Below are 113,876 nucleotides of genomic sequence, written 5' to 3'. Positions count from 1 at the left end.
GCGACAGCAGGATGATGAACACCACCAGCAGCGACAGGTTTTTCTTGATGAACGGTACGTTGCCGAAGAAGTAGCCCAGGGTTACGAGGCCGCCCACCCACAGGATGGTGCCGAATACGCTGAAACCGAAGAAGCGCGGGTAAGGCATTTTGGCGATGCCGGCGACGAACGGTGCGAAAGTCCGCAGGATCGGCAGGAAGCGCGCCAGGGTCACGGTTTTGCCGCCGTGCTTGTCGTAAAAGTCGTGGGTTTTTTGCAGGTAGTCGCGGCGGAAGATTTTCGAGTTGGGGTTGCTGAACAAGCGTTCCCCGGCCGTTCGTCCTATCACGTAGTTGGTGCTGTCACCCAGGATGGCCGCGAGCATCAGCAAGCCGCCCAACAATACCGGGTCCATGCCGCCGCCTGCTGCGATGGCGCCGGCGATGAACAGCAAGGAATCACCCGGCAGGAATGGCATGACCACCAGGCCTGTTTCGCAAAAGATAACCAGGAACAGAATGGCGTAGATCCACACTCCGTAGTTTCTCACCAGCATGTCGAGGTACACGTCGAGATGCAGGATAAGGTCGAGCGGGTTGAAATCCATGGATGGCACCTGTGTGAATGGCCTGGCTCAGCGGGCCTGTGCGGAGGCTTCGGGTAATAAGGGCTACAAGGTTGTGGCTTATTTCTTACGACCCTGAAAGGTCCGCATTATACGGATAGAGTCGTGAAAAGCGTGTTGGTTTTGTAGCGGGGAATGTCGCGACATCGATCGTATTGTAGACACAGAGTCCGTGTGGGAGGGGGCTCCCACAACAGATGTATGAGGTTTGGTTAATAGATGTCAGTCATCGCTGATGGGCAGCACGTAGTTCTTGAACTCGGTGTCTTCCCGAAAGCCGATGGACTCGTAGGTTTTTTGCGCCACCTGGTTGTCGCTGCTGGTGGAGACCCGCAAGCGCACGGCGTGAGTTTCCTTGGCCATCTTCTTTGCGGTGCGCATCAGGTTGTCGGCCACCAACTGCCGGCGAGCATCCTCGGCCACGTAGATGTCGTTGAGGATCCACACGCGCTTGAGGGAAAGCGAGGAATAGCTTGGATACAGCTGGCAAAAGCCGAGCAGTTTCTTGTCGTCATCGTCGGCCAGCGCCAGGTAGATCACCGACTCCTTGCGGCGCAGGCGTTTTTCCAGGAAGGCACGGCTTGAATCGGGGAAGGGCAGTGCGCCGTAGAACTCGCGGTATTTGACGAAAAGCGGGGTCAACAGGTCCAGGTGTTCCAGGGTCGCTTGAGTTATCCGCATGCCAGGCCTCAACTTCCAAATGGGGTATGACCACACGAGCGGCCGTGTCTCGATGCTGCCTAAAGCGCAGAAAAAGCGCAATCGTGCAGGGATCAGTCCTTCGGCGGGCTTAGCAGGAAGTTGCCTTTCATCAGGTCGGGATCATCCGACTCGAGGGTTTGTACCTGCGCTTCATCCTTGAGGTTGACCCCCGACAACTGCCGTCGGCAGGCCTCACGCATCAAGTAAAGCAGGCGATGAGCTGCCATGCCGTAGCTCAAGCCTTCCAGCCGCACATTGGAGATGCAGTTGCGGTACGCGTCGGTGAGGCCGACCTTGGGGTTGTAGGTGAAATACAGCCCCAGGCTGTCCGGTGAACTGAGCCCCGGCCGCTCGCCGATCAGGATCACCACCATTTTCGCCCCCAGCAACTGGCCGACTTCATCGGCGACGGCGACGCGCCCTTGTTCAACCAGAATCACCGGTGACAGGGACCAGCCTTCAGCGTGGGTTTGTTCTTCCATGCGTGTCAGAAACGGCAGCGTGTGTTTATGCACCGCGAGGGCCGACAAACCGTCGGCCACCACCACCGCCAGGTCCACGCCGCCCGGGTTGGCGTCGGCGTAGTCCCGCAATGTCTGGGCGGATTCATCACTCAGGCGCCGCCCCAGGTCCGGGCGTTGCAGGTAGCTGTGGCGGTCGACAGCGGCGCTGTGCAACAACAGGCTGTCACGGCCACGTTCTGCCAGTTGGCTGCTCAGTCCTGCATGATCAAACGGCAGGTGTACAGCGTCCCGCGCTTGAGCGTGGGCGAACTGGAAATCCAACTGCGCGCCGGTGGGAATGCTGGTGCCGGTACGGCCCAGGGCAATCCGCGCTGGAGTCAGGCGCCGCAGTTCCAGCCACGGGTTGTCTACATTATTTTCCGGGGTGTCGATGTGCACAGGCGGTTCCTTCTTCATCCCAGTTGCGCCAAGGCGTGGCGGAATGCCGGTGGCAGGCTGTTGCCGAAGTGCACCTTGCCGTCGGCTTGCGTGAAGATGCCCATTTTTGCCAGCCACAGTTCAAACTCCGGCGCTGGCTTTAAACCCAATGTTTGCCGGGCGTAGAGCGCGTCGTGGAACGAGGTGGTCTGGTAGTTGAGCATGATGTCGTCGGAGCCCGGGATGCCCATGATGAAGTTGATCCCGGCCACGCCCAGCAGGGTGAGCAGGGTGTCCATGTCGTCCTGGTCGGCTTCGGCGTGGTTGGTGTAGCAGATGTCGCAGCCCATCGGCACGCCCAGCAGCTTGCCGCAGAAGTGGTCTTCGAGGCCGGCGCGGATGATCTGTTTGCCGTTGTACAGGTACTCGGGGCCGATAAATCCTACGACTGTATTCACCAAAAATGGCTTGAAGTGCCGAGCCACGGCGTAGGCTCGGGTTTCGCAGGTTTGCTGGTCGACGCCAAAGTGCGCGTTGGCCGACAAGGCGCTGCCCTGGCCGGTTTCGAAGTACATCAGGTTTTGCCCGAGGGTGCCGCGATTCAGGCTCAGGCCCGCCTCGTAGCCTTCCTGCAGCACGCTCAGGCTGATGCCGAAACTGGCGTTGGCCGCCTCGGTGCCAGCGATCGACTGGAACACCAGGTCCAGCGGCACGCCACGGTTGATGGCCTCGATGGAGGTGGTGACGTGGGTCAGCACGCAAGCCTGGGTGGGGATTTCGTAGCGCTGGATGATTGCGTCGAGCATTTCCAGCATGGCGCAGATCGAGGCGATGCTGTCGGTGGCCGGGTTGATGCCGATCATCGCGTCGCCGTTGCCGTAGAGCAGGCCGTCGAGAATGCTGGCGGCGATGCCTGCCGGTTCATCGGTGGGGTGGTTGGGTTGCAGGCGGGTGGACAGGCGCCCGCGCAGGCCCATTGTGCCGCGAAACTGTGTGACAACCCGGATCTTCTGCGACACCAGCACCAGGTCCTGCACGCGCATGATCTTCGACACGGCCGCGGCCATTTCCGGGGTCAGGCCGGGCGCCAGGGCGCGCAGGCTTTGTTCATCGGCTGCGTCGCTGAGCAGCCAGTCCCGCAGGCCGCCGACGGTCAGGTGGCTGACCACGGAAAATGCCTGTTTATCGTGGGTGTCGATGATCAGCCGGGTGACTTCGTCGCTTTCGTACGGGATCAGCGCTTCTTCAAGAAAGTGCTTCAGCGGAATATTGGCCAGGGCCATTTGCGCCGCGACCCGCTCGCCGTCGTTCTGGGCGGCAACGCCGGCCAGGAAATCTCCGGAGCGTGCCGGGCTGGCCTTGGCCATCACGTCCTTGAGGCTGTCGAAGCGGTAGGTCGATGCACCCACCGCGTGGGAAAAGCTTGCCATACAGAGTCTCCTTGTCGGTGCGGGCAGAATGTGAGTAAAGCGCCCGCACCGAGGTTTACGGCGTTTAGTGCAAGGCGGCCTCTGCGGCCTGGATCGCCGCAAATTCTTCTTCCGGCGTGCCTGCTACCAAGTGATGCCGACTGTAGAAAGCAAAGTAAGCAATTAATACTCCATAGATGATCGCAGCGCCAATCACCACGCGCGGATCCACCAGGAAGCCCGCCACAACGGCGATGCAAGCCAGTACCAGCGCGACGCCCGAGGTGAAGATGCCGCCCGGTGTGCGGTACGGGCGATCCATTTTGGGGCGGCGGATGCGCAAGGTGATGTGCGCGGCCATCATCAACACGTAGGAAATGGTCGCGCCGAACACGGCCACCAGGATCAGCAAATCACCCTGGCCGGTCAGCGACAGGCCAAACCCGATGATGCCGGGGATCACCAGGGCCAGGACCGGCGCCTTGCTTTTGTTGGTCTGCGAGAGCTTGCGCGGCAGGTAGCCGGCGCGGGACAGGGCGAAGATCTGCCGGGAGTAGGCGTAGATGATCGAGAAGAAGCTCGCGATCAACCCGGCCAGGCCCACCAGATTGACGAAGTGGCCCATCCACGTGGAGCCACCGTATGCCTTGGACAAGGCTTCCACCAGCGGATTGCCCGACGCCATCAGCGCATAGGCACCAGCACCGCCCGGGGCGATCACCAAAATCAGCAGGGCGAAACTGGTCAGCACCACAATGGCGCCGATCAGGCCGCGCGGCAGGTCACGTTTCGGGTTCTTGGTTTCTTCGGCGGCCAGCGGTACGCCTTCGACAGCGAGGAAAAACCAGATCGCGTAAGGAATCGCCGCCCACACGCCGACATAACCGAAGGGCAGGAAAGTGCTGGCGCCCTTGGCCTCGGTCACCGGGATGTCCAGCAGGTTGGCGACACTGAAGTGCGGCACCATCGCCACCAGGAACACGCCCAGGGCGATCGCGGCGACGGCGGTAATCACAAACATCAGCTTCAACGCTTCACCCACGCCGAAAATGTGGATGCCGATAAAGATAATGTAGAACGCCAGGTAGATCATCCAGCCGCCGATGCCGAACAGCGACTCGCAATAGGCACCGATAAACACCGCGATGGCGGCGGGGGCGATGGCATATTCGATGAGGATCGCGGTGCCGGTGAGGAACCCGCCCCAGGGGCCGAACGCGCTGCGGGCAAAGCCGTAGCCGCCACCGGCGGTAGGAATCATGGAAGACAGTTCGGCCAGGGAGAAACACATGCACAGGTACATGGTGGCCATCAGCAGTGTGGCGAGGAACATGCCGCCCCAGCCACCCTGGGCCAGGCCGAAGTTCCAGCCGGCGTAGTCGCCGGAGATCACGTAGGCAACACCGAGACCGACCAGAAGCACCCAGCCGGCAGCGCCTTTTTTCAGTTCTCGTTGTTGGAAGTATTCGGTGCCGACTTTTTCGAAGTCGACGGAAGAGCCAGTGGGTTCGCTGGGCATGTGAAAGTACCGTCCATTGTTATTGTTCTAATTCGGCATCTTTGTGCCGGATGAGGTAGCAACGACTGTGCGAAGTTCAACTGTGGGAGCTGGCTTGCCTGCGATAGCGGTGTGGCAGTCAATATTTTAGTTGGCTGAACCGCCGCTATCGCAGGCAAGCCAGCTCCCACACTTGATTGCATTTCAAATGTGGGAGCGAGTTGTTAGTTAGAAGAAGCCCAGCGGATTGATGTCGTAGCTCACCAGCAGGTTTTTGGTCTGCTGATAGTGATCGAGCATCATCTTGTGGGTCTCACGGCCCACACCGGACTTCTTGTAACCACCGAACGCGGCATGCGCCGGGTACAGGTGATAGCAGTTGGTCCACACACGCCCGGCCTTGATCGCCCGGCCCATGCGGTACGCGCGGTTGATGTCGCGGGTCCACAGGCCGGCACCCAGGCCGAACTCGGTGTCGTTGGCGATCGCCAGGGCTTCGGCTTCATCCTTGAAGGTAGTGATGCTCACCACCGGGCCAAAGATTTCTTCCTGGAACACCCGCATCTTGTTGGTGCCCTTGAGCAGGGTAGGCTGGATGTAATAGCCGGTGGCCAAATCGCCGGTCAGCTTCTCGACCTTGCCGCCAGTCAGCAGCTCGGCGCCCTCGCCCTTGGCGATTTCGAGGTAGGACAGGATCTTGTCGAACTGCTGCTCGGACGCCTGGGCGCCGACCATGGTGTCGGTGTCCAGCGGGTCGCCGCGTTTGATCGACTCGACCTTCTTCATCACCACTTTCATGAAGTCGTCGTAGATCGACTCTTCCACCAGTGCGCGGGAAGGGCAGGTGCACACTTCGCCCTGGTTGAAGAATGCCAGCACCAGGCCTTCGGCGGCCTTCTCGACGAATTGCGGCTCGGCTTTCATGATGTCGGCGAAGAAGATGTTCGGCGACTTGCCGCCCAGCTCAACGGTGGACGGAATGATGTTCTCGGCCGCCGCATGCATGATGTGCGAGCCCACTGGCGTGGAGCCGGTGAAGGCGATCTTGGCGATGCGCTTGCTTGTGGCCAGGGCTTCGCCGGCTTCTTTGCCGTAGCCGTGCACCACGTTCAGCACGCCCGGCGGCAGCAGGTCGCCGATCAGTTCCATCAGCACGTTGATGCCCAGCGGGGTTTGCTCGGCGGGCTTGAGCACCACGCAGTTACCGGCGGCTAGGGCTGGCGCGAGTTTCCAGGCGGCCATCAGCAGCGGGAAGTTCCACGGGATGATCTGGCCGACGACGCCCAGCGGCTCGTGGAAGTGGTAAGCGGCGGTGTGTTCGTTGATTTCGGCGCTGCTGCCTTCCTGTGCGCGGATGCAGCCGGCGAAGTAGCGGAAGTGGTCGGCGGCCAGCGGGATGTCGGCGTTCAGGGTTTCGCGAACAGCCTTGCCGTTGTCCCAGGTTTCGGTGATGGCCAGCAGTTCGAGGTTCTGTTCGATGCGGTCGGCGATTTTCAGCAGCACCAGCGAGCGGTCCTGTGCCGAGGTCTTGCCCCAGGCGTCAGCGGCGGCATGGGCAGCGTCCAGGGCCTTGTCGATATCCTTGGCCGTGGAGCGCGGGAATTCAGCAATGGGTTTGCCGTTGACCGGCGAGGTGTTGGTGAAATAGTTGCCATCGACCGGCGCGACAAACTCACCGCCGATGTAGTTGCCGTACTTGGCCTTGAACGAAACGATAGCGCCTTCAGTACCGGGGTGTGCGTAACGCATGGTGAGTATCTCCTGGCTTTTTGTGTTTATTGGAGGACGCACGGTTGTGCTTGTTAAAGCGTAGAGCAAAGGTTGGGCCAGTGCCTCGCAGTGCCCGTAAATCAAGGGGTTGGAGGTTGTTGCAAACCGTTGCTGTGACACACTTGATACAACCCGAGTGACAGTTTGTGCCACAAACGGTACAGCCTGTGACCGGTGGGTCTGCCCGGGATTGCAATGGTCGGGAGGCTGGAGGATGCTGGGCACTCGCGCGCGGTTTGTAGTTCACGCAGGGAGAATAATAAGAACATGCAAAACGATCATTTCAGTCGCCATGCCCAGCAAGTCTTGACAGTCACCCGTGGCCAGGACCCGCTGCACGGCCCCGGCAGCGATCCGTCCATCGCCCGCTCCTGGCTGCGTTGCCTGGAGGACTATCACCTCGACCCCGCGCTGACCATGGCCCCCACGGTGCTCGAACATGGCCGGCTGCTGGAAAGCCGCGAACGCCTGCAACAAGTTTTGAGCATTGCTGGCAGCGAAATGAACAGCCTGCATCAACAACTCTCCGGTGCCGGCCACGCGGTGCTGCTCACCGATGCTCGCGGGGTGATCCTCAACTGTGTCACCGCTCCCAGCGAGCGCAAGATTTTCGAGCGCGCCGGGTTGTGGCTGGGCGCGGATTGGAGCGAGGCCTGCGAAGGTACGAACGGCATCGGCACCTGCCTGGTGGAACGCCAGTCCCTCACCATTCATCGCGATGAACACTTCCGTGGCCGCCATACCGGCCTTACCTGCTCGGCCAGTCCGGTGTTTGATCCCCATGGTGAGCTGCTTGCGGTGCTGGATGTGTCGTCGGCGCGCGAGGCGGTGTCGCGCCAGAGTCAGTTCCACACTATGGCGCTGGTCAATCTGTCGGCGAAGATGATCGAGAGTTGTTACTTCCTGCGGCATTTCGAGAATCACTGGTTGCTGCGTTTTCATTTGCAGGCCGAACCCGTGGGCCTTTTCAGTGAAGGGCTGCTGGCGTTCGATGGCGAAGGGCGCATTTGCGCGGTGAACCAGAGTGCGTTGAACCTGCTTGGGCAAATTCGTGGTGGGTTGTTGGGGCAGCCGGTGGAGGCGTTTTTCGATTGCTCCCTGGATGAGTTGCTCGGGCGTGCCAGCGCGAATGCCAGCGCCAGTTGGCCCCTGCGTACCCGCGATGGCCGTGGGTTGTTCGCGGTGTTGCGCGGCCAGCCACGCAGTGTGCCGGCGCCGGTTCCTCAGCCGATGCCCGAGCGGGCGCGGCTGCCGGGCATTTGCCTGGGGGATGCGGCGCTGCAAAACGATTTCCGCAAGGCGTTGCGTGTGTTTGAGCGCGACGTGCCGTTGCTGGTCAATGGCGAAACCGGCTCTGGCAAGGAGGCATTTGCCAAGGCGGTGCACCATGCCAGCCTCAGGGCCGACAAAGCGTTTATTGCACTGAACTGTGCAGCCATCCCGGAAAGCCTGATCGAAAGCGAGCTGTTCGGCTACCGCGGCGGCAGCTTCACCGGCGCCCGCAAGGAGGGCATGCGCGGCAAGCTGCAGCAGGCGGACGGCGGCACGTTGTTTCTGGACGAAATCGGCGATATGCCCTTGGCGTTGCAAACCCGGCTGTTAAGGGTATTGGAAGACCGGCTGGTAGTGCCTATCGGCGGCGAGCCACAGGCGGTGAACGTCAGAATCATCAGCGCCACCCACCGTAATTTGCTGGAGCGGGTACAGGACGGCAGCTTTCGCGAGGACCTGTACTACCGGCTGAACGGTCTGGAAATCGCCCTGCCACCCCTGCGTGAGCGTAGCGACAAGTCGCAGTTACTGGATTTTCTGCTGGCGGAGGAGGCGGGCGATCAGTCGGTGTTGCTTGACAGTCCCGCGCGGCAGGCACTGCTGGCATTTGCCTGGCCGGGCAATGTGCGGCAGTTGCGCACCGTGTTGCGCACGTTGGCGGCGTTGTGTGACGACGGACGTATCGGGCTTGAAGACTTGCCGGCAGTGATTCGCCAGGCGCGCCCGCAGCCCGCGAGGGCGGACGAGCTTTCGGACTCGCCCCTGGACGACGCAGAGCGCCTGGCGCTGCTCAATGCCTTGGAGCAACAGCGCTGGCATATGAGCCACACGGCCGAGCAACTGGGTGTCAGCCGTAACACCCTGTATAGAAAGCTGCGCAAACACGGGATTGCCCGTTAGCTAAAGGGTGCGATTTGTTCCTCCCTACGCTAACCTGCCTCGATGTTTTACGAGGTCGACTATGCACATTCATATTCTCGGTATTTGCGGCACGTTCATGGGCTCAATGGCAGTGTTGGCCAAAGAACTGGGCCATCACGTTACTGGCTCCGACGCCAACGTTTACCCGCCCATGAGCACGCAACTGCAGGCCCAGGGCATTGAGCTGACCCAAGGTTACGACCCGGCGCAATTCGACCCGGTTCCGGACCTGGTGGTGATCGGCAATGCCATGGTGCGCGGCAACCCGGCGGTCGAATATGTACTGAATAAAGGTTTGCCGTACGTGTCTGGTCCTCAATGGCTGGCCGACCATGTGCTGCAAGGCCGTTGGGTGCTCGCCGTTGCCGGTACCCACGGCAAGACCACCACCAGCAGCATGCTGGCTTGGGTGCTGGAGCATGCGGGCATGAGCCCGGGCTTCCTGATCGGCGGTGTGCCACAAAACTTCTCGGTGTCGGCGCGCCTCGGTGACACGCCGTTTTTTGTCATCGAGGCGGATGAGTACGACAGCGCGTTCTTCGACAAACGCTCCAAGTTTGTTCACTACCGCCCGCGCACGGCGATCCTGAACAACCTGGAGTTTGATCACGCTGACATCTTCCCCGATCTGCCAGCTATCGAGCGGCAATTCCACCACTTGGTACGTACCATTCCCAGCGAAGGCCTGGTGATTCACCCGACTACCGAGCCAGCCTTGCAGCGGGTGATCGAGATGGGTTGCTGGACCCCGGTACAAACCACGGGCGCGGGCGGGCAATGGCAGGTCAAGCTGCTGAGCGAAGACGGCTCAAAATTTGAAGTCCTGTTCGAAGGCGTCGCCCAAGGCATCGTTGAGTGGGACATGACTGGCCAGCACAACGTCGCCAACGCTCTGGTTACCCTGGCGGCCGCGCGGCACGTCGGCGTGGTGCCGTCCATGGGCATTGCCGCCTTGAGCGCGTTCAAGAGCGTCAAGCGCCGCATGGAAAAAGTCGCTGAAGTGAACGGGATTACCATCTACGACGACTTTGCCCACCACCCGACGGCCATCGCCACCACCCTGGATGGCTTGCGCAAGCGCGTGGGTGATGCCCAGGTAATCGCGATTATCGAACCGCGCTCCAACTCCATGAAGCTCGGCGCCCACCGTGACGGTTTGCCCGAAAGCGTCAACGATGCCGACCAGGTGGTGTGGTATGCACCGGCCAACCTTGGCTGGGACCTGCCCGCCATCGCTGCGCTGTGCACCGTGCCGTCGATTTGCTGCGACTCGCTGGACGGCATCATCGAGCACGTGAAACACCAGGCCAAGCCCGGCACCCATGTGGTGATCATGAGCAACGGCGGCTTCGGCGACCTGCACGGCAAACTCGCCGAGGCCCTGAAGTGAGCGGCCCGGAGCGCGTCACCCTGGCGATGACCGGTGCGTCCGGCGCGCCCTATGGCTTGCGCCTGCTTGACTGTTTGGTGCGCGAAGACCGCGAGGTGCACTTCCTGATCTCCAAGGCGGCGCAACTGGTGCTCGCCACCGAAACCGACGTTGCGTTGCCGCCCAAGGTGCAGATGATGCAGGCCTTCCTTACCGAGTACACCGGTGCGGCGGCGGGGCAGATCAAGGTCTATGGCAAGGAAGACTGGATGTCGCCGGTGGCCTCTGGCTCCGGCGCGCCGGCCGCGATGGTGGTGGTGCCATGTTCCACCGGGACCCTGTCGGCGATTGCCACCGGGGCCTGCAACAACCTGATCGAACGTGCGGCGGACGTGACCTTGAAGGAGCGTCGCCAGTTGATTCTGGTGCCGCGCGAGGCGCCGTATTCGAGTATCCACCTGGAACACATGCTCAAACTGTCGAACATGGGCGTGACTATCTTGCCTGCGTCGCCGGGCTTTTATCACCAGCCGCAAACCATCGATGACCTGGTGGACTTTGTGGTGGCGCGGATTCTCAACCTGCTGAATATCCCTCAGGACATGCTGCCGCGCTGGGGCGAACACCATTTGAGCAGTGATGAATAAATTTCTGATGCTGTTGCTGGCGTTGCATCTGACCGGTTGCGCCACTGCGCGCACGCTGGACGCGGCGCAACCCGGCGCGCCGGTGGTGTATGCCGGGACGCGCCTGGATATGTATGCGATTCAGGGCGGGTGCTGCGCGATGGACCGTTTCGGAGCCGAGGCGCCGAGCTATCCCCATGTCGATCTACCGGCCAGCGCCTTGCTCGACACGCTGCTGTTGCCACTGTCGGTGCTGACGGTGCTGGGGGTTGGATTTAACGCGACGGGCGGGCTTTAGGGGCTGAAAGGGGCGGCTGGCCTCATCGCAGGCAAGCCAGCTCACACATGAGGCTGGGTTCGCCATGACAGCGGTCAGTGTGGGAGCCGGGCTTGCCCGCGATGAGGCCAGCCGGCCCACTGCAAAACTACTTGCCGAGCTTGCGCAACTCATCCGACTCCACAACCCGCACCCCATCCTGCTCTTCCAGCGCCAGCCGCCACATCGCCCGCGCCAGTTCGCACACTTCAATGCCGTGGTACTTGCCCGGAATCAGTCGCGACAATGGGCCAGCCAGTTGCTCGGCCAACCTTGGCTCCAACCGTTCACCCAGCAGCAACGAAGGCCGGACAATGGTCAGTTGTGGCCAACCCTGAGCTTTCAACGCCTGTTCCATCTCACCCTTGACCCGGTTGTAGAAGATCGAGGATTTCGGGTCGGCGCCAATCGCGCTGATCACGATCAGGTGCCGCGCGCCCATTTCCCGAGCACGCTTGGCGAAGGCCACGACCATGTCCAGGTCGACGGCACGGAAGGCTTCTTCGGAGCCGGCCTGTTTGATGGTGGTGCCCAGGCAGCAGAAGGCGATGTCCACCTGGCCGCTCAGTTGCGGCAGGAACACCGCCGGGTCACCCACCGGGTTTTCCAGGTGTGGATGCTCGGCCAGCGGCTTGCGGCTGGGTGCCAGCACGCGGGTCACGGTCGGCTCGTTGAGCAGGCGGTCCAGCAGGTGTTCACCGGTCAGGCCGGAGGCTCCGGCGAGCAAGATATGCTGAGGCGTCAGGTACATGATGTTTCCCCCTTGGTACAGATTCAGCTTAGTTGCTCTTGGCTTCCTTGCTATTCATTGAGACGCTTTCCAGCGCTTTTCGTGCCTGCTGTTTGCGTAATAATTGCCAATGGGCGATGACGCCTTTGGGGGCCCAGATCTGCGGCTCGGAGGCTTCGAAGTTATCCGCCTGCTCGCGTTCGGCCACGTGGGTTTGCGCCAGCTTGAAGGCTTGCTGCAAATCATCGGTCTGGTTGAAGGCCTGGGCGAAGAGGGCGTCGCCGAAGTAGGTGAAGTCGGCCTCTTCGGAGCAGCCGAACGACACGCGGTCGGCGCGTGAGGCGGTCATGATCAGGGTGTGTTCGTCTTTGAGGGCCGGGATGAACCCCCCGGAGTAGCAGGCTGAAATCACCACGATCTTGTCGCGGTTTTTCAGCGGCGCCATTACCGCGGCCAGCTCATCGGCTGGCAGGTCGGCCAGTTCCATGCGCGGCTGGTCGAGCACCAGTTCGTGTTCGTGGGTGCCATGGCTGGTCAGGTAGATGAACACCAGGTCTTGCGGGCCGCTGCGTTCGGCGAGGGTCTGGACCGCACGGCGCAGGCTTTCGCGGGTGGCCATGGGGCGGTCGGCGATATGGTCGCGGTGGTTGACCAGGCGGATCTGGCCATAGGCTCCGAATCGTGTGGCGAGCATGTTGCTGACGTAGTCGGCTTCACGCAGGAATACGCTTTGTTTGCCGTCGCCGGCCACCACCAGGGTGTACAGCTCCACCCCTGATTTGGAGGCGGGCACCGCGGCGAGGGCCTCATCCAGCAGGCGGCCCTGGGCAAACAGGCCGATCTCCAGCGGGTCAGGCAACAATTTGCCATCGGCGTCGCGCACGCGCATGCCGTTGACCCAGGTGCCGGCCTGCACCGTGCCGTCGGTCAGCACCAGGGTGCCGCGCCCTTGATAACTGTCGCTGTCGAAGCCGCCAATATAGAAGCTGCCGTCGGTGAGGTTCAGGCGGCCCTGGCCGGTGAAGCGCCAGTCGACGAATTGGCCCACGTAATGGCTGCCGTCCACGCCAATCAGTTCGCCCTTGCCGCTGAGGGCGCCTTCCTTGAACTCGCCGATCCACACGTCGCCGTCGGCGTTTTCATAGCGGCCCTTGCCGTTGAGCTGGTTCTGCTTGAAGTGGCCGATGTACATGTCGCCGTCGGCGCTGTTGAAGGTGCCGTTGCCCTCCAGTTGGCCATCGACGAAGTGGCCGCTGAACTGGTTACCGCTGTCGTCGTTGCGCTGGCCTTCGCCGTTGGGTTTGCCGTGGGCGAACTGGCCCTGGTACTGGCTGCCGTCGGCCAGTTCGAGGCGGCCGAGGCCGGAATACTGGTCGTCCTTGAATTCGCCGCGATAGGTCATCTGCCCTTCTTTGAGGGTGCCTTCGCCGTTGCGCTTACCTTGCTTGAAACCGCCGACGTAGCTGTTGCCCGGCGTGGTCAGGCTGCCTTGGCCGTCGAACTGGCCTTGCTGGAACTGGCCTTTATAGACCTCGCCGTTGCTGCCATGCCATTCGCCCTGGCCGTGCCACTGGCCTTTGTCGAACTGACCGGCGTACCAGCTGCCGTTGGGGTAATCCACCCGGCCCTGGCCTTGCAGCAAGCCATTGACCACATCGCCCCGGTAACGACCGCCATCGGGCAGCCGCGCATCGGGCGGCAACAGCGATTCGCCGTCGCCGCACGCGGTGAGCAAAAGGACAAGAGCAAGGGGAGCGAGTGGGCGCATAGCGGGATCCGGATAATTGAGCGCCGAGTATGCCGCAGCTGCGAGATCTATACATAAATTTACATGAAATGTGGTGAGCAGACGGGCTCACCACGGCCCGGCTCAGACGAAGCAGAGTGACAACGACTCCGCAATGTACGCCGGTTTTTCCTGGCCATCGATTTCCAGGGTGCAAGTGGCTTTAAGCAGCCATTGCCCGGGCTTTTTCTCGGTGGCGTCGGTCAGGGTCACGGCCAGGCGCACCCTGGAATCCACCTTCACCGGCTGGATGAAACGCACGCTGTCCAGGCCATAGTTGACCGCCATCTTCAGGCCCTCGGGCATGATCAGGATGTCTTCGATCAGCTTGGGTATCAGCGACAGCGACAGGAAACCGTGGGCGATGGTACCGCCGAACGGGGTCTGGGCGGCTTTCACCGGGTCGACGTGGATGAACTGAAAATCGCCGGTGGCCTCTGCGAACAGGTTGATGCGCTCCTGGTCGATGGTGAGCCATGCGGAACGTCCCAGTTCCTTGCCGACATAATCCTTGAGTTGCGCTACGGGTACTGAGGGCATTGCGACTCTCCTTAGTTCGTCATTTTGTATTTTTGGACAGGTCCAGAGAACCAATGTAGATCATCATGGGCACTTGGCCCGGTCAACCCACCATGCTTTTGGCGAATGCCGTTCCATAGAGGCGGCGTGCTTATAATGCCGACACGCTTTTGGGGAGAAGAACGGATGCTGTTACGCGGTCTGACATGGCTGGTGCTGTTTCAATTGCTCGGCACGGCCATCAATCATTTGTTTGTCCCGGTGTTGCCGGGGCCGATCATTGGCTTGTTGCTGATGCTGGCATACCTGGTTTGGCGCGGCGAAGTCGGTGAGCCCCTGAGCCTGGCGGCCAGCAGCCTGCTGCGTTACCTGCCGTTGCTGCTGGTGCCGCCGGCGGTGGGTGTGATGGTGTATGCCAAGGACATCGCTGCCGACTTCTGGGCCATCGTCGGCGCGTTGGTGTTGTCGCTGGTGGTGGCCATGGGCTTTGTCGGTGTGCTGATGCAAAAGCTGGTCAAGCGCCAGGCGCAGCGGGAGGAGGGCCAATGACCGTGGATTGGCAGGGCGCCTGGGCTGCGGTGATTCATCATCCCCTGTTCGGCATCGGCATCACCCTCGGCGCCTATCAACTGGTGCTGGCCGGTTTCGAGAAAACCCGCTGGATCTTCCTGCAACCGGTGTTGGTGTCGATGCTGCTGGTGATCGGTGTGCTGCTCGGGTGTGGCCTGACCTATGTCGAGTACCGCAAGAGCACCGAGATCATGAGCATCCTGCTGGGGCCGGCGACGGTGGCCCTGGCGGTGCCGCTTTACCTGAATCTGCGACGGATTCGCCAATTGTTCTGGCCGATTTTTACTACGCTGGTGATAGGTGGCGTATTGGCCACCGGCCTGTGCGTGCTGTTGGGCTGGTGGTTTGGCGCGGAACACATGATGCTGATGACCATGGCGCCCAAGTCTGTAACCTCGCCGATCGCGATGCTGGTGGCTGAGCAGATCGGTGGTGTGGCCGCCTTGGCGGCAGTGTTTGTGCTAATCACCGGGGTGATCGGCGCGATGATCGGGCCGGCCTATTTGTCGCGCCTGGGCGTACACAGCCCCGAGGCGCGGGGCATGGCCCTGGGCATGACCGCCCACGCCGTGGGTACGTCGGTGGCCTTGCAGGAAAGCGAAGAGACCGGCGCCTTTGCCGCGCTGGCCATGAGTCTGATGGGCGTGGCCACGGCAGTGTTCCTGCCGTTGGCCGTGTCGCTGGTTATTTAAGTCGGGTTTAAGGAAACCTTTATGAGTCTGGCGCTTTTCCCGCTCAATACCGTGCTGTTTCCCGGGTGCACCCTCGACCTGCAACTGTTCGAGGCGCGTTACCTGGACATGATCAGCCGCTGCATGAAAAAGGGCGAAAGCTTTGGCGTGGTGTGCATTCTCGACGGCAAGGAGGTCGGGCTGGCACCGGATGGTTATGCGTTGATTGGCTGCGAAGCGCTGATCCGTGACTTCAAGCAGCAGGACAATGGACTGCTGGGGATTCGGGTCGAGGGTGGCCGGCGTTTTCGCGTGCGTGACACCGGTGTGCAGAAGGACCAACTGTTGGTGGCCGAAGTGCAATGGCTTGACGAACACCCGGAGCAGCCCTTGGAAGAAGAAGACGCCGACTTGCTGGCGTTGCTCTACGCCCTGGCCGAGCACCCGATGGTGGCGTCCCTGGACATGGGCACCCACGCCGATGGCCAGCAAGCCTTGGGCAACCAACTGGCGTACCTGCTGCCCTTCACCGAAGCCGACAAGATCGACCTGTTGCAGCTCGATGACCCGCAGCAACGGCTGGATGCGATTCAACTATTGCTGGATGAGCTGCAGGGCGAGCTGTTCACCTGATCAGAGAGTTTTCCGCTGCGATCTTCAGATTTTTCGTCGTTGTCCTGATCCCGTTGCCTGAAATAGTTGGCAATCACGTAACGATGATCAGGGGAAAAGGATGATTCGGCTTTCGCAGGCAGAGCAGGTGGTATGGGATGCGTTTTTTATGGCCATCACCACGCAGATACTTCATTTGAACGACAGTCGCGGCGCGGAGTACATCGCCGAACGCGCCGCGGATATTGCTGATGAAATGCTTCTGGAGCGGCGCGAACGCAGTGTGGAACGCCGCGCTGCCCCATCGGATTGGCTGGGCCCTGCTTAGTAGGCATACCTGAGAAGCGCGTGGGACGTGCCGGTAAACGCAATGAAGCCGAGCACCGCCCCACATACCGGCAATATCAACCACCAGACTTTCGGCGGCATCGGCGGCAACAGGCTGCGGTGCTGGCTGAAGTGCAGGCTGAAGGCACAGACCGTCATCGCCAGCAGGGTGCCCGCGAGGATGTCCGTGGGCCAGTGGGCGCCCAGGTACACCCGGGACACGGCGATGGTGGCGGCGGGGATGCAACCCAGCACCAGCCAGGTCAGGCGCAGGCGGGTAGGTTGACCGCGACCGGCCAGCACCGCCAACGCCAGGAAGAACGCAAACGAACCGGACGCATGGCCACTGGGCATGCTGAAGCTGGTGAGCGGGTCGGTCAGCACTTCGGGGCGCATCCGCGCAAAAAACAGCTTGGTGCCGGTATTGATCAGCGCGGCGCCCAGCAGGGTGGCGCCGACAAAGATTGCCTGGCGCCATTGCCGCGCCACTACCAGCAGGCCCGTCAGCACCGCGCTGGCGACGAACATCTTCTTGAACTCGCCGAGCTGGGTCACCATCACCATCGCCCGGTCGATCGCCGGGCCGCGGTGTTCCTGCACCAGGGCCATCAGCCCCTGGTCAAAGTCGTTCAGGTAGGGATAGCCGATAAACAGCGCAATCAACAGTGTGCCGCCGATACAACCCATCCACAGGGTGGCGCGCCGGTGACCGCGCAGGCTGCTGTTGAGGCTCACGCCGATCAGCACCGCAAGGCACGCGACGACAATCCCGGCCTCCGGCCAGAACCCTTCGGGCAACGGCAGGCGGAAGGCCGCGCCGGTGGCCCAGCCCGGCAGCAGATACGCCACCGACCAGCCCGCGCCGGCCAACAGGCTCACGGCGGCAAAACGCGGGAAGGGCATGTCGCACATGCCGGCGACCATCGGCAGCATTGGCCGCAGCGGGCCAATGAAGCGTCCTACCAGCAGGCTGGCGATGCCGTACTTCTGGAAGTAAGTCTCGGCGCCGCTCATCCATTCAGGGTGATGCCGCAGGCCCGGAAGGCGCCGGATGTTCTGGTGGAAATGGCGACCAAGGAAGTAGGAAACAACATCGCCCAGTAGGCCGCCAAGGAAGCCCAGCAACAGCGTTTCCCCCAGGGACAACGCGCCGCTGCCGGCCAGTGCGGCGATGGCAAACAGCAACACCGTGCCCGGTACGATCAGGCCGGCAATAGCCAGGCACTCCACGCACGCCACGATAAACACCGCCACGGCCAGCCATTGCGGGTTCAGGGTCAGCCAGCCGGTAATGCCATCGAGCCATGGGCCCATAAAAACAACTCCTTTTTGTAGATCGTCCTTGTAGGGGGCCGGCTTGCCGGCGATGGCGTCCTTGAGTCCGCTATCGCCGGCAAGCCGGGCTCCTACAGGTTTATGTAGGTTTTCAAATCAAAAAATAGTCGCGGCCTTCGACCTGGCCCCGGCGCAGCGGGTTCCGTGTGCAATACGGCGCATAGCCGGCATCGACGAAGCGGTACATCAGGTGTTCATCGCGACCGCCGGGAATGCCCAGGCGGGTGGTCTGGATAACCTGGCCGGGCGCCAGGCCTACGTCTTCGACGTACAGCAACTCTTGATCAAAGCGCTTGGCGTCCCACATCGGCACCTTCAAACCCAGGGCCTTGCACAGCAAGGTCTGGCCGGCACACAGCTTTTGCGAGGCGCGTGGCCTGCCGCTGGCGTCCGGGTTGTTCAACAGCATCTGCGCCAGGCTGGCCGGGCCGGACACTTCATCGGCCCATGGATAGGCCGATTTGATCAAGACGGTAGCGTTTAACCTGTGATTTTTTGGGTGTCTTCTCATGACCGGAATCATACCGAAAGCCCCGGCTTTTCTCACTCCGTGGGATTTCTCCGGTGTCTGACGCAACCGGACAAATGACCTTTAAAAGCTCCTGTGCTTCGATCAGGGTGGTTTGATGTGCGGGGACTTGTACCCGTGCAGAAAATCGCCGGATACGCGGTGATATGGCCGCTACGCGGGGCCGTGCGGTGGCTCGGCTATTCTGGTGACGCTTCGCTTTAAAATCACAAGCTTTTAAAGTCAAGATAAAGGGCCTAAGCACAATAGACCATATATGGACGAAAACGGAAAATTGACATTAAAAAAGCCCTTCCGGGCTGGTTTAGATTCGCATCATGTCTACTAGACTTTTATAGTGTTTGTTCGTCTCATTAAATGTCACCATCACATCAACACCATCAATTGTATAAACAGGGTTTAACAATGATGGTCTTGTGGCTTTTATTTCTTCGCTTTCTGTTTCTTGATAGTCAAAGGGCTTTAACGTTTGAATCATCGTTAAATGGCCTAAATTGCATTTTAACGTTTTCACCACCTTGCGATCTTTTACGAGCGAGGTCGTTACTCTGTATTCATATTTTAACTCTTTAAAAAAGAAAAAGTCTCTTGGTGTTAAGGCTTCATCAAAAGCCAACCTAACAACCGGCTCAATATCCACATTGTTAATCGCTACTAAATCACGAGCGGCTATCAATCTAGAATATTTCTCACAAGTCGAAATTGTCGAAATTGCTTTGTATTTTTTTGTCTTGCATATCTTGATTACTGAATAATCATAATCAAACTGATCATCTAAGTTGAACAAGTGGATTTTTTTCTGCGTAGATTCTTCGTATTCTTCTGATTTGAAATAATCATTAAACACATAATTGGCGTTAGTAATTGCTGATGGTATTTTGGTGACCAATAAAAATCTTGTTGGGTTTTGATAGTTGTTAGTAAAATGTGTATCGCCGCCAACTGGAACAAATGAACCGCATGTGTAAAATGCTTGCTCTGCTAATTCAACTAGATTAAATTTCTTTTTGATGTTTGTCATAAATCTCCTTCTGTGTGTTAATTTGGCTTAAAAGGTGGTTTTACCCAACCTTTTAAATGGTCTTTCTTTTTTAAGCATCAAGCTCATTAAGCAAAAGCTCTATTGCTTTTATTTTCAATAAGCATTGCTCATATAAAATCTCATTTTTAGCGTCGTCTTTGGTTGATACATACAAAGTATCAACAAAGAATAACTCTAAACTCTCTTGCTCGTTATTAGCATAATTCAATTGACGCTCTAAATATTCTTTCACTACATTCATTTTTTCTTTATTCATTTTAATTACCTTTCTAGTTGGCTTACTTTAATTAAAACATTTAAAAGTATAAAGTCAATAGAAAGGGCCTAACTAATTTAATGTATAGGGCTTATTGTCCAACCCTATTTTTAAACAATGTTCAACCTTAAATATATTTTCAATCTGCTATTGACACGTAACTTATGGCTTACGAAAGCCATAAAACGACCATTGCAAAAATGGCAAAACTCAAAAATTTGCAAGATTTTCTAAAATAAAATTGATGATTTTTTATTGAAAAATAAATAGTCAAAAGAAAGGGCCTAAACCAAACAGGCACAAAAAAGCCCCAATCAAGGGGCTTAATTTTTTCTCAAAAAATGTCAGGCAGTGACAGGAACGCCGCCGAGCTTTTCAATCAACACATCGAATGAATTAACATCGTTTTTCTTCATCAGGTCAGCCAGATAATCAGCGTATGTACTGAATCCGAGTTTCTCAATTTTCGCACCGACAGCCCCCGCTTTCTTGCTTTGTAGGATCGTCTCTACGCCATCAATCACAACTTTAAACTTCGGGGCTTTCGCCTTTGTGGTCTTTACGCTCACGCTTTTGACGTTTTTAGCGGCTGTTTTTACATTGTGAAGGGAATGCACCACGTCGATAAAATCGGCCACGTTATAGCCGTGTTTCTCTCGCAGGGCTTCAAGCTCTTCAACAAATTTTAGAACCTTGGCTTCTTTCTCATCAGCTTGAAGAGTCTTGATTTGTTCAGCAATTGCGTTTTGTTGTTCAGCAATTGCGTTTTGTTGTGCGAGTAGATCAAGCAATTTAGACATTGTTAAACAACCTTATGTAATTGACGGAGAAAAATGGAAAAAGTGTTTTCCATTCTAAAATAATATTCAGGCCAGTTGCTTTCAACTGTTTTAGATATTTCTTCTTTTATTATTTGTAGATTTTCTTGGCTTTCGACCTCGGATTCCCGAAGCCCAAGCGTGTAAAGAACAACGTAAAGCGTGTAGGCTTTCAACGATGCTCTTAAACCTGCATCAACACCAAACAGCCCCATATCTACGTTAGTTTTAAGCTGCAATACTTTATCGCAATACTCGTCGAAATGAAGGCAATCTAATGCCTTACCATCTCTTGGATCTCTCCACCACTGATCAACTAAGACGCTGAAAACGACTTCTTTGTATTTACCTAAATCGTTATCTGTCATTTCCACCCTTCCATTGATCAAAAAATGGATTTTAAAATCAATCCTTGAAAAAGTCAAAATAAAGGGCCTAGGCTCTAACCAGAAAGATTTTAAGATTTTAGATCCACCAGAAGGGTTTTGACGTTCTGCCCTCATATTTTATATATACATTTACGTAGTAAATATCTTTTACCCTCCTGAAACTATCAAAAAAGCCCGCAAGAATAAGGGAAATCGCAAATGGCTGGTTATAGTTAACTGTAACGGAAACATCGAAAACCACGTTTGTGGTTATAGTTAACTGTAAGATCAAAAATCAATTGTGTCGGTTTTTTCATTAAACAAAGGATAAAACAAATAGCATTAAAATACGGTTTGATATTTATGTAATTTTTTTGCCGTTAGCTATTGATAAATGCAAAAATTATGGTTTGATATGTATATGAATTAAGGATTTTATAACCATGGAATACATTATCACGACAAAAAAAAGGAAAGTCGCAACGCTAGAAAACTATATTTCAGTGCCTAAATTATTCCTTGCTTTGCCATTTTTTACGCCTAAAAACTCGACTTCAACTGAAAGTATTATCAAAGTTGAAAAGTTCGGGGAATTGAAAGATATAAAAATGAAGTCCGTCAATCTCTCAGTTATTAGAGATTTTGAGGTTTTTCTTTTCTTGATGAAAAAAGCATATTTGAAAAAATCAAATACCTTTAAATTCGACAATACTGAAATATATAAGCTTTTAAATATAGAGACTAATCATCGCGACAGCTTCATAAAAGACGTTTTTATTAACATGATTGAAGAGAAATTGAGTTCAATTGATATTTCATATACAAAAAATGAAAACGGCATAAGCACGAGATCAGGCTTTAAATTTATTGAATATCGACAAGTAGACAAAAAAACAACGTCAATAAGATTAAGCAAAGAATTTATTGAGTTTTTCAATGAGCTTGAATATCTCTACGATATACCGCTCGAAATTTTGGCTTTATTAAGAAATGAATATCAACGAATTTTGTATATCCTCTATGTGTGTAATAGAAAAAATGCGACCAATTTTTTTACTGTTGAAGATTTAAGAAAGCGTTTCAACGTATCAAATAAAATGTTAGATAAAACGTTTGTGATGAACATAAGAAAAGCAAATGATTCATTGTTAGCTCTTGGGCTAATTACTAAATGCGAAGAAGACAAAGAGGGTGGTAAGAAAAACGGCAAAACAATGACATTTAAAGTCGATTACACATATAAGACTTTATACACAGATTTAGGCAAGAAAAAGGCGGCGGCTGCTAAGAATTTAGATGCTTTTAAAAAGCCGATAAAGGTCAAAAAACCTAAGATTACAGAAGAAGCTGAACAACCAAAAATAACAGATGAAGGAGATTCGGAATGGATATAGAAGAAATCAGAGAAATAGATTTAAAGCACGTCAGCCTAGCCGCTCAGGCGTTGATTACGCACATTGAAAGCATATTGCCAACAATCCCTAGCGAGCGTGTAAAACAGCTCGTAGCGATGTTGCTAGGCACCGCTATCAGCAAGGGCGGGAATGTGGCCATGTTGCGTCAGATTTTGTTGTTCGCAGTGACAGCAATTGAAAGTAGTGCATTGATTGAACACAAGATGGATAACAACGATCTTGAATACAACCCAGTCACAGGGGAAATACTCAGTGAAATAAACGTATTGCCAGCCATGCTTCCAGTCGAAAAAATGCTGAAAGAAATTAACGAAAAGAAAGCATCAAAAGCAAAACCAAATGAACAAAAACCGCCAGCGGTTTAACATCGATCAGGAGAATGATGAATGTAAGAAATGTAATCACCTTTTTAACACTGCTTTTCCTTCCTGCCGTCGCATTCGCTGACGGTGATGCAACCGCCGCCCTTGTTGAAATGATTTCGGGATACATTGGGCTAATCAAGCTTGTTGTTTTTTTGATCGGGTTCATCGTTTTCATTAGCGGTGCGTATAAGCTGATTTTGCTTACTGAACAGGGCGGAAAAATGGCAAAAGGTGTCCCGCTCATGTTCATAATTGTTGGTTCAATAATGATGAACCTTACAACGTCCATAGGTGTGTTTGGAAACACCTATTTTAAGGCCGGAGACTTCTGTTTCGTTGTTTCCGAAGGTGCGATAAATAACGCCTGTATGAATACAGAAATATCGGGGCTTACTGGTGAGCTAAAAAGCAGAATAGAAAAGCTTTCGAGTGGAGGCACAGCCGAAAAGTTTTTGGAAAACATTCAAATCATCATTGGGATTTTTCAAATTATTGGTTTGATTTATTTTTCAGTGGGTGCCTATGGATTAGCACAAGTTGCGAATGGATCATCAAAAGATAGCGGTTACGGTAAACCCATTATCACAATGTTTGCGTCTGCATTGATTGTCGATATTCCGCACACCGCACAAATGGCAATCGACACATTGCACAAAATAGGAATTAACTTTTAATAACCATGGGGGAAATTATGAAAAATACGATATTGCTTTTAACGCTTTTATTCTCAGTTAATGCTCTAAGTGCAGAAAGAGCACCGGCATGGTGGAAAGACAGCACATGCAAACAAACAATGAACAGAGATTGGCTGCTGCTGGTTGCCGATGGTTACAGCCGTGCAGAAGCCACTAGAAGAACGAACGAAAATTTTAAAACGTGTATTTGTAGCACTGGTGATGAATCTAAAAGTGCCGTTGATTCACTTCTAGCAAATTATGAAATCGAAATGATTTCAGAGAATACGGGAAGCATCATAACCGTACCTATTAAATATGGTCGAGATTTTACGATTATGTGGATAGGTCAAAGTCGTGAGTGTTACATAAATGTGCATACGACAGAGCTTTGTAATAACGCTGGTTTCATGGGTGAAGCACGTCAGTCATACAGAGTATTTGAGACATATGACGCGAAAAATAACCTTTGCGTGACGGATGTTGATAACAAATTTTTCAAAGGCGAATAATTAAACAAGCAATACATGTGAAATAAAAATAAGCCCGGAGCGGGCTTGTTTCTCGCATTTGATTTTTTAATATTATTATATATAATAATATTAACAACATCTTTTCTAACATGAAAACATCAAATTTAGTAACACTAGTAACAGCCATCGCGGTCGCTTCTTTCCTCGTTTCAATTTACTTCGCAGTATCCGCCAATTTTTACACATTCACTTTTATATTCTTGATCGCCATTGAGTGCCTTGGCATTTATGCATTATTAAATTTGAAAGGTGAAGCAAAAAGGAGAGAAAACAAAACAAACAACACTAATGAGGTATCACAATGATTAGACTTTCACTTTTAACAATCGCAATTTTTGCTTCAATGTCAGCTAATGCGGCTTACCAATTACGCTATCCGCTAGAAGAAAAGCTTGGCGGGTCATTGCCTGATAATTCCTTGACGTGGGTTGGTGATACCAATGGCGGGACTGTGGGTGGCGGTGGTACTGGTGGTGGTGATGACGGTTCAACCATTGATCCAACACCAGAGGAACCGGAATCACCAGAAGCAAAACCAGAAAGAAAGCTTATTGCCACTCTTAATTTTACGCCGCTTTATGGTCAAGGCGAACCAAATCTATTAACAGAAAATAATCTAAATGTTTTTGTTATTCAAACATCAACATTTGCAATCAAAGGAGCTTTGAACCACAACCAAAATTACTACATTACTAATAATGGTAATGAATGTAAATATATTGCTGACGTTTGCACAATGAACGTTAATTGCGTTTATTCAAGAAGCGGATTAAGTGGAGCTTATACGATGTTATCAGTCAGCCAAAGTGAAGCGGCTGCTTGTTTTGACTTTGAGATAAGAAACTTCGATAAGAAATATTTAAAAAATGTCACGATATACGACAACCCAAAAACAGAATGAAGAAAACGCCAAGAAGGCGTTTTTTTATTGCGGTATAAATTTTTGAAGTCTACGTTTTTTGTTCTCATGTTGTTCATTTTCTGCTTGTTTTTGACTTTCTTTATTCTGAGCGTCAAGCACTCGCATTTCTGAAAGCATTTCATTCATTGGGCCTTGTGCGTCATGCACAGCGAACACATCAACGATTTTTTCAAGAGCACCTTCCATTACTCCTGCGGCAATAGTTGCAGCAGTTGAAGCGGCATCCATTCCAGCATTTTTTACGCCATTAGCGGCATCCGCTACCGTTGGTTTTTCTGTTTCTATTGCTGTTGGTTTTTCAGTTGATTTTATTGCCAACGGTTCAACTGTTTTTTCAGCAACTTTTTCAGTTGGTAAAGATTTAATATTGCTATCTTGTGACCTGTTGTAATATTTGGTTTTATCTTCAAGTTGTCTTTCGAGTTCTTCAACGTCTTTCTTTGAAGGTTTAAAACCTTCAAACGAGTAGCCTTTTTCACTCATAGACATTAGGTGAAATTGCAACCACATTTCACGTTTAAATTTTTCACCACCAGTGACATAAATGTCGCGATTGTTTTTATCTTCCATGAGTTTTTGCAAACCAGCTTTTGCAGACGATGGGGTAACTCTGTCGTACTTAACAGTCCCGGTGGAGGCTTCAAACTCAAAAGCTTTTTTATCATTTCTATTGAAATAGTAATTGCCATCCTCATCGTGATGATAATTCACATACAATGTTTTTTGATGACCTTGAAAATTTTTATAATTGCCATTGTCATAATATTCCGCATATTGCTTTTTTTTCTCAACTCGTTGCTGCTCTGCATACTTTGAACGCCAGTCGGCAGCGGCATAATCGTCGTAATCCGCATCATGATCTGTTGCTTGATTGGCTGGTGCTTTTGCTGCTGACGATTGATTGGCGGGTGCTGGTGTCGGGTCTTGTGATGGGGCTTCACTGGTAGGGGCCGTAATCGAGCCAGAATCATCATTCCCAGGCTTATCTGTGTGAAGTGATGCAAGCGTAGCGGCAAACTCGGGATCGTCGCCTAATGCTGCTTTTAAGGTCTTGTAGGACACAGCAAGGTCGGAAGCCTTGAAGGTCTGACCATCTTTGGTCATTGAATACGCATCTTTGCCGCTGTGGTGAATGTCGAAGCCAGCACCATTGGCAAGCATCAAGAATTCAGAGGGATTCAACGCATTATCCAGAATGGTTTTTAAATCTTTTTTAAATTTCTTCTTGTATTCATCTTCTGTCTTTGGTTTGCGATGTTCATTGTACAAGCCATATTTCAATTCAAGCTTTTTGATGATTGGGTTGTAATCGATCATCTTGTTATTGACCTTTTTGGTTTCTAAGTCAGTAAGGTGGATCATGGCGTGTACGTGATGGTGCTTGGTGTTCCTTTCAACGACGAACATAGTATGTCTATTTTCACTCAGGCCATTTTTAACGCCGTTTTTTAAATAGACCTCTTTCGCCATTTCGATCATTTGTGCATCTGTAAATTTGTCGCCTTCACTTGGGTGCAATGACAATGAATTGAATTGATAAAGGTTCTGTTGGTTGGGGACGCGAGCACTTTCAAAAATCTTTTCTATGCGGTTGGCATAGGCTTGATTGCTTTCGCCATCAAGTCTTTCAATTGAGCAATCAATTGCGTCGCCTTCGGGATTTAATTTCAATTGATACATTGCAGAATTCGACACGCCACGACTATAGCCGCCTTTTCTCAATTTCATTTTATTGATCATGTTTGGCACCTTTCTTTTTCTTTGATTTAACAAATTCCTTCAAGGTCAGTTCTGCTGAACATTTAACGTTATCCTCATAAATGCAAAATGTATTCACGGCTTTTTCTAATGTTGTGGCAAACGCCAACATGGCGGCGAGATTCTTACCGTTGTCTTTTTCAAGGTAGTTGATCAATGTCTTAAATTTTTCAGGTTGGGATTGAATAAGGTTCAAACCCTTGATTATGTTTTTACCTAACCCGCCAGCTTTTGCAAAAACGTCGTTATAGCTCTCAATCTCATTGATCAAGATCACGTTTGCGTTATTGACTGAATTCATTACGAGATCAGCAACTGACGTTGAACCAGTTGCAGCCATTGCGGCTAGTAGGGTGTCTTTTTCTTCTTGCGATACGCGAAGGGTAAAACGTTTGTCGCGGTTTCTTACTCTTGGTTTTTTGTCATTGCTCATGTTTCTCCTGATCGGGGTTTGTTTTAATTTGGTGAACAAAGGCCGGGGCCTATTGTTCAATGGTTTGCTTCTCTTGCTATTCGCCGGATTTAAAATGTCCACATCTTACTAAGTGGTCATAATGCTTTTTGATTTGCTCCGGTGTCGCCCATCTTATCGGTGTGAATTGCTGCAGTTCGTGTGGTTCATTGCATTTATACATTCTGATTTTTGAAAGCTCATCAAAAAGACTTTTTGTTTCTTTCTCGATCAAATATTTAGTCATTTCTACGTTCGTGCGTTGGATATTATTGAATACATATTCTTCCAACCAGTTTTTCAAGATTGCTTGAAAGTCACCACTGTGAAAATCATGGCCGTAGTAGCGAAGTTCGATGAATACTGACGCAATAGAACTTATCACTCTGGTATCAATCTGCGGGTAAACTGCGGCAAATTCTTCTTGCGTGTACCAGCTATAACAAGTGATTTCTTCCGTTCTGCCACAATAGCGAAGGTTTATTGTTTTATCTCCGATCCTATGGTGCATTTCAATGTAGGTGTCTTCCATGTTCACACTTACTTCTTCATCAAAGTCAAAATCAAAGTCTTTTTCATCAGCGACAACCGCCATTGGTGGTTCGTCCTCGCTATTGAAACCTGTACTTGTAATAGGATCACTGAAATCGAAATCATCATCGTCATCTTTCGGGTTTTGTTTGTCTGTCATAATTTTCCTCATGTTTATGGTTTATTTTTATAGCTCGACGAATACCCGTCGTTCTTCTTCTTTGCCAAGGCTGCATAACAGTCTTCGCATAGCCAAGCCTCTATATATGCACGACTATTTTTTACTGCTTTAAGTTGGCAGCATTTAACGCAAGTTCTAAATTTGTCATATTTACTCATAAGTCCTCATGGTTGGTTTTTGATTTTTCTTTAATGTCCGAAGGCATTAAAGGGGGCTTTCTTTTGACTTTCTGTAATATCCGAAGGTATTACAGCAACGGGCTTTTGACTTTGCTTTTGCCTTTGATCTTGATTTTAGTTTTCAAACGAAGTGCGAAAACCAAGCGGCCCGTCCCGAAGGGTGGACAGACACGACGAAGTCAGTGGCAGTCCAAGGGCCTTGCTTGCAAAGTAAGAAACCTTTAATAATAAATTATCATATATTATAGTGCTGTCAAATTAGTGGACTGCCAACTATATAAAAATGTGGACTGCCAATTTTAAGACTGCCAAAAAAAATAGCCATCCAAATTTGGACAGCCATTTTATACCGTTTGATTTTTAGACCATATTCAGAAAGCATGTTAAACGTTTGATGGCTAGATTATTGGGGTGTGTATTCTTTGGCGGCTGCATACATGGTTTTAGTCATTTCATCCATATTGTAATCATGTACCCCCACATCTTTCATCATTTGCCGGGTTATTCCATTTTTAAATTCAATTTTTACAGTGGTGTTAAAAAAATGAATGTGCATGCTGTTTATAATCTCATGTAGCACAAGATTAATTTTTGCACGGGTTTCATAAGTGCCATTGTCTTTAAGTTCTTCGATGGCGTTATCTACGTTGGTGTTATAGACGTTTAATTGTGAGATTTGAGCGTGTAGCTCAGTGCGTTCAATTACCAAGGCTTTATTGTCATTTTCTGCGTTCTTAGCGGTTTCAATCATGAAAGCGGGAAGATCGCCAGTTTCAATAAATGATTTTTGAAAGTTTTCAAGAAGCTTTTGATTTTTCTCGATCTTGGTTTCAATCGCCCGGATTTTTTTGATTAGTTGTTCAAGTGGGTTATTTTCGTTTAGAACGTCCGCAAGGTTGATTTCTTGAATAGTTTTCAACATAACAGCCTCAAAATCGTCATAACGCCAACGGGTCAATAAACATTCTTTTGTAAATTTAGCTTTTTTACATACAAGATAATTTGTAGATTTAGGAACCTTTGCACGTTTATCAATGCCGGAATTTAATAAGTGGACGGGGCCACCACAAATCGAACATTTCAACAATCCGGTAAAAAGGTTGGTGAATAGCTTCCCCTTGCGACCTTTGCGGGTCGTATTAGCGGCGGTGATGCGTTGGCATTGCTCAAAGGTTTCACGGCTTACAATCGCCGGAAAATAGCCTTCAATGGGTTCACCAGCGGGAACTAGATCACGTTTCCCGGTGCCTTGTTTTTGGGGTTGATAAAATCCGAAGGTTGCCGGGTTTCTCAACATTTTTGAAATGATTGAAGGTTCCCAGTATTCCGCACCTTTGAAAGTCGGAATATTTCGCTCATTCAAGATGTTTTTGATTTTCAGCGAACCATTCCCATTTTGATAGAGATCAAAGATTAGGCGGACGGTTTCAGCTTTATCAGGATTGAGAACGTAGCGACGGCGTTTAATCTGTTTACCTTTGCTTTCGTCCATTACAAAAAATGATTCTGTATCAAGCCACGCCGGGGCCTGTGCGGTCATTGCAACGCCATGACTGGCGGCAAGCTCTCTTTTAAAAGCCCAGTTTTCTAGACCTTTATCTGATTTTGCTTGGCTTTCTTTGTTGGCTCTTGAAGCGTCAATTGACAAAGTGATGATTGAAAAAACATCAATTTCGGCAAGGATTTTTTGTTCTTTGTCGCTAATGATGGCTAATTTCAAGCCTTTCGACAGGATCGTATTGACCTTTAAAAGTGCGTCAATCGGGCCGCGACGGGTTAGACGGTCGATGTTTTCGAGTGCGAACACATCACCTGGAGAGAATTTTCCGGCTTCTAGATCGGTGAAGAACCGGGCAAGTTGCTTTTGCTCGGCATCGTCGGAGAACGACGAACGTCCAATGTCTTCAATTGAATGACTTTCATCGAGCGAAAGCCCATTTCTTGAGGCAAAATCAGCGATCAGTTTTCGCTGACGTTCAAGCGAAAAGCCTTTCAACTGCTCGCTTGTAGACATTCGAAGGTATGAGATTAAACGTGCCATCTGCTGCCGCCTGTAAGATCCGATCTTACAGGTATTATACGCCCGACTTGATCAGCACCGCATTTCCCGGGCCGTGAGCGCTGAAGTTCAGCGAGTCACCGCCGCGGGCGTAGTACATATAGATGTGGCCGCCGTCCAGAAACAAAGCCTTACGCTTTTCTGTGTAGCCCAGCGACGCGTGGCTGCCTTTTTCGGCGAGGTAATAGGCTTCGGTTTCAATAATTCGCGCTGACAGCCACAAATCGCCGACGCGATGGCGAATGACTTTTCCGAGCAATTCCCGCGCGAGCAATTGCGCGTCACGGTCGAAAAAGCCGTCGGGCAGGGCGTTGGCGGGGATCAGCGGAGCAAAACTGGACATGGCGATCAAAGGTGACAGGGCTAAATGTGACAGGATGATAACAACTCCAGCCTTAATTCCCGCTGAACGTCAGGTTTTTACAGTTCATTTCGACCATCCGCCCCTCACCGCTGTCCGTAGGACGGCGTCACAGCTATAATCTGCCGCTTTCCTCTTTGCCAAGACCCCACCAGACCATGACTGAGTCCGTTCTTGACTACATGACCCGCCTGGGTCGCGCTGCCCGTCAGGCCTCGCGGTTGATCGCCCGTGCGAGCACCGCGCAGAAGAACCGCGCCTTGCTGGCGGCCGCCGACGCTCTGGATGCTTCGCGCTCCGAGCTCAGCGCGGCCAACGAACAGGATTTGGCCAACGGCCGGGCCAATGGCCTGGAGCCGGCGTTGCTGGATCGCCTGGCGCTGACGCCGGCCCGTATCGACGACATGATCGAAGGTTTGCGTCAGGTGGCCAAGCTGCCTGACCCCATCGGTGAAATCCGCGATATGCGCTACCTGCCGTCGGGCATTCAAGTCGGCAAGATGCGCGTGCCCCTGGGCGTGATCGGCATCATCTATGAGTCGCGTCCAAACGTGACCATCGACGCCGCGAGCCTGTGCCTCAAGTCCGGCAACGCTACCATCCTGCGGGGCGGTTCCGAGGCGATTAATTCCAACCGCGCCATTGCCGCGTGCATTCAGCAGGGCCTGGCCGTGGCCGAACTGCCGGCCGAAGTGGTGCAAGTGGTGGAAACCACCGACCGCGCCGCCGTTGGCGCGCTGATCACCATGCCGGAGTTCGTCGACGTGATCGTGCCGCGCGGCGGCAAGAGCCTGATCGAGCGCGTGAGCCGCGATGCCAAGGTGCCAGTTATCAAGCACCTGGATGGCGTCTGCCACGTGTTCATCGACGTCGCCGCCGACCTCGACAAGGCGATCCGCATTGCCGACAACGCCAAGACTCATCGCTACGCCCCGTGCAACACCATGGAAACCCTGCTGGTGCACGCCGGCATTGCCGAGCGCGTGCTGCCGCCGCTGGCTGCCATCTACCGCGACAAGGGCGTCGAGCTGCGCGGTTGCGAACGTACCCGGGCGATCCTCGGCAGCGACGTGATCGAAGCCACCGAGCAGGATTGGTACACCGAGTACACGGCGCCGATCCTTTCGATCCGCATTGTCGACGACCTGGACCAGGCCATCGACCACATCAATAAATACGGCTCCAAGCACACCGACGCCATTGTCACCGAGCATTTCAGCGATGCCCGGCGTTTCCTCAACGAAGTGGATTCCGCTTCGGTAATGGTCAACGCCTCGACGCGCTTTGCCGATGGCTTCGAGTATGGCCTGGGGGCGGAGATCGGTATCTCCACCGACAAGCTCCACGCACGCGGCCCGGTTGGCCTGGAAGGGCTGACCAGCGAGAAGTACGTGGTCTTCGGTGACGGTCATGTGCGCACTTGATGGGTAAACGCATCGGGCTGCTCGGCGGTACCTTCGACCCCGTGCACATCGGCCATTTGCGCAGCGCCCTGGAAGTCGCGGACGCCCTCGGGCTGGATGAGCTGCGCCTGGTGCCGAATGCCCGGCCGCCCCATCGCGACACGCCGCAGGTGTCTGCGCAGCAGCGCCTGGAGATGGTCCGCCTCGCTGTGGACGGCATTGCACCGCTGGTGGTGGACGACCGCGAACTCAAACGCGACAAACCGTCCTACACTGTCGACACCCTGGAACTGATGCGGGCCGAGTTGGCCGCGGATGACCAGTTATTTCTACTTTTGGGCTGGGACGCGTTTTGCGGCCTGCCCACTTGGCACCGCTGGGAAGAGTTGCTCCAGCATTGCCACATCCTGGTGCTGCAACGCCCGGATGCCGACGCAGAATCGCCGGATGCCTTGCGCAACCTGCTGGCAGCGCGGTCGGTAAGTGACCCTTTGGCCCTGACCGGGCCGAGCGGGAATATTGCATTCGTCTGGCAAACCCCGCTTGCGGTGTCTGCCACCCAGATCCGTCAACTGCTGGCCAGCGGGAAGTCGGTACGTTTCCTGGTGCCTGACGCGGTCCTGGCCTACATCGATGCGCACGGGCTTTACCGTGCGTCGAACTGAAAAGGCGCGCTTGAACGCACGAACAGTCGTGCAGCGAGCGCCCGAACATACGAGCAAAACGAGTTTTATATGACGAACAAAGACGTAAGCAAAGTTAAGCGCAAAGGCACGTTCAAGAGCGCTCCTCTGCCAGTAGAAGCCCACACCGGCCCTGAGCTGGCTGGCGAAGAGCTGGTCAAGGTTGCCGTGGCTGCCCTGGAAGACGTGAAGGCCCAGGACATCCAGGTCCTGGACGTGCGCGACAAGCAGAGCATCACCGACTTCATGATCATCGCCACCGGTACCTCCAACCGCCAGATCGGCGCGATGCTGGACAAGGTTCGCGAAGCGGTCAAAGCCCAGGGCGTCAAGCCATTGGGTGAAGAAGGCAAGGGCGACAGCGACTGGGTTCTGTTGGACATGGACGACGTGATCGTTCACATGATGACCAGCAACGCCCGTCAGTTCTACGACCTGGAGCGTCTGTGGAAAGGCGCCGAGCAGAGCCGTGCCGCTGATGGCAAGCACCACAGCCCTGAAGTTGGCCACGCGCACTTCGACAAGCTCAATAAAGACCAGGAATAAGGAACGGCTGTGCGCCTGCGTCTGATCGCTGTCGGTTCACGCATGCCCAAGTGGGTGGAAGAAGGCTGGCATGAATATGCCAAGCGCCTGCCATCCGAATTGGCGCTTGAATTGGTGGAAATACCGCTCAACACCCGGGGCAAGAATGCCGACGTGGCCCGCTTCATCCGTCAGGAAGGCGAAGCCATGTTGGCCAAGGTCGGGCCCAACGAGCGGATCGTGACCCTCGAAGTGCACGGCAAGCCCTGGAGCACCGAGCAGTTGGCGGTGGAACTGGATCGCTGGCGCCTGGATTCGCGCACGGTCAACTTCATGGTCGGCGGCCCCGAAGGGCTGGCGCCGGAAGTGTGCGCGCGGGCGGACCAGCGCTGGTCGCTGTCGCCCCTGACACTGCCGCACCCGTTGGTAAGAATCCTGATCGGTGAACAGCTGTATCGCGCCTGGACAGTTCTGTCCGGGCACCCTTACCACAAATAATCTGCGCCCTGCCTGATGACCCAGCCGATCCGCATCAAGGACCACGAGAAAGACGCACGTCTTGTACGCGCGCGGGTGGTGTTCGGCGCGATTTTGGTGGTGGTACTGCTGGGCGTGTTGATTTCCCGCCTGTATTTCCTGCAGGTGATCCAGTACGACTATCACTCCACGCTGTCGGAAAACAACCGGGTGCACGTGCAGCCGATTCCGCCGACCCGTGGGCTGATTTTCGACCGCAATGGCGTGGTGGTAGCGGATAACCGGCCCAGCTTCAGCCTGAGCATGACCCGCGAACGCTCCGGCGACTGGCAGCAAATCCTCGACGTAATCGTCGAAGTGCTGCAGCTGACGCCGGAAGACCGGGTGATCTTCGAAAAACGCATGAAGCAGGGGCGCCGGCCATTCGAGCCGGTGCCGATCCTGTTCGAGCTGACCGAAGAGCAGATCGCCCGGATCGCGGTGAACCAGTTCCGGCTGCCGGGTGTGGAAGTGGTGGCGCAGCTGGTGCGTCACTACCCGCAAGGGGCGCACTTCGCGCATTCGGTGGGCTACATGGGCCGGATCAACGAGAAAGAGCTGAAGACCCTCGACCCGGTCAACTACAGCGGCACCCACCATATCGGCAAGACCGGCATCGAGCGTTTCTACGAGCCGGAACTGCACGGGCAGGTGGGTTACGAGGAAGTCGAGACCAACGCCCGTGGCCGTGTATTGCGGGTGCTCAAGCGCACCGACCCGGTGCCCGGCAAGGACATCGTGCTGAGCCTGGACATCAAGTTGCAGGAAGCGGCGGAGATGGCCCTGGGCGGTCGCCGGGGTGCCGTGGTAGCGCTGGACCCAAGCACTGGCGAAGTGCTGGCGATGGTCAGCCAGCCAAGTTTTGACCCGAACCTGTTTGTCACCGGGATCAGCTTCAAGGCCTATGCCGAGTTGCGTGATTCCATTGACCGGCCGTTGTTCAACCGCGTGCTACGCGGCCTGTATCCGCCGGGCTCGACCATCAAGCCAGCGGTGGCGATTGCCGGCCTGGATTCCGGTGTGGTCACGGCGTCGAGCCGCGTGTTTGACCCCGGTTACTACATGCTGCCCAACTACGATCACAAATACCGTAACTGGAACCGCACCGGCGACGGCTATGTGGACCTGGACACGGCGATCATGCGTTCCAATGACACCTACTTCTATGACCTGGCCCACAAGCTGGGGATTGATCGGCTGTCGGCCTACATGGGCAAGTTCGGCCTCGGTCAGAAAGTCTCCCTGGACATGTTCGAAGAATCTCCGGGCCTGATGCCTTCCCGTGAATGGAAGCGTGCGACCCGCCGCCAGGCCTGGTTCCCGGGCGAAACCCTGATCCTGGGGATCGGCCAGGGTTATATGCAGGCCACGCCGCTGCAACTGGCCCAGGCCACTGCGCTGGTGGCCAACAAAGGTGTGTGGAACCGTCCGCACCTGGCCAAGACCATCGAGGGCGAACGCCCGCTGGATGAAAACCCGATTCCCGACATTGTGCTGCGCGACCCGTCCGACTGGACCAAGGTTAACCACGGCATGCAGCAAGTGATGCACGGCGCCCGGGGTACAGCGCGTAAAGCGGCAGTGGGCGCGCAGTACCGGATTGCCGGCAAGAGCGGTACGGCCCAGGTGGTCGCGATCAAGCAGGGCGAGAAATACGACCGCTCCAAAGTTCAGGAACGTCACCGTGACCACGCCTTGTTCGTCGGCTTTGCCCCGGCCGACAACCCGAAAATCGTCGTGGCGGTGATGGTCGAAAACGGCGAGTCCGGCTCCGGCGTGGCCGCGCCCGTGGTGCGCCAGGTGATGGACGCCTGGCTGTTGGCCGACGACGGCAGGCTCAAGCCCGAATATGGCGGCCCCCCTTCAAGCACCGAGGTTACGGCCAGTGAAGAGTAATTTTGATCGCATCCTTTCCAGTGAGGATGTGATGCGCCGACGCGCCACCTTGCTGCAGCGTATGCACATTGATGGGCCGTTGCTGATCCTGCTGCTGACCCTGGCGGCGGGCAGCCTGTTCGTCCTGTATTCGGCCAGTGGCAAGAACTGGGACCTGCTGATCAAGCAGGCGTCCTCGTTTGGCCTGGGCCTGTTGTCGATGGTGGTGATTGCCCAGCTGGAGCCGCGCTTCATGGCGCGATGGGTGCCGCTGGGTTACGTCGCCGGCGTGTTGCTGCTGGTGGTCGTGGACGTGATGGGCCACAACGCCATGGGCGCCACTCGCTGGATCAATATCCCGGGGGTGATTCGCTTCCAACCGTCGGAATTCATGAAGATTTTGATGCCGGCGACCATCGCCTGGTACCTGTCAAAACGCACACTGCCGCCCCAGCTCAAGCACGTGGGCATCAGCCTGATATTGATTGGCGTGCCGTTTATCCTGATCGTGCGCCAGCCCGACCTCGGTACCTCGCTGCTGATCCTCGCGGGCGGCGCGTTCGTGCTGTTCATGGGCGGCCTGCGCTGGCGCTGGATCCTCAGCGTGCTGGCTGCAGCGGTGCCGGTGGCCGTGGCCATGTGGTTCTTTTTCATGCACGACTATCAGAAGCAGCGAATCCTCACGTTCCTCGACCCCGAGAGCGACCCGCTGGGCACCGGCTGGAACATCATCCAGTCGAAGGCGGCCATCGGTTCCGGCGGCGTATTCGGCAAGGGCTGGCTGCTGGGCACCCAGTCGCACCTGGACTTTTTGCCGGAAAGCCACACCGACTTTATTATCGCGGTGATGGGCGAGGAGTTCGGCCTGGTAGGCATCTGCGCACTGTTGCTGATTTACTTGCTGCTGATCGGTCGCGGCCTGGTGATTACTGCCCAGGCGCAGACGCTGTTCGGCAAATTGCTTGCCGGCAGCCTAACAATGACGTTTTTTGTTTACGTTTTCGTCAACATCGGTATGGTCAGTGGCCTGTTGCCGGTGGTTGGGGTGCCGTTGCCGTTCATTAGCTACGGCGGAACTTCGCTGGTGACATTGCTGTCAGCGTTTGGGGTTTTGATGTCGATCCATACCCATCGTAAGTGGATCGCACAGGTTTGAATAAGGTGAAGATGTCAATGCAAGTAATGCGCGGCTGGGCTGCTCGGCACGTGTCCTGGATGGGCCTGCTGGGCCTGCTGGGAGCCGCTGTGCAGGAAGCGCAGGCCGGCGACTACGACGGTTCGCCCCAGGTTGCCGAGTTCGTCGGTGAGATGACCCGTGACTATGGTTTCGCCGGTGAACAGCTGATGGGCGTGTTCCGCGAGGCCCAGCGCAAGCAGGCGATCCTCGACGCCATTTCCCGGCCCGCCGAACGCGTGAAGCAGTGGAAGGAATATCGCCCGATGTTCCTGACCGACGCCCGCGTGGCGCGTGGCGTGGACTTCTGGCGCCAGCACGAGGCCGTGCTGGCCCGCGCCGAGCAGGAGTACGGCGTACCGGCCCAGGTGATTGTGGCAATCATCGGCATCGAAACTTTCTACGGCCGCAACACCGGCAGCTACCGGGTGATCGACGCCTTGTCGACCCTGGGCTTCGATTACCCGCCGCGCGCCGAATTTTTCCGCAAGGAACTGCGCGAGTTCCTGTTGTTGGCCCGTGAAGAACAGGTCGACCCGTTGACCCTCAAGGGCTCCTACGCCGGGGCCATGGGCCTGCCGCAGTTCATGCCGAGCAGCTTTCGCGCGTATGCCGTGGATTTTGACGGCGACGGCCATATCAATATCTGGAGCAACCCCGATGATGCCATCGGCAGCGTTGCCAGCTATTTCAAGCGTCACGGCTGGGTGGGCGGCGAACCGGTGGTGATTCGTGCCGAGGTGACCGGTGACCGTGCCGACGAAGGCCTGACCCAGGGTATCGAACCCGTCAAGACGGTCGGGGAGTTGCGGGCGCTGGGCTGGTCGAGTCAGAATGCGCCACGCGATGATATGCCGGTGACGGCGTTCCGCCTTGAAGGCGAGAACGGCCCGGAATACTGGATGGGCCTGAAGAATTTCTACGCAATCACGCGTTATAACCGCAGTGTGATGTACGCCATGGCCGTGCATCAGCTGTCAGACATGCTGGTCCAAGCACGGGGCAACAAGTAATGCGGGCATCGCCGTTCAATAAACCGCTCAAGCTGGTGGCGTTCGCCGCGTTGTCCTTGCTGGTTGTCAGTTGCTCCACCAGTCGCGGTCCGGCACAAAAGTCCGGTGGTACCGCGATCCGTTCCCAGCCGGGCCTGGACATCAACCGCGCCCACAAAGACGGCGCGCCGTGGTGGGACGTGGATGTTTCGAAAATCCCGGATGCCACGCCGACCCTGCACACCGGTCCTTACAAGGCCAACCCCTATACCGTGCTGGGCAAAAACTACTTCCCGCTGCAAGACTCCAAAACCTACGTGCAAACGGGCACGGCGTCCTGGTACGGCACCAAGTTCCATGGCCAGAACACCGCCAACGGCGAAGTGTATGACCTGTACGGCATGAGCGCAGCCCACAAGACCCTGCCGTTGCCCAGCTACGTTCGCGTGACCAACCTGGACAACAACCGCACGGTAATCCTGCGGGTCAACGACCGCGGGCCATTCTATTCGGACCGGATCATCGACCTGTCCTACGCGGCCGCCAAGAAACTCGGTTATGCCGAGACCGGCACCGCGCGCGTGAAGGTAGAAGGGATCGACCCGGCGCAGTACTGGGCCCAGCGTGGCAAGCCGGCACCGTTGATGCTCAACGAGCCGCAAACCCCGCAACCGCAAGTCACCGCGTCGGCCGGCAAGATCGAGCAGTGGACACCGCCACCGGCGCAGCACGCCCCGGACACGGTCGTCGTACCCCATGCAGCGCCTGGGGCTTCGACAGTGGGCGGGCAGTACCTGCAAGTCGGCGCTTTCGCCAACCCGGATGCAGCAGAGCTGTTAAGGTCCAAGCTCAGCGGGATGGTCAGCGCGCCGGTATTTATCAGCTCTATTGTGCGTAACCAGCAGACCCTGCACCGTGTGCGGATGGGCCCGATCGGCTCGCCGAGCGAAGTTGCGCAAGTGCAGAACAGCGTGCGCCTGGCCAACCTGGGGCAACCCAGCGTGGTCACCGCCGAATAAGCAAGACAAAGGATTGATGGTTCAGGCTCGCATGCGGGTTTGAGCCCTGGTTGTTGGCTCGTTGAACAATAAAAACCCAGGGGCAAGGGGTGGGCGTACAACCGAACACGCGACAGTCTGGCGACGGGCTGTCTGAATAGTTTTGCCCGCGAGGGCAAGTTTCCATAAGCAATTTCGAGAGACGGATGAACATCACCACCTTAGCCAAACGCACGTGCCTGCTTCTTTCGCTGATCATCACCCCGGCCGCCTGGGCGGTTGAAATGGTGCCGGCTTCCCCGCAACTGGCTGCCAAGGCCTGGGTCCTCATGGACGCCGCCAGCGGCAACGTGCTGGTGGAGAACAACGGTGACCAGCGCCTGCCCCCAGCCAGCCTGACCAAGCTGATGACGGCCTACATCGCGACCCTGGAAATCCGTCGCGGCCAGATCGGTGAAAACGATCCGGTGACCGTCAGCGAAAACGCCTGGCGCACCGGCGGTTCGCGGATGTTCATCAAGGTCGGCTCGCAGGTGACTGTCAGCGACCTGCTGCACGGCATCATCATCCAGTCCGGTAACGACGCCAGCGTGGCCCTGTCCGAGCACATCGCCGGCAGCGAAGATGCGTTCGCCGACATGATGAACAAGACAGCCGGCGATCTGGGCATGACCAACAGCCACTTCATGAACCCGACCGGCCTGCCGAACCCTGAGCACTACTCTTCGGCCCATGACATGGCGCTGCTGGCTCGCGCGATCATTCGTGTCGACCCGGTGCACTACGCGATCTACTCCCAGAAAGAGTTCTTCTGGAACAACATCAAGCAGCCTAACCGCAACCTGTTGCTGTGGCGTGACAAGACCGTCGATGGCCTGAAAACCGGTCACACCGACGAAGCCGGCTACTGCATGGTGTCGTCTGCTGTGCGTGACGGGCAGCGCCTGATTGCCGTGGTATTCGGTACCAACAGCGAGCAGGCCCGTGCGGCCGAGACGCAGAAGCTGCTGACTTATGGCTTCCGTTTCTTCGAAACCCAGACTTTCTACCAGAAGGGCACCGAGCTGGCTCAAGCCCCTGTATGGAAAGGCGCGACCCATCAAGTCAAGGCCGGCCTGGCTGAAGACCTGACCCTGACCATGCCTAAAGGCCAGCTCAAGAAGCTCGCTGCCAGCATGACCATGAACCCGCAACTGGTCGCACCGATCGCCAAGGGCGATGTCATCGGCAAGGTCGAAGTGAAGCTGGACGACAAGGTGGTGCACAGCGCCGACCTGATCGCTCTGGACGCCGTCGACGAAGGTGGTATCTTCCGACGCGTGTGGGATAGCATCCGTCTATTCTTCTACAGCTTGTTCAACTGATAGTGTGCACCTGCATGACCCTGCGCTGATCCGGCGCGGGGTTATGCCCGTCGCCACGGCTTACGCTTACGAGGCCGTTACGCCATGACCGATACCGAAGTAAAGGCGCCAAAGATCGAATTCCCGGTGAAGGATTACCCCATCAAGGTAATCAGCGACACGGGCGTGGGTCGCAAGGACACGATCATTGAGATCGTCAAGAAACATGCGACGATCAATGATGAGCGCGTGGATGAGCGTTCCAGCTCCAGCGGCAAGTACACCACCATTCAGTTGCACATCGTGGCGACTGACCAGGACCAGCTCTACAACATCAACAGCGAACTGCGGGCTACCGGCTTCGTGCACATGGTGTTGTGATGTCACAGACCCTGGGCTTTCGCGAGCTCGGCCAAATGGCATACGAACCGGTGTGGCACGCCATGCAACGGTTTACCAACGAGCGCGGCACGCAAGCCCCGGATGAGATCTGGCTGGTGGAGCACCCGCCGGTTTTCACCCAGGGCCAGGCCGGCAAGGCCGAGCATTTGCTGCTGCCGGGAGAAATCCCGGTGGTGCAGGTCGACCGCGGCGGGCAGGTGACTTACCATGGCCCAGGCCAATTGGTGGCTTATCTGTTGCTGGACGTGCGCAGGCTGGGTTTTGGCGTGCGTGAGCTGGTCAGCCGCATGGAGTCATGCCTGATCGAGCTGCTGGCCAGCTACGGTGTGACCGCAGTGGCCAAGCCGGACGCACCGGGGGTTTACGTCGATGGCGCGAAAATCGCCTCCCTGGGCCTGCGGATTCGCCACGGGTGTTCCTTTCATGGCCTGGCCTTGAACGTGGACATGGACCTGGCGCCGTTTCGACGGATCAATCCCTGTGGTTACGCCGGTTTGGCGATGACCCAGTTGAGTGATCACGCAACACCACTAGAATTTGCCGAGGTAAGTGCCCGGCTGCGCGCGCAGCTCGTCAAACACCTCGACTATGCTGAGCAGACGACCCTAACGGGCGGAATCGACTGATTATGACTACTGATGCAGTGCAAACCATGATCCCGACGCTGGATATCACCGAGCGTCCGGCCCCGCGTGCCAAGGTAGAAGCCGGCGTGAAGCTGCGCGGCGCCGAGAAGGTTGCACGCATCCCGGTGAAGATCATTCCGACCACCGAACTGCCGAAAAAGCCTGACTGGATCCGCGTGCGCATCCCGGTTTCGCCGGAAGTCGACCGTATCAAGGCCCTGCTGCGCAAACACAAACTGCACAGCGTTTGCGAAGAAGCGTCCTGCCCGAACCTGGGCGAATGCTTCTCCGGCGGCACCGCCACCTTCATGATCATGGGTGACATCTGCACCCGTCGCTGCCCGTTCTGCGACGTTGGCCACGGCCGGCCGAAGCCACTGGACGTCAACGAGCCGGAAAGCCTGGCCATCGCCATTGCCGACCTGAAACTCAAGTACGTCGTGATCACCTCCGTAGACCGCGATGACCTGCGTGACGGCGGTGCCCAGCATTTTGCCGACTGCATCCGCGAGATCCGCAAGCTGTCGCCGAACGTGATGCTCGAGACTCTGGTCCCGGACTACCGTGGCCGCATGGACGTCGCGCTGGAAATCACCGCCGCCGAGCCGCCGGATGTGTTCAACCACAACCTGGAAACCGTGCCGCGCCTGTACAAGGCTGCGCGCCCGGGTTCCGACTACCAGTGGTCGCTGACCCTGCTGCAGAAATTCAAGCAGATGATGCCGCACATTCCGACCAAATCCGGCCTGATGCTGGGCCTGGGCGAAACCGACGAAGAAGTGATCGAAGTCATGAAGCGCATGCGCGAACACGACATCGACATGCTGACCCTCGGCCAGTACCTGCAGCCGTCCCGCAGTCACTTGCCGGTACAGCGCTTCGTGCACCCGGACGTGTTCGCCTGGTTTGCCGAAGAAGGCTACAAGATGGGCTTCAAGAACGTCGCTTCCGGCCCGCTGGTACGTTCCTCGTACCACGCCGACGAGCAGGCGAAACTGGTCAAGGCCAGCCTGGTCTCGTAAGCCTCGCCCTCACTGTAGGAGCGAGCTTGCTCGCGAAGAACTCAAGAGCACCGCGCGCATCCAGGATGCGCGCGTTATCGTTTACGACCTTCGCGAGCAAGCTCGCTCCTACATGTTGCGGTTAAGTCATCCTCTTCTGTTTGCAACCATTGCTGTTTAGAGTGCCTTGGGCAATCCACACGAGGAGAACCATGGATGACGACTCAATTAACCACTTGTGCGGTACCTGCGCTGCGCGCCGAAGGCGTGATCGGGCTGATTGCCCCTGCCGGGCCGGCCGAGCTGGATATCGACAAGGCCACGCAATGGATGCGCGCCCGGGGCTACACACTGCGGATTTTCCCCGGTGTGGGACAGCGTGATGGCTACCTGGCCGGCAGTGATGATGTACGCCTGAACGACCTGCACGCGGCGTTCGCCGACCCGTCCATCGACGCGATTTTTTGCCTGCGGGGCGGCTACGGCACCCCACGCCTGCTGGACCGCCTGGACTTTGACCTGCTGCGGGCCAACCCCAAGCCATTTGTAGGCTACAGCGATATCACCGCGTTGCACCTGGCGATCAACCGTTACGCCGGCTTCGTCACCTTTCACGGGCCGATGTACAACGCTGACTTGTTAGGTGAAAAGCAACAGCCTACCGAGTCATCGCTGTTCAGTATGCTGCGCGGGCAGGTGAAGGCCGGTAGCCAGCTGACTCACCCTGTGGCCTACCCATTGACCACCGTCGAGCCTGGCATCGCCTGCGGGCGGCTGCTGGGTGGCAATCTATCGATGATCGCCGCGGTAATGGGCACGGATTACGAGATTGATGCCGAGGGCATCATTTTGTTTATCGAGGATGTGAACGAGCCGCTGTACCGCATTGACCGGTTGCTGACCCATTTGCGCCTGGCGGGCAAGCTCGCCCAGGTGGCGGGGGTTGTAGTGGGGGATGTGGCCGGGGTTGATAGCATTGCGCTTGAGCGCCTGCTGAAGCAGACCTTCGAACCGTTGTGCATTCCTGTGCTGTCTGGCTGGCGCAGCGGGCACTGCAACCCGAACCTCACGTTGCCGATGGGCGCGAGGGTGCGGTTGGATGCGGGGGAGAAGCGGTTGGTGTTGGAGCAGGATGTGGTGTTTAAGGCCTGAGCCTTCAGTTGCTTCGCAAGGCCTCATCGCAGGCAAGCCAGCTCCCACAGTTGACCACGTACATCATGAACGACGTGGTCAACTGTGGGAGCTGGCTTGCCTGCGATGGCGATAGTCGCCATACAACGATCTAGCGGCTCTGCAACGACTCCAGCAACTTCACCGTCGGATACCCATCCGCCGGCCAGCCCAGGGACTGTTGCGCTGCACGAATCGCCTTGCGGGTATTGGCGCCGATGATGCCGTCCGGGTTGCCGGCATCGTAACCATTGGCACTGAGCACTGTCTGCAAATCCATCCGCTGCGAGCGAGTCAATGGCAGCTCGTCCTTCGGCCAACTCCCACGAATCACGCCGCCACCGCCGAACCGTTCCGACAACAAGCCAACGGCCAATGCATAGGACGACGAGTTGTTGTACTTGAGGATCGCGCGGAAGTTATCCAGCACCAGGAACGCCGGGCCACGATAGCCGGCCGGCAGCAGCAGGGCTGCGGAAAGCTGGTCCACGTTGGCCGGGACGCTGGCGCCCGGTGGCACCTGGATCCCCAGTTTCAACCATTCGCCAACGGTCTTGCGCACGCTGCCGTCGGCCAGGGCGTAGTCGAAGTTCAACGGCAGTTGCTGCACCTCGAAGCCCCACGGCTGGCCCTTCTGCCAGCCGGAGCTTTGCAGGTAGTGCGCGGTGGAAGCCAGGGCGTCGGCGGGGCTGTTCCAGATATCGCGGCGACCATCACCGTCGAAGTCCACAGCGTGGGTGTTGTAAGTGGTCGGGATGAACTGGGTCTGGCCCATGGCCCCGGCCCAGGAGCCTTTCATCTGGTCGGCGGCGATATCGCCATGCTGGATGATTTGCAGCGCCGCCAGCAGTTGTGCCTGGGCGAACGCGGGGCGACGGCCCTCATAGGCCAGGGTCGCCAGGGAGCGGATCACCGAGTTGTTGCCCTGGAACTGGCCGAAGTTGCTCTCCATGCCCCACACCGAGACCAGCGCCTGGCGGTCAACGCCATAACGTTCCTCAATGCGTTGCAAAATGTCGGCGTATTTCACCAGCAGCGACTGGCCGTTGCGCACCCGTAGCGGCGACAGTGCGCCATCGAGGTATTCCCACACCGGGCGGGAGAACTCCGGCTGGCTGCGGTCGGCGCGAATCACTGCCAGGTCGGGTACGACGTTGGCGAAAGCGGTGTCGAACACCTGAGGCGTGATACCGGCCTTCAGGGCTTCCACGCGAAACCCCGCCTGCCATTCGGCAAAGGTCTGGGTCGGCTGGATATCAAGATTGTCCACCGCCAGTGGCGCAACGACGGCAGGCGCAGCTACCGGTGCAGTCTGGAGCGGGGGCAGGGGTTGGGCATCGGCGGCGGTAGGTTTTTCTGCGCAGGCGACTAATAGAATGAGGCTGGAGGCAGCGATCAGTTGGCGAAGGTGCCAACGACGGGAAAGACTAGAGGGCATGCACGGGTCCAGGGAATACGAATCAGGTACAGACCTTATCATGCCGGAGGGGCGCTTGCCTTCAGGCAGCCAGAAAGTAAGAAGCCTCCCAGCTATTAGACTGGAAGGCTTCGCGGCGGTAGCTGCCTTTGCCTTTGCCGGCTCGTTCCTGGCGACTGCGGAACAACGGCTGGGCGATGATGGATTTGGCCTTGTTGGGGCCATGCTTGGATGGCTTTTTGCTCATGATGGGTACTCTTTGGCGGGTTGATGATGCGGTGCGAATCATCGGCCGAAGTTTGGATTCTGTCCAGCCCAGTGATACGTAGGACTATTCAGCAGGCAACGCCAGGCGCTGTCCTGACATCAAAAGTGACAAACGACTCAGGCTCATCCAGGGCGAACCCGCGGCCTGGCCCTTGATCTGCGCGTCAATGCGCTGGGCTTCCAGCAGCAATTGCGCCCAGCGTTGTGCCGAGTGCCGTTGCAGGGCTTTGCTGATCAGCGGCTTGCGCTTGTCCCAAACCGGTGGCCGGGCCTGGCTGAAGGCCTTGTCAAGCGGGATACCCTGGCTGTATTGCAAGGCAATGTTGGCCAGCAGGCGCAGTTCCCGAGCCAGGGCCCAGAGTATGACCGGCGGCTCCACGCCTTCGCCCCGCAGCCCTTCGAGCATACGCAGGGCGTGGGCGGGTTCGCCGTTCAGGATCGCATCCACCAGGCCAAATACGTCAAAGCGCGCGCTGTCAGCCACGGCGCCTTGTACGGTTTCAACCGTGATCTGGCCGCCTTCAGCCATCAGCTTGAGCTTTTCGATTTCCTGGGCCGCCGCCAGCAGGTTGCCTTCCACCCGCGCCGCAATCAGCTCTACCGCGTCATGGCTGGCGGTGAGTCCGGATTGGGACAGACGCTGACGAATCCACTGTGGCAGTTGATTGCTGTCCACCGGCCAGATCTGGATGAACTGGGTCTGTGCCCCTTCCACCAGTGCCTTGCCCCACTTGGTCTTCTGCGCGCTGCCATCGAGCTTGGGCAGGCTGATCAGCAGCAGCGTGTCTTCGGCAGGACGTGCGCAGTACTCCATCAACGCCGCCGCGCCTTTGTCGCCGGGCTTGCCCGAAGGCAGGCGCAGTTCCAGCAGGCGTTTCTCGGCGAACAGCGACATGCTTGCCCCGGCTTGCAGCAGCGTACCCCAGTCGAAACTGGCGTCGGCGCTGAACACCTGGCGTTCATCGAAGCCCTGTTGGCGGGCGGCGGTGCGAATCGCGTCCGCGGCCTCCTGGCACAGCAGCGGGTCATCACCGCTGACGATGTAGACGGGCGCAAGGCTGCCTTGCAGGTGCTTGGCGAGTTGGGCGGGGGCGAGTTTCATAGGCAGGGCGAACGGGGCGCCAGTGGCGCCCCGTCTGGCTTACTCAGCTGGGACTTCGACAGGCGATTGTTTCGGCTGGCTGTTTTCATACTCTTGCGCAGCTTTCAGCGCATCGGCATCTGCCTTGGCCTTGTTATCTGCCGTCTGTTGCAGTTGATCCAGTTTTTCCGGGGTGATCAGTTGCAGGCGCAGAAGCATGCGCTGCACCAGCTCACGACGCATTTCCTTGCGCACCTGGATGGTTTCGGAGTCCGAACCCACCAGGTTGTTGCCGTCGTGGCTCACGACTTTCTGTACCTGGATCTTGTCGCCCATCAACGGCAGGTGGTCGTGGCCCTGGATTTCGAAGAAGAGCGTGGTGCTCAGCTCGATGTCCGAAGCACGCCCGGCACTGGCATAGCTGAGGTTGCGCTGCTCTTCTTTCTCATCCAGCAGGTTCAGTTTGTAAGCCGCGCCTGAATAGACTTTGACACCACTGCTTTCCAGGACCTGGCGCAGCTGTTGCACGGTCTCGCCGTAGGAGTTACGGGCGGTGACGTCCAGTTCCTTGATCGCCAGTTCGGTGGTGCCGGTGCCGCGCAGCTGGAAGCCGCAAGCGCTCAGTAGCACGGCAAGGCCCATAACCAGCAGATTGCGTTTGATCATTTTGATACTCCCCTTGAAACCATGTGGGCCTTATCGAGGCCCTGGAGGTTTTGTTCGGCGCCAGGGTAATGCCCTGGCGCCCGATCCGATTAGCTAGCGACGATATTGACCAGTTTGCCGGGCACCACGATCACTTTGCGGATCGTCAGGCCTTCGGTGAAGCGCAGCACGTTTTCATTGGTACGGGCAGCGGCTTCGACGTCTTCACGGCTGGCGCTGGCCGGCATGTCGATCTGGCCACGCAGCTTGCCGTTGACCTGAATTACCAGTTGCAGCGTGTCTTGTACCAGCGCGCTGTCATCCTGTACCGGCCAGCCGGCATCGATGACGGCACCGCTGTGGCCCAACCGGCTCCACAGGTCGTGGCTGATGTGCGGCGTGATTGGCGCCAGCAGCAGGACGACGGTTTCCAGGCCTTCCTGAATCAGTGCGCGATCCAGATCGGTGGCTTGCGGCGCTTTTTCCAGCACGTTCATCAACGTCATCACCTGGGCAATGGCGGTGTTGAATTTGTGATTCTGGCCCACGTCCTGGCTGGCCTGGCGGATGGCCAGGTGTGTGCTGCGGCGAATGGCTTTCTGTTCATCGCTCAAGGACGCTACGTCCAGCTTGCCCGGCAAGCCCTGGCTGACATGGGCGTGCGCCAGGCGCCAGACGCGCTTGAGGAAGCGGTGCGAGCCTTCAACGCCGGAGTCGGACCATTCGGCGCTCATGTCAGGCGGCGAGGCGAACATCATGAACAGGCGGCAAGTGTCTGCGCCGAACTGGTCGATCATCGACTGTGGGTCGACGCCGTTGTTCTTCGACTTGGCCATCTTCTCGGTGCCGCCGATTTCCACCGGCAGGCCGTCGCTGATCAGTTTTGCGCTGATGACCTTGGCCTTGCTGTCACGCACCAGTTCGACGTCCGCCGGGTTGAACCAGGTGTAGGCGCCATTGGCTTCGCGACGGTAGTAAGTCTCGGCAATCACCATGCCTTGGGTCAGCAGGTTCTTGAACGGCTCGTCGGAGCTCACCAGGCCTTCATCACGCATCAGCTTGTGGAAGAAGCGCGCGTACAGCAGGTGAAGGATGGCGTGCTCGATACCGCCGATGTACTGGTCTACCGGCAGCCAGTGGTCGGCTGCGGATTTTTCCACCAGGCCACCTTCATAGTGCGGCGAGGCGTAGCGGGCGTAGTACCACGAGGACTCGACGAAGGTGTCCATGGTGTCGGTTTCGCGCTTGGCAGGCTGGCCGCATTTCGGGCAGCTGCACTCGTAGAACTCGGGCATGCGCGCCAAGGGCGAACCGGCGCCGTCCGGCACCACGTCTTCCGGCAGTACCACCGGCAGTTGGTCTTCCGGCACCGGCACGTCACCGCAGGTTTCGCAGTGGATGATCGGGATTGGGCAGCCCCAGTAGCGCTGGCGGCTGATGCCCCAGTCGCGCAGGCGGAACTGGGTGCGCGAGGCACCGAGGTTTTTCTTGATCAGCGCCACTTCGATGGCGTCGAAGGCACCTTCGAAATCCAGGCCGTCGAACTCGCCGGAATTGATCAGGGTGCCGTGTTCGTTGTACGCGTCCTGCCACGGAGCCGGGTTGGTGTCACCGGAACTGGTGCGCACCACGGACTTGATCGGCAGGTTGTATTTCACGGCAAATTCGAAGTCGCGCTCGTCGTGAGCCGGCACAGCCATTACCGCGCCATCGCCATAGTGCATCAGCACATAGTTGGCGACCCATACCGGCAGCTTCTCGCCGCTCAGCGGGTGCTCGACGAACAGGCCGGTCGGCAGGCCTTTTTTCTCCTGGGTGGCGACGTCGGCTTCGGCCACGCTGCCGCCTTTGCATTCGGCAATGAATGCCTGCAGCTCAGGGTTGTTCTGTGCGGCCTGGGTGGCCAGTGGGTGTTCGGCGGCCACGGCGACGTAGGTCGCGCCCATCAGGGTATCCGGACGGGTGGTGAAGACTTTCAGTACGCCCGCCGCGCCGATGGAATCGACGTTATACGGGAACTGTACTTCCATGCCCTTGGACTTGCCGATCCAGTTGCGCTGCATGGTCTTGACCTGCTCGGGCCAGCCCGGCAAATCGTCGAGGCTCGACAAGAGTTCATCCGCGTAGGCGGTGATCTTGAAGTAGTACATCGGGATTTCGCGTTTTTCGATCAGCGCGCCGGAACGCCAGCCGCGACCGTCGATCACTTGTTCGTTGGCCAATACGGTCTGGTCCACCGGGTCCCAGTTCACGGTGCCGCTCTTCTTGTAGATCACGCCTTTTTCGAACAGGCGAGTGAACAGCCATTGTTCCCAGCGGTAGTAATCAGGCTTGCAGGTGGTCACCTCGCGGGACCAGTCCACCGCCAGGCCCAGGCTGCGCAGCTGGGTCTTCATGTAGGCGATGTTTTCGTAGGTCCACTTGGCGGGCGCTACGTTGTTCTTCATCGCGGCGTTTTCCGCCGGCATGCCGAAGGCGTCCCAACCCATGGGTTGCAGGACGTTCTTGCCGAGCATGCGCTGGTAGCGGGAGATTACGTCGCCGATGGTGTAGTTACGCACGTGCCCCATGTGTAGCTTGCCGCTGGGGTAAGGGAACATCGATAGGCAATAGAAAGTCTCCTTGCCTGGCTGTTCACTGACTTCAAAGGACTTTTGCTCATCCCAGAACGACTGGGCGGCATTTTCTATTTCACGGGGCTGATATTGTTCGTGCATGGCTACTTTTGAACTGAATAGGGGTGGCCTAATCCTCTTCGGTGCAACGTTCAGGTTGATCGACACCAAAAAGTGGCGCGTCCGTGCCCAAACCCTGCGGGAAGTGGAGTTACAGGAAGCGCCGTAGCATACATGACCCCACTCTATCGAGGGAAACCCTGATTGCGCCGCCGAGGCCGTTGGTCGCGGCGTCAGGCAGGCAGGGCCAGCAGGACTACGCTGTTTAGTGGGGAGTGAGTCTTATCTTCAATGAGGTGAGGGATGGTTGATTCGCAGCGAACTTTAACGAAACCGCAGGTGTACGAAGGACTGATCGACCGTTTGGGTCGAGCACTGGATGCAGCAAAAACCGCAGGCCGATTGTGTGATGAACGGCCTCTGGAGTTGGAACTGCGTGGCTTGAGCCAGGCAGAGCTGGAAGTGATCAGGGTGTATCTGGAGTTAAATGAGCATCGCGCGTCCCATGGCATGGCCTCCCCGCCGGCGCAGGAGCCTTCACGCTCGGCCAAGGTGGTATGGCTCAAGGATTTGTCGGCCGGCCGCAGCCCGGAAAAACTCCGGTCCGTGCGTTTCAAGTGAAAAACCGCGTAATCGGTAGCCTTCTCGAACGTGTGTTCTTGTAAAGATTGTCGCTAAACCCCGTTACACCTTAGGCTTCGGGCATCTTTGGAGATGCCCGATGCCTATTCGTTATTTCATTAAACAATTGCTGTTGCCGCCCGGCATCCTGTTGCTGTTGCTGGCGCTTGCCTGGTGGTTTCGTCGCAGTCGCCCACGACTGGCGGGAGTGTGCTTTGCCTTGGGCTTCGGCGGGATGTGGCTGATGAGCCTGCCGGTGGTGGTGCAGTGGGGGGCAAAGGCCCTGGAGACCGAGCCGCCCTTGGCCCGTGACGAATGGGCGACCCTGGCGCAGCGGGCTGATGCCATCGTGATATTGGGTTCGGGGCGTGAACGCGGGGATTCGGCGTGGGGCTCTGATCAGCCGACGGGTGTCGGCCTTGAACGCCAGCGTTACGCGGCGAGATTGGCCAAGGCTTCGGGCTTGCCGGTGCTGACCACCGGAGGCTTGCATTACGGTACGCCGCCCAGCGAGGCGGAGTTGATGGCGGTGTCGATGCAGGATGACTTTGGCGTGAGCGTGCGCTGGAAGGAAGAGCGCAGCCGCACCACGTGGGAAAACGCGCAGATGAGTGCAGAGATTCTGTTGCCGCAAGGCATCAAGCGTGTGGTCGTCGTGACCCAGGCCTGGCACATGCCGCGTTCGCGCTGGAGTTTCGAAAAGGCCGGGTTTACGGTCGTTCCGGCGCCGGTGGGGTTTCTGGGCGTAGACAATGCCCGGCCACTGGGTGGCTGGATGCCGGAATTCAAGTCGGTATGGCAGAACGGTCAGTTGCTGAACGAAGCGGTGGGGCAGGTGGGTTACCGGTTGTTTTACAGGTAACACCGCAACGCAAATGTGGGAGCCGGGCTTCTGTGGGAGCCGGGCTTGCCCGCGATGCAGGCACCTCGGTGTGTCAGTTACACCGAGGTGATGCTATCGCAGGCAAGCCAGCTCCCACCTTCAGACTGTTTTCGACATCCGGCCCGCCAGCAAGGCCCAGCCAAACAGGCCAAGGCACAGGATGATCAACGGCCACGAGCGCCATTGCAGGTACGGCGTGAGGTTGTGCATCGGCACCACCTCACCGTAGAGAATCCCGCGTTCAAACTGCGGGATCTGCACGGTGATCTGCCCGTACGGGTTGATCAGACCGGTGACGCCGTTGTTGGTGGCGCGGATCATCCAGCGACCGGCCTCCAGGGCGCGCATCTGGGCCATCTGCAAATGTTGCAGCGGGCCGATGGAGCGGCCGAACCAGGTGTCATTGCTGATGGTCAGCAACAGGTCGCTGCGGGCCGACAGGCCGGCGGCGAATTCCGGGTACACCACTTCATAGCAAATGAACGGCGCAATCTGATAGCCCTTGGCTTGCAGCAGCGCCTGGTCGGCCGGCCCGCGGGCGAAGTCCGACATCGGCAGGTCGAAGAAGGCGATCAGGCCACGCAACATGTCCTGCAACGGCACGTACTCGCCGAACGGCACCAGCTTCTGTTTCAGGTAAGTGCCATCGCCTTCACCCACCACGGTGATGCCATTGAAAAAGCGCTTGTGGTGGTGCACTTCCTGACGAATCGGCACGCCGGTGATCAGCGCGGTGTGCCGGTCAGCGGCGAACTTGCCCATCATGGCCAGGTAGCCTTCGACGGACTCCTTGAGTACCGGCACCGCGGTTTCCGGCCATACCAGCAGGTCCACGGGCTTGGAGGTGAAGCTCATGTCACGGTACAGCGCGAGCTGCGCATTGAGCTGCTCGGGGTCCCATTTCATGCTTTGTTCGACGTTGCCCTGGACGGCCGCTACGGTCAGCGGTGCGCCGGCGGGGGTGGTCCAGGCGTGATGCTTGAGTGCCAGGCCGATGGCCCATGGCGCCACCAACAGCAGCAAACCGGCACCGATGAACAGGTTGCGTTTACCCGCCAGCAGGCGCGGCAGGTTGCAGATCAGCGCGGCGGTCAGCGCCAGGGCAAAGGAAATCAGCCACATGCCACCCAGTGGCGCGAGGCCAGCAAGGGGAGCGTCGAGCTGGCTGTAACCGGAGTAGAGCCAAGGGAAACCGGTGAGGAACCAGCCGCGAAACGCTTCCTGGCCCACCCACAAGGCCGCGAAGGCCAGGGCGTCGGCCAATGGCGCCTCATTGCGCCGCAGCCAGCGCGCCCAGAGCCAGGCAGGCAGGGCAAAGAACCAGGCAATGGCTGCGGTAAACGCCAGCATCAGCATGCCCGCCAGCAGCACCGAAGCGCCGCCGAAGTGGTGAATGCTGTAGTAGATCCAGCTGGTACCGGCGCCAAACAGGCCGAAACCGAAACACCAGCCACGCCACAAGGCCTGGCGTGGTGTCAGCTCACGCAATCCCGCATAAAAGAACCCGACCGCCACCAGCGCAAACGGCCAGAGATCGAACGGCGCCAGCGCCAGGGTAGTGATGGCGCCGGCCACCACGGCCAGCAGGTTACCGGGCCAGCCGGGTGCAATCATACGGCGCATGTCAGTCCTTAGCGGGCAATAGGTGTCAGGCGAATGAGGTGGATCCGGCGGCTGTCGGCATTCAGGATGCGAAAGCGATAGGCGCCGATCTCGGTGGTCTCATTACGTTTTGGCAGATGCCCGAACGCACTCATCACCAGGCCGCCGACGGTGTCGAATTCATCATCGGAGAATTCGCTGTCGAAGAACTCGTTGAAGTTCTCGATCGGCGTCAGGGCCTTGACCAGGAAGTCACCGCTGGGCAGCGGCTTGATGTAGCTGTCTTCTTCCACGTCATGTTCGTCTTCGATATCGCCGACGATCTGTTCCAGCACGTCTTCGATGGTCACCAGGCCAGCCACGCCGCCGTATTCGTCAATCACGATGGCCATGTGATTGTGGTTCGCACGAAATTCGCGCAGCAGCACATTCAGGCGCTTGGATTCGGGGACGAAGGTGGCAGGACGCAGCAGGTCCTTGATGTTGAAGCTGTCGCCGTTCTCCTTGAGGATCAGCGGCAGCAGGTCCTTGGCCAACAGGACGCCCATGACGTCGTCATGGCTTTCGCCGATCACCGGGTAGCGCGAGTGCGCCGAGTCGATCACGGCCGGGAGGAATTCCCGTGGGGTCTGTGTCGCCTTGATGCTGACCATTTGCGAGCGCGGAACCATGATGTCCCGTACTTGCAGGTCAGCCACCTGGATGGCGCCTTCGACGATGGCCAGCGCTTCGCTGTCCAGCAACTTGTTCTGGTGTGCCTCGCGCAGCAGCTCCAGCAGCTCCTGGCGGTTTTTCGGCTCGTGGGCAAAGGCCTGGGTGAGTTTCCCCAGCCATGACTTTTGCCCGTTGCTCGATCGGTCTTCGCTCATAGCGATTACTCTAAATCCTTTATTGTTTCAGTTAGGTGTAGTTGCAATTTCGTCGTCTGCATATGGGTCACGATGACCCAATTCTGCAAGCAACGTTCGTTCCAGTGCTTCCATTTCTTCGGCTTCGTCATCGTCTATATGGTCGTAACCCAAGAGATGCAAGCAGCCGTGGATGACCAGGTGGGCCCAATGGGCCTCAAGTTCCTTGCCTTGTTCCTTGGCTTCGCGCTCGACCACCTCGACGCAGATCACCAGGTCGCCCAGCAATGGGATATCCAGTAACTCATCGGGTACGTCGGCGGGAAACGACAGCACGTTGGTCGCGTAGTCTTTTTGTCGCCAGGTGTGATTCAGCTCACGGCCTTCAGGTTCGTCCACCAGACGAATGGTCAGTTCCGAGTCGGCGGTGCGCTGGCGCAGGGCCAGGGTGCACCATTGGCGGAACTGCGCTTCGCTGGGGGCAGGCGCATCGGTGGCCAGCTGCAGGTCAAGCTCAAGCATCGCGGCGAGTGTCCTTGGCCGGTTGGTCGTCGCGGTGTTCGAAGCGCTCGTAGGCTTCGACAATGCGCTGCACCAGCGGGTGACGTACCACGTCTTTGGGCATGAAGTGGGTGAAGCTGATCCCCGGCACGTCCTTGAGCACGTCGATCACCTGGGCCAGGCCCGACTTGGTGCCTTTGGGCAGGTCGACCTGGGTGACGTCGCCGGTGATCACGGCTGTGGAGCCGAAGCCGATCCGGGTCAGGAACATTTTCATCTGCTCGACGGTGGTGTTCTGGCTTTCGTCGAGGATGATGAAGCTGTTGTTCAGCGTACGGCCGCGCATGTAGGCCAGCGGGGCGATCTCGATCACCTGGCGCTCGATCAGCTTGGCCACGTATTCGAAGCCGAGCATCTCGTAGAGCGCGTCGTAGAGAGGGCGCAGGTACGGGTCGATCTTCTGGGCCAGGTCGCCGGGCAAAAAGCCCAGTTTCTCGCCGGCTTCCACCGCCGGACGCACCAGCAGGATGCGTCGCACCTGCTCGCGCTCCAGGGCGTCGACCGCACAGGCCACGGCCAGGTAGGTCTTGCCGGTACCGGCAGGGCCGATGCCGAAGTTGATGTCGTTGCCCAGAATCTCTTTGACGTAGCGCTGCTGATTCAGGCCGCGGGGGCGAATCATGCCTTTCTTGGTGCGCAGGGCCACGCTGGCTTCGGCCACCGGATTGTTCGCCAGGTCTTGCACCGCAGATTCCTGCAGGTACAGGTGCACGGTTTCCGGCGACAGCTCGCTACCTTTGGTTTCCCGGTAGAGGCGGCGCAGAAGGTTTTCTGCCGAGGTGGTGTGTTGGGGTTCACCAATGAGCTCGAACTGATTGCCGCGGTTGCGGATCTCGATGCTCAGGCGTTGTTCGATCAGGCGCAGGTGCTCGTCGAACTGTCCGCACAGATTGGCGAAACGGCGAGCCTCAAAGGGCTCGAGGAGAAAACGATGTGGTTCTATGGGTGCGTTCAAGGTCGCTTTTAGCCGCCCTGGGGCAATTAAGATGAAATCAAGGATAACGCCAGCAGGCGGTGTGCGAAAGCACTTATATAGCCCGGACCCGCTCTCAAGAACAAACGTGATCCAGTGTGGGAGCTGGCTTGCCTGCGATGAGGCCGGCACGTCCAAAAGAGAGGCTGCCTGTTATATCGCTATCGCAGGCAAGCCAGCTCCCACATTTGATCTTCATTTGCCTTGAACGCCGGGCTCTCAGTTAACCAGCGAGCCGCGCAGCGAGTGCGGTTGCGCCGCGTCGATGTGTACGTCGGCGAACTGCCCGATCAGCGTCGGATTATCGCAGCGGAAGTTGACGATCCGGTTGTTCTCGGTGCGGCCCTGCAATTCGCCAGGGTCCTTTTTCGAGTAGTCGGTGACCAGGATGCGCTGGGTCGAACCCACCATCTGTCGGCTGATCTCGAAACCCTGCTGGTTGAGGCGGTGTTGCAGGGCGTTCAAACGCTCCTTCTTCAACGCTTCCGGGGTTTCGTCGAGCAGGTCGGCCGCCGGGGTGCCCGGGCGCTGGCTGTACACGAAGGAGTAGGAGAAGTCGAAACCGACGTCTTCAATCAGCTTCATGGTCTGCTGGAAATCTTTCTCGGTCTCGCCCGGGAAGCCGACGATAAAGTCCGAACTGATGCAAATCCCCGGCACTGCCGCACGCAATTTTCGCAGTTTGGATTTGTATTCCAGGGCCGTGTGGTTGCGCTTCATGGCCGAGAGGATGCGGTCGGAGCCCGACTGCACCGGCAAGTGCAGGTGTTTGACCAGCTCCGGCACTTCGGCGTGGGCCTGGATCAGGCTGTCGGAGAATTCCAGTGGGTGCGAGGTGGTGTAGCGAATCCGCTCGATCCCGTCGACGGCGGCCACCACGCGGATCAACTCGGCGAGGTCCGCCAGGCGCCCGTCATGGGTCTGGCCGCGATAGCCGTTGACGTTCTGCCCCAGCAGGGTCACTTCACGCACGCCGTTCTCGGCCAGGTGAATGATCTCCGCCAGCACGTCATCGAACGGGCGGCTGACTTCTTCGCCGCGGGTGTACGGCACCACGCAGAAGGTGCAGTACTTGCTGCAACCTTCCATCACCGACACATACGCGCTCGGGCCGTCGATGCGCGGCTCGGGCAGGTGGTCGAATTTTTCGATTTCCGGGAATGAGACGTCGACCTGCGGCAGCTTGGTGATGCGGGCGGCGTCGATCATTTCCGGCAGGCGGTGCAGGGTTTGCGGGCCGAAGACCACATCCACATAGGGCGCGCGGTCGCGAATCGCGGCGCCTTCCTGGCTGGCCACGCAACCGCCGACGGCGATCACCATGTCCGGGTTGGCCAGCTTCAGTTCGCGCCAGCGGCCCAGCTGCGAGTAGACCCGGTCCTGGGCCCGCTCGCGGATCGAGCAGGTATTGAGCAGGATCACGTCGGCATCTTCAGCGCGGGCGGTGACTTCCAGGGCCTGATGTTCACCCAGCAGATCGACCATGCGCGAGCTGTCGTACTCGTTCATCTGGCAACCGTGGGTTTCGATGTAAAGCTTCTTGGCCATGGGGATCGTCAACTGGTGGTAAAGAACCGTGCATTATAGGGGGCATGCCGATAGGTTCCTAGCACTGTGCATCGGGTGCCATGCTATAGTTCGCGCCCTCTTTTATATCCCCCGATGTGTTACCCGCCCACCATGACCAAACGCGAAGCTCCAATCTACAAGGTGATTTTCCTTAACCAGGGCCAGGTGTTCGAAATGTACGCCAAGCAGATCTATCAAAGTGATCTGTGGGGCTTCCTGGAAGTGGAAGAGTTCGTCTTTGGCGAGCGCACACAGTTGGTCGTCGACCCGGGCGAGGAAAAACTCAAGGCTCAGTTCGAAGGCGTGGTGCGCAGTTTTGTGCCGATGCATTCGATCGTGCGCATCGACGAAGTCGAGCGCCTGGGCACGCCGAAAATCAGCGAGGCCCGTGGCATGAGCAATGTCATGCCGTTTCCGATGCCGATGCCAGAGAAGTAAGGCAGTTGAAGGCTCCCATGCCTGGCACGGGAGCAGTCAGTCAGCGTGAAGGATCAGGCAGTGGCGAGAATGGCGAGCTGCCATCTGCGCTCTGCAGTTCCTGCAGGTAGTTGCGGAAAATCTGCCCCAGTACCTGGGTCGCCACTTCCAGTTCGTCCCGTTGCATGTGTTCTGCCACTTCATCGGCCGTGTCCAGCGCATCTTCAGCGCCATTGACCGCCGCCATTTTCAGCACGATGTACGCCTGAACGTTATTGGCCGGTACGCCTTCGCCATGGAAAAACATGGTGCCCAGCTGGAATTGCGCCTGGGCATGGCCTTGCAACGAGGCTTTCTCGAAGTAGCTCAAGGCCTTGTTGAGGTCGCGTGCGGGATTTTTACTGTCGTAGAAGTACTCGCCCAACTCGTATTGCGCCTGCGCATCCCCGCCGTCGGCCTGTTTCTGGCACGCGCTCAGGGCTTCGGCCTGGCTTTCTGGCTGGGTATTGAGGGTGCAACGACCCATCGCTGGGATTAACAACGAGTTGCCGCCTGCCTGGGCAAACGCCAGCAGCGGCTGAAGGAGCAACAGGCAGCCCAGAACCAGGGTGCGGCCGGTGCGTTTCATGGGAATCGACTTACCTCTGACGGGGCGCGGGACCCACGGGGGGATCCAATAAGCGCGCATTATGAAATAAGCAGGCACCTGCTTACAAAGTCTTTACTCGTTTTTCTGCTGCGTGGGCAAGTTATCTGCCGGATTGCAGGTAAATTCTCGAAAAAAGACGGAAATGTCTGTAAGCAAAGTAGCAAATCTGACGCCGCCAGTGGCAACGTCAGATTTTTGAGGCGCTTATTTCAAGGCAGCGAAGGCGCGTTCAGCGGCATCGAGGGTCAGTTTCAGCTCGGCATCACCATGGGCGATCGAGGTAAAACCGGCTTCAAAGGCGCTCGGTGCCAGGTACACGCCACCTTCCAGCATCAGATGGAAGAAGCGCTTGAACAGATCGGCATCGCTGCCCATTACGTCGTCGAAGGTGACGATGTCGTCGGCGCCACTGAAGTACAGGCCGAACATGCCGCCCGCCTGGGTGGTCACGAACGGAATGCCGGCGGCATCGGCGCGCTGTTGCAGGCCGTCCAGCAGGCGGGTGGTGTAGTCGGTCAGCTCGGCGTGGAAGCCCGGGCGGCTGATCAGGCGCAGGGTGGTCAGGCCGGCGGCCATGGCCAACGGGTTACCCGACAGGGTGCCTGCCTGGTACACCGGGCCCAGCGGCGCGATGTGCTGCATGATTTCGCGCTTGCCGCCGAAGCAGCCCACAGGCATGCCACCACCGATGATCTTGCCGAAGGTGCTCAGGTCTGGCGTCACGCCGTAGTAAGCCTGGGCGCCGCCGAGGGCAACGCGGAAACCGGTCATCACTTCATCAAAAATCAGCACCACGCCGTGCTTGTCGCACTGTTCGCGCAGGCCTTCCAGAAAGCCCGGTGCAGGCGGCACGCAGTTCATGTTGCCGGCCACCGGCTCGACGATGATGCAGGCTACTTCCTGGCCGACTTCGCTGAGCATCTGCTCCACCGCACCGATGTCGTTGAACGGCAGGGTCAGGGTGTGTTTGGCAAACGCAGCCGGCACACCGGCAGAGCTCGGTACGCCCTGGGTCAGCGCGCCGGAACCGGCCTTGACCAGCAGGCTGTCGGAGTGGCCGTGGTAGCAGCCTTCGAATTTGATGATGCTGTCACGGCCGGTGAAACCACGGGCCAGGCGAATCGCACTCATGGTGGCTTCAGTGCCGGAGCTGACCATCCGCACCATCTCCATGGACGGCACGATGGCGCACACCAGGTCCGCCATCTCGGTTTCCATGGCGGTCGGTGCGCCATAGGACAGGCCGTGTTGCAGCTGCTGGCGCACTGCATCCAGCACGTCCGGATGGCTGTGGCCGAGGATCATCGGGCCCCACGAACCCACGTAGTCGACGTAGCGCTTGTCATCTTCGTCGGTGACGTAGGCGCCTTCGGCATGCTTGAAGAACAGTGGTGTGCCGCCAACGCTCTTGAACGCTCGCACGGGGGAGTTCACACCGCCGGGGATGTGTTTCTGGGCATTGGCAAACAGGGTTTCGGAACGGGACATGATCGTGTTCTCTGAATTCAAGATTTTAGAAGATCGTTGAAAGCGCGGGCGCGGCGCGTGACTTCCTGGGTGCTGTCGGCACCAAACAGGCCGTGGACCACTGCCAGCAAGTCGGCACCATGGGCCACCAACGGCTCGGCGTTTTCCAGGGTGATGCCGCCGATCACGCAGATCGGCAGGTGCAACCGCGCGCGGGCCTGGGCCAGCAGTTCAACGGTGGCCGCCGGCGCGCCGGGCTTGGTATTGGAGTTGAAGAAGCGGCCGAAGGCGACGTAACTGGCCCCTTCGCGCGCGGCCTGCTCGGCCAGTTCGATCTGGCTGTGGCAGGTGGAGCCGATAATTGCCTTGGAGCCCAACAAGGCGCGGGCCGGGGTCAGCGGGCCGTCGGTCTGGCCCAGGTGCACGCCGACGCCGAGGCGCGCGGCCAGTTCGGCATCATCGTTGATGATCAGTTGCGTCTTGTAGCGCGAGCACAGCTCCCGCAGTTTTTCGGCTTCCCGCAGGCGGCGTGCTTCGTCGCTGCTTTTGTCGCGGTATTGCAGCAGGGTCACGCCACCGTCCAACGCCGCTTCGACGTAGGCCAGGAACTTGCCGGCCAACAGTTGGCTGTCGGTAATGGCATAAAGGCCACGTAGTTTCATCGGGCAGGCCTCTTGTTGTTACGAGCAGAAATCCAACGGCAGACGACGAGGCACGAATTGCCCCTGGCCGAGTTGTTCAGCGTCACGCAGGGTGCGCCAAGTGTAGTTGAGGGCCGATTGCACGGCGCTGACCAAACCTTCGCCCTGTGCCAGCCGACCGGCCAGCGCGCTGGCCAGGGTGCAGCCGGAACCGTGATAACTGCCGGGCAGGCGCTGGCAGGTAAAGGTCTGGTGCGTGCCGTCGCGGCTGTAGAGGCGGTTGTGCACTTCGTGCTCGTCGCCATGGCCGCCGGTGATCAGCAGGTGCTTGATGAAGGGCAGTAACTTCGCGGCGCATTCGTCCGCCGTGCCTTCGGGCAGTTCAGCGAGGATGCGCGCTTCGGGCAGGTTCGGCGTGGCAATCAGCGACAGTGGCAACAGCCGTTCGCGCATCGCATAGCCAACCTCATCCTTGCCCAGGCTGCCGCCACCACCGGCGCGCAGCACCGGGTCGCAGACCACCGGCAAATGCGGGTGCGCCTTGAGCAATTCGACCACGGTGTCGACCATTTCCAGGGAACCGAGCATGCCCAGTTTCACTGCGGCCACTTCGGAGTCGCCGAGCACGGCGTTGGCCTGGGCCAGCACCCACTCGCGGTCCAGCACGCGGAAATCGCTGACGTTGACCGTGTTCTGCACGGTCAGCGCGGTGACGGCCGGGGCCGCATGACAACCCTGGGCGAGCAGGGCTTCGATATCTGCCTGCAAGCCGGCGCCACCACTGGGATCATGGCCGGAGAGACAGAGGACAACGGGGCGAGAGCTGTAGATATTCATGGTGCGCGAGCTTACCACCAAACGCTTTTTGGGTGGCTGTCGGGCGATGGTTGAATTTTTAGTGGATAAGTATGGCGAAATGGCTGTTTGCTATCATCGTGAAATGCAGGTCAAATGCCCTGTAATGCCCGCTCTAGAGCCTTTCAAAAAATCATTTGAATAGTGTCTTTTGGCCTGTAATGGCTATGCTAGAGTGGATTGAAACCAATAACTGTATCGCCGGTATACGTCTGCTCAAAAGGAATGGAGGCTTTTGACATAACCGGACAGGTCACGCTGGGGCTCTATGCGCTATTTGCTGATGTTACTGTTGAGCGGGCTGCCGATGCTGGCCGGCGCAGTCGAGTTCAACGAGACCACCACGCGGTTGCCCCTGGGCCAAGTGATGCAAGTGCTTGAGGACCCAAGTGGCGCCCTGACCATTGGCGATATCAGCTCGCCGGTCCTCGCCAGTCGCTTCAAGACCCATGACAAAGCCACCTTGAATGCCGGCTATTCACGCTCGGTGTTCTGGCTCAAGCTCGACCTTCGTTACCGCCCGAAAAACCCGGATGTCTCGCGCCACTGGCTGCTGGAACTGGCCTACCCGCCGCTGAACCAACTGGAGCTGTACCAGCCCGACAGCGTTGGCAACTATCGACTGGTCTCGCGCACCGGCAGCAGCCTGCCGTTTTCCAGCCGCGAAATCCGCCAGAGCAACTACCTGTTCAAGCTCGACTTCTTGCCTGGCCAGCAGGAAACCCTGTACCTGCGCCTGCAAAGCCAAGGCTCGATCCAGGCGCCGCTGACCCTCTGGTCCACCACCGCGTACCTCGAAGAACAGCCGTTGCGCCTCTACGTGCTGGGTGTGATCTACGGTGTGCTGCTGGGCATGCTGGTCTACAACCTGTTCATCTACCTGAGCGTGCGCGACACCAGCTACCTCTACTACATCCTCTATATTGCCTCGTTCGGCCTGTATCAACTGTCGGTCAACGGCGTGGCCGTGCAGTACTTCTGGCCCGACAGCCCGTGGTGGGCGAATGCGGCGGTGCCATTCCTGATCGGTTCGGCGGCGCTGTTCGGCAGCCTGTTTGCCCGCAGCTTCCTGCACACCGCACTTTACAGCCGCTGGATCAACCGGCTGTTGCTGGCGCTGGCGGTCAGCGGTGCAGTCGTGATGGTGCTGGCGCTGTTCACCAGTTATGCACTGGCCCTGCGCCTAGCCACCGGTTTGGCGCTGGTGTTCACCGTGACCATCTTCGTCGCGGCCATCAAGGCCTGGTACTGCGGCCAGCGCATGGCGCGTTATTTCATCATTGCCTGGACCGCGTTCCTGCTGGGCGGTGTGGTCAATACGATGATGGTGCTGGGCTACCTGCCCAATGTGTTCCTCACGATGTACGCCAGCCAGATCGGCTCGGCACTCGAAGTGGCGTTGCTGTCCCTGGCCCTGGCCGACCGCATCAACTCGATGCGCGAGCAACAGGCCCAGATCCTGTTTGACGCCAGCCAGAAGCTCGAAGTGCTCAACACGCAACTGGCCCGCAGCAATCGCCTCAAGGACGAATTCCTCGCCACCCTGACCCACGAACTGCGCACACCGATGAACGGTGTGATTGGTTCCCTGGAGTTGATGCAGACCGAGCCGCTGCAAGGCGACCTCGCCCAGTACCATCAAACCGCCGCCGGCTCGGCCCGCGAGATGATGCGCATGGTCAACGGCATCCTCACCCTCACCGAATTGCAGGCCGGGCGCCTCAGCCCGCAGCCCCAGGTGTTCAGCCTGCGTGGGTTGCTCGACACCTTGCGCCAGCAGTTCGCGGCCAGCGCCCAGAGCAAGGGCCTGGAGTTTTCCATCGATCTGGCGGATGAGTTGCCGGACCGAGTCAGCGGCGACCCCGGCAAGCTGGCGCAATGCCTGGATTGCCTGCTGGACAACGCCTTCAAGTTCACCCACGAAGGGTCGGTGCGGGTGCGGGTAGTCGGCGTGCCACAGGCCGACGGGACGTTGCGCCTGACCTTTATCGTCACCGACACCGGCATCGGGTTCGCTTACCTCGACGAGGCGACCCTGTACCAGCGCTTCTTCCAGCTGGATGGCTCGACCACCCGTCGCTACGGCGGCATGGGCATCGGCCTGGCGATCTGCCGGCAATTGATCGAATTGCTCGGTGGGCGTCTCACCCACAATTCCGAGCCTCGCCGCGGCAGTCGCTTCCAGCTGGAGCTTGCGGTCAGCCCGCTGCCGCCCGAGCCCGCGCCCGTGCGGCGAGCACCCCAGGCACAACGCACACCGCAGGAGTGCACGGTGTTGCTGGTAGACGACAACGGTGTGGCGCAATTGGTGGTGCGCGGCATGTTGCTCAAGCTCGGTTATCGCGTGAAAACCGTCGACAACGGGCCGGCGGCCCTGGCGCTGTTGCAAAGTGACACCTTCGATGCGGTGCTGCTGGACGTACCGGAGGGCGGGTTTTCGCTGTGCTGCCAGATTCGTGCATTGCCGGGTTGTGGAGAGCTGCCGGTGATTGCCCTGAGCAACTCGGCGCAAAGCCCCGAGCGAGACCATTGCCACGGTGTGGGCGTGACGGATCGATTGGCAAAACCGGTACGATTTGATGCCCTGCAAGCGATGTTGCATATTCGGTTGCTGTCAACGGAAAAGGGCGAAAGTGCAGACATTTAGGCATTTATCCCCTTTTTCTTTCTGGTGGGGTGGTGCTTAACTCAGAAACAGGCCTTTGAATCAGCAGGCCAACTTTTTCGAGGAGGCTGCCATGAACCTGCACCAGTTCGCCGAAACCCACGACGTCACCAACCAGCCACCGTCCCTGGACGGCACCAACCTGTACCGTATCGATTTGCCGTTGCAAGACTGGTCCCGGCGCTTTGGCGCCGGCTGGGCCGAGCAGCGCATTGATACCTACGGCGCACTGGCGGGCGGGCCGTTGATGGAAGCCGGGTTCCTGGCCAACCAGAACAAACCGGTGTTCAACAGCCACGACCGTTTTGGCCATCGCATCGACCTGGTGGAATTTCATCCGGCCTATCACGAACTGATGCGCACCGCCGTCGAGCATGGCTTGCCGTCGTTGCCGTGGGCCCATCCGCAATCCGGCGCCCACGTGGCCCGTGCGGCCATGACCTACTTGCACAGCCAGGCCGAAGCCGGCACCGGCTGCCCGTTGACCATGACCTTCGCCTGCGTCCCGGCCCTGCGTTTGCAGCCGGACCTGGCAGAAACCTGGCTGCCGAAAATCCTCGCCACCGAATATGACCCGCGCAACGTCGGCATTGCCCACAAGGCCGGCGCCACCATTGGCATGGCCATGACCGAGAAACAGGGCGGCACCGACGTGCGCGCCAACACCACCCGCGCTTACCCGGTGGCTACCGGCGGCCCGGGCCAGGCGTATGAGCTGGTGGGGCACAAGTGGTTCTGTTCGGCGCCGATGTGCGACGCCTTTCTCACCCTGGCCCAGACCGACAAGGGCCTGACCTGTTTCCTGCTGCCCCGGCACCGCCCGGACGACACGCGCAATGAGTTCTACATCCAGCGCCTGAAAAACAAACTCGGCAACTGCTCCAACGCTTCCAGCGAAGTGGAGTTTCGTGGCGCGTTGGCCTGGATGATCGGCGAGGAAGGGCGCGGTGTACCGACCATTATCGAGATGGTGGCCATGACCCGTTTCGATTGCATGGTCGGCTCCAGCGCCTTGATGCGCCAGGCGCTGACCCAGGCCAGCCATCACTGCGCCCATCGCCTGGTGGGCGGCCGGGTGCTCAGCGAGCAACCGCTGATGCAAAACGTGCTGGCCGACCTGGCCCTGGAAAGCGAGGCGTCCCTGGCCTTGAGCATGCGCATGGGCCGCGCGCTGGACCACCTGGATAACGAACAGGAAGCCAAATTCGCCCGGCTGGTGACGGCGGTGGGCAAATATTGGATCTGCAAACGCGCCCCCGCGATGATCAACGAAGCCGCCGAATGCATGGGCGGCGCCGGGTATGTGGAGGACAGCATCCTGCCGCGTTTGTACCGTGAGGCGCCGGTCAACTCGACGTGGGAAGGTTCCGGGAATGTGCAGTGCCTGGATGTGCTGCGGGCGTTGTCGAAAGAGCCGGGCGTGTTGGAGGCATTGTTTGTCGAACTGGGGGATGGCCACGGTCACCGGCAACTGGCGCGGCACATCGAACAGTTGAAGTCGGCCTTCATGGACACCCAGGACATCCAGTACCGTGCCCGGCAGCTCACCGAGGACATTGCCGTGGCGTTGCAGGCCAAGCTGCTGCTGGAGGCGGGCAACGCCAGTGTGAGTGATGGCTTTATCGCCAGCCGGCTGGGCGAATCGTCGGGCCGGGTATATGGCACCTTGCCGCGTGGTGTGGAGGTGGAGGCCATTGTCGCGCGCTCGACACCTCTATTTTCCTGAACAAATGCGGTCAAAAATGTGGGAGCTGGCTTGCCTGCGATAGCGGTGGGCCAGCTGGCATCAATGCAATAGGCAGACCGCCATCGCAGGCAAGCCAGCTCCCACAGGGAATGCAGGGTTCTTGCAGGCGCATTCCAATTCCGGTGTTCCAGTGCGCCAGGGATACAGGCAAGATGAAGGCCTGCAAGTCAGAACACAGGATGCTTACCGTGACCGAAGCTTTTGTTGTCGTTCAAACCGCCGAAGAAGCCGTGGATCGGCTGGCGGCTCTCCATGAGCGTGCCACTGGCGCGCTCAATCAAGCCCTCAAGCGCTACCTCAAAGACCGCGTCGAACCCGACGCCGAACAACGTGCGATGTTTCGTTACCCGGAACTTCGCCTGACCTACCTGGTGCAGGGTGAAGTCCCACAGACCACCCGGGCATATGCCAAGGTCCAGCTGCCGGGGACCTACAGCGTCACCGTCACCCATCCGTCAGCCTTCCGCAAATACCTGCTGGAGCAACTGGTGCCGTTGATGCACGACTTCACCGTGACGGTAGAAGTGGGCGTCAGCCAGCAGAACATTCCCTACCCGTACGTGGTGGAGCAGGGCGACGAACTTGCCGGCTCCGGTGTGACTGCCGCCACGCTCGCGCGGGTGTTCCCGAGTACCGACCTGTCGGCTGCCACCGATGGCATCGCCGACGGTCTCTACGACTGGGAAAACACCGACCCGCTGCCGTTGGCGCTGTTCGACGCCGCCCGTGTCGACTTCTCCCTGCGCCGCCTGGTGCACTACACCGGCAGCGACTGGCGCCATGTGCAGCCGTGGATTCTGCTGACCAACTACCACCGCTACGTTGACCAGTTCATCGTGCACGGCCTGGAACAGCTGCGCAGTGACCCGCGCTTTATCCGCATGGTGCTGCCGGGCAACGTGGTCATCGACAAGAGCATGGACCACGGCGAAGCGTCTGCCATCGCCGCGGGCGTGGTCTGGCACCGTTACCAGATGCCGGCCTACCACCTGCAGGCCAGCGATGGCCACGGCGTGACCCTGGTGAACATCGGCGTCGGCCCGTCCAACGCCAAGAACATCACCGACCACCTGGCCGTGTTGCGCCCGCATTGCTGGCTGATGATTGGTCACTGCGGCGGCCTGCGCCAATCCCAGACCATCGGCGACTACGTGCTGGCTCACGCCTACATGCGACGCGACGGGATTCTCGACCGCGTCGTGCCGCCGAACATCCCGATCCCGGCCCTGGCCGAAGTGCAGATGGCGTTGCAGCAAGCTGCGGCCAACGTCACCGGCGAGAAGGGTGAAGAGCTGAAGAAGCGCCTGCGCACCGGCACCGTGCTGACCTACGACGACCGCAACTGGGAGCTGCGCTGGGCCCAGGAACGTCCGCTGATCAACCTGTCCCGCGCCGTGGCCGTGGACATGGAAAGCGGCACTATCGCCGCCCAGGGCTACCGCCTGCGGGTGCCGTACGGCACGTTGCTGTGTGTGTCGGACAAACCGCTGCACAGCGAGATCAAGCTGCCGGGTTCGGCCAACGCGTTCTATGAGCGTGCGGTCAGCCAGCACTTGAAGATCGGCATCGAGGCGGTGGACCTGTTGCGCACTGAACTCAACTCGCTGCACTCGCGCAAACTGCGCAGCTTCGACGAGCCGCCGTTCCGCTAAACGGTTGGGATGGTTATTTAACGGTCAGGCCACTAGCATTGTCGGTCCTGACCGTTAGATGTTCCTTTGCCATGTCTCGTCCTGCCCGTCCCGTTTCCCGCCGCCCTGGTGTGAAAAGTCCGCAAACCTCGTCAGCCCCGCGTCGTGTCGCCAAGGCGCCACCGGCCGAGCCCAAATTGATCCTGTTCAATAAACCCTTCGATGTACTGACCCAGTTCAGCGACGAAGGCGGGCGCGCGACCCTCAAGGATTTCATCGACATCCCCGGCATCTACCCGGCCGGGCGCCTGGACCGTGACAGTGAAGGCCTGCTGCTGCTGACCAACGACGGCCAGTTGCAGGCGCGCATCGCCGATCCCAAGCACAAGCTGGCGAAAACTTATTGGGTGCAGGTGGAAGGCGAGCCGACCGAGGAACAGCTGCAACGCCTGCGCGACGGTGTGGAACTCAACGACGGCATGACCCTGCCCGCTGAAGCCCGGCAACTGGACGAGCCGCAACTGTGGCCGCGCAACCCGCCGGTGCGGTTTCGCAAAAGCGTACCGACCCATTGGCTGGAGTTGGTGATTCGTGAGGGGCGTAATCGTCAGGTACGACGCATGACGGCGGCGGTGGGTTTGCCGACGTTGCGGCTGGTGCGGGTGCGGATTGGCGACTGGTCGATCGACGGCCTGGACCAGGGCCAGTGGAAGGAAGTGCCGGCGCGCTTATAAGGCTCCGGACTCGATCAGGCCGATCACCACGCTCTTGATGATGAACGCGGCAACGCCCAGGCCCAGCACGAAGAACAGAATCATCGAGCCAAAGCGCCCGGCCTTGGATTTCTTCGCCAGGTCCCAGACGATAAAGCCCATGAAAATGATCAGGATGCTGACCAGGCCGGTCATCATCCATTCTTCAAACACGGCGGGGTCAATCGAGTTCATCGGGTCGTTTCCGGCGGGGGCAGGGTGCCGATTATACGCCAGGGCAGTCGGCGCGACATTGACCTGCGTCGGTCCGTGGGAGCTGGCTTGCCTGCAATTGCATCACCTCGGTGTCTCTGAAAGACCGAGTCGTTTGCATCGCAGGCAAGCCAGCTCCCACATTTGTTCCGCGCTGGCCTTAAGTGCGCAGGTGGGTCAGCGGCAATTCGGTGCTGTTGAGCACCTGGTTCAGCACAAAGCTCGAACGCACGCTGGTGACACCTTCGATGCGGGTCAGGTGGCCCAGCAGCAGTTTCTGATAGTGATCCATGTCCGGCACCACCACCTTCAGTTGATAGTCGGCGTCCATTCCGGTCACCAGGCTGCACTCCAGCACTTGCGGCAAGGTGCGGATGGCCGCCTCGAAATTCTCGAAACGCTCCGGAGTGTGTCGGTCCATGCCGATCAGCACGTAGGCCGTCAGGCTCAGGCCGAGCATCTTGCGGTCGAGCAGTGCGACCTGGCGGGCGATGTAGCCGTCGTCCTCCAATTGCTTGACCCGGCGTGAGCACGGCGAAGGCGACAGGCCGATGCGCTCGGCCAACTCCTGGTTGGAGATCCTCGCGTCGCGCTGCAATTCCGCCAAAATACTCAGGTCGTATCGGTCAAGTTTGCTCATGGGGCTGGCCTTTGTCGTAACTATTGCGGCGAATTATCTATCCAGGGTTAAAAATTGCGCAAGCACTGTTTATTGACGCAATCTTCGCAATCATCTGCCCGAGGCCCAGGCGTAGAGTTATCAACAGAATCACTGCCCGGACATACAGTCCACTGCAGCCCGCCAATAAGGCCGGCTGCGGCCGCCAACCCCACAGGGTTGCCCCGGCCCCCGGGCTGCACACTGTCCACAAGACGGCGTGAGGTGAGCCAACGTCAAAAGCGTTGAGCCAGGACGAAGTTCTCAAGGGGCGACCGACGGGTCGCCCCTTTTTATTGCCTGCGAAAATACTTCTCGTGACTGATAACCTGTCGCAGAACCGGGCCCCGGTTTTCCAGTCTTACGTGTAGGCCCTAATCCGCAGTGAGGAATAGCATGAAGCGCATCTGGCGTTTGGCAGGTGTTGGTTTGCTGATGGTAACCGTTGGTGCGCAAGTGATGGCCGACGAACAGCCACGCTCTGAAGGCGGTGGCCAGCATGAGGAAGGGCGCCCGGGCAACCAGCCGCGGCCGCAGAATAACCAGCCTCGACCGCAAAACAATCAACCGCGTCCTGAAGCTCCTCGCCCGGAGAACAATCAGCCGCGTCCGCAGAATCAGCATTTCGAAAATAATCAGCCACGGCCGCAGAATCAGAATGTCGAGCGCCCGAATGGTGGGGGCCAGTGGCAAGGTCGTCCGCAAGGCAACCAGCCGCCACAGCAACAGCCGCATCCGGCGAATAACCTGCCGATCCAGGGTCGCCCGGACACCGTGCGCCAGACCCAGGAACCGCGTCCCGGCAACTACCAGGACATTCCCCGTCGCAACAACGATGGCAACCAGCATTGGCAAGCCGGCAACGGCGGCCAGGGTGCTCCGGGCCGTCCCGGTTTCAGCGGTGGCAACGGCGGTGGCAACAACCATCCCAATGATCACCGCTGGCCAGGCCGCCCCGACGGGCACGGCAATGGTTGGGGCCCTGGCCCGCAATACCGCCCGGGCTACATGGTCGACCGCTTCCCCGATCGCAACTACCGTGTGCCGTATCGCGGCCAGGACTACTTCTTCTCGGGTGGCTACTGGTACCGCCCACAAGGCCCGCGCTACGTCGTCGTAACGCCGCCTTACGGGATTCGTGTGCAATACCTTCCGGATTACGCGCGGGAAGTGTGGGTGGGCAGTGCGCTGTTCTTCCTCGCCGCCGGTGCCTATTACACCTACGAAGAAAGCAGCCAGCAGTACGTAGTGGTGCAGCCGCCACCAGCCGCGCCAGCGCCGCAACCCGTGCCCCAGGGCAATGGTTATGACGTGGTGGCGTACCCGGCCAATGGTCAGTCACCGGCGCAAGTCCAGCAGGACGGCTATGACTGCTATCGCTGGGCGGTGCAGCAAAGTGGTTTTGACCCAAGGACCGTCACCTACGCACCCGACCCGGCGGTGGTGCAAACCTACCGCCAGGCCCAGGGCAACTGCCTGACCAGTCGCGGGTATCAGGTGCAGTACTAGGCCTTCGCGCCCGTGACCACTTCCTGCGGGTCGGCGTGCACCAGCACTTCGGCTCGCGGGTAGGCTTTGTGGATGGCATCGGCGGCCTGGTCGCTGATGCCATGGGCCACTGACAGGCTCAATTCCCCCGGTAATTCCAGGTGCAACTGCACAAACCAGTGGCTGCCGGAAATCCGCGTGCGCAAGTCATGGGCGCCCAATACCCCGGGCACACTGCACGCCAGTTCCAGCATGTGCTGGCTGACATCCGGCGGCAGTTCCTCGTCCATCAGCACCGAGAAGCTCTCCCGGGCGATCTGGATTGCGCTCCACAAGATGTAGGCCGCGATGCCCAGGCCAAACCAGGCGTCCACCTGATGAAAACCGAATGCCGCCAGCACCAGCGCCAGCAGGATGCTGCCGTTGAGCATCATGTCTGAGCGGTAGTGCAGCGAGTCGGCGCGGATGGCGTTGGAGCCGGTTTCGCGGATTACCCGGTGTTGCAGGATGAGCAGCGCCGCCGTCAACGCCAGGGACAGGATGATCACGCCGATACTCAGCCACGGTGCGCCCACAGGTTCCGGATGCTGCAAGCGCTGGAACGCCTGGAACGCGATCAACACTGCACTGCCGGCGATAAACAGTGCCTGGGCCATGCCCGACAGGGATTCCGCCTTGCCGTGGCCATAACGGTGATCGTCATCGGCCGGGCGCAATGCGTAGTGCACCGCCAGCAAGTTAAGCAACGAGGTGACGCCGTCGAGCAGCGAGTCGGTCAACCCGGCGAGCATGCTCACCGAGCCACTGAGCCACCAGGCGATGGCCTTGGTCACAATCAGCACACAGGCCACGCCGACGGAAGCGCGGGTGGCCAGGCGCAACAGCCGGGCGTGTTCGGGACTGGTGGTCATGGGGCGGGTCAGTCCTTAAGCGGCGGGTTGCAGGCCCAGGGTGGCGAGCTGTTGCACGCTGCCCTTGAACTGAATCATGCGCGGGTCGTCCAGCGGCAGGTTACGCCCGGTTTCTTTCTGGATGATGGTTTGCAGCTTGGCGTTGTCGACCTTGCCGTCGGCGCCGATGGCTTGCTGGAGTTTTTCCGGAGCGACCTGTGCGGTCTTGCCAGGCTCGAAGTAAATCGCGCCGGTGGCGAAGTCGACACCGAAGGCAATCAGGCCCGGGATTACATAGAACAGCAGGCCGACTGCATCGAGCACGGCAATCGCCGGGTCGATCTTGCCGTCGATCTGGCCACGGCGGTCGGGGTAGAAAATCGAGCCGCAGGCCGTCAACTGGCTCAGCAGGGTGACGGCCAGAACACCGCCGATGATACGGGAAGCAACACGCATGGGACTCTCCTTGAACATAATGAAAGTGACTATAAGCCAGTCTACAAGGCGACGATGATCAAATGTGGGAGCTGGCTTGCCTGCGATGGCGGTGGTTCAGTGTCTGGTGTATTGGCTGACACACCGCTATCGCAGGCAAGCCAGCTCCCACCTTTGACCGCATTCCCATCAGGACGGGGCAGTGTCGTTGAGACCACCACCGACACCCGGCAGTTCGCCGTTATACTCGCCGCTCTGCTTTGGAGCCAGTATGAATTCGTTGCCAATCGATGATGTTTTACCCGCCCTGCGTGACGCCTTGGCGATGCGCCATGAAGCCGTGCTCGAAGCACCGCCCGGCGCCGGTAAAACCACGCGGGTGCCGCTGGCGCTGTTGAATGAACCCTGGCTGGCCGGGCAGACCATCCTGATGCTCGAACCCCGGCGCCTGGCCGCCCGTGCTGCCGCCGAGCGCCTGGCCAGCGAGCTGGGGGAAAAGGTCGGTGAAACCGTCGGCTACCGCATCCGGCTGGACAGTAAAGTCGGCCCCAACACCCGTATCGAAGTGGTCACCGAAGGCATCCTCACCCGTCGCCTGCAGGATGACCCGGCGCTGGACGGCGTGGGTTTGCTGATCTTCGACGAATTCCACGAGCGCAGCCTGGACGCCGACCTGGCGCTGGCCCTGAGCCTGAATGGCCGGGACCTGTTTCGCGACGAGCAGCCGCTGAAGATTTTGCTGATGTCTGCCACCCTGGAAGGCGAACGCCTGGCCGGGTTGCTGGACGATGCGCCGATCCTGCGCAGTGAAGGGCGCATGTACCCGGTGCAGATGCGCTGGGGCCGGCCGTTCCAGCCTGGGGAGTTTATCGAGCCACGGCTGGTGCAGACCATCCTTGAAGCCCTGCACGATGAGACCGGCAGTGTGTTGGTTTTCCTGCCGGGCCAGGCGGAGATTCGTCGGGTCCATCAGCAGTTGGCTGACGCACTCGGTGGTAACACCGATGTGTTGCTGTGCCCGTTGCATGGCGAGCTGGACCTGGCCGCCCAACGCGCCGCCATCGACCCGGCGCCCGCCGGCAAGCGCAAGGTGGTGCTGGCTACCAACATTGCCGAGACCAGCCTGACTATCAACGGCGTGCGCGTGGTGATCGATGCCGGGCTGGCGCGGGTCCCGCGTTTCGACCCGGGCAGCGGCATGACCCGCCTCGACACCCAGCGCATCTCCCGCGCCAGCGCCACCCAGCGCGCAGGCCGGGCAGGACGCCTGGAGCCGGGGGTGTGTTACCGGTTGTGGTCCGAGGACCAGCATGAAGGGCTGGCGGCGTATTCCAGTGCGGAAATTCTCTCGGCGGATCTTTCCGGTTTGGCTCTGCAATTGGGCCGCTGGGGCGTGGCGCCCACGCAGTTGGTGTGGCTCGACGTACCGCCCACCGCTGCTTATGCACAAGCGCAGGATTTGCTTGAGCGCCTCGGCGCGTTAAGCGATGCCAAGCTGACCGCCCATGGCCAGAAAATGGCCGGGTTACCGGCGCATCCACGTATCGCTCACCTGTTGTTGCGCGGCCAGGATCTGGGTCTGGCAAACATGGCCTGTGAGGTGGCAGCACTGTTGGGGGAGCGCGATATTCTGCGTGGTGCCGGCGCGGACTTGCACAGCCGTCTGGCCTTGCTGTCCGGCGAAGAAAAGGCCCGTGGCACTCAAGGTGGCGTGCAGCGCGCCCGGCAACTGGCCCGGCAATACCGTGGCTATTTAAGAGGCAAGGCCGAGCAGCCAGTGGCTGATCCCGATCACCCGCGCTGGCTTGGTGCCTTGCTGGCGCTGGCCTATCCCGATCGAGTAGCGCAACAACGCCGTGCGGGCGGCGCCGAATACCGCCTGGCCAACGGCCGCGCCGCGCTGTTCGCCGAAGCCGACAGCCTGATGAAACAGCCCTGGCTGGTGATCGCCGACTTGGGCAGCCGCCAGGGCCAGCGCGAAGAACGGATTTACCTCGCGGCAGATTTTGACCCGGCGCTGTTCGACTGGGTGCTGGCCGAGCAGGTGCGCAATGTCGACCAACTCGATTGGGACGAGCGCGAAGGCGTGCTGCGCGCCGAACGCCAGCGCAAGGTCGGCGAACTGGTGCTCAGCCGCGAGCCGCTGACGGGTCTCGACGAGTCCGCCCGCAGCCAGGCGCTGGTCAACCTGGTAAGGCGCAAAGGCCTGGAGCTATTGCCCTGGACCCCGGAGCTGCGCCAATGGCAGGCGCGTGTGAAGCTGCTGCGTGATCTGGATACCGGCAAGGCCAGTGAATGGCCGGACGTCAGCGACAGCGCCTTGCTCGCCAGCCTGGAACACTGGTTGATGCCGTACCTGGGCAAGGTGTCGCGCCTGAGCCATTTCGCCAACCTGGATATTGCAAGCTTCCTGCATAACCTGCTGCCGTGGCCGTTGCCCCAGCGTCTGGACGAGTTGGCGCCGCACCATCTGAAGGTGCCCTCGGGTTCGTCGGTGCGTCTGGACTACAGCGAGCAGCCGCCGATTCTGGCGGTGCGCTTGCAGGAATTGTTCGGGTTGGCGGACACGCCGCGCATTGCCGGCGGGCGGCAGGTGGTCAAGCTGCATCTGCTGTCACCGGCCAGGCGCCCGGTGCAGGTAACCCAGGATCTGGCCAACTTCTGGCGCAGTACGTACGCCGAGGTGAAGAAGGATTTGAAGGGGCGGTATCCCAAACATTACTGGCCGGATGATCCCTTGATTGCTGAACCGACTGCCCGGATCAAACCGAGAAAGTAAGCGCGCCGAAGATCAAATGTGGGAGCTGGCTTGCCTGCGATGGCATCACCTCGGTTTGTCTGATAGACCGAGGTGCCTGCATCGCGGGCAAGCCCGGCTCCCACACAAGCCAGCTCCCACACTGTTTTGCAGTTTGGCTTACTGCGCGGCAGGCAACAGGAACCGCGCAATCACTGGCAAGTGCGTGGAGATGCGCACCGTATCGCTTTGCCGCACCTTGGCCTCAACCTTCTTGATCCGCGAACTGTGGAACAGATAGTCCAGCGTACGATCCGGCCCTTCCACCGTCGGGTCATTCGGGAAATACGTCAGCCACTGGTCCCGGTCAATCCCGCTGGATTGGCTGTTGCTCGGGATCATCGGGTACTTTTCCCACAGCAGGTGCAGTTCACTGTCCGGTGAATATTGCCCGCGCTTGCCGGCGTCCAGGCGCAGGAACTGCCCCAGCGGCAACAGATTGAAATCCCCGCCCATCAGCCATGGCGTGCCGCGGCTTTCGAACTTATCCACCAGCTTGACCGTCGCCTGCACCTGTTCCTGCACCGCGTTGTGCCCGGGGGCCGTGCCGTCCAGGCGGGTATTGAGCACGGCCAACTGGCCGCCATCGCTCAACGGCAGGTAGGTCAGCAATAACGCCGGTTTGGGCTGGAATTGACGGCTGATCAGGTTGGCCCGTGCCACCGGCAATTGCAGGCGCTCGGCGTGTTCGATCTGGTAGCGGCTCATGGTCACCAGCTTGCGGCCGACGCTGCCGAAAATGTGCAGGTCGGGCACGAAGTCGGCTTTCCAGTCGAACGCCTGGGCGCTGCACGGGTAGAGGTCGGCCAGGCGCTCCTGGAGCAAGGCCAGTTGGTCCTGGTAGCTGGACGGCTTGGCGCCTTCGTCCACTTCTTGCAGCAACAGGATGTCGGGCTGCTCGTCGCGGATCACCCGTGCCACTTCGTCGAGGCTGGCGGCCATGTCTTCAACGGTAGGGCGGTCGTCCGGGCCGCTGCCGTCCGGGGTGTCGTACCAGAACACGTAGTTCTTGCCCGCCAGGTACTGCACGTTCCAGGTCATCACCTTGAGCGCCTGGCCCGGCAACAGGGTCGGCGCGCGGGGCGCGACGCAGCGGATGGGCAGGGTTTCCTTGTCGGCAGGGCGCCAGGTCAGGCTGTAGATCAAGCCGGTCAGCAGGGCCGCGAGGATCAGCAGGCCCAGCAAGGTAATGCGCAGTAATCGGGTCATCGGCTCGGCTTATGGCGTTGCAGGACAAGGCCCGGAGCATATCACCGCGCGTCGGCGTCGCCACCAATCAACATGAACAGGCGGAACAACACCACGCTGGTGAACAGTTGCAGGAAGCTTTGTGCGCTGTCGATCAGCAGCCCCAGCAGCGGGTTCGGGTCCGGGTAAACCGCCACGCTGGCGCCCTTGAGCAGCCATAGCGGGGTCATCACACACAGCAGGCACACCAGGATGCGCCAGAAATGCCCACGGGTCAGGCGCAGGCTTTCCTTCATGGCCGACAGCGCCGACATGCCGCGCAGCACCAGCAGGTATTCGGCGAAGGCCAGCACCACCATCAGCCACAGGCCCGGCAGGAAATACAGCGACAAGCCCAGCAGAATCAGCAGCGTACTGATCGCCGTCAGCAAGGCAAAGCGTGGCCACAGGGTCAGGGCCATCGCCAGCACATCCAGGGTGCGCGGCGATTCGCCCCGGGTGCGGGCGTCGAGGAACAGGATCAGTGCGCCGGTGTACAGCGGATACACCAGCAACCCGATGACCACGCTGTAGCCGGGAAACGCATCAGGGCCGAGAGTGTGATCGAGCACCTGTTGCAGCAGGGCTTCGAGGATGACCAATGGCAGGCACAACTGCACGATGGCGCCCAGGTTGCGCTTGAAAAAGAAGAAGGAGTCGCGCAGTACGTCTAACGGATTCATCAGGGTCTTCACAGGCCAAAAAGCAAGGGCGTTACTTTAACCGATCATGACCAGATGCAAGCAAACGTAAACCTTGCGTAAAGACCATTGAAACAATCAGTAACAGCCCCATAACTAGGCTGTACCTTGCACATCGTGCGCAAGGCAAAGATTTCTACCGGCAATCTAACGAGGTCGCCATGAACAGCGAAGAGCAAACCCTGATCGATGGACTGTTTTCACGGTTGCAGCAAGCCGAAACGGACTCAGCCCCCCGCGACGCCCAGGCCGAAGCGCGGATCAAGGAACACGTCACTCGCCAACCGGCCGCTGCGTACTACATGACCCAGTCGATCCTGGTGCAAGAACATGCGATCAAGAGCCTTGATGCGCAGAACAAGCAGCAGGCCCAACAGATCCAGGAATTGCAGGACCAACTGCAACAGGCCAGGTCTCAGGCGGCGCAGCCTGCACCGAGCAGCGGCGGTTTCCTGTCGAGCATCTTTGGCGGCGGCTCCCGCGACCCGCAGCCTGCCCAGAGCGCACCGGCGTCGTCGGGCGGTGGCTGGCGTGAGCCGGCGCGTCCGTCGTTTGGCGGGCAACCTGCACCGCAGCAGAACTACGGTGCCCCACAGCAGAATTACCAGCAGCCACAACAGGCCCCCGCAGCACCGATTGGCAGCGGCTTCCTCGGCGGCGCGCTGAAAACCGCAGCTGGTGTGGCCGGTGGTGTGATGCTGGCAGAGGGCATCAGCAGCTTGTTCAGCCACAACTCGCAACAACCTCAAGTGGTTGAAGAAATCATCCGCGAAGAGCCGGCGCCTGCCAGCGACAACGGCAACTGGGGCAACGACGACCAGAAATATGCCGGTAACGACAGCTGGGGTAGCGACAACTCCTCCGACAGCTTCGCCGACAACGACTATTCCGACGACTCCTCCTCCTTTGGCGACGACGATTCCTTCGTCTGACCCACACTCAACCGGGGCGCTTCGTCGCCCCGGGCTGATTTTTCTCGGAAACTTCCGTGTGGCTGGCATACTGGCAACCTTTCCGGGCCTTTGAGTCCGGGGTCCATGCGCGTGTCATGAGGATTTGCGGTGAAAAAGATAGCCGTGTTCGCCGATGTACAAAACCTCTACTACACCGTGCGCCAGGCGTACGGCTGTCACTTCAACTACGCCGCCCTGTGGGCTGACATCAGCCAGCGCGGGCAGATCGTCGAGGCATACGCCTATGCCATCGACCGTGGCGACAGCAAGCAGCAGCAGTTCCAGCAGATCCTGCGCAACCTGGGGTTTACCGTGAAGCTCAAGCCCTACATCCAGCGCAGCGACGGCTCGGCCAAGGGCGACTGGGACGTGGGCATCACCATCGACATCATGGACGCCGCCGCCCATGTCGACGAAGTGGTGCTGGCCTCCGGCGACGGTGATTTCGACATGCTGCTGGACCGCATCATCAGCAAGCACGGCGTCGAAGCCGTGGCCTACGGCGTGCCGGGGCTGACGGCCAACTCATTGATACGCGCCGCCAGCCGCTACGTGCCGATCGAAGGCGCGTTGCTGCTTAAATAGATTTTTGACGGAGTTGGAACAGGTTTGGAACGTATAGCGGTCATCGACTTTGAAACCACCGGCATCCAGCCGAGCAGCAGCTGCCGGGCCACGGAAATCGCCGTGGTCATCCTGGAGCAGGGCCAGATCGTGGACCGCTACCAGAGCCTGATGAATGCGGGCGTGCGCGTGCCGGGGTTTATCGAGCAACTGACCGGCATCAGCAACGCCATGCTGCGTACGGCACCGTCGGCGGAGCGGGTGATGAACGAGGTGAACGAGTTTGTCGGCACCACGCCTTTGTTGGCCCACAACGCCGCGTTTGATCAGAAGTTCTGGGATTTCGAGCTGGGGTTGATCCGGCGTACGCGTTTGCAGAAGTTTGCCTGTTCGTTGTTGCTGGCGCGGCGCTTGATGCCGGCGGCGCCGAATCACAAGCTGGGCACACTGACCTCATTTGCCCAACTGCCCCACACCGGCAAGGCTCACCGGGCGATGGCGGATGCGGAGATGGCGGCCAACCTCACCGCGCACCTGGCCGAGGAACTGCGCCGCACCCACGGGCTGCGGGAATTGTCCCACGAACTGCTGTGCAGCTTGCAGAAGGTTCCGGCGGCGAAGATCAATGATCACCTGAAGAAGCATCGCGGGTTCTGATTCCGGTACTGCTCCCAAGTGATGACGCGCTTCTGTGGCGAGGGAGCTTGCTCCCGCTGGGCTGCGCAGCAGCCCCAACACCTGCAGTCGGCGTTACATCAGATACACCGCTGTGCATGCTTTGGGAGCGCTTCGCACTCCAGCGGGAGCAAGCTCCCTCGCCACAGAAGTCGCAATTTATTGAGGCTGTAGGCAGTCCAGCGACCGGTCCACCACCACCTTCGCCATCTCCACCAAATGCATCACCGCCCGGTGCTGCCCGTTCATGGGCTCGCCGCATATCTGTGCGGTTGCCACGGCGCAATGCAGCAAATCGGCCGCCCGTGCCAGGGCGTCTTCGAAGCTCATGTTGTCGTTGAGCACGAACGGCGCGCCGTCCGGGGCGGAGGCTTTGAGGTAGTAATCGATGGCGCGGCGGGTGAGGGGGCTGTCGCTGCGAAACTCTGGTGGATCGGGGGTGACTTTGACCATGGTTTAGCTACTCCGTAAGGTAAGAAGCTGCACCTGTTCGCTTGCACGCGAATGAAGGTGGCAGCAGTACGCGGGTGTGCAAGACCGGGACGGAATAAGCCCGGCAGATCCGAAGATCTCCCGCGCACAGCTGCCATAAGGCATTTACGCATTTCCCGTTGGTCGGACTTGCACGTCCGGTCACCGATTGTTCGATGACCGAGCGAGACTAGCTACCTGGTCCGGCCGAAACAAGGCCGTGGGATTTTCTAGGAAAGGTCCTGCAAATGAAAGGGATCAGTCTTGCTGGCCCTTAAAAAGTAGGTGTATGAGGAAGGAAATGGAAAGTAACCTCACGCGAATTTAGATCAGCGAAAAAGTCATTCAACTTTTTGTTGATATCGTCGACTTGATTGTTCAGCATCAGTGAGTCGACTTACGCCATCGCAGGCAAGCCAGCTCCTACAGTTGGTCGCGTGTATTTCGGGCAACTCGGTCAACTGTGGGAGCCGGGCTTGCCCGCGATGGCGATAGATCACCCACCATTCTTCCCATTCCCCTCCAACTGCCCCAACGGCACCCGCCGCTCTATCGCGCTCGACAAGATGATCGAGGTCTTGCTGAACCCGAACTTCGCCACCCGATTGATCAAACTCTCCAGCTCCGGCATCGAGCCCACCGCCGCCTGCATGATCACGCACGGATCGCCGGTCACCCGATGGCATTCAGTCAGTTCAGGAATCTCCGACAGCGCGTCGTACACCTTCTGGCTCCCATGATTGGTCAGCCGCAACTCAATCACGCACTGAATCGGCAACCCCACCTTGGACAGGTCGACCTTGGCCTGATACCCGGTAATCACCCCGCTGGCTTCCAGCTTCGCCACTCGCTCGGCAACGGCGGGCGCCGAGAGGTTTACCGTGCGCGCCAATTGCGCGTAGGACGCGCGGCCGTCTTCCAGCAGGGCGCTGAGAAGCATGCGGTCGTATTTGTCCATGATAAGGCTCCGGGAATGCGTGGCTTTCGAAAGCACGGTTTATAGCCCCAACAACCATGTTTTGAAAAGTGTACTGGCGCTTTAAACAGGTTTTGTAACTTATGTTTACAGTCGAGGATTTCTAAAATAACGCTCCCTTGTCCTGCCGCAGAGCTGCCCAATGCCTGGCCCACGTCGCTTTCCCTTACCGTTGATCGCTGCCTTTTTTGCGTTGTACGTGATCTGGGGGTCTACCTACCTGGTGATTCGCATTGGCGTGGAGTATTGGCCGCCGCTGTTGCTGGCGGGGATTCGCTTCATGACGGCCGGCGCGTTGATGTATGCCTTCCTGCGCTGGCGCGGGGCCCCGGCGCCAAGCTGGGTGCAGTGGAAGGCCGCCGCCAAGATCGGCATTTTGCTGCTGACCTTCGGCAACGGCGCGGTCAGTGTGGCGGAGCATACGGGCGTGGCTTCCGGGGTTGCCGCGTTGGCGGTGGCGACCGTGCCGTTGTTCACCTTGCTCTGCGGTTATTTCTGGGGCGCGCGTAACACCCGTCTGGAATGGGCCGGGGTGGTGCTGGGGATTATCGGCATCGCCATGCTCAATATGGGTTCCAACCTGCAATCGAGCCCCACCGGTGCGGCCTTGCTGATTTTTGCCGCAGCGGCCTGGGCCTTTGGTTCGGTATGGAGCAAGCATTTGCCACTGCCCCAAGGCGCCATGGCCAGCGCGGCGGAGATGCTGATTGCCGGCGCGGTGCTGCTGGTGCTCAGTGCCGTCAGCGGTGAACACCTGCAAGCCATGCCGCCGCTGGAAGGCTGGCTGGCCCTGGCGTACTTGACCGTGTTCGGTTCGATCATCGCCTTCAACGCCTATATGTACCTGCTCAAGCACGTGCGCCCGGCGGCGGCCACCAGTTATGCCTATGTCAACCCGGCGGTGGCGGTGTTGCTCGGGATTGTGTTTGTCGGCGAGACCATCGGCACGGAAGAAGCCCTGGCGATGTTGGTGATTATCAGCGCGGTGCTGCTGATCAGCCTGCCACAGTGGCGAAAGCCGAAACCGGAAATAAGGTAAACTGCCGCGCATTGCGACCTTGCGCTGAACTTTTCCTACGGTATTTCCATGACTTTCGCCACACTTGGCCTGATCGAACCCTTGCTGCGCGCCCTTGAGACGCTTGGCTACCAGACCCCGACGCCGGTGCAGGCGCAAGCCATTCCGGCGGTGCTGGCCGGTCGCGACCTGATGGCCGCAGCCCAGACCGGCACCGGCAAGACCGCCGGTTTCGCCGTGCCGCTGCTGCAACTACTGACCATGGAAGGGCCGAAAGTCGCCGCCAACTCGGTGCGCGCGCTGATCCTGTGCCCAACCCGCGAGCTGGCCGAGCAGGTTCACGCCAGCGTCGCCGAGTACGCTCAAAACCTGCCGTTGACCACTTATGCCGTGTACGGCGGCGTGAGCATCAACCCGCAGATGATGAAGCTGCGCAAAGGCGTCGATGTGTTGGTGGCCACGCCTGGCCGCCTGATCGACCTGTTCCGCCAGAACGCGCTGAAACTCAACCAGCTGCAAACCCTGGTGCTGGACGAAGCCGACCGCATGCTCGACCTGGGCTTCTCCGAAGAACTGGCGAACATCTACCGCATGCTGCCGAAAAAGCGCCAGACCCTGCTGTTCTCCGCGACCTTCTCCGACGAGATCCGCCAGTTGGCCGGGCAGATGCTGATTGACCCGCTGACCGTCGAAGTCAGCCCGCGCAACGTCGCCGCCAACACCGTGGAGCAATGGGTGGTGCCGGTGGACAAGAAGCGCAAGGCCGAGTTGTTTGTGCACCTGATGCGCAAGGGCCGCTGGAAGCAGGTGCTGGTGTTCGCCAAGACCCGTAACGGCGTGGACGCGCTGGTGGAAAAACTCCAGGGCCTGGGCATCAATGCCGACGGGATCCACGGCGACAAGCCACAAGCCACACGCCAGCGGGCGCTGGATCGCTTCAAGAGCAGCGACGTGCAGATCCTGGTAGCCACCGACGTGGCGGCCCGTGGCCTGGATATCGAAGACTTGCCGCTGGTGGTCAACTTTGACCTGCCTATCGTGGCCGAGGATTACATCCACCGCATCGGCCGTACCGGGCGTGCGGGCAACACCGGCGAGGCGATCTCCCTGGTGTGTGCCGACGAAGTGAACATGCTGTCGGCCATCGAGATGCTGACCCGTCAGACGTTGACCCGCAAGATGGAGCAGGACTTCGAGCCTGAGCATCGCGTGCCGGATACTGATGCCAGTGGGCAGGTGGTGAAAAAGCCGAAAAAGCCGAAGAAACCCAAGGCGTCCGGTGGCGGCAAGCGCAACCTGGGCAAGTGGGTGGAAAGTGGTGAAGTGTCGGTAGCGGAGCCGTCGATCAAGCCGGTGCGCAAGGTGCCTGCGTTTAATACGGGTCCGCGTAAGAAGAAGTAACTTGCGTTGACTGGCCGGGCCTCATCGCGGGCAAGCCCGGCTCCCACATTTGAATGTGTTCACAAGTCAAAATGTGGGAGCTGGCTTGCCTGCGATGGCGTAATTCAAGGCGCCGCCAACCACTCCAGAATTCCGCGCCCGGCCACTCGCCCGCTGGCAAAACACCCCGTCAGCAAATACCCGCCGGTAGGTGCCTCCCAATCCAGCATCTCGCCTGCGCAAAACACCCCCGGCAATTGCTTGAGCATCAAGCGTTCATCCAACACCTCAAACGGCACACCGCCCGCCGTACTGATGGCTTCATCCATCGGCCGGGTTTTCACCAGCGTCAGCGGCAGCGCCTTGATATCCACCGCCAACTGCGCCGGATCACTGAAGTGCTCAGCCGGTGATAGCTCCCTCAGCAGCGCCGCCTTCACCCCATCCAACCCCAACTGACTGTGCAAATGCTTGCTCATCGAGCGTGACCCGCGTGGCTTGCTCAGCGCCGCAATCACCTTGTCCAGCGGCTTGCTTGGCAGCAGGTCGATATGCACTGTGGCCGAACCATCCCGGTTGATCGCCTCACGAATCGGCGCCGACAACGCGTAGATCAAGCTGCCTTCGATCCCCGTTGCGGTGATCACACATTCACCCAGCCGAGGTTTATCGTCCGCCAACCCGATGGCGACGTTCTTCAACGGCGCCCCGGCGAATTTGCTGACCATCAATTCGCTCCAGGCCGACACTTCGAAGCCACAGTTGCTCGGTTGCAGGGCCACGTAAGGCACGCCTTGGTCTTCCAGCAATTTCAGCCACGCCCCATCCGAACCCAACCGCGACCAGCTGCCGCCGCCCAACGCCAACAGCACGGCATCACCGCGCACATTTTTGTCGCCCTCGGGGCTGTGGATAAGCAGGCTGCCGTCGGCATTCCAGCCCAGCCAGCGATGGCGGGTGTGGATAACTACGCCCTGGTCCCGCAGGCGTTTGAGCCAGGCCCGCAGCAGCGGGGCGGCTTTCATGTCGGTCGGAAACACCCGCCCGGAACTGCCGATAAAGGTTTCTATCCCCAGCCCGTGTATCCATTCGCACAACGCTTCGGAACCGAACTGACGCAGCAACGGCGCCATAAACGGTGCCCGCTCGGCGTAGCGCGACAGGAACGCCGGGTAAGCTTCGGAATGGGTGATGTTCATGCCGCCCACGCCCGCCAGCAGGAACTTGCGGCCCACCGACGGCATGCCGTCGTACAGGTCGACGCGCACGCCGGCCTGGCTCAACACTTCGGCGGCCATCAACCCGGCCGGGCCGCCGCCGATGATGATGACGTGTTGAGGTGGGGTTTGAGTCTGGGACATGGGGATAACTGCGGTTCGGCAAAGGAGGCCGAGCATTCTACCCGAGGATGCCGTTGCTGCCTGATCAAAAAACGTACAGCTTCCTACAGGCCACGCGGCTTATGGCTTACAGTGGCTTTCACTCAGGTTATCCACAGGCAGTTCCACAGCGATTGTGGGTAACGTGCATAACTCAATGACAACCTGATGACGTCCAGACCCGTTGCGCACTGTGGTGCAAGATCCCGTGGCGACGGGCGAGGGCCGGGCGGTCCTTGCTGTAGCCGCCGCCGATCACGCCCACCACCGGAATATCGCGGCCCAGGCAGTGGCGCATCACGCTTTCATCGCGGGCGGCGACGCCTTCGTCTGTCAGCTTCAGGTAGCCGAGGGCGTCGTCCTTGTGCACATCCACGCCGGCGTCGTACAGCACCAGGTCGGGTTGATACAGCGGCAGCAGGTAGTTGAGGGCATCGTCCACCACCTTGAGGTAATCCGCGTCGCCCATGCCCATGGGCAGCGGGATGTCCCAGTCGCTTTCGGCCTTGCGGGCGGGGAAGTTCTTTTCGCAGTGCAGGGACACGGTGATCGCGTCCGGCGTGTCGTGCAGGATGCGCGCGGTCCCGTCGCCCTGATGCACGTCGCAGTCGAAGATCAGCACGCGGTTGACCCGCCCGCTGGCCAGCAGGTAATGGCTGATCACCGCCAGGTCATTGAAGATGCAGAAGCCGGCCGGGTAATCGTAGTGGGCGTGATGGGTGCCGCCGGCCAGGTGGCAGGCCAGGCCGTGTTCCAGCGCCTGTTCGGCCGCCAGCAACGAGCCGCCTACCGCGCGCACGGTGCGCCGGGCCAGGGCTTCGCTCCACGGCAGGCCCAGGCGCCGTTGGTCTTCGCGGGACAACTCGCCGCTCATGTAGCGTTCGATATACCCAGGTTCATGGGCCAGGGCCAGAATCTCGGCTGGGCAGAGTTCCGGGCGCAGCAACTGGCTGTCCCGGGTCAGGCCGCTCTCCACCAAATGGTCACGCAACAGGCGGAATTTATCCATGGGGAAGCGGTGGTCCGCCGGGAACTCGGGGCTGTAGTCGTCGTGGTAGATCAGTGGCAAAGGCATGGCGATTTCTGACGGGAACCAGCGACGGATCTTAACAGCGCGTTACACTCACGCACATGGCAAGGGAGGGGGATCAATGGAGCCGATACTGGAATTGGAGAGCGCACGCCTGGTGCTGCGCCAATGGAGCGATGCCGACTTGCCGGAGTTTGCGCGCATGTGCGCCGACCCGCAGGTGATGCGGTATTTCCCGGCCACCTTGAGTCGCCTGGAAAGCGCCGCGCTGATCGGGCGCATTCGTGGCCATTTCGCCGAGTACGGTTTTGGCCTGTGGGCCTTGCAGCGCAAGGACAGCGGCGAATTCATCGGCCTCACCGGGCTGTTGAATGTGAACTTCGAGGCCCCGTTCACCCCAGCGGTGGAAATCGGCTGGCGCCTGGCCAAGGAACACTGGGGCCTGGGCTACGCCAGTGAAGCCGCCTGGACGGCCCTGCGTTGCGGTTTCGACCGGCTGAAGCTGGATGAGATCGTTTCGTTTACCACTGAAGCCAATCTGCCATCACAAAAAGTCATGCAAGCCATCGGTATGCATTACGATCCCCTGGCAGATTTTGAGCACCCCAAGGTCGCAGCGGATGACCCGGTGCGTCATCATGTGTTGTATCGCATCACCCGCGCCCAATGGTTGGACACGCTGCACGGATAAGCAGCCCGGAATGCCCAATAGATTGTTGTAGGAGATGCTCTATGAGCCAAGTGTTGGAAGATCTGGTGGACCTGCTGACCCTGGAGCCGATCGAGGAAAACCTCTTTCGCGGCCGCAGCCAGGACCTGGGTTTTCGCCAGCTGTTCGGCGGCCAGGTATTGGGCCAGTCGCTGTCGGCGGCCAGCCAGACCGTTGAAGAAACCCGCCACGTGCATTCACTGCACGGTTACTTCCTGCGCCCCGGCGATGCGGCGTTGCCGGTGGTGTATTCGGTGGACCGGGTGCGCGATGGCGGCAGTTTCAGCACGCGCCGGGTGACGGCGATCCAGAAGGGCAATCCGATTTTCACCTGCAGCGCTTCGTTCCAGTACGACGAAGAAGGCTTCGAGCACCAGACCACCATGCCTGTGGTGGTCGGCCCGGAAAACCTGCCGTCGGAGCTGGAACTGACCCAGCAGCGTGCGCACCTTATCCCTGAGCACATGCGCGAAAAGCTGCTGTGCCCCAAGCCGATCGAAGTACGCCCGGTCACCGAGAAAGACCCGTACAACCCGCAGCCGTCCGACCCGGTCAAGTACGTGTGGTTTCGCGCCGATGGCGCCCTGGCCGACTCGCCGGCGCTGCATAAATACCTGCTGGCCTACGCCTCGGACTTCGGCTTGCTGACCACCTCGCTGCTGCCCCATGGCAAGACGGTGTGGCAGAAAGACATGCAGGTCGCCAGCCTCGACCACGCGCTGTGGTTCCACGCCGACCTGCGTGCCGATGACTGGTTGCTCTACGCCATGGACAGCCCGTGGGCCGGCAACTCCCGTGGGTTCTCCCGGGGCAGCGTGTACAACCGCGCCGGGCAACTGGTGGCGTCGGTGACTCAGGAAGGCCTGATTCGTCATCGCAAGGACTGGGCATGAGCCTGGGCGATGTGAAGCACTGGGTGTTCGACATGGACGGCACCCTGACGGTGGCCGTGCATGACTTTGCGGCGATTCGCGTGGCGCTGGATATTCCGGCGACCGACGACATTCTGACCCACCTGGCGGCGTTGCCTGCCGATGAAGCCGCGGCCAAGCACGCGTGGCTGCTGGAGCACGAGCGTGAGTTGGCGCTGGGTTCGGTGGCGGCTGTCGGTGCGGTGGAGTTGGTGCGGGAATTGGCCGGGCGGGGTTATCGCCTGGGCATCCTGACGCGCAATGCGCGGGAGCTGGCCCATGTGACGTTGCAGGCGATTGGTTTGGCGGAATGCTTTGCGGTCGAGGATGTGTTGGGGCGTGATGATGCGCCGCCAAAGCCTGATCCGGGTGGGCTGCTGAAGCTGGCTGAGGCTTGGGACGTGGCGCCGCAAGCGATGGTGATGGTCGGTGATTACCGGTTTGATCTGGATTGCGGGCGGGCGGCGGGCACGAAGACGGTGCTGGTCAATCTGCCGGAAAACCCGTGGCCGGAGCTGGCGGACTGGCATGCCGAGGATTGCGCGGTGTTGCGCCGGATGATTTAGCACCGGCAATGAAGATCAACTGTGGGAGCCGGCTTGTGTGGGAGCCGGGCTTGCCCGCGATGCAGGCACCTCGGTCTTTCAGCTAGACCGAGGTGATGCTATCGCAGGCAAGCCAGCTCCCACACAAGCCAGCTCCCACCTGTTGATCCGGTTTCTTCAGGGGTTATTGAAACAACACCTTCTGCCCTTCAGGCGACGTAAACATCTTGTCCCCGTTATGCCCAACCCCTGGCACTTCAACCAGCTTGTGGCCCAACTGCGGGTGCCGCTGCTTGAGGTAGTCAAAATAGTTGTGCCCGCGAATCAGGCGATAGGCACCCTGGGTTTCAGCCCCGCAGCTCTTGTCCAGCGCCGGGTGGTTCGGGTCGGTGTCCTGCTGGCCCAGCAGGTAAGTCACATTGCGCGACACATACGCCTGCTCAAGCTGCTCGGCACTTTGCCCCTTAGCGTAGGCCGGCAGGTTTTGCATGCCGTACTTCCAGTCGTTGAAACCCGGGCAACTGGCCGTATCGAACTTCACCGGACGCTGCGGGCTGAAGTAGGCGTAGGACGACGGGTTCGCCACCACATAGCGCAAGCTGATGCCTTCGGTTTGCAGCAGCGGGTGATCATGCCCGGTCAGGGCAAAACGCTGCACCACCTGGCCGCCGCCGGAATGGCCGGCCACCACGATTTCCTTCAGGTTCGGGAACAGCTTGCGGTTGCCCAGGTGCTTGATGATCTGGTCCAGCGCGCCGTAGGAGCTGATCTGGCCCGGGCCGGTGGACGGCTCGCCGGCCATCCAGTCGTTGCTGTTCCAGCGCAGGGTCTGGCTGTCGATCTGGTTGCGCTTGAGGTCGGTCTGGTTGAGGAACTGCGGCGCAATCACCAGGGTGTTGGCATTTTGTCCGGCGGCTTCGGCGGCTTTTTCGCCGCTGTCCAGGTAGGTCATCGCGTTGCGCAAACGGCCATGCACGATGATCAGCGCTCGGGTGACTTGCGGCAGTGGCTGGCGCCAGTCCTGGCTCAAGCCGACGCTCAGGTCGCCGGCATCCAGGTGGAAACGATCGGGGCTGACTTCCTTGACGCCATGCTCGGCGGCCCAGGTGGGGGTGGAACAGGTGATCAACAAACCTAACAGCAGACCCAGTCGTTTATTCATTTAAAGGCTCTTGGCGGTAAAGGTGTCGCATTGAGTGATCTGGCCCTGGGCGAAGCCGGTCTTGAACCAGCGAACCCGCTGTGCCGAGGTGCCGTGGGTAAACGAGTCAGGCACCACGCGGCCCTGGCCCTGTTGCTGCAAGCGGTCATCGCCAATGGCGTTGGCCGCGTTCAGTGCTTCTTCAATGTCGCCGGGCTCCAGCCAGTTCAGGCGTTTTTGCGCGCGGTTGGCCCATACCCCGGCGAAGCAGTCGGCTTGCAGCTCCTGGCGCACCAGCAGGCCGCCGTCGCCCTGCATCTGCCGGCCTTGCTGGCGGGCTGCCTGAATTTTCGCCGAGATGCCCAGCAGCGTCTGAACGTGGTGTCCGACTTCATGCGCGATCACGTAGGCCTGGGCGAAATCACCGGCGGCCTTGAAGCGCTGGGACATTTCCCGGAAGAAATCCAGGTCCAGGTACACCTGCTGGTCGGCCGGGCAATAGAACGGCCCGCTGGCGGACGTGGCGCCACCGCACGCGGAGTTCACCCGGCCACGGAACAGAATCAATTTGGGGTTCTTGTAGGTCAGGCCGTTTTCCTGGAACACCTGGGCCCAGGTGTCTTCGGTGTCACCGAGCACGGCGCGCACGAAGTCGGCCTGTTCATCATTGGCCGGTGGTGCCTGGCGGGTTTGCGGGCTGACGGAGGGCGCTTGCTCGGTAAGCTGGCCGCTGAGTTGCCCGAGGATCTGCATCGGGTCCTGGCCGGTCAGCCAGCCGATGCCGACGATCAGCACGATGGCCGTCAGGCTCAGGCCCTTGCCGCCACCAAAGCGCATGCCACCGCCACCGCCGCCACTGTCATCGCGGGCGTCCACCACGTTGTCGCTGCGTCGGCCTTTTTTCCATAGCATGTGGCAATCCTCTTGTTGAACCTGCAGCTCAGTGTTGTTGGTGTGTAGGGTTGGCGCCAGTCCGGCTGTCTGACGATGCTAAACGCTGTGTCGTCCGGCCTGTATGAAGCTTGTGTCAGTCGCGGCAATAACCTTCGCCGGTGTCGACGATCAGGCAGTCCTTCTTGTCGGCCAGCCATTTGAGGCCCGTGGCTTCGCCGTCACCGGCGCTCAGGATCTGTGGGCCGTCCGGGCGTTCAAAGGTGATGCCGTCTTCAGACGCCTGGCCCTTGAAGGTGCCGGAATCATCGTCATCCAGGCCGTATTTCATGGTCAGCACATAGTGGCCGCGGCCGATGCTTTCGTCCTTGGCGATGGTCAGGTTGAGGCCTTCGACGCCAATCCACTTGCCGACCCATTTGTCGGTGGGCAGTACTTCCGGTACCAGCGTCGCTTGCACCGACGGCGGGGCAGGCGCTTTGGCCGTCTCGGCTTGTTTATCGCAGGCGCTGAGCAGCGCCAGGGTCGAAAGCATCAACAGGGTTTTTTTCATGGTGAGAAGGCCTTGGTTAAAAAACGCGCAATGGGCGGGTGGGCGTGGAGCGTTGGACTGGAAAACCGCAATTTAGTGCGCTGTTCGAACAGTGTTTGGTTATGCTCTTGAGCGAGGCGCGTCACACGTTCTAGATTATGCCGCGGTATGCGGCGGTCATTTCAGCCTGCCACACAAGAGAATGCAATGACCCTCAGCACCCCACTTTCCGGCGTCAACCACCCACTCAAAGGCATTTTGCTGATTGTGGTGGCGACCTTTCTGTTTTCCAGCCACGACGCGCTGTCCAAATACCTGGCCGGGTTTTACCCGATCGTGATGGTGGTGTGGGCCCGTTACCTGGTGCACACGCTGTTGATGGCCGGGATTTTCCTGCCGCAGTCAGGCTTGCGGGTGCTGCGCAGCAAGCGGCCGCTGCTGCAAGTGGCACGGGCCTTGTGCCTGCTGGGCACCAGCCTGTTTTTCACGGCGGCGCTGCACTTTATCCCGTTGGCCGAGGCCACGGCGGTCAACTTTCTTGCGCCGATCCTGGTCACCGCGTTGTCGGTGCCGCTGCTGGGCGAACACGTGACCCGCGGCCAATGGCTGGCGGTGATTTGCGGGTTTATCGGGGTGCTGATCATCGTGCATCCGGGCGGCGAACTGTTCACCCCGGCGGTGTTGCTGCCGCTGACGTCGGCGCTGTTCTTCTGCTTCTACCAACTGCTCACCCGCATTCTCAGCAAGTACGACACACCCACCACCAGCAACTTCTTCGCCGGGCTGTGCAACACCTTGGTGATGAGTGCACTGGTGCCGTTCTTCTGGCAGGTGCCGAGCCTGTGGCACGGGGTGTTGATGCTGGCGCTGGGCACCTGCGGGATGACCGCGCACTTGATGCTGACCCAGGCCTTCCGCTTCGCAGCGCCAGCACTGCTGGCGCCGTTCGGCTATTGCCAGATCGTGTTTGCGGGGTTGTTGGGCTGGCTGGTGTTCAACCACACCCCGGACCTGACCACGGTGGTTGGCATCGGGGTGATATGCCTGAGCGGGTTGGCCGCTGCCTGGCAGCAGCGGCGCAGGTAGGAAACTCAGGCCTCGACGGTCGGAATCTTGCGGGGGGCCATGAAGTACATCCAGATCAGCGCGATGAAGTACATCGCCGGAATCAGGGTGAACAGCACGGTGTAGTTGTTGTTGGTCACGGTCAGGATATGGCCGACGATCTGGGTCATGAACATCCCGCCGATGGCCGCGCACATGCCGCCAAAGCCAAACACGGTACTCATCATGTGCTTGGGCGTGTAGTCCATCACCAGGCTCCAGATGTTGGCGGTCCAGGCCTGGTGCGCGCCAATGGCCAGGGAGATGGCAAACACCGCGACCCACAGCTGGCTGGAACCGGCGGCCATGATCACACCGACGATGCAGCAGGCGAACAGCAGCATCGACAACAGCCGCGCCTTGATCGGATTCATCCCACGGCCGATCAGGAACGAAGACAGAATCCCGCCGCCAATGCTGCCGAAGTCCGCCGTCAGGTAAATGATGATCAGCGGGATGCCCATCTGGGTCACGTTGATGCCCAGGTTGTATTGCTGGTTCAGGAACGGTGGCAGCCAGTACAGGTAGAACCAGAACACCGGCGCGGTCATCGAGTAGGCGAGTGCGAAGGCCCAGGTGCCGCGCATGCGCAGGATTCGGCTGAATGGCACGCGGGGTTGTTCCGGTTCCACTTCCTGCTGCACGTAGTCCAGTTCCGATTGCTTCACGCTCGGATGGTCTTCGGGGTTGTAGTACTTCAAACCCCAGAACACCAGCCAGATGGCGCCCAGTGCCGACATGCACAGGAACGCGGCCTGCCAGCCCCACACATGGAGGATCAGCGGCAGCAGCATCGGCGTCATCATTGCGCCGACGTTGGTGCCGGCGTTGAAGATCCCGGTGGCCACCGCACGCTCGCCGGCCGGGAACCACAGGCGGGTGGTCTTGACGCAGGCCGGGTAGTTGGCGGCTTCGGTGAGCCCGAGGATAAACCGGCACACCATAAAGCCCACCGCCGAGGTGGCCAGGCCGTGGGCGCCGGTGGCCAGGCTCCACAGCAGCACCGCGCAGAAGAACACGCGCTTGACGCCGACCCGGTCGATCAACCGGCCCTGCAGCACAAAGCCGATGGCGTAACCCACCTGGAACCAGAAGTTGATGTTGGCGTAGTCCATCGCCGTCCAGCTCATTTCCTTGGCCAGGATCGGCTGCATCACGCCGAGGGCGGCGCGGTCGATGTAGTTCAGAGTAGTGGCGAAAAACACCAGGGCCAGCATGCCCCAGCGGGTTTTACCGACAGCCATGGCGCCACGGATTTTGTCGCCGATGCCGCTATGGGGATTGCTGTGGCGCACGGCCGCAGCGGGAGTTTGCGAAGGCATGAGGAAGTACCCGTTTTTTTGAAATTTTTATGGTGTGTTCAGGGTCTTGGTTAACCGAGGCCGCTCAACAGAAGCGGGACTCAATGTGCTGTCGATGGTGCGCAGTGGCTAAAAAATCGTCAATTCGCTGATTGCCATTCTGTTCGATAATCGCCCATAAAACTAACCGGTTCGTACATTTCAATTGCTGTGAACAGTTTAGCGGCCAATAATTTGCCGTAAACAAGACCTGCCTCATATGCCGGGAGTCGCCCCATGCAACGCTCCATCGCCACCGTTTCCTTGAGCGGAACCCTGCCGGAAAAACTCGAAGCCATCGCGGCGGCCGGGTTTGACGGCGTGGAAATCTTCGAAAACGACCTGCTGTATTACGACGGCAGCCCGCGTGAAGTCAGGCAAATGTGCGCCGACCTCGGCATTGCCATCACCTTGTTCCAGCCGTTCCGGGATTTTGAAGGCTGCCGCCGCGACCGCCTGCCCCGCAACCTGGAACGGGCCGAGCGCAAGTTCGATTTGATGCAGGAACTGGGCACCGACCTGGTGTTGGTGTGCAGTAATGCGTCAGCCGATTCCGTCGGCGATGAAAGCATTCTGCTGGATGACCTGAGCCTGCTGGCCGAACACGCTGGCCGCCGTGGCCTGCGCATCGGCTATGAAGCGTTGGCCTGGGGGCGACACGTGAACACCTGGCAACAGGTGTGGAACCTGGTGCGCAAGATCGATCACCCCAGCCTCGGCGTGCTGCTCGACAGCTTCCACACGCTGTCCCTCAAGGGCGACCCGAGTGCCATCGCCGAGATCCCTGGCGACAAGATTTTCTTCGTGCAGATGGCCGACGCGCCGATCCTGGCGATGGATGTACTGGAGTGGAGCCGGCATTTTCGCTGCTTCCCCGGCCAGGGCGAATTCGACCTGGCGGGCTTCCTCGCCCCGATCATCAAGAGCGGCTACAGCGGCCCGTTGTCCCTGGAAATCTTCAACGACGGCTTCCGCGCCGCGCCCACCCGGGCCAACGCCGCTGACGGCCTGCGCTCGCTGCTGTACCTCGAAGAGAAGACCCGCCAGCGCCTGCAGCAAGAGGCAACCCCGGTCCCGGAAATCCTGTTTGAAACCCCGCCCGCCAGTGAATACGACGGCATCGAATTCCTGGAATTCGCCGTGGATGAAAACCTCGGCGCCAAGCTCACCTCGTGGTTGGAACGCCTGGGCTTCGTCAAGGCCGGGCAGCATCGCTCCAAGAGTGTCAGCCTGCTGCGCCAGGGCGATATCAACCTGATCCTCAACTGCGAACCCTATTCCTTCGCCCATAACTTCTTCGAGGCCCACGGCCCGTCGTTGTGCGCCACGGCGATCCGCGTGAAGGACAGCGCCAAGGCCCTGGAGCGGGCGGTGGCCTACAAGGGCCAGCCGTATCGCGGGCTGGTCGGCCCCAACGAGCTGGAGCTGGCAGCGGTGCGTGCACCGGATGGCAGCCTGATTTACCTGGTGGACCAGAACGAAGGCGGCCTCTACGACACCGATTTCAACCTGCAACCGGCGAGCGCTGCCAGCGGTGGCCTGCTGCGCATCGACCACATGGCCATGGCGTTGCCCGCCGACAGCCTCGACAGTTGGGTGCTGTTCTACAAGAGCCTGCTGGATTTCGAAGCCGACGACGAAGTGGTGCTGCCCGACCCGTACGGCCTGGTGAAAAGCCGCGCGCTGCGCAGTCGCTGCAGCTCGATCCGCCTGCCGCTGAATATCTCCGAGAACCGCAACACTGCGATTTCCCACGCGCTGTCGAGCTATCGCGGCTCGGGTGTGCACCACATTGCCTTCGACTGCGCGGACATTTTCGCCGAGGTCAGCCGGGCCAAGGACGCCGGGGTGCCGCTGCTGGATATCCCGCTGAACTACTACGACGACCTGGCGGCGCGGTTTGATTTCGATGACGAGTTCCTCAGCCAGCTCGCGTACTACAACGTGCTGTACGACCGCGACGCCCAGGGCGGTGAGCTGTTTCACGTGTACACCGAACCGTTTGAAGGCCGGTTTTTCTTCGAGATCATCCAGCGCAAGAACGGTTATGCCGGTTACGGCGCGGCCAACGTGGCGGTGCGCCTGGCGGCTATGGCCAAGTCCCGCAGCGGTGCGGCGCGCCAGGCCAGGTTGTAAGGTGCCGGCGCTTCCTTCGGCGTGCGGCGCGGCCCATAATCACCGCCTGCACCTAAGGCCGTGAGCGCACCATGACCCTGACTTCCGAGCTTCCCGCCGTGGCCACCGCGCCACGCAAGGGGCGCAAGAACAACCCGGAAAAGACCCGCGAGAATATCCTCCAGGAGGCCATCGTCGAGTTTGTCACCCAGGGCCTTTCCGGCGCCCGGGTGGACGCGATCGCGGAGCGTATCCAGACCTCCAAACGCATGATCTATTACTACTTCGGCAGCAAGGAGCAGCTCTACGTCGAGGTGCTGGAGAAGCTCTACGGCGACATTCGCAACACCGAGACCCGGATGAACCTGACGGCCCTGGAGCCCCGGGAAGCGATCCGCCGGCTGGTGGAATTCACCTTTGATCACCACGATCAGAACGTGGATTTTGTGCGGATTGTGAGCATCGAGAACATCCACAACGCCGAGTATGTAAAACAGTCGACGTCGATCAAGGCGATGAACAGCAACATCCTCGAAGCCCTCGGCACCACGTTGCGCCGGGGCGCGGAGCTGGGGTTGTTCCGTGAAGGGCTGGAGCCGCTGGACGTGCACCTGCTGATCAACTCGTTCAGCTTTTACCGGGTGTCCAACCGCCACACCTTCAGCGAGATCTTTCAGATCGAGTTGTCGGATGAGGCGGTCAAGCAGCGGCATCGGGCGATGATCTGCGAGTCGGTGTTGCGCTATTTGCAGGCTTGAGGTCAACACCGAACAAATGTGGGAGCCGGCTTGTGTGGGAGCCGGGCTTGCCCGCGATAGGATCAACTCGGTTTGTCTGAAGTACCGAGGTGCTTGCATCGCAGGCAAGCCAGCTCCCACATTTTGATCCGGTTCCTGCAGCTAGTGGTTCATGCTCTGGAAGTGCGCAAGCATGCGCTCTGCATCCGCCACTTCCCCACTGAACAACTCAAACGCCTTCACGGCCTGAAACACCGCCATGTTGCCGCCATCCAGCGTGCGGCAACCCAGGGCGCGGGCGTTGCGTAGCAGTTCGGTTTCCAGCGGGAAATACACAATCTCCGCCACCCACAAGCCAGCGTGCAGGGTGTGCAGCGGCACCGGCATGCCCGGTAGCTTGGCCATGCCCATGGGCGTGGTGTTTACCAAGCCGTCGGCCTCGGCCATGGCGCTTTCCAGGTCATTGCCGGCCTGGGCCCGGCCTGTACCGAAATGCTGGTTGAGGTTGTCCGCCAGGCTGCGGGCGCGCTCCACGTCCACGTCGAAAATGCTCAAGCGTTCCACGCCTTCGCCCAGCAGCGCATGGGCCACTGCCGCCCCGGCACCGCCTGCGCCCATCTGCACCACATGCCTGCGCGCCACGTCACTCAAGCCACGACGAAAGCCTTCGGCAAAACCCAGGCAGTCGGTGTTGTGGCCGATGCGCTCACCGTTGCGAAACACCACGGTGTTCACCGCGCCGATGCCTCGCGCTTCGGGCGACAGGTCATCCAGCAACGGCAGGATCGCCTGCTTGCACGGGTAGGTGATGTTCAAACCGGTGAAATTCATCTGCTCGGCAGCCATCAACAAGTCGGGCAGGGCGCGGGTGTCCACTTGCAACTGGTCAAGGTCGATCAGGCGATACAGGTAACGCAAGCCCTGGGCATCGCCTTCATGCTCATGCAGGGCCGGCGTGCGGGAGGCCTGGATGCCGGCGCCGATCAGGCCGGCGAGGATTCGAGGTTTGGACACCGGGTTCATCCCTTCAAGGTCTTGCTGAAATGTTCGAGGGCCAGGTGATAGCCATGGCTGCCAAAACCGGCGAGCACCGCCTTGGCGATCGGTGACACAAAGGAGTGATGACGGAACGCTTCCCGGGCATGCACGTTGGACAAATGCACCTCGATCACCGGGACTTCACTGGCCACCAGCGCGTCACGAATCGCCACTGAAGTGTGGGTCCATGCCGCCGGGTTGATCACGATGCCGGCGCAACGGGCGCGGGCGCCGTGGATCCAGTCCAGCAATTCGCCTTCGTGGTTGGTCTGGCGGAATTCGACTTTCAATCCCAGCTGTTCGGCGCTGCGGCCACACAGGGCGGAGAGGTCGGCCAGGGTTTCGTGGCCATAAGTGGCCGGCTCGCGGGTGCCGAGCAGGTTGAGATTGGGGCCGTTGAGCACCAGCACGATAGGGGGCATGGGAGATTCTCCGCTGTTGTTTTTATGTCTGCGGATAAAATGTACTGAATGGTTAATTTGGTCAATCGTCGGGGTGGGAACCGTTCGATTATCGAACGCAGAATAAAACCCGGTGTTGTGCAGATCAGAGTTGATATCAATTGAAAATCATTCTCGACAACGCTTAAGATGCCCGCCTGTTTCCTTTACATTCCAGGGAGTCGGTTTGTCGGACGTGGATCTCAAAGGCCTGTTTCTCAAGCATGCCGATACCCTGCGCGGGTATCTGGCCCGCAAGGTACGGGACCCGCAGTTGGCCGCAGACCTGGTGCAGGAGAGTTTCCTGCGCCTGGCGCAAAAGCCGGCCGGCGAGCGCATCGACAACTCCCAGGGCTATCTCTATCGCACGGCCGGCAATCTGCTGATCGACCATATTCGCCAGGAAGCGCGGCGCAAGACTGATTCCGTGCCCCATGAGGCGCTGGCCGAGATTGAAGACGAAATGGCCGGGTTGGAGGCTCAGGCAATGGCGCAGCAACAGCGGCAGGCATTGAAGCAGGCACTGGCGGAATTGCCGGAGCGTACCCGGCAGATTTTCCGCCTCAACCGCATCGAGGGCATGACCCATGCCCAGGTCGCGCGGCACCTGGATATTTCCGACAGCTCGGTGCAAAAGCATCTGGCCAAGGCGCTGGCGTATGTCATGCAGCGTTTGCAGGAAAGCGAGACGGGGCCGTCCGACGAATGAATTACCGACAAACCTGGGGTCAGACGTCACAGCGTTATATAACGAAAAATTCGAGATTCACACGTGAATAGCCCTGGTTCCCAACAGCACAGCATTACCGAGGCGGCTGCCGATTGGGCGGTGCGCCTGCACGCCGGCGACCTGACCGATCAGGAGCAAGCCGAACTGCGCCAATGGATCGCCAGGGACAGCCGCCATGAAGCGGCGCTGCGCTTTGCCGAGCAGACGTGGGCGGCGCTGGGCGAGGTGCATCGCGATGAGGCGGTGCATCGCCAGCGTCCCGCCTCGGCCGCTGCGCCGGTGCGTGGTGCCCGTCGTCGCAAGCCGTGGCGCATGGCGGCGAGCGTCGCGCTGTTGCTGGTGGTGGCCGGTGTCGGCTGGGTGCGCGGGCCTGAGGCGTTGTTGCAGATGCAGGCCGATTACGTCACCCACAAGGGCGAAGTGCGCACCGTGCAGTTGGCGGACGGCAGCAGCGTGCAGCTGGATTCCGCCAGTGCAATCAAGCTGGAGTTTGACGGCGTGCAACGGCGCATCAGCCTGATCAAGGGCTCGGCAATCTTTGATGTGGCACCGATGGCCGGCGAGGAAAAGCGGCCATTCGTGGTGCAGAGCGCCAGCGGGCAAACCCGCGCCCTGGGCACGCGGTTTGTGGTCGAGCGCGAGGATGACCGGCAGGCCTGGGTCGGCGTGCTGCAGCACAGTGTGGCGGTCACACTGCAGGCAGTGCCGCAGAAACAGACCGTGCTCAAGGAAGGCCAGGCCGCGCGCTACAGTCCTGAAAACGGTGTGGTGGCCCTCGACGATCTCGACCTGGAGCGCGCCACCAGTTGGCGTCGCGGTGTGCTGATCTTCGACCGCTTGCCACTGGCCAAGGTCATCGAGCAGCTCAACCGTTACCGGCCTGGCAAGGTGGTGCTGACCAATGCCGACCTGGGCAGCCGCGAAGTCAGCGGCGTGTTCCGTCTCGATATGCTCGACACCGCCCTCGGCACCCTGACCGAAGAATTGCAGGTGCAGCGCCTGGATTTGGCGGGGCTGAGCCTGATCTATTGATGGGGTCGCCGGGCCCCGTTTACGCCCTTCGAAAAAACTTTCAAAAAACCTTACTGAGTTCCAACGCCTGACACGTCCTGTTAAGTGAGAAGTATTCGCATAAACAAGCATGGTCAGCGAAGGGATAACGTAGATGTCTGCAATCACCAAGGGGCGCAACACCAGTAGCCGGTTGGCCCTTGCCATTCACCTGGGGCTGTTCGCCTCTGCCTGCCAGGTGCAGGCCGCCGAGGCGCCAGCCGGTGAGTCACAGCCCGTCACGCTGACCTTCGATATTGCGGCGCAACCCTTGGGGCGTGCCGTACTGACCTTCGCCGACCAGGCCGGGCTGCAGGTGCTGTTCGACAGCGTGCGCCTGCAAGGCCTCACCAGTACCGCGCTCAAGGGCCGTTACAGCGCCCAGGAAGGCCTCGGCCGATTGGTGGGCAGTGCGCCGGTGGAATATCGCTTTACCGGGGATCGGCAAGTGACGCTGACTCGCGTCAGCGCCGACCATGACAGTGCGCTGACCGTGGGCACCACCACCATTACCGGCAACACCAACGGCAAGCCCAGCGACTGGGTGTACGACACGCCGCGCTCGGTGGCCGTGATCAGTCGCGAGCAGATCGACAAGCGCCCGCCGCGCCACGCCGCCGACATGCTGGAAGAAACCGCCGGCGTTTACACCGCCGTCAACCAGCGTGACCCGGGCCTGTCGGTGAACATCCGCGGCGTGCAGGACTACGGCCGGGTCAACATGAACATCGACGGCATGCGCCAGAACTTCAACGTCAACGGCCACCAGCAGCGCAACGGCACGATGTTGATCGACCCGGAATTCATTTCCAGCATCGAAATCGACAAGGGCAGCCAGTCCGGGCAAGGCGGGGCAGCAGTATTGGGCGGGATTGCATCGTTCAAGACCCTGGAGGCCAGTGAGTTTCTGGCCGATGGCAAGGACTATGGCGGGCGTCTGCGTGCCGGTAGCGGGATTGGTGAACTGGGTAACGGCACCTATTTCAACGGCAGCGGAGTGTTCGCGTTTGGCGACGAGCGTGGCGACGTGCTGCTGGGGTACAGCGAACGGCATTTTGGCGACTACCGCGCCGGTACCCACAACGACCAGAAGCTGGGTACTCATTTGCGTGCGCGTGACTCCCAGCCTGCGGCCTTTGACGATTGGTTGAACAGTGAGGTCGGTGACACCGGCAGCGTGACCCGTTCTCAAATCGTCAAGTTCGGGCTGAACCTGCCCAATGACCAGCGGGTGCAACTGAGCTATCTGGAAAGTGACAGCGACAGTAATGACGCCTGGGCCTATACCGCCCCGGATAACCAGAGCGTCTACTACCAGCGCGTCAGCAAGAACAACCTCAATGCCAAGAATATCGCGCTGGATTATCGCTACACGCCGGATAACCCGCTGATCGATTTCAAGGCCAAGGTCTACTACGTCACCACACAGATGGACCGGGACAATGCGCCCAACGCCGCGTCGCTGACCTCCGGCAACTATGTGGCGGGCTACACGGATCATTTTCAGACCGATACCTGGGGCGTACAGGGCGACAACACTTCGCGGTTCGACTTCGATGCGTTGGGCCACCTGAGTTGGAACTACGGCGTGGAGGTGTATCAAGACAAGTTCAAGCCCGATACCAACAAAGTCGAGGCCACCAACCTTTCCGGCCTGTTGCCTTACGTTGAAGGCGGGACGCCCGGTGGCAAACGCACCATCGCCAGCCTGTTCAACAACCTGCAGTACGAATATGGCGACTGGCTGACGCTGGATGCGGGCTTGCGCTACGACCGCTATCGGCTGGAAGGCGTCACCGGGATGACGTTGTACCGGCGCGATCGTTTCTACAACAGCACGGTAGGCGCCAAGCGTGTCGAGGAGGTTTTCGACATTGATCGAGAGGAGGGCCAGTTCTCTCCCACGTTCGGTATCGGCATAAAGCCGGGCTTGGACTGGCTGCAACTCTACGCCCGCTGGGGCAAGGGCTGGCGCCCGCCGGCGGTGACGGAAACCTTCATGACCGGGCGGCCTCACGGCGGCAACTCATCTGAGCGGGTATTTCCCAACCCTTTCCTGAAACCCGAAGAGTCGCGGGACTGGGAAATGGGCGTGAACATCCTCAAAGAGGGACTGCTGTTCGGTGACGACCGGCTGGGCATGAAGGTGGCTTACTTTGATACCCGGATCGAGAACTTCTCGTTCCTCAATCACAGCGTCAGTTTGCCGGAGACCTCCGTCGGCGGTTTTCTCGGCACGATGGCGTACGTCAATAACACCAACCCGACGCGCTTTCGCGGGGTGGAGTACCAACTCAACTACGACATGGGGCGGGCGTACGCCAATCTCAGTTACACCCACATGATCGGCAGTAACGAGTTCTGCTCGAAGAACTATTACCTGGGCGGGGCGAAGAAGAGCGGGCCGTCCACCACGCGCTATGAACGCTACACCCGGCCAAACGGCACGATCGGCCTGCGCCCGGTGACCACCTATGAAGTGCTGGACGACGATGCTGCCAACAACAAGGAAAGCTGTGGCCGGATCATGGGCAACGCCACCTATATGCCGGCGGATCGCGGCTCGCTGACCCTGGGCGCGCGCTTCCTGGAAAAGCGACTCGATATGGGCGTACGGGTGCGTTACAGCTCGGGCAATGGCGAAAACCTCGACTCACAAGGTTATGACTTCATCGACCAGGCGCTATGGCCCCAATACACCCTCTATGACCTGTACGCCAGTTACTGGATGACCGACCAATTGAACATCGCCCTGGCGCTGGAAAACGCCACCGACGAGGCCTACTTCGTCGCCATGGGGGATGCCAACAACCTGAGCCTGGCGCGCGGGCGAACGTTGAGCGGGATGCTCGAATACAAGTTTTGATCAAGGTGCACGGCACTTTATCAACCAACGGTTTTGCCCAAGGGTGGGCAAAAAGTGCGCTGTATGAGCGTGCTGATCAATCGTGTTGTTTATAACGAGGTTAAGTGATGACTATTTCTGTTAGTTACGAAGCTGCGCTCGGTGCTTACTCCGTCTCGGACTACCTGACCGACTGGGCACTGGGGTTCAACACCGCGGGTCACGGCAACAGCAACACCGGCGGCTTCAGCAACGGCTCCCTGAGCGGCGACCAGTATTCGACCCATGGTGCCAACAACTCCGATTACGCCTTCATTGCCGACAGCAACACCAGCAACGGCCTGCACTACGTATTCAACCCGGCGCTGCCAGCCAGCCACAACGAAAACCACTACCTGTGGGGCAACCTGGATAACGTTCAACTGGGCACCGGCCTGGGCGGCGGCAATGGCAGCGACTTCACCCTCGACGCGTTCAAAGTGGCGTTCAACGGCCTCGACCTGAGCGCGGCGCAAGGCGCAGGCCGCGTTGGCAACGACGTGCAGAACGTGATCTACAGCCTGATGCAAGGCAACACCTCGGCCCTGGAAACCGTGCTCAACAACCTGCTGGACGACTTCGGCCTGTCCACCGCCAACACCTTCGACGAGATCTCGGCCGGCCTGGCGGCACACGCTACGGCAACTACCACCGATGTCGCCCTGGTGGGCGTGCAGGACGTGGCACAGGACTGGGCGCTCGCTGCCTGATTTTGCTGCGCCATGAAAAAAGCGAATGGAAGATCGCTCTCCCATTCGCTGCGTAAACCCCGTCGTCGCCATGAGTTTTCGAAGGCCAGGGCGACGGCGGTGACAAATTCTGCGCAGCGGCGTACGGCGTGTCAAACCCGGGCGACGCTTCCTGTTTTCCCCCATGAGAATTCCCCCGATGCGCCATGCCGGCAACGAAACCCTGGCCGCCCTCACGGACTATAAAAGTGGCTTCCTCAACATCGGCCTGTTCTCGGCGGTGATCAACCTGCTGATGCTGGCCCCGGCGCTGTACATGTTGCAGGTCTACGACCGGGTGCTGGCCTCCGGCAACGAAATGACCCTGTTGATGCTGACGCTGATGATCCTCGGCTTGTTCGGCTTGATGGGCGCGCTGGAGTGGGTGCGCAGCCAGGTGGTGATACGCCTCGGCACACAGATGGACATGCGCCTGAACCAGCGAGTGTACGACGCCGCGTTCGAGGCGCAACTCAAGGGCGGTACCCAGGCGGCAGGGCAGGCGTTGAGTGACCTGACGACCTTGCGCCAGTTCGCCACCGGCCAGGCGCTGTTCGCGTTTTTTGATGCGCCGTGGTTTCCGGTGTACCTGCTGGTGATCTTCCTGTTCCACCCCTGGCTCGGCCTCCTGGCGCTGGTTGGTGCGCTGATGCTGATGGCGCTGGCGTGGGCCAACCAGCACATCTGCCAGGCGCCGCTGACCCAGGCCAATCAGTTGTCCATCAGCGCCAGCCAACAGGCCACGTCCAACCTGCGCAATGCCGAAACCATCGAAGCCATGGGCATGCTCGCGACCCTGCGTGCGCGCTGGTTTGCCCAGCACCAGGCGTTTCTGGCGGCGCAGAACCTGGCCAGTGAAAAGACCGCCGCCATCAGCGCCTGGTCGAAGGGCGTGCGCCTGGCGTTGCAGTCATTGGTCCTCGGGTTGGGTGCGTTGCTGGCGGTGCAGGGGGCGATTACGCCGGGCATGATGATCGCCGGCTCGATCCTGATGGGGCGGGTGCTGAGCCCCATCGACCAACTGATCGGCGTATGGAAACAATGGAGTTCGGCGCGCCTGGCCTATGAGCGTCTGACCCTGATGCTGGCGGCCAACCCGGCGCGCCCTGAGCGCATGGGCTTGCCGGTGCCCAGCGGGCAGTTGACGGTCGAGCAGGTGAGTGCGTGTGCGCCGGGCAGTCGTCGCCCGGCGTTGGCCAACCTTGGTTTCAGTCTGCCAGCAGGCGATGTGCTGGGCGTTATTGGCCCCTCCGGTTGCGGCAAGTCGACGCTGGCGCGGTTGCTGGTGGGCGCGTGGGCGCCGATGGCCGGCAAGGTGCGGCTGGACGGCGCGGACCTGGCGCAATGGGACAAGCAGCAACTCGGACCGCACATTGGGTATCTGCCCCAGGACATCCAGCTGTTCGCCGGCAGCATTGCCGACAACATCGCGCGTTTCGACACCGTGGATTCGGACAAGGTGCTCGCTGCCGCGCAAATGGCCGGCGTGCATCAACTGATCCTGCAGTTGCCCCAAGGCTACGACACCCAACTGGGGGAGGGCGGTGCCGGGTTGTCCGGCGGGCAGAAGCAACGTGTCGCGCTGGCGCGGGCGCTGTACGGCTTGCCTGCGCTGATCGTACTGGATGAGCCCAATTCCAATCTCGATGAGGCCGGCGAGCAGGCCTTGCTCCATGCCATCACCTTGCTCAAGGCGCAGCGTCGCACGCTGGTGCTGATCACCCACAAGACCCCTGTGCTGGCGTTGACGGACCAATTGCTGATCCTGCGGGACGGCCAGTTGCAGGCGTTCGGGCCCACGGCGCGGGTGTTGGAGGCCACGCAGAAACCGGCGGCCGCGCCGCCCAAACCGGTGTCTGCAATGAGCATGAGCTACCGCCTCGGTGAAGGAAAAAAAGCATGAACCGACCTGTGCTTGTGGCGGATAACAGCGTGCCGCCGGTGAATAACGTGCTGGCCCTGGACGACAAAAAATACGCGCGCCTGGGCTGGCTGCTGGTGCTCGGCGGGTTTGCCGGGTTTCTCGGCTGGGCTGCGCTGGCGCCGCTGGACAAGGGCGTGGCGGTGTCCGGCAAGGTCATGGTCTCGGGGCATCGCAAGACGGTGCAGCACCCGGCGGGCGGGATCGTCGAGCGTATCGAGGTGCGCGATGGCGAGGTAGTGAGCGCCGGCCAGGTATTGATCCGTCTGAAGGAAACCCCGTTGCGCGGGCAGATGCAGTCTTTGCGCAGCCAGTTCATTGCGTCCCAGGCCAGCGAAGCGCGCTTGAGTGCCGAGAGCGAAGGCTTGTCGGCCATTGTCTTCGGCCCCGAACTGCTGAATGAGCCTGAAGCTGCCACCACCTTGAGCCTGCAACGGCAACTGTTCAGCAGTCGCGCCCAAGCCCTCGCCACGGAGCAGCAAGGCCTGCGGGAAACCATCGCCGGGGCCGAAGCGCAACTGCGCGGCACCCGGGATTCCCAGGCCAGCAAAGTGCTGCAACGCACCGCGATGAATGAACAACTGCAAGGCCTGCGGGAGCTGGCGCGGGACGGCTACATTCCGCGCAATCGGCTGCTGGAAAGTGAACGCCTTTACGCCCAGCTCGACGGTGCGATTGCCGAGGATTTCGGCCGCATCGGCCAGTTGCAACGGCAAGTCCTTGAGCTGCGCCTGCGCATCCGCCAGCTCGGCGAAGACTTCCAGAAAAAGCTGCGCGGCCAACTGGCCGAAACCCGCACCCGCAGCGACGACCTGCGCAACCGCCTGGCCTCGGCCGAATTCGAACTGGCCAACAGCCTGGTGCGCGCCCCGGCCGCCGGTGTGGTGGTGGGGCTGGACGTGTACACCGAAGGCGGCGTGATCAAGCCCGGCCAGGCGCTGATGGACATCGTGCCCCAGGGCGAACCACTGCTGGTGGAAGCGCGGGTGCCGGTGCAGATGGTCGACAAGGTGCACCCGGGCTTGCCGGTGGAGCTGTTGTTCTCGGCCTTCAACCAGAGCACCACCCCGCGCATCGCCGGTGAAGTGACGCTGGTGTCGGCCGACCGGCAGGTCGACGAGCGCACCGACGAGCCGTATTACACCCTGCGCGCCCAGGTCAGCGCCGCCGGCATGCGCCAGCTCGACGGCTTGCAGATTCGCCCGGGCATGCCGGTGGAAGCCTTCGTCAAAACCGGTGAGCGCTCGATGCTCAACTACCTGTTCAAACCCTTGCTGGATCGGACTCACATGGCGTTGGTGGAAGAATGAAGGCGCTGGTATTCAGCCTGTGTTGTGCCTGCAGCGGTTCGGTTCAGGCGTTGGGATTGCTCGATGCCTATGACTTGGCGCTACGCAACGATCCGACGTTTCAGGCGGCAATCCAGGAACGTGAGGCCGGCGAGGAAAACCGCGTCATCGGCCGCGCCGGGCTGTTGCCGAACCTGTCCTGGAGCTACAACAACTCGCGCAATGAATCCGAAGTCACCCAGTCGACGGCGGTGGGCAACGTTAGCAGCGACCGCGATTACCGCAGCTATGCCTCGACCCTGACCTTGCAACAACCGCTGCTCGATTACGAAGCCTACGCGCGCTATCGCCAGGGCGCGGCGCAGGCGCTGTTTGCCGACGAACGCTTTCGCGGCAAGAGCCAGGAATTGGCCGTGCGGGTGTTGAGCGCCTACAGCCAGGCGTTGCTGGCCCAGGAGCGGATCGAACTGAGTCGCGCCCAGAAACGTGCCTATGTGGAGCGCCTGCAACTCAATGAGCGGCTGCTCAAGGGCGGCGAGGGCACCCGCACCGATGTGCTGGAAACTCAGGCGCGCCTGAGCCTGGCCCAGGCGGAAGAGATCGAGTCGCTGGACACCCAGGATGCCGCCTTGCGCGAGCTGGAAGCCATCGTCGGGCAGCCGTTGCAGATCGAAGAGTTGGCGCCGCTGACCCGCCAGTTCGACATTCCGCCACTGGAGCCCAACCGTTTCGAAACCTGGCGGGAAATGGCCATGGCCAACAACCCGGAACTTAAATCCCAGCACCATGCGCTGGACGTCGCCGAGTACGAAGTGGAGCGCAAACGCGCCGGGCACCTGCCCAAGGTCAGCCTGTATGCCAGCAGCCGCCAGACCAGCTCCGATTCGGAAAGCAGCTACAACCAGAAGTACGACACCAACAGCGTCGGCATCCAGGTCAGCCTGCCGCTGTTTGCCGGCGGCTCGGTGTCGGCGTCAACCCGCCAGGCCGCGAATCAACTGTCCCAGGCCCAGTACGAACTGGATGCGCAAACGGCCAAGACGCTGATCGAACTGCGCAAGCAATTCAACCTCAACACCAGCGGCGCGGCCAAAGTGCGGGCGTATGAAATGGCGGTCGGCTCTGCCACCGCCCTGGTCACGGCAACCAGGAAAAGCGTGACCGGCGGCGAGCGTGTGAACCTTGATGTGCTGGATGCCGAGCAGCAACTGTTCACGGCCCGCCGCGACCTGGCGGACGCACGGCACGCGTACCTGCTGGCGCGGATACAGCTGAAGTATTTCGCCGGGTTGCTAAGCGAGCAGGACCTGCGGGCGTTGGCCGGGTATTTCCAGCCGTCGGCATGATGGCTATATCGGCTAACACACCGATCCACTGTGGGAGCTGTCGAGCCTTGGCGAGGCTGCGATGGCGGCGGGACTGATGACATTTTTTTGTCTGACCCACCGCCATCGCGGCCTCGCTAAAGCTCGACGGCTCCCACATTTTGATTTGTGCAGTCCTGGGAATTTAACGCCGAGTCAGCAACACACCCGATTCCATGTGGTGCGTCCACGGGAACTGGTCAAACATGGCGCACTGGGTAATCCGGTGCGTGTCATGCAGTTGTGCAATGTTCGCCGCCAACGTTTCCGGGTTGCAGGAGATGTACAGGATGTTCTCGAAGCGCCGGGTCAGTTCGCAGGTGTCCGGGTCCATGCCGGCACGCGGCGGGTCGACGAACACGCTGCCGAATTCGTAGCTCTTGAGGTCGATGCCGTGCAGGCGTCGGAACGGCCGCACTTCGTTCAAGGCTTCGGTCAGCTCTTCGGCAGACAAACGCACCAGGGTGACGTTATCCACCGCGTTTTCATCGAGGTTGCTCAGGGCCGCATTCACCGAGGTCTTGCTGATCTCGGTGGCCAGCACTTTGCGCACGCGGGTGGCCAGGGGCAGGGTGAAGTTGCCGTTGCCGCAGTACAGCTCCAGCAGGTCATCACTGCGATCGCCCAGGGCTTCGTACGCCCAGTTGAGCATCTTCTGGTTCACCGTGCCGTTGGGCTGGGTGAACGCGCCTTCGGGCTGGCGATAGCTGAAGGTGCGACCGCCGACATCGAGTTTCTCGACCACGTAATCGCGGCCGATCACATCACGCTTGCCCTTGGAGCGCCCGATGATGCTGACATTCAAATCAGCTGCCAGCTTGTTCGCCGCGGTGTGCCAATGCTCGTCCAGCGGGCGGTGATAGCACAGGGTGATCATCGCGTCGCCGGCCAGGGTGGTGAGGAACTCCACCTGGAACAGCTTGTGGCTCAAGGCGGCGCTGGCTTGCCAGGCGGCCTTGAGCTGCGGCATCAACTGGTTGATGCGCAGGCTGGCAATCGGAAACTCTTCGATGAGGATCGGCGTGCGCTTGTCGTCCTGGGAGAACATCGCGTAGTGGCGTTCGCCCCCTTCGCGCCACAGGCGGAACTCGGCCCGCAGGCGGAAATTCTGCAAGGGCGAGTCGAAAACCTGCGGCTCTGGCGCGTCGAACGGCGCCAGCAGGTCACGCAAGCGCGTGACCTTTTCTTCCAGTTGAACGGTGTAGCTTGCGGCGTCAAAAGTCATGCGTTGAACCAGCCCAGCTTGATCACAAACAGAATCGACAGGATCACCAGCGCCGGGTTCAGCTCACGGTAGCGGCCCGAAAGCAGCTTGATGGCGGTCCAGGCGATGAAACCGAAGGCAATGCCGTTGGCGATGGAATAAGTGAATGGCATCGCCAGGGCGGTGATCACCACCGGCGCGGCGACAGTGATGTCGTCCCAGTCGATTTCGGCCAGGCCCGAGGTCATCAGTACCGCAACAAACAGCAGCGCCGGCGCGGTGGCGAAGGCCGGCACGCTGGCCGCCAGTGGCGAGAAGAACAGCGCCAGCAGGAACAGGATGGCGACCACGACCGCGGTCAAACCGGTACGGCCACCGGCGCTCACGCCTGCAGCCGATTCGATGTAGCTGGTGGTGGTCGAGGTGCCCAGCAGCGAGCCGGCCATGGCAGCGGTGCTGTCAGCGATCAGCGCACGGCCCATTTTCGGCATGTGGCCGTCCTTGCCCATGAGGCCTGCGCGCTTGGCCACGCCGATCAGGGTGCCGGAGTTGTCGAACAGGTCGACGAACAGGAAGGCGAAGATCACGCTCACCAGACCGATGTCCAGGGCGCCCTTGATGTCCAGTTGCAGGAAGGTCGGCGCCAGCGAAGGCGGCATCGACATCACGCCGCCGAACGGGGTAAAGCCGAGTGCGATGGAGGCGATGGTCACCACCAGGATGCCGATCAACACCGCGCCGCGCACTTTCAGGGCTTCCAGCGCAACGATCAGCGCGAAACCGAGGGTGGCGAGGATCGGCGCCGGTTGTTTCAGGTCGCCCAGGCCCACCATGGTGGCCGGGTTGCTGACCACGATGCCGGCGTTGTGCAGGGCGATCAGCGCCAGGAACAGGCCGATACCCGCCGCAATCGCCGAGCGCAGCGGCAGCGGGATGCTGTTGATGATCCATTCACGGATGCGGAAGATCGACAGCAGGAAGAACAGCACCGCCGAGATGAACACCGCACCCAGCGCCACTTGCCAGGTGTGGCCCATGTGCAGGACCACGGTGTAGGTGAAGAACGCGTTGAGGCCCATGCCCGGTGCCAGGGCAATCGGGTAGTTGGCGATCAGGCCCATCACGGTGGAGCCGATGGCCGCCGCCAGGCAGGTCGCGACAAAGACCGCGCCCTTGTCCATGCCGGTCTCGCCGAGAATGCTCGGGTTGACGAACAGGATGTAGGCCATGGCCAGGAAGGTGGTGACGCCCGCGAGAATCTCGGTGCGCACATTCGTATTGTGTGCCTTGAGTTGAAACAGCTTTTCCAGCATGCCTGCTCCCTGTGACGCTATTTTGCGTCGTTATTTGTTGACCTCTAAGTCAAAGCACAAACTGCGCCAAGCGCCTGTGGTTCCAGAGAGGATCGGAAAAAGCGGCGCATCATACCAGCAGCCGAGGGCCAGTGGCGCATAGGCTTGATCATGGCCTTGAGGCATACTGCGCCGACGTTTATTACAGGGTCATCGACAGCATGAAAAAAGCCAGCGCCTGGAGTCTAGCTCTGTTCGGTTGTATCGGCCTGTGGCTCGGTGCAGCACCGGCGTGGGGCGCGCCTGCACCGGCGTTGAGCGAGGTTCGGGTGTTCAAGGTGCAGTCGGCCAAATGCACCGAAACCATCCCTGAGCGGGCGGCCAGCACCCAGATGTGCACACACCGCGGGCAAACCTTCGTGTATGTGATGGAAGTCGGCCTGGGCAACAGTTCCCACGCGTTCTTCGATGGCGCGCCGGTGTCCGGCAGCAGCACCCCCATCTGCCAGGTCGGCTCCATCAGCCAGGCGTGCAGTGGCGCCGGCACATTGATGGGCTACATCTATACGTTCCAGCTGGATATCGAAGCCGGCGGCACGTTCCAGTACAGCAACACCTCGATCAACCCGCCGCGCAACCAACTGGTTACCACCCTCAGCATTCGCTGATCGCCACCCATCAATTGCCTTGAACGCTCATAACCCCGGGAAGTCGTACCGCTAAGACGGCGACTTCCGAGAACGCCGCGATTGCACACCAATCCGTGAGGTGTTTATGAGCGCGACCCCCAACTTTGCTGCGGCCAAGCCGTTCGTCAGTCACCCGATACACCTGACCCTCAATCGCCGGAACATCCAAATGGATGTGTTGCCCTGGACCACTTTGCTCGACTTGCTGCGCGAGCAACTGGACCTGACCGGCACCAAGAAGGGCTGCGACCACGGCCAGTGCGGCGCCTGCACCGTGCTGCTCGACGGCAAACGCGTGAACGCCTGCCTGACCCTCGCCGTGATGTGCGACGGCGCCGAGTTGACCACCATTGAAGGCCTGGCCTCGGGCGAAGACCTGCACCCGATGCAGCAGGCGTTCATCAAGCACGACGCCTTCCAGTGTGGCTACTGCACGCCGGGGCAGATTTGCTCGGCGGTGGGCCTGGCTCGTGAAGGTCGCGCCCACGACACCGCGCAAATCCAGGAACTGATGAGCGGCAACCTGTGCCGCTGCGGCGCCTACAACAACATCCGCGACGCCATCGAAGAAGCCTTGCCGGCATGCCGTGCGCAGGGAGGTGAGCAATGAATCCCTTCCATTACAGCAAGCCGGCCGACGTGCAGGAAGCGGTGCACCTGGTCAGCCCTGCGTCGCGCTTTATCGCCGGCGGCACCAACCTGCTGGACCTGATGAAAGAAAACATCAGCCGCCCCGAGCACCTGATCGATATCACTGGCTTGCCACTTCGTGACGTAGAAGAAACCGGCGAGGGCGGCTTGATGATCGGCGCCCTGGTGAGCAACGCCGACCTGGCCTGGCACCCGCTGATCGAACAACGTTACCCGCTGCTGTCCCAGGCCATCCTCGCGGGCGCCTCGCCGCAACTGCGCAACATGGCCAGCACCGGCGGCAACCTGCTGCAGCGCACCCGTTGCTACTACTTCTATGACGCCGCCGTGCCCTGCAACAAGCGCGAGCCCGGCAGTGGCTGCCCGGCGCGGGTCGGTTTGAATCGCATCCACGCGATCCTCGGCGCCAGCGACCAGTGCGTGGCCACCCATCCCTCGGACATGTGCGTGGCCCTGGCCGCCCTGGATGCCCGGGTGCATGTGCAAGGCCGTGGCGGTGCGCGGGTCATCGAATTTGCCGACTTCCACCGGCTGCCGGGGGATGCACCCCAGCGGGATAACCAGTTGGCCGACGACGAACTGATCACCGCCATCGAATTACCCGCCGACCACCTGGCTGCCCACAGCCACTACCTGAAAATCCGCGACCGGGCGTCTTATGCCTTCGCCCTGGTATCCGTTGCGGCAGCGCTGGAGTTGGACGGCGATGCGATCGTGGATGCCCGGCTGGCCCTGGGCGGCGTCGCCCACAAACCCTGGCGCGACCGCGCAGTGGAGGCGGCGCTGATCGGCCAGGCCGTCAGCCGCGAAACCTTCAGCGCCGCCGCCGAAGCCATGCTGCAAGACGCCGAGCCTTTGGAGCACAACGGCTTCAAGATCAAACTGGCACGCCGCGCGATCATTCGCGCCTTGAGCGATGCCGCTGTTGCGGGAGCCACGTCATGAGCGTGATCGGCAAACCGTTGGACCGGGTGGACGGTCTGCTCAAGGTCACCGGCCAGGCGCGATATGCCGGTGAATTTCCCGAGGATGGCCTGCTGCACGGCAGCGTGGTGTCGAGCAACATCGCCAAAGGCCGCGTCATTCGCATTGATGCGTCCAAGGCCCTGGCGTTGCCCGGAGTGGTGATGGTGCTTGATCACCTCAACCGCCCGAAACTGGCCAGCTACGACGACAGCTACGCCGACGCCGATGCCGCCGACGGCTCGCCCTTTCGCCCGCTGTATAACGACCGTGTGCTCTACAGCGGCCAGCCGCTGGCGTTGGTGATTGCCGACAACCTGGAACTGGCCCGCCACGCCGGCTCGCTGGTGGAGATCGAATACGCAGCCGAGCCTGCCGAGACCGACCTGCTGGCCTTGCAGGACCAGGCGCACCCGTCGCCCCAGACGCCGCCCAAGCCGCGGGGCAACTTCCAGGCCGAATGGGCCGGCGCCGCCACTCGCCTGGATCTGCACTACAGCACGCCCATCGAGCACCACAACCCGATGGAACCCCATGCCAGTACCGTGCTGTATCAGCCGGACGGCACCCTGCACATCCACGACAAAACCCAGGGCCCGCAGAACTGCCAGGCCTATGTGCAAAAAGTCTTCGGCCTGGACAAACGCCAGGTGCGGATCTTTGCTGCGTTCGTCGGTGGCGCGTTTGGTTCCGGCTTGCGCCCGCAGTATCAATTGCCGTTGGCAGTGATGGCCTCGCTGGCACTGAAGCGTTCGGTTCGCGTCACCCTCACGCGCCAACAGATGTTCACCTTCGGCTATCGCCCGCGCACCTTGCAGCGCCTGCAATTGGGCGCCGCTGCCAATGGCCGCCTGCTCGCACTGGGCCACACCGCCGTCGGCCAGACCTCGCGCTTCGAGGACTTCAGCGAGCACGTGGTGGAATGGAGCGGCATGCTGTATCACTGCGACAACGTGCAGTTGACCTACAAGCTGGTGCCGCTGGATGTATTCACGCCGCTGGACATGCGCGCCCCCGGTGCAGCGCTCGGGGTGATCGGCCTGGAGTGCGCCATGGACGAACTGGCCTGCGCGCTGGGTATCGACCCGGTGCAGTTGCGGCTGATCAACTATGCCGAGCGCAACCAGAACGAAGACAAGCCCTGGTCAAGCAAGGCTTTGCGCGAATGCTACAGCGAAGGCGCCGAACGCTTCGGCTGGAGCCAGCGCAACCCGGAACCGCGAAGCATGCGCGATGGTCGCCAGTTGATCGGTTGGGGCATGGCCGGTGGCGTGTGGGAGGCCCTGCAAATGAAGGCCAGCGCCAAGGCGCGGATCGACCACCTCGGCAAGCTCACCGTCAGCAGCGCCACCACCGATATCGGCACTGGCACCTACACGGTCATGGCGCAGATTGCCGCCCAGGCGAGTGGTGTTCCGGTGGGTGACGTGACGTTCCTGCTGGGGGATTCATCGCTGCCGACGGCGCCGTTGCAGGGTGGTTCGTTTACCGTGTCGTCGGTGGGCAGCGCGGTGCAGCAGGCGTGTGCAGCCTTGAATGCCAAGCTGTTGGATATTGCGCGCAAGACGTACCCGGCCTTTAAAGACGCTGAGTCGGCAAGGTTCGAAAACGGACAGCTGCATGCCGGTGATCAGCGGGTTTCTTTGGCGCAACTGGTTCAGGACAGCGGCGAGTCGGCGCTGGAAGTGCAGGTTGACTGCGAGCCGGGCAAACAGCGCGAAGGCTACGCCTCTGCCACTCACTCGGCGGTGTTTGTCGAAGTGCGGGTGGACGAGGACCTGGGCACCATCAAGGTCAGCCGGGTGGTCAGTGCGATTGCGGCCGGGCGGGTGGTCAATCCGAAGATGGCCCGCAGCCAGATTCTCGGCGGTGTGGTCTGGGGCATCGGCATGGCGTTACATGAAGAGACCCAAGTCGATCATCAATTGGGCCGTTACATGAACCACAGCCTGGCCGAGTACCACATCCCGGTAAACGCGGATATCGGCGAGATTGACGTGCTGTTTGTCGAAGAACACGACGAGATCGTCAACGCCCTGGGTTCCAAGGGCGTCGGCGAAATCGGGATTGTCGGGGTGGCGGCGGCGGTGGCCAACGCGGTGTATCACGCCACCGGCAAGCGGGTACGGGATTTTCCCGTCACCCTCGACAAGGTGTTCTAGGCCTTGGTCTCTTCTACCGGCACATGCATGCGGTCGCGGTTGGCCAGGGTCGGGAACAGCTTGATCCAGACCCCGGTCACCACCAGCGTGCCGATCCCGCCCATGACCACGGCGGGCACGGTGCCGAACCAATGGGCGGTGATCCCTGACTCGAACTCGCCCAACTGATTCGACGCCCCGATAAACAGCCCGTTGACGGCACTGACCCGGCCGCGCATTTCATCCGGGGTTTCCAGTTGCACGAACGAGGCGCGGATCACCATGCTGATCATGTCTGCCGCGCCCAGCACCACCAGCACCGCGAGGGAGAACCAGAACGAGGTCGACAGGCCGAACGCGATGGTGGCGACGCCGAATACCCCAACGGCGGTGAACATGATCCGCCCGACATGCCGGTCTACCGCAAACCGTGCCAGCCACAACGACATGAGCAACGCGCCGACCGCCGGCGCCGACCTTAGCAGCCCCAGGCCCCATGCTCCGGTCAGCAGGATGTCCTTGGCAAACACCGGCAGCAACGCTGTGGCGCCGCCCAATAGTACGGCGAACAGGTCCAGGGAAATCGCCCCGAGGATGTCGGGCCGGCTGCGGATAAAACGAATCCCGGCCAGCAACGAGTCCATGGTCGCCTTGGCCTTGTTCAACGGTGTCTGCCGCGCCGGCAGGTTCAGGGTCAGCACGCAGGCGATCAGGTACAGCGCCACGGTCGGGCCATACACCCAGACGCTGCCAAAGGCATAGAGCAAACCGCCCAGGGCCGGGGCCACGATGGTTGCCAATTGCTGGGCCGATTGCGACGACGCCACGGCGCGGGGAAACAGTGCGGTCGGCACGATGCTCGGCAGCAGGGCCTGGGTGGTGGGCATCTCAAACGAGCGCGCGGCGCCCAGCAGGAATGCCAGGATAAAAATCATCTCGCGGGTGACGTTGCCGGTCAGTCCGCCGATCGCCAGGGACAGTGCGATCAAGGCCTGCACGGTCTGGCAGATGGCGGCTACCTTGCGCCGTTCGTAGCGGTCGGCCACATGGCCGGTGTGCAGCATGAACAGCACCCGCGGTACGAACTCAACCAGGCCGACCAGGCCCAGGTCCAGCACGTTGCCGGTCAGTTGGTAGAGGTTCCAGCCGATGGCCACGGTGAGCATCTGGAAGCCGCTGGCGGTAAAGATCCGCGCCAGCCAGAACGCGATGAAAGGGCGGTGGTGACGTAACAGCAGCGCGGGTTCACTGGGCATCGGGGAGGCAGGTCTGGGTGGGGGAGAAGTGAGGTTATCACCAACTTGTAACCAATGGTTGCGTAGGTGGGGTGGGGGGTGGGAGATATGTGCATTTGACTGAGTACATATCCGTTTCTGCGGTAACGGCCGCTTATGGTTCCGCTCTTACAGCGGGTCACTTTTGAAAAGCGCAAAAGTAACCAAAACGCTCTGCCCCGCCTGTCGGCGCCTCGCCTAGGCTCGGCGTTCCCTCACTCCGGGATTGCTCCGCGGGCCGCCGCGACGGGGCGTCCCTGCCCCGTCGCGGCTAAACCGGCGTCCTGCCGGTTTACCCGCTCCT

At 59.6% G+C, this 113,876-nt stretch carries 108 protein-coding genes and 2 pseudogenes (1 of these 110 running past the window's edge); 57 read left to right on the top strand and 53 right to left on the bottom strand.

The window, feature by feature from the left end; translation table 11 throughout:
* The 6 genes from M2400_RS11955 to M2400_RS11930 form a co-directional block, all read right to left on the bottom strand.
* Positions 1-586: the 5' portion of a DedA family protein gene (locus M2400_RS11955; RefSeq protein ID WP_177043285.1), read on the bottom strand. 71 nt of this gene lie to the left of the window's left edge; the window shows 586 of its 657 coding nt (coding positions 1-586); its start codon is at positions 584-586; the stop codon falls past the left edge of the window.
* Positions 587-826: 240 nt separating this feature from the next.
* On the bottom strand, positions 827-1,285 hold the full coding sequence (locus tag M2400_RS11950) for an N-acetyltransferase (protein ID WP_017476271.1): 459 nt from the start codon (positions 1,283-1,285) through the stop codon (positions 827-829).
* Between the two features lie 92 nt (positions 1,286-1,377).
* Positions 1,378-2,226 (bottom strand): ethanolamine ammonia-lyase subunit EutC, encoded by an 849-nt coding sequence (gene eutC, locus M2400_RS11945; RefSeq protein WP_177078038.1) that lies wholly within the window; start codon positions 2,224-2,226, stop codon positions 1,378-1,380.
* Positions 2,223-3,617 carry an ethanolamine ammonia-lyase subunit EutB gene (locus tag M2400_RS11940; RefSeq protein WP_259196690.1) on the bottom strand — a complete coding sequence of 465 codons (1,395 nt, stop codon included), beginning with the start codon at positions 3,615-3,617 and terminating at the stop codon, positions 2,223-2,225. Before M2400_RS11940 ends, eutC begins: the two co-directional genes overlap by 4 nt.
* A 64-nt stretch (positions 3,618-3,681) precedes the next feature.
* Positions 3,682-5,115: an ethanolamine permease gene (gene eat, locus M2400_RS11935; RefSeq protein WP_177043288.1), complete on the bottom strand. Its 1,434-nt coding sequence runs from the start codon at positions 5,113-5,115 to the stop codon at positions 3,682-3,684.
* Positions 5,116-5,322: 207 nt separating this feature from the next.
* Positions 5,323-6,843 carry an aldehyde dehydrogenase family protein gene (locus M2400_RS11930; RefSeq protein WP_259196692.1) on the bottom strand — a complete coding sequence of 507 codons (1,521 nt, stop codon included), beginning with the start codon at positions 6,841-6,843 and terminating at the stop codon, positions 5,323-5,325.
* 288 nt (positions 6,844-7,131) lie between these two features.
* Between M2400_RS11930 and M2400_RS11925 the strand changes: the two genes are divergently transcribed.
* From M2400_RS11925 to M2400_RS11910, 4 genes are all read left to right on the top strand, one after another.
* A complete protein-coding gene (locus M2400_RS11925; RefSeq protein WP_259196694.1) occupies positions 7,132-9,036 on the top strand; it encodes a sigma-54-dependent Fis family transcriptional regulator in 1,905 nt (634 codons plus the stop codon).
* A 61-nt stretch (positions 9,037-9,097) separates the two neighbouring features.
* The gene (gene mpl, locus M2400_RS11920; protein WP_259196697.1) at positions 9,098-10,447 is read left to right on the top strand and encodes a UDP-N-acetylmuramate:L-alanyl-gamma-D-glutamyl-meso-diaminopimelate ligase; all 1,350 of its coding nucleotides are present in this window, start codon (positions 9,098-9,100) and stop codon (positions 10,445-10,447) included.
* Positions 10,444-11,073: a flavin prenyltransferase UbiX gene (gene ubiX, locus M2400_RS11915; RefSeq protein ID WP_003219402.1), complete on the top strand. Its 630-nt coding sequence runs from the start codon at positions 10,444-10,446 to the stop codon at positions 11,071-11,073. The genes mpl and ubiX overlap by 4 nt, the downstream gene beginning before the upstream one ends.
* Positions 11,066-11,350, top strand: coding sequence for a YceK/YidQ family lipoprotein (locus M2400_RS11910; protein ID WP_177043292.1), 285 nt, complete (start codon positions 11,066-11,068; stop codon positions 11,348-11,350). Before ubiX ends, M2400_RS11910 begins: the two co-directional genes overlap by 8 nt.
* Positions 11,351-11,477: 127 nt before the next feature.
* Here M2400_RS11910 and M2400_RS11905 read toward each other — a convergent pair whose 3' ends face one another.
* The 3 genes from M2400_RS11905 to M2400_RS11895 form a co-directional block, all read right to left on the bottom strand.
* Positions 11,478-12,119, bottom strand: coding sequence for an oxidoreductase (locus M2400_RS11905; RefSeq protein WP_010174756.1), 642 nt, complete (start codon positions 12,117-12,119; stop codon positions 11,478-11,480).
* A gap of 28 nt (positions 12,120-12,147) precedes the next feature.
* A complete protein-coding gene (locus M2400_RS11900) occupies positions 12,148-13,866 on the bottom strand; it encodes a C13 family peptidase (RefSeq protein WP_259196705.1) in 1,719 nt (572 codons plus the stop codon).
* A 102-nt stretch (positions 13,867-13,968) separates the two neighbouring features.
* Positions 13,969-14,424, bottom strand: a complete 456-nt coding sequence (locus M2400_RS11895) for a MaoC family dehydratase (protein ID WP_010174760.1) — start codon at positions 14,422-14,424, stop codon at positions 13,969-13,971.
* A 165-nt stretch (positions 14,425-14,589) separates the two neighbouring features.
* Between M2400_RS11895 and M2400_RS11890 the strand changes: the two genes are divergently transcribed.
* From M2400_RS11890 to M2400_RS11875, 4 genes are all read left to right on the top strand, one after another.
* On the top strand, positions 14,590-14,952 hold the full coding sequence (locus M2400_RS11890; RefSeq protein WP_177043294.1) for a CidA/LrgA family protein: 363 nt from the start codon (positions 14,590-14,592) through the stop codon (positions 14,950-14,952).
* The gene (locus tag M2400_RS11885; protein WP_177043295.1) at positions 14,949-15,665 is read left to right on the top strand and encodes an LrgB family protein; all 717 of its coding nucleotides are present in this window, start codon (positions 14,949-14,951) and stop codon (positions 15,663-15,665) included. The genes M2400_RS11890 and M2400_RS11885 overlap by 4 nt, the downstream gene beginning before the upstream one ends.
* A 21-nt stretch (positions 15,666-15,686) precedes the next feature.
* Positions 15,687-16,277 carry an LON peptidase substrate-binding domain-containing protein gene (locus M2400_RS11880; protein ID WP_259196710.1) on the top strand — a complete coding sequence of 197 codons (591 nt, stop codon included), beginning with the start codon at positions 15,687-15,689 and terminating at the stop codon, positions 16,275-16,277.
* 100 nt (positions 16,278-16,377) lie between these two features.
* On the top strand, positions 16,378-16,584 hold the full coding sequence (locus tag M2400_RS11875) for a hypothetical protein (RefSeq protein WP_177043297.1): 207 nt from the start codon (positions 16,378-16,380) through the stop codon (positions 16,582-16,584).
* On the opposite strand, the gene M2400_RS11870 is transcribed toward M2400_RS11875, so the two are convergent.
* The 6 genes and pseudogenes from M2400_RS11870 to M2400_RS11845 all read right to left on the bottom strand — a co-directional run bounded on the left by M2400_RS11870 (position 16,581) and on the right by M2400_RS11845 (position 20,931).
* Complete coding sequence (locus M2400_RS11870; protein ID WP_177043298.1) at positions 16,581-17,897, bottom strand: bifunctional DedA family/phosphatase PAP2 family protein; 1,317 nt, start codon at positions 17,895-17,897, stop codon at positions 16,581-16,583. The genes M2400_RS11875 and M2400_RS11870 overlap by 4 nt on opposite strands.
* Before the next feature lie 112 nt (positions 17,898-18,009).
* Positions 18,010-18,393, bottom strand: a pseudogene (locus tag M2400_RS11865) (DNA-3-methyladenine glycosylase); the annotation flags it as partial.
* 358 nt (positions 18,394-18,751) lie between these two features.
* A complete protein-coding gene (locus M2400_RS11860) occupies positions 18,752-19,468 on the bottom strand; it encodes a hypothetical protein (RefSeq protein ID WP_259196711.1) in 717 nt (238 codons plus the stop codon).
* 70 nt (positions 19,469-19,538) lie between these two features.
* The gene (locus M2400_RS11855) at positions 19,539-19,745 is read right to left on the bottom strand and encodes a hypothetical protein (protein WP_259196712.1); all 207 of its coding nucleotides are present in this window, start codon (positions 19,743-19,745) and stop codon (positions 19,539-19,541) included.
* A 344-nt stretch (positions 19,746-20,089) separates the two neighbouring features.
* Complete coding sequence (locus tag M2400_RS11850) at positions 20,090-20,545, bottom strand: hypothetical protein (RefSeq protein ID WP_259196713.1); 456 nt, start codon at positions 20,543-20,545, stop codon at positions 20,090-20,092.
* Between the two features lie 2 nt (positions 20,546-20,547).
* Positions 20,548-20,931, bottom strand: coding sequence for a hypothetical protein (locus M2400_RS11845; protein WP_259196717.1), 384 nt, complete (start codon positions 20,929-20,931; stop codon positions 20,548-20,550).
* A gap of 443 nt (positions 20,932-21,374) precedes the next feature.
* Here M2400_RS11845 and M2400_RS11840 point away from each other — a divergent pair, with 443 nt between their 5' ends.
* From M2400_RS11840 to M2400_RS11820, 5 genes are all read left to right on the top strand, one after another.
* A complete protein-coding gene (locus tag M2400_RS11840) occupies positions 21,375-22,325 on the top strand; it encodes a hypothetical protein (protein ID WP_259196718.1) in 951 nt (316 codons plus the stop codon).
* Positions 22,316-22,711: a hypothetical protein gene (locus tag M2400_RS11835; RefSeq protein ID WP_259196719.1), complete on the top strand. Its 396-nt coding sequence runs from the start codon at positions 22,316-22,318 to the stop codon at positions 22,709-22,711. The genes M2400_RS11840 and M2400_RS11835 overlap by 10 nt, the downstream gene beginning before the upstream one ends.
* 17 nt (positions 22,712-22,728) lie before the next feature.
* On the top strand, positions 22,729-23,385 hold the full coding sequence (locus M2400_RS11830; RefSeq protein WP_259196720.1) for a hypothetical protein: 657 nt from the start codon (positions 22,729-22,731) through the stop codon (positions 23,383-23,385).
* A 17-nt stretch (positions 23,386-23,402) separates the two neighbouring features.
* Positions 23,403-23,897 carry a hypothetical protein gene (locus M2400_RS11825; protein WP_259196722.1) on the top strand — a complete coding sequence of 165 codons (495 nt, stop codon included), beginning with the start codon at positions 23,403-23,405 and terminating at the stop codon, positions 23,895-23,897.
* 322 nt (positions 23,898-24,219) lie between these two features.
* Entirely contained in the window at positions 24,220-24,819 is a 600-nt protein-coding gene (locus M2400_RS11820; protein ID WP_259196724.1) for a hypothetical protein, read from the top strand.
* A 24-nt stretch (positions 24,820-24,843) separates the two neighbouring features.
* Here the strand turns inward: M2400_RS11820 and M2400_RS11815 are convergent, their stop codons facing one another.
* The 5 genes and pseudogenes from M2400_RS11815 to M2400_RS11795 form a co-directional block, all read right to left on the bottom strand.
* Positions 24,844-26,580 (bottom strand): relaxase/mobilization nuclease domain-containing protein, encoded by a 1,737-nt coding sequence (locus M2400_RS11815; protein WP_259196725.1) that lies wholly within the window; start codon positions 26,578-26,580, stop codon positions 24,844-24,846.
* Positions 26,570-27,031: a hypothetical protein gene (locus tag M2400_RS11810; RefSeq protein WP_259196726.1), complete on the bottom strand. Its 462-nt coding sequence runs from the start codon at positions 27,029-27,031 to the stop codon at positions 26,570-26,572. Before M2400_RS11810 ends, M2400_RS11815 begins: the two co-directional genes overlap by 11 nt.
* 76 nt (positions 27,032-27,107) lie before the next feature.
* Complete coding sequence (locus tag M2400_RS11805) at positions 27,108-27,740, bottom strand: hypothetical protein (RefSeq protein ID WP_259196728.1); 633 nt, start codon at positions 27,738-27,740, stop codon at positions 27,108-27,110.
* A gap of 603 nt (positions 27,741-28,343) precedes the next feature.
* Positions 28,344-29,981 (bottom strand): recombinase family protein, encoded by a 1,638-nt coding sequence (locus M2400_RS11800; protein ID WP_259196729.1) that lies wholly within the window; start codon positions 29,979-29,981, stop codon positions 28,344-28,346.
* 40 nt (positions 29,982-30,021) lie between these two features.
* Positions 30,022-30,342 (bottom strand): annotated as a pseudogene (locus tag M2400_RS11795) (DNA-3-methyladenine glycosylase); the annotation flags it as partial.
* Positions 30,343-30,518: 176 nt separating this feature from the next.
* Here M2400_RS11795 and M2400_RS11790 point away from each other — a divergent pair.
* The 13 genes from M2400_RS11790 (at position 30,519) to M2400_RS11730 (ending at position 43,050) form a co-directional block, all read left to right on the top strand.
* The gene (locus M2400_RS11790) at positions 30,519-31,784 is read left to right on the top strand and encodes a glutamate-5-semialdehyde dehydrogenase (RefSeq protein ID WP_259196730.1); all 1,266 of its coding nucleotides are present in this window, start codon (positions 30,519-30,521) and stop codon (positions 31,782-31,784) included.
* Entirely contained in the window at positions 31,784-32,428 is a 645-nt protein-coding gene (gene nadD / locus M2400_RS11785) for a nicotinate-nucleotide adenylyltransferase (RefSeq protein ID WP_177043301.1), read from the top strand. Before M2400_RS11790 ends, nadD begins: the two co-directional genes overlap by 1 nt.
* A 69-nt stretch (positions 32,429-32,497) precedes the next feature.
* Positions 32,498-32,992, top strand: a complete 495-nt coding sequence (gene rsfS / locus M2400_RS11780; protein WP_003215432.1) for a ribosome silencing factor — start codon at positions 32,498-32,500, stop codon at positions 32,990-32,992.
* Positions 32,993-33,001: 9 nt separating this feature from the next.
* A complete protein-coding gene (gene rlmH / locus M2400_RS11775) occupies positions 33,002-33,469 on the top strand; it encodes a 23S rRNA (pseudouridine(1915)-N(3))-methyltransferase RlmH (RefSeq protein WP_003185785.1) in 468 nt (155 codons plus the stop codon).
* Positions 33,470-33,484: 15 nt separating this feature from the next.
* Positions 33,485-35,383 (top strand): penicillin-binding protein 2, encoded by a 1,899-nt coding sequence (gene mrdA, locus M2400_RS11770; RefSeq protein WP_259196733.1) that lies wholly within the window; start codon positions 33,485-33,487, stop codon positions 35,381-35,383.
* Between the two features lie 31 nt (positions 35,384-35,414).
* The gene (gene rodA / locus M2400_RS11765; RefSeq protein WP_050442794.1) at positions 35,415-36,518 is read left to right on the top strand and encodes a rod shape-determining protein RodA; all 1,104 of its coding nucleotides are present in this window, start codon (positions 35,415-35,417) and stop codon (positions 36,516-36,518) included.
* A gap of 17 nt (positions 36,519-36,535) precedes the next feature.
* Complete coding sequence (gene mltB, locus M2400_RS11760; protein WP_177043511.1) at positions 36,536-37,549, top strand: lytic murein transglycosylase B; 1,014 nt, start codon at positions 36,536-36,538, stop codon at positions 37,547-37,549.
* On the top strand, positions 37,549-38,547 hold the full coding sequence (locus M2400_RS11755) for a septal ring lytic transglycosylase RlpA family protein (protein ID WP_177043302.1): 999 nt from the start codon (positions 37,549-37,551) through the stop codon (positions 38,545-38,547). The genes mltB and M2400_RS11755 overlap by 1 nt, the downstream gene beginning before the upstream one ends.
* 185 nt (positions 38,548-38,732) lie before the next feature.
* Positions 38,733-39,890, top strand: coding sequence for a D-alanyl-D-alanine carboxypeptidase family protein (locus tag M2400_RS11750; RefSeq protein WP_064454280.1), 1,158 nt, complete (start codon positions 38,733-38,735; stop codon positions 39,888-39,890).
* An 84-nt stretch (positions 39,891-39,974) separates the two neighbouring features.
* Positions 39,975-40,250: a DUF493 domain-containing protein gene (locus M2400_RS11745; protein WP_177043304.1), complete on the top strand. Its 276-nt coding sequence runs from the start codon at positions 39,975-39,977 to the stop codon at positions 40,248-40,250.
* Positions 40,250-40,897 carry a lipoyl(octanoyl) transferase LipB gene (gene lipB / locus M2400_RS11740; RefSeq protein WP_177043305.1) on the top strand — a complete coding sequence of 216 codons (648 nt, stop codon included), beginning with the start codon at positions 40,250-40,252 and terminating at the stop codon, positions 40,895-40,897. Before M2400_RS11745 ends, lipB begins: the two co-directional genes overlap by 1 nt.
* Before the next feature lie 2 nt (positions 40,898-40,899).
* On the top strand, positions 40,900-41,919 hold the full coding sequence (gene lipA, locus M2400_RS11735) for a lipoyl synthase (RefSeq protein ID WP_371132027.1): 1,020 nt from the start codon (positions 40,900-40,902) through the stop codon (positions 41,917-41,919).
* Between the two features lie 195 nt (positions 41,920-42,114).
* Positions 42,115-43,050 (top strand): LD-carboxypeptidase, encoded by a 936-nt coding sequence (locus tag M2400_RS11730; protein WP_259196737.1) that lies wholly within the window; start codon positions 42,115-42,117, stop codon positions 43,048-43,050.
* A gap of 130 nt (positions 43,051-43,180) precedes the next feature.
* On the opposite strand, the gene M2400_RS11725 is transcribed toward M2400_RS11730, so the two are convergent.
* From M2400_RS11725 to leuS, 5 genes are all read right to left on the bottom strand, one after another.
* Positions 43,181-44,506 carry a lytic murein transglycosylase gene (locus M2400_RS11725; RefSeq protein ID WP_177078028.1) on the bottom strand — a complete coding sequence of 442 codons (1,326 nt, stop codon included), beginning with the start codon at positions 44,504-44,506 and terminating at the stop codon, positions 43,181-43,183.
* Between the two features lie 61 nt (positions 44,507-44,567).
* On the bottom strand, positions 44,568-44,732 hold the full coding sequence (gene arfA, locus M2400_RS11720; protein ID WP_003176285.1) for an alternative ribosome rescue factor ArfA: 165 nt from the start codon (positions 44,730-44,732) through the stop codon (positions 44,568-44,570).
* 84 nt (positions 44,733-44,816) lie between these two features.
* Positions 44,817-45,854 carry a DNA polymerase III subunit delta gene (holA, locus tag M2400_RS11715; protein ID WP_177043308.1) on the bottom strand — a complete coding sequence of 346 codons (1,038 nt, stop codon included), beginning with the start codon at positions 45,852-45,854 and terminating at the stop codon, positions 44,817-44,819.
* Positions 45,855-45,893: 39 nt separating this feature from the next.
* Entirely contained in the window at positions 45,894-46,499 is a 606-nt protein-coding gene (gene lptE / locus M2400_RS11710) for an LPS assembly lipoprotein LptE (protein ID WP_177043309.1), read from the bottom strand.
* A gap of 89 nt (positions 46,500-46,588) precedes the next feature.
* Positions 46,589-49,195, bottom strand: coding sequence for a leucine--tRNA ligase (gene leuS, locus M2400_RS11705; protein WP_259196741.1), 2,607 nt, complete (start codon positions 49,193-49,195; stop codon positions 46,589-46,591).
* Between the two features lie 261 nt (positions 49,196-49,456).
* On the opposite strand from leuS, the gene M2400_RS11700 reads away from it, so the two are divergent.
* Together M2400_RS11700 and M2400_RS11695 are read left to right on the top strand one after the other, a co-directional pair.
* Positions 49,457-49,774 carry a hypothetical protein gene (locus M2400_RS11700; RefSeq protein ID WP_177043311.1) on the top strand — a complete coding sequence of 106 codons (318 nt, stop codon included), beginning with the start codon at positions 49,457-49,459 and terminating at the stop codon, positions 49,772-49,774.
* Between the two features lie 100 nt (positions 49,775-49,874).
* Positions 49,875-50,636, top strand: coding sequence for a YdcF family protein (locus tag M2400_RS11695; protein ID WP_177113531.1), 762 nt, complete (start codon positions 49,875-49,877; stop codon positions 50,634-50,636).
* 120 nt (positions 50,637-50,756) lie between these two features.
* Here M2400_RS11695 and lnt read toward each other — a convergent pair whose 3' ends face one another.
* The 5 genes from lnt to miaB all read right to left on the bottom strand — a co-directional run bounded on the left by lnt (position 50,757) and on the right by miaB (position 56,189).
* Complete coding sequence (gene lnt, locus M2400_RS11690) at positions 50,757-52,280, bottom strand: apolipoprotein N-acyltransferase (RefSeq protein WP_177043313.1); 1,524 nt, start codon at positions 52,278-52,280, stop codon at positions 50,757-50,759.
* 8 nt (positions 52,281-52,288) lie between these two features.
* Positions 52,289-53,128 (bottom strand): HlyC/CorC family transporter, encoded by an 840-nt coding sequence (locus M2400_RS11685; RefSeq protein WP_003215451.1) that lies wholly within the window; start codon positions 53,126-53,128, stop codon positions 52,289-52,291.
* A gap of 27 nt (positions 53,129-53,155) precedes the next feature.
* Positions 53,156-53,629, bottom strand: coding sequence for an rRNA maturation RNase YbeY (gene ybeY, locus M2400_RS11680; RefSeq protein WP_177120504.1), 474 nt, complete (start codon positions 53,627-53,629; stop codon positions 53,156-53,158).
* Entirely contained in the window at positions 53,622-54,623 is a 1,002-nt protein-coding gene (locus M2400_RS11675; protein ID WP_177043315.1) for a PhoH family protein, read from the bottom strand. Before M2400_RS11675 ends, ybeY begins: the two co-directional genes overlap by 8 nt.
* Positions 54,624-54,860: 237 nt before the next feature.
* The gene (gene miaB, locus M2400_RS11670; RefSeq protein WP_010174799.1) at positions 54,861-56,189 is read right to left on the bottom strand and encodes a tRNA (N6-isopentenyl adenosine(37)-C2)-methylthiotransferase MiaB; all 1,329 of its coding nucleotides are present in this window, start codon (positions 56,187-56,189) and stop codon (positions 54,861-54,863) included.
* A 132-nt stretch (positions 56,190-56,321) separates the two neighbouring features.
* On the opposite strand from miaB, the gene M2400_RS11665 reads away from it, so the two are divergent.
* Positions 56,322-56,648 carry a DUF1820 family protein gene (locus tag M2400_RS11665; RefSeq protein ID WP_003215457.1) on the top strand — a complete coding sequence of 109 codons (327 nt, stop codon included), beginning with the start codon at positions 56,322-56,324 and terminating at the stop codon, positions 56,646-56,648.
* A 40-nt stretch (positions 56,649-56,688) separates the two neighbouring features.
* Here the strand turns inward: M2400_RS11665 and M2400_RS11660 are convergent, their stop codons facing one another.
* The 4 genes from M2400_RS11660 to M2400_RS11645 form a co-directional block, all read right to left on the bottom strand.
* A complete protein-coding gene (locus M2400_RS11660) occupies positions 56,689-57,255 on the bottom strand; it encodes a tetratricopeptide repeat protein (protein WP_063026921.1) in 567 nt (188 codons plus the stop codon).
* Between the two features lie 225 nt (positions 57,256-57,480).
* Complete coding sequence (hemL, locus tag M2400_RS11655) at positions 57,481-58,764, bottom strand: glutamate-1-semialdehyde 2,1-aminomutase (RefSeq protein WP_177043317.1); 1,284 nt, start codon at positions 58,762-58,764, stop codon at positions 57,481-57,483.
* Between the two features lie 17 nt (positions 58,765-58,781).
* The gene (gene thiE, locus M2400_RS11650; protein ID WP_177020941.1) at positions 58,782-59,405 is read right to left on the bottom strand and encodes a thiamine phosphate synthase; all 624 of its coding nucleotides are present in this window, start codon (positions 59,403-59,405) and stop codon (positions 58,782-58,784) included.
* An 18-nt stretch (positions 59,406-59,423) separates the two neighbouring features.
* Positions 59,424-60,221, bottom strand: coding sequence for a hydroxymethylpyrimidine/phosphomethylpyrimidine kinase (locus tag M2400_RS11645; protein ID WP_003215474.1), 798 nt, complete (start codon positions 60,219-60,221; stop codon positions 59,424-59,426).
* A gap of 286 nt (positions 60,222-60,507) precedes the next feature.
* On the opposite strand from M2400_RS11645, the gene M2400_RS11640 reads away from it, so the two are divergent.
* From M2400_RS11640 to M2400_RS11625, 4 genes are all read left to right on the top strand, one after another.
* Positions 60,508-62,886 carry a hybrid sensor histidine kinase/response regulator gene (locus tag M2400_RS11640; protein ID WP_259196759.1) on the top strand — a complete coding sequence of 793 codons (2,379 nt, stop codon included), beginning with the start codon at positions 60,508-60,510 and terminating at the stop codon, positions 62,884-62,886.
* A gap of 91 nt (positions 62,887-62,977) precedes the next feature.
* A complete protein-coding gene (locus M2400_RS11635) occupies positions 62,978-64,630 on the top strand; it encodes an acyl-CoA dehydrogenase family protein (protein WP_259196760.1) in 1,653 nt (550 codons plus the stop codon).
* Between the two features lie 173 nt (positions 64,631-64,803).
* Positions 64,804-66,303 carry an AMP nucleosidase gene (gene amn, locus M2400_RS11630; RefSeq protein WP_177132664.1) on the top strand — a complete coding sequence of 500 codons (1,500 nt, stop codon included), beginning with the start codon at positions 64,804-64,806 and terminating at the stop codon, positions 66,301-66,303.
* A 71-nt stretch (positions 66,304-66,374) separates the two neighbouring features.
* Entirely contained in the window at positions 66,375-67,016 is a 642-nt protein-coding gene (locus M2400_RS11625; RefSeq protein WP_029616066.1) for a pseudouridine synthase, read from the top strand.
* Here the strand turns inward: M2400_RS11625 and M2400_RS11620 are convergent.
* Both M2400_RS11620 and M2400_RS11615 read right to left on the bottom strand, forming a co-directional pair.
* Positions 67,011-67,220 carry a DUF2788 domain-containing protein gene (locus tag M2400_RS11620; protein WP_026077819.1) on the bottom strand — a complete coding sequence of 70 codons (210 nt, stop codon included), beginning with the start codon at positions 67,218-67,220 and terminating at the stop codon, positions 67,011-67,013. The genes M2400_RS11625 and M2400_RS11620 overlap by 6 nt on opposite strands.
* 187 nt (positions 67,221-67,407) lie before the next feature.
* Positions 67,408-67,887: an Lrp/AsnC family transcriptional regulator gene (locus tag M2400_RS11615; RefSeq protein ID WP_003194418.1), complete on the bottom strand. Its 480-nt coding sequence runs from the start codon at positions 67,885-67,887 to the stop codon at positions 67,408-67,410.
* A gap of 414 nt (positions 67,888-68,301) precedes the next feature.
* Between M2400_RS11615 and M2400_RS11610 the strand changes: the two genes are divergently transcribed.
* A complete protein-coding gene (locus M2400_RS11610) occupies positions 68,302-69,414 on the top strand; it encodes a DUF6515 family protein (protein ID WP_259196762.1) in 1,113 nt (370 codons plus the stop codon).
* On the opposite strand, the gene M2400_RS11605 is transcribed toward M2400_RS11610, so the two are convergent.
* Entirely contained in the window at positions 69,411-70,304 is an 894-nt protein-coding gene (locus tag M2400_RS11605; protein WP_177043322.1) for a cation diffusion facilitator family transporter, read from the bottom strand. The two genes, M2400_RS11610 and M2400_RS11605, sit on opposite strands and share 4 nt — an antisense overlap.
* 15 nt (positions 70,305-70,319) lie before the next feature.
* Complete coding sequence (locus tag M2400_RS11600; protein WP_177043323.1) at positions 70,320-70,739, bottom strand: polyribonucleotide nucleotidyltransferase; 420 nt, start codon at positions 70,737-70,739, stop codon at positions 70,320-70,322.
* A gap of 250 nt (positions 70,740-70,989) precedes the next feature.
* Between M2400_RS11600 and hrpB the strand changes: the two genes are divergently transcribed.
* On the top strand, positions 70,990-73,497 hold the full coding sequence (gene hrpB / locus M2400_RS11595) for an ATP-dependent helicase HrpB (protein WP_259196764.1): 2,508 nt from the start codon (positions 70,990-70,992) through the stop codon (positions 73,495-73,497).
* 138 nt (positions 73,498-73,635) lie between these two features.
* Here hrpB and M2400_RS11590 read toward each other — a convergent pair whose 3' ends face one another.
* Entirely contained in the window at positions 73,636-74,724 is a 1,089-nt protein-coding gene (locus M2400_RS11590; RefSeq protein ID WP_259196766.1) for an endonuclease/exonuclease/phosphatase family protein, read from the bottom strand.
* Between the two features lie 41 nt (positions 74,725-74,765).
* Entirely contained in the window at positions 74,766-75,425 is a 660-nt protein-coding gene (locus M2400_RS11585) for a YciC family protein (protein WP_003215498.1), read from the bottom strand.
* Between the two features lie 179 nt (positions 75,426-75,604).
* Here M2400_RS11585 and M2400_RS11580 point away from each other — a divergent pair, with 179 nt between their 5' ends.
* From M2400_RS11580 to M2400_RS11570, 3 genes are all read left to right on the top strand, one after another.
* Positions 75,605-76,375, top strand: a complete 771-nt coding sequence (locus M2400_RS11580; RefSeq protein ID WP_177043326.1) for a DUF2076 domain-containing protein — start codon at positions 75,605-75,607, stop codon at positions 76,373-76,375.
* Positions 76,376-76,504: 129 nt separating this feature from the next.
* Positions 76,505-76,981: an NYN domain-containing protein gene (locus M2400_RS11575; RefSeq protein WP_003215502.1), complete on the top strand. Its 477-nt coding sequence runs from the start codon at positions 76,505-76,507 to the stop codon at positions 76,979-76,981.
* Between the two features lie 24 nt (positions 76,982-77,005).
* On the top strand, positions 77,006-77,617 hold the full coding sequence (locus tag M2400_RS11570; protein WP_003215504.1) for a PolC-type DNA polymerase III: 612 nt from the start codon (positions 77,006-77,008) through the stop codon (positions 77,615-77,617).
* A 177-nt stretch (positions 77,618-77,794) separates the two neighbouring features.
* Here M2400_RS11570 and M2400_RS11565 read toward each other — a convergent pair whose 3' ends face one another.
* Together M2400_RS11565 and M2400_RS11560 are read right to left on the bottom strand one after the other, a co-directional pair.
* Positions 77,795-78,088 carry a DUF6124 family protein gene (locus M2400_RS11565; RefSeq protein ID WP_259196773.1) on the bottom strand — a complete coding sequence of 98 codons (294 nt, stop codon included), beginning with the start codon at positions 78,086-78,088 and terminating at the stop codon, positions 77,795-77,797.
* Between the two features lie 514 nt (positions 78,089-78,602).
* Positions 78,603-79,064 carry an Lrp/AsnC family transcriptional regulator gene (locus tag M2400_RS11560; protein ID WP_177043328.1) on the bottom strand — a complete coding sequence of 154 codons (462 nt, stop codon included), beginning with the start codon at positions 79,062-79,064 and terminating at the stop codon, positions 78,603-78,605.
* 160 nt (positions 79,065-79,224) lie between these two features.
* Here M2400_RS11560 and yedA point away from each other — a divergent pair, with 160 nt between their 5' ends.
* The gene (yedA, locus tag M2400_RS11555) at positions 79,225-80,121 is read left to right on the top strand and encodes a drug/metabolite exporter YedA (protein ID WP_177043329.1); all 897 of its coding nucleotides are present in this window, start codon (positions 79,225-79,227) and stop codon (positions 80,119-80,121) included.
* 48 nt (positions 80,122-80,169) lie between these two features.
* A complete protein-coding gene (locus M2400_RS11550) occupies positions 80,170-81,501 on the top strand; it encodes a DEAD/DEAH box helicase (RefSeq protein ID WP_259196775.1) in 1,332 nt (443 codons plus the stop codon).
* Between the two features lie 104 nt (positions 81,502-81,605).
* Here M2400_RS11550 and M2400_RS11545 read toward each other — a convergent pair whose 3' ends face one another.
* Both M2400_RS11545 and M2400_RS11540 read right to left on the bottom strand, forming a co-directional pair.
* Positions 81,606-82,841 (bottom strand): TIGR03862 family flavoprotein, encoded by a 1,236-nt coding sequence (locus tag M2400_RS11545; protein WP_259196776.1) that lies wholly within the window; start codon positions 82,839-82,841, stop codon positions 81,606-81,608.
* 172 nt (positions 82,842-83,013) lie between these two features.
* Entirely contained in the window at positions 83,014-83,934 is a 921-nt protein-coding gene (locus M2400_RS11540; protein WP_177113510.1) for a histone deacetylase, read from the bottom strand.
* A 76-nt stretch (positions 83,935-84,010) separates the two neighbouring features.
* Between M2400_RS11540 and M2400_RS11535 the strand changes: the two genes are divergently transcribed.
* Genes M2400_RS11535 through M2400_RS11525 form a run of 3 tightly spaced genes read left to right on the top strand, consistent with a single transcriptional unit; the run spans position 84,011 to position 86,075 of the window.
* Positions 84,011-84,580, top strand: coding sequence for a GNAT family N-acetyltransferase (locus M2400_RS11535; protein WP_177043333.1), 570 nt, complete (start codon positions 84,011-84,013; stop codon positions 84,578-84,580).
* A gap of 41 nt (positions 84,581-84,621) precedes the next feature.
* On the top strand, positions 84,622-85,491 hold the full coding sequence (gene tesB / locus M2400_RS11530; protein WP_010174840.1) for an acyl-CoA thioesterase II: 870 nt from the start codon (positions 84,622-84,624) through the stop codon (positions 85,489-85,491).
* Positions 85,488-86,075 carry an HAD family hydrolase gene (locus M2400_RS11525; protein ID WP_259196777.1) on the top strand — a complete coding sequence of 196 codons (588 nt, stop codon included), beginning with the start codon at positions 85,488-85,490 and terminating at the stop codon, positions 86,073-86,075. Before tesB ends, M2400_RS11525 begins: the two co-directional genes overlap by 4 nt.
* Positions 86,076-86,238: 163 nt before the next feature.
* Here the strand turns inward: M2400_RS11525 and M2400_RS11520 are convergent, their stop codons facing one another.
* From M2400_RS11520 to M2400_RS11510, 3 genes are all read right to left on the bottom strand, one after another.
* Complete coding sequence (locus M2400_RS11520; protein ID WP_177120512.1) at positions 86,239-87,216, bottom strand: alpha/beta hydrolase; 978 nt, start codon at positions 87,214-87,216, stop codon at positions 86,239-86,241.
* Entirely contained in the window at positions 87,217-88,107 is an 891-nt protein-coding gene (locus tag M2400_RS11515) for a neutral zinc metallopeptidase (RefSeq protein ID WP_003215526.1), read from the bottom strand.
* 115 nt (positions 88,108-88,222) lie between these two features.
* Positions 88,223-88,639, bottom strand: a complete 417-nt coding sequence (locus tag M2400_RS11510; RefSeq protein WP_259196780.1) for a hypothetical protein — start codon at positions 88,637-88,639, stop codon at positions 88,223-88,225.
* A 186-nt stretch (positions 88,640-88,825) separates the two neighbouring features.
* Between M2400_RS11510 and M2400_RS11505 the strand changes: the two genes are divergently transcribed.
* Entirely contained in the window at positions 88,826-89,704 is an 879-nt protein-coding gene (locus M2400_RS11505) for a DMT family transporter (protein WP_003215531.1), read from the top strand.
* Positions 89,705-89,709: 5 nt separating this feature from the next.
* Here M2400_RS11505 and M2400_RS11500 read toward each other — a convergent pair whose 3' ends face one another.
* Positions 89,710-91,044, bottom strand: coding sequence for an MFS transporter (locus M2400_RS11500; RefSeq protein ID WP_177043337.1), 1,335 nt, complete (start codon positions 91,042-91,044; stop codon positions 89,710-89,712).
* Positions 91,045-91,299: 255 nt separating this feature from the next.
* Here M2400_RS11500 and quiC point away from each other — a divergent pair, with 255 nt between their 5' ends.
* Both quiC and M2400_RS11490 read left to right on the top strand, forming a co-directional pair.
* Positions 91,300-93,198 (top strand): 3-dehydroshikimate dehydratase QuiC, encoded by a 1,899-nt coding sequence (quiC, locus tag M2400_RS11495; protein WP_259196789.1) that lies wholly within the window; start codon positions 91,300-91,302, stop codon positions 93,196-93,198.
* A gap of 71 nt (positions 93,199-93,269) precedes the next feature.
* Positions 93,270-93,935, top strand: a complete 666-nt coding sequence (locus M2400_RS11490) for a TetR/AcrR family transcriptional regulator (protein ID WP_177043339.1) — start codon at positions 93,270-93,272, stop codon at positions 93,933-93,935.
* 141 nt (positions 93,936-94,076) lie between these two features.
* On the opposite strand, the gene M2400_RS11485 is transcribed toward M2400_RS11490, so the two are convergent.
* Together M2400_RS11485 and aroQ are read right to left on the bottom strand one after the other, a co-directional pair.
* Positions 94,077-94,928, bottom strand: coding sequence for a shikimate dehydrogenase (locus M2400_RS11485; protein ID WP_259196791.1), 852 nt, complete (start codon positions 94,926-94,928; stop codon positions 94,077-94,079).
* A gap of 5 nt (positions 94,929-94,933) precedes the next feature.
* Positions 94,934-95,374: a type II 3-dehydroquinate dehydratase gene (gene aroQ, locus M2400_RS11480; protein ID WP_177043341.1), complete on the bottom strand. Its 441-nt coding sequence runs from the start codon at positions 95,372-95,374 to the stop codon at positions 94,934-94,936.
* 205 nt (positions 95,375-95,579) lie between these two features.
* Here aroQ and M2400_RS11475 point away from each other — a divergent pair, with 205 nt between their 5' ends.
* The 7 genes from M2400_RS11475 (at position 95,580) to M2400_RS11445 (ending at position 105,340) form a co-directional block, all read left to right on the top strand.
* Positions 95,580-96,101 (top strand): RNA polymerase sigma factor, encoded by a 522-nt coding sequence (locus M2400_RS11475; RefSeq protein ID WP_177043342.1) that lies wholly within the window; start codon positions 95,580-95,582, stop codon positions 96,099-96,101.
* A gap of 63 nt (positions 96,102-96,164) precedes the next feature.
* Positions 96,165-97,154, top strand: coding sequence for a FecR family protein (locus tag M2400_RS11470; RefSeq protein WP_177077997.1), 990 nt, complete (start codon positions 96,165-96,167; stop codon positions 97,152-97,154).
* A 133-nt stretch (positions 97,155-97,287) separates the two neighbouring features.
* Positions 97,288-100,038 (top strand): TonB-dependent receptor, encoded by a 2,751-nt coding sequence (locus M2400_RS11465; RefSeq protein WP_259196796.1) that lies wholly within the window; start codon positions 97,288-97,290, stop codon positions 100,036-100,038.
* A 107-nt stretch (positions 100,039-100,145) separates the two neighbouring features.
* Complete coding sequence (locus M2400_RS11460) at positions 100,146-100,766, top strand: heme acquisition protein HasA (protein WP_177043345.1); 621 nt, start codon at positions 100,146-100,148, stop codon at positions 100,764-100,766.
* A 178-nt stretch (positions 100,767-100,944) separates the two neighbouring features.
* Entirely contained in the window at positions 100,945-102,687 is a 1,743-nt protein-coding gene (locus tag M2400_RS11455; protein WP_259196816.1) for a type I secretion system permease/ATPase, read from the top strand.
* Positions 102,684-104,015, top strand: a complete 1,332-nt coding sequence (locus M2400_RS11450; RefSeq protein WP_259196797.1) for an HlyD family type I secretion periplasmic adaptor subunit — start codon at positions 102,684-102,686, stop codon at positions 104,013-104,015. The genes M2400_RS11455 and M2400_RS11450 overlap by 4 nt, the downstream gene beginning before the upstream one ends.
* Positions 104,012-105,340, top strand: coding sequence for a TolC family outer membrane protein (locus M2400_RS11445; RefSeq protein ID WP_259196799.1), 1,329 nt, complete (start codon positions 104,012-104,014; stop codon positions 105,338-105,340). The genes M2400_RS11450 and M2400_RS11445 overlap by 4 nt, the downstream gene beginning before the upstream one ends.
* 163 nt (positions 105,341-105,503) lie before the next feature.
* On the opposite strand, the gene trmA is transcribed toward M2400_RS11445, so the two are convergent.
* Together trmA and M2400_RS11435 are read right to left on the bottom strand one after the other, a co-directional pair.
* Positions 105,504-106,583 (bottom strand): tRNA (uridine(54)-C5)-methyltransferase TrmA, encoded by a 1,080-nt coding sequence (gene trmA / locus M2400_RS11440; RefSeq protein ID WP_177043350.1) that lies wholly within the window; start codon positions 106,581-106,583, stop codon positions 105,504-105,506.
* Positions 106,580-107,875 (bottom strand): NCS2 family permease, encoded by a 1,296-nt coding sequence (locus M2400_RS11435; RefSeq protein ID WP_063026981.1) that lies wholly within the window; start codon positions 107,873-107,875, stop codon positions 106,580-106,582. The genes trmA and M2400_RS11435 overlap by 4 nt, the downstream gene beginning before the upstream one ends.
* A gap of 200 nt (positions 107,876-108,075) precedes the next feature.
* On the opposite strand from M2400_RS11435, the gene M2400_RS11430 reads away from it, so the two are divergent.
* The 4 genes from M2400_RS11430 to M2400_RS11415 all read left to right on the top strand — a co-directional run bounded on the left by M2400_RS11430 (position 108,076) and on the right by M2400_RS11415 (position 112,319).
* Positions 108,076-108,522 carry a DUF4879 domain-containing protein gene (locus M2400_RS11430; protein ID WP_177043351.1) on the top strand — a complete coding sequence of 149 codons (447 nt, stop codon included), beginning with the start codon at positions 108,076-108,078 and terminating at the stop codon, positions 108,520-108,522.
* A gap of 106 nt (positions 108,523-108,628) precedes the next feature.
* Positions 108,629-109,153, top strand: coding sequence for a (2Fe-2S)-binding protein (locus tag M2400_RS11425; protein WP_259196803.1), 525 nt, complete (start codon positions 108,629-108,631; stop codon positions 109,151-109,153).
* A complete protein-coding gene (locus M2400_RS11420) occupies positions 109,150-110,139 on the top strand; it encodes a xanthine dehydrogenase family protein subunit M (RefSeq protein WP_259196805.1) in 990 nt (329 codons plus the stop codon). The genes M2400_RS11425 and M2400_RS11420 overlap by 4 nt, the downstream gene beginning before the upstream one ends.
* Positions 110,136-112,319 carry a xanthine dehydrogenase family protein molybdopterin-binding subunit gene (locus M2400_RS11415; protein ID WP_259196807.1) on the top strand — a complete coding sequence of 728 codons (2,184 nt, stop codon included), beginning with the start codon at positions 110,136-110,138 and terminating at the stop codon, positions 112,317-112,319. Before M2400_RS11420 ends, M2400_RS11415 begins: the two co-directional genes overlap by 4 nt.
* Here M2400_RS11415 and M2400_RS11410 read toward each other — a convergent pair.
* The gene (locus tag M2400_RS11410) at positions 112,316-113,554 is read right to left on the bottom strand and encodes an MFS transporter (protein WP_177043355.1); all 1,239 of its coding nucleotides are present in this window, start codon (positions 113,552-113,554) and stop codon (positions 112,316-112,318) included. The genes M2400_RS11415 and M2400_RS11410 overlap by 4 nt on opposite strands.
* Between the last annotated feature and the right edge of the window lie 322 nt (positions 113,555-113,876).

The organism is Pseudomonas sp. BIGb0558 (assembly GCF_024807515.1).
Lineage (GTDB): Bacteria > Pseudomonadota > Gammaproteobacteria > Pseudomonadales > Pseudomonadaceae > Aquipseudomonas > Aquipseudomonas yamanorum_A.
Note: the sequence above shows the minus strand (reverse complement) of the source record. Positions and strands in the feature narration are given on the sequence as shown.

Coding starts and splice junctions, on each gene's coding strand:
- M2400_RS11950 (WP_017476271.1), bottom strand. CDS start 1,285: ATGCGGATAACTCAAGCGACCCTGGAACACCTGGACCTGTTGACCCCG.
- eutC (WP_177078038.1), bottom strand. CDS start 2,226: ATGAAGAAGGAACCGCCTGTGCACATCGACACCCCGGAAAATAATGTA.
- M2400_RS11940 (WP_259196690.1), bottom strand. CDS start 3,617: ATGGCAAGCTTTTCCCACGCGGTGGGTGCATCGACCTACCGCTTCGAC.
- eat (WP_177043288.1), bottom strand. CDS start 5,115: ATGCCCAGCGAACCCACTGGCTCTTCCGTCGACTTCGAAAAAGTCGGC.
- M2400_RS11930 (WP_259196692.1), bottom strand. CDS start 6,843: ATGCGTTACGCACACCCCGGTACTGAAGGCGCTATCGTTTCGTTCAAG.
- M2400_RS11925 (WP_259196694.1), top strand. CDS start 7,132: ATGCAAAACGATCATTTCAGTCGCCATGCCCAGCAAGTCTTGACAGTC.
- mpl (WP_259196697.1), top strand. CDS start 9,098: ATGCACATTCATATTCTCGGTATTTGCGGCACGTTCATGGGCTCAATG.
- M2400_RS11910 (WP_177043292.1), top strand. CDS start 11,066: ATGAATAAATTTCTGATGCTGTTGCTGGCGTTGCATCTGACCGGTTGC.
- M2400_RS11905 (WP_010174756.1), bottom strand. CDS start 12,119: ATGTACCTGACGCCTCAGCATATCTTGCTCGCCGGAGCCTCCGGCCTG.
- M2400_RS11900 (WP_259196705.1), bottom strand. CDS start 13,866: ATGCGCCCACTCGCTCCCCTTGCTCTTGTCCTTTTGCTCACCGCGTGC.
- M2400_RS11895 (WP_010174760.1), bottom strand. CDS start 14,424: ATGCCCTCAGTACCCGTAGCGCAACTCAAGGATTATGTCGGCAAGGAA.
- M2400_RS11890 (WP_177043294.1), top strand. CDS start 14,590: ATGCTGTTACGCGGTCTGACATGGCTGGTGCTGTTTCAATTGCTCGGC.
- M2400_RS11885 (WP_177043295.1), top strand. CDS start 14,949: ATGACCGTGGATTGGCAGGGCGCCTGGGCTGCGGTGATTCATCATCCC.
- M2400_RS11880 (WP_259196710.1), top strand. CDS start 15,687: ATGAGTCTGGCGCTTTTCCCGCTCAATACCGTGCTGTTTCCCGGGTGC.
- M2400_RS11875 (WP_177043297.1), top strand. CDS start 16,378: ATGATTCGGCTTTCGCAGGCAGAGCAGGTGGTATGGGATGCGTTTTTT.
- M2400_RS11870 (WP_177043298.1), bottom strand. CDS start 17,897: ATGGGCCCATGGCTCGATGGCATTACCGGCTGGCTGACCCTGAACCCG.
- M2400_RS11860 (WP_259196711.1), bottom strand. CDS start 19,468: ATGACAAACATCAAAAAGAAATTTAATCTAGTTGAATTAGCAGAGCAA.
- M2400_RS11855 (WP_259196712.1), bottom strand. CDS start 19,745: ATGAATAAAGAAAAAATGAATGTAGTGAAAGAATATTTAGAGCGTCAA.
- M2400_RS11850 (WP_259196713.1), bottom strand. CDS start 20,545: ATGTCTAAATTGCTTGATCTACTCGCACAACAAAACGCAATTGCTGAA.
- M2400_RS11845 (WP_259196717.1), bottom strand. CDS start 20,931: ATGACAGATAACGATTTAGGTAAATACAAAGAAGTCGTTTTCAGCGTC.
- M2400_RS11840 (WP_259196718.1), top strand. CDS start 21,375: ATGGAATACATTATCACGACAAAAAAAAGGAAAGTCGCAACGCTAGAA.
- M2400_RS11835 (WP_259196719.1), top strand. CDS start 22,316: ATGGATATAGAAGAAATCAGAGAAATAGATTTAAAGCACGTCAGCCTA.
- M2400_RS11830 (WP_259196720.1), top strand. CDS start 22,729: ATGAATGTAAGAAATGTAATCACCTTTTTAACACTGCTTTTCCTTCCT.
- M2400_RS11825 (WP_259196722.1), top strand. CDS start 23,403: ATGAAAAATACGATATTGCTTTTAACGCTTTTATTCTCAGTTAATGCT.
- M2400_RS11820 (WP_259196724.1), top strand. CDS start 24,220: ATGATTAGACTTTCACTTTTAACAATCGCAATTTTTGCTTCAATGTCA.
- M2400_RS11815 (WP_259196725.1), bottom strand. CDS start 26,580: ATGATCAATAAAATGAAATTGAGAAAAGGCGGCTATAGTCGTGGCGTG.
- M2400_RS11810 (WP_259196726.1), bottom strand. CDS start 27,031: ATGAGCAATGACAAAAAACCAAGAGTAAGAAACCGCGACAAACGTTTT.
- M2400_RS11805 (WP_259196728.1), bottom strand. CDS start 27,740: ATGACAGACAAACAAAACCCGAAAGATGACGATGATGATTTCGATTTC.
- M2400_RS11800 (WP_259196729.1), bottom strand. CDS start 29,981: ATGGCACGTTTAATCTCATACCTTCGAATGTCTACAAGCGAGCAGTTG.
- M2400_RS11790 (WP_259196730.1), top strand. CDS start 30,519: ATGACTGAGTCCGTTCTTGACTACATGACCCGCCTGGGTCGCGCTGCC.
- nadD (WP_177043301.1), top strand. CDS start 31,784: ATGGGTAAACGCATCGGGCTGCTCGGCGGTACCTTCGACCCCGTGCAC.
- rsfS (WP_003215432.1), top strand. CDS start 32,498: ATGACGAACAAAGACGTAAGCAAAGTTAAGCGCAAAGGCACGTTCAAG.
- mrdA (WP_259196733.1), top strand. CDS start 33,485: ATGACCCAGCCGATCCGCATCAAGGACCACGAGAAAGACGCACGTCTT.
- rodA (WP_050442794.1), top strand. CDS start 35,415: ATGCGCCGACGCGCCACCTTGCTGCAGCGTATGCACATTGATGGGCCG.
- mltB (WP_177043511.1), top strand. CDS start 36,536: ATGCAAGTAATGCGCGGCTGGGCTGCTCGGCACGTGTCCTGGATGGGC.
- M2400_RS11755 (WP_177043302.1), top strand. CDS start 37,549: ATGCGGGCATCGCCGTTCAATAAACCGCTCAAGCTGGTGGCGTTCGCC.
- M2400_RS11750 (WP_064454280.1), top strand. CDS start 38,733: ATGAACATCACCACCTTAGCCAAACGCACGTGCCTGCTTCTTTCGCTG.
- M2400_RS11745 (WP_177043304.1), top strand. CDS start 39,975: ATGACCGATACCGAAGTAAAGGCGCCAAAGATCGAATTCCCGGTGAAG.
- lipB (WP_177043305.1), top strand. CDS start 40,250: ATGTCACAGACCCTGGGCTTTCGCGAGCTCGGCCAAATGGCATACGAA.
- lipA (WP_371132027.1), top strand. CDS start 40,900: ATGACTACTGATGCAGTGCAAACCATGATCCCGACGCTGGATATCACC.
- M2400_RS11730 (WP_259196737.1), top strand. CDS start 42,115: ATGACGACTCAATTAACCACTTGTGCGGTACCTGCGCTGCGCGCCGAA.
- M2400_RS11725 (WP_177078028.1), bottom strand. CDS start 44,506: ATGCCCTCTAGTCTTTCCCGTCGTTGGCACCTTCGCCAACTGATCGCT.
- arfA (WP_003176285.1), bottom strand. CDS start 44,732: ATGAGCAAAAAGCCATCCAAGCATGGCCCCAACAAGGCCAAATCCATC.
- holA (WP_177043308.1), bottom strand. CDS start 45,854: ATGAAACTCGCCCCCGCCCAACTCGCCAAGCACCTGCAAGGCAGCCTT.
- lptE (WP_177043309.1), bottom strand. CDS start 46,499: ATGATCAAACGCAATCTGCTGGTTATGGGCCTTGCCGTGCTACTGAGC.
- leuS (WP_259196741.1), bottom strand. CDS start 49,195: ATGCACGAACAATATCAGCCCCGTGAAATAGAAAATGCCGCCCAGTCG.
- M2400_RS11700 (WP_177043311.1), top strand. CDS start 49,457: ATGGTTGATTCGCAGCGAACTTTAACGAAACCGCAGGTGTACGAAGGA.
- M2400_RS11695 (WP_177113531.1), top strand. CDS start 49,875: ATGCCTATTCGTTATTTCATTAAACAATTGCTGTTGCCGCCCGGCATC.
- lnt (WP_177043313.1), bottom strand. CDS start 52,280: ATGCGCCGTATGATTGCACCCGGCTGGCCCGGTAACCTGCTGGCCGTG.
- M2400_RS11685 (WP_003215451.1), bottom strand. CDS start 53,128: ATGAGCGAAGACCGATCGAGCAACGGGCAAAAGTCATGGCTGGGGAAA.
- ybeY (WP_177120504.1), bottom strand. CDS start 53,629: ATGCTTGAGCTTGACCTGCAGCTGGCCACCGATGCGCCTGCCCCCAGC.
- miaB (WP_010174799.1), bottom strand. CDS start 56,189: ATGGCCAAGAAGCTTTACATCGAAACCCACGGTTGCCAGATGAACGAG.
- M2400_RS11665 (WP_003215457.1), top strand. CDS start 56,322: ATGACCAAACGCGAAGCTCCAATCTACAAGGTGATTTTCCTTAACCAG.
- M2400_RS11660 (WP_063026921.1), bottom strand. CDS start 57,255: ATGAAACGCACCGGCCGCACCCTGGTTCTGGGCTGCCTGTTGCTCCTT.
- hemL (WP_177043317.1), bottom strand. CDS start 58,764: ATGTCCCGTTCCGAAACCCTGTTTGCCAATGCCCAGAAACACATCCCC.
- thiE (WP_177020941.1), bottom strand. CDS start 59,405: ATGAAACTACGTGGCCTTTATGCCATTACCGACAGCCAACTGTTGGCC.
- M2400_RS11645 (WP_003215474.1), bottom strand. CDS start 60,221: ATGAATATCTACAGCTCTCGCCCCGTTGTCCTCTGTCTCTCCGGCCAT.
- M2400_RS11640 (WP_259196759.1), top strand. CDS start 60,508: ATGCGCTATTTGCTGATGTTACTGTTGAGCGGGCTGCCGATGCTGGCC.
- M2400_RS11635 (WP_259196760.1), top strand. CDS start 62,978: ATGAACCTGCACCAGTTCGCCGAAACCCACGACGTCACCAACCAGCCA.
- amn (WP_177132664.1), top strand. CDS start 64,804: ATGAAGGCCTGCAAGTCAGAACACAGGATGCTTACCGTGACCGAAGCT.
- M2400_RS11625 (WP_029616066.1), top strand. CDS start 66,375: ATGTCTCGTCCTGCCCGTCCCGTTTCCCGCCGCCCTGGTGTGAAAAGT.
- M2400_RS11615 (WP_003194418.1), bottom strand. CDS start 67,887: ATGAGCAAACTTGACCGATACGACCTGAGTATTTTGGCGGAATTGCAG.
- M2400_RS11610 (WP_259196762.1), top strand. CDS start 68,302: ATGAAGCGCATCTGGCGTTTGGCAGGTGTTGGTTTGCTGATGGTAACC.
- M2400_RS11605 (WP_177043322.1), bottom strand. CDS start 70,304: ATGACCACCAGTCCCGAACACGCCCGGCTGTTGCGCCTGGCCACCCGC.
- M2400_RS11600 (WP_177043323.1), bottom strand. CDS start 70,739: ATGCGTGTTGCTTCCCGTATCATCGGCGGTGTTCTGGCCGTCACCCTG.
- hrpB (WP_259196764.1), top strand. CDS start 70,990: ATGAATTCGTTGCCAATCGATGATGTTTTACCCGCCCTGCGTGACGCC.
- M2400_RS11590 (WP_259196766.1), bottom strand. CDS start 74,724: ATGACCCGATTACTGCGCATTACCTTGCTGGGCCTGCTGATCCTCGCG.
- M2400_RS11585 (WP_003215498.1), bottom strand. CDS start 75,425: ATGAATCCGTTAGACGTACTGCGCGACTCCTTCTTCTTTTTCAAGCGC.
- M2400_RS11580 (WP_177043326.1), top strand. CDS start 75,605: ATGAACAGCGAAGAGCAAACCCTGATCGATGGACTGTTTTCACGGTTG.
- M2400_RS11565 (WP_259196773.1), bottom strand. CDS start 78,088: ATGGTCAAAGTCACCCCCGATCCACCAGAGTTTCGCAGCGACAGCCCC.
- M2400_RS11560 (WP_177043328.1), bottom strand. CDS start 79,064: ATGGACAAATACGACCGCATGCTTCTCAGCGCCCTGCTGGAAGACGGC.
- yedA (WP_177043329.1), top strand. CDS start 79,225: ATGCCTGGCCCACGTCGCTTTCCCTTACCGTTGATCGCTGCCTTTTTT.
- M2400_RS11550 (WP_259196775.1), top strand. CDS start 80,170: ATGACTTTCGCCACACTTGGCCTGATCGAACCCTTGCTGCGCGCCCTT.
- M2400_RS11545 (WP_259196776.1), bottom strand. CDS start 82,841: ATGTCCCAGACTCAAACCCCACCTCAACACGTCATCATCATCGGCGGC.
- M2400_RS11540 (WP_177113510.1), bottom strand. CDS start 83,934: ATGCCTTTGCCACTGATCTACCACGACGACTACAGCCCCGAGTTCCCG.
- M2400_RS11535 (WP_177043333.1), top strand. CDS start 84,011: ATGGAGCCGATACTGGAATTGGAGAGCGCACGCCTGGTGCTGCGCCAA.
- tesB (WP_010174840.1), top strand. CDS start 84,622: ATGAGCCAAGTGTTGGAAGATCTGGTGGACCTGCTGACCCTGGAGCCG.
- M2400_RS11525 (WP_259196777.1), top strand. CDS start 85,488: ATGAGCCTGGGCGATGTGAAGCACTGGGTGTTCGACATGGACGGCACC.
- M2400_RS11520 (WP_177120512.1), bottom strand. CDS start 87,216: ATGAATAAACGACTGGGTCTGCTGTTAGGTTTGTTGATCACCTGTTCC.
- M2400_RS11515 (WP_003215526.1), bottom strand. CDS start 88,107: ATGCTATGGAAAAAAGGCCGACGCAGCGACAACGTGGTGGACGCCCGC.
- M2400_RS11510 (WP_259196780.1), bottom strand. CDS start 88,639: ATGAAAAAAACCCTGTTGATGCTTTCGACCCTGGCGCTGCTCAGCGCC.
- M2400_RS11505 (WP_003215531.1), top strand. CDS start 88,826: ATGACCCTCAGCACCCCACTTTCCGGCGTCAACCACCCACTCAAAGGC.
- M2400_RS11500 (WP_177043337.1), bottom strand. CDS start 91,044: ATGCCTTCGCAAACTCCCGCTGCGGCCGTGCGCCACAGCAATCCCCAT.
- quiC (WP_259196789.1), top strand. CDS start 91,300: ATGCAACGCTCCATCGCCACCGTTTCCTTGAGCGGAACCCTGCCGGAA.
- M2400_RS11490 (WP_177043339.1), top strand. CDS start 93,270: ATGACCCTGACTTCCGAGCTTCCCGCCGTGGCCACCGCGCCACGCAAG.
- aroQ (WP_177043341.1), bottom strand. CDS start 95,374: ATGCCCCCTATCGTGCTGGTGCTCAACGGCCCCAATCTCAACCTGCTC.
- M2400_RS11465 (WP_259196796.1), top strand. CDS start 97,288: ATGTCTGCAATCACCAAGGGGCGCAACACCAGTAGCCGGTTGGCCCTT.
- M2400_RS11460 (WP_177043345.1), top strand. CDS start 100,146: ATGACTATTTCTGTTAGTTACGAAGCTGCGCTCGGTGCTTACTCCGTC.
- M2400_RS11455 (WP_259196816.1), top strand. CDS start 100,945: ATGCGCCATGCCGGCAACGAAACCCTGGCCGCCCTCACGGACTATAAA.
- M2400_RS11450 (WP_259196797.1), top strand. CDS start 102,684: ATGAACCGACCTGTGCTTGTGGCGGATAACAGCGTGCCGCCGGTGAAT.
- M2400_RS11445 (WP_259196799.1), top strand. CDS start 104,012: ATGAAGGCGCTGGTATTCAGCCTGTGTTGTGCCTGCAGCGGTTCGGTT.
- trmA (WP_177043350.1), bottom strand. CDS start 106,583: ATGACTTTTGACGCCGCAAGCTACACCGTTCAACTGGAAGAAAAGGTC.
- M2400_RS11435 (WP_063026981.1), bottom strand. CDS start 107,875: ATGCTGGAAAAGCTGTTTCAACTCAAGGCACACAATACGAATGTGCGC.
- M2400_RS11430 (WP_177043351.1), top strand. CDS start 108,076: ATGAAAAAAGCCAGCGCCTGGAGTCTAGCTCTGTTCGGTTGTATCGGC.
- M2400_RS11425 (WP_259196803.1), top strand. CDS start 108,629: ATGAGCGCGACCCCCAACTTTGCTGCGGCCAAGCCGTTCGTCAGTCAC.
- M2400_RS11420 (WP_259196805.1), top strand. CDS start 109,150: ATGAATCCCTTCCATTACAGCAAGCCGGCCGACGTGCAGGAAGCGGTG.
- M2400_RS11415 (WP_259196807.1), top strand. CDS start 110,136: ATGAGCGTGATCGGCAAACCGTTGGACCGGGTGGACGGTCTGCTCAAG.
- M2400_RS11410 (WP_177043355.1), bottom strand. CDS start 113,554: ATGCCCAGTGAACCCGCGCTGCTGTTACGTCACCACCGCCCTTTCATC.